The following is a 115343-nucleotide window of genomic DNA, read 5'->3' as shown; positions in this document are numbered from 1 at the left end:
CGGTTGTACAAAAGATGAGTTTATAAACATGTATTTTAAATATTCTCGGAAAGTAGTTGGAATACAATGTTTGAAATTATAAGATTTGGATTCTTACAAATTATATTTAAAAATAAATGAGAAACTCTTAGCTATTGAAGAAATTTTGGAAAATGTCACCCCTGAACGTTACCCCCAAAAACAAAAAAACCCCTGTAAACAGGGGTTATCAAGTGGTACCTCCAGGAATCGAACCAGGGACACAAGGATTTTCAGTCCTTTGCTCTACCAACTGAGCTAAGGTACCTCGCCAAAGCGGATGCAAATATAAAGTCATTTTTATTATTTCACAAAATAAAATCATAAAAAGATGGACTATTTTAAAATTAAACAATTATAAAATATTTAAGATTTTAATCCTCATGGTTTTGTAGTTTTACACTTTTTCAATTTATAATGAATTTAATCATTGATGTTGGCAATACGTTTGTGAAACTTGCTGTTTTTAAGAGCAACAGGTTGATGGATAAAACATCTGTTGGATTAGATAGCATTATAGCTGAGATAAAGCAATTAAAAGGTAATTTCCGTGGTTTAAAAAGAGCTATTGTATCATCTGTTGGAAGGTTAAATGATGAAGATGTAGATACAATAGGCAAAATTTTTGATTTGCTCATATTGGATTCCGAAACAAGATTGCCTTTTACAAATTTGTACAAAACCCCAAAAACATTGGGCGTAGATAGAATGGCATTGGTAAGTGCATCAGTTAATCAATTTCCTGAAAATAATACACTAGTCATTGATGCAGGAACCTGCATCACTTACGATTTTGTAAATGCTAAAAACGAATATCTGGGCGGCGCAATTTCTCCAGGTCTGCGGATGAGGTATAAATCATTGAATAATTTAACTGCTAATTTACCGTTATTGGAAACAGAAGTGCCAAAAAATATTATAGGAACTTCTACCAAACACTCCATACACTCTGGGGTTGTCAGCGGAATTGTTAATGAAATGGATGGTGCCATTGCAACTTATAAACTTAATTATCCCGATTTAACAGTTATTTTAACAGGAGGCGATGCCAAATTCTTGTCTAAGCAATTAAAAAGTAGCATATTTGCCAATCCTAATTTTCTATTGGAGGGATTAAACTTTATTTTACAATTTAACTCGAACGAATGATAAAAAAACTTGTATTAGTTTTTGCTTTAGTATTTACTATTTTCAATTATGCACAAGAGGGTACAGCTTCACCTTATTCTTTCTACGGTATAGGTAACCTTAAATTCAAGGGAACGGTTGAAAACCGGAGTATGGGTGGATTAAGTATTTATAACGATAGTATCCATATGAATTTAAGAAATCCAGCATCCTATGCTGGTGAAAATGTTGGTATTTATCCCTTTAATGGAGAGAGCAGACCAGTTAAATTTACCGTTGGAGGTGGTTACACAAGTCAGGATTTAAAAAGTAATTCTGGTACTGAAAAAGCATCATCTACAACCTTTGATTATTTGGCGTTATCTGTGCCAGTGGGCAAGTTCGGCTTTGGGTTTGGTCTATTGCCTTATACTTCAGTAGGATATAAATTGGAATCTTTGAATAACGATGGCAATTTGCAAAACAGGTTTAAAGGAGAAGGAGGAGTAAACAAGGTGTTTTTCGGATTGGGCTATCAAATAGCAAAAGGATTAACTGCAGGTGTTGATGTGCATTACAATTTTGGAAATATTCAAAACAGCACTTTAATTGTACAATATGACAATGGGGTTCCAACCCAATATCAATCTAGCGAGAGAAATAGGTCGGACTTAAGCGGAGTGAATTTTAATTTTGGTTTGTCCTATAAAAGGATGTTGAACAGTAAATTGGAACTTGTTTCCGGTATGACCTTTACTCCAGAAAGCAATTTAATCTCGCAAAACGAACGTTCAATTTCAACGGTTACTTTAAGCGCAACAGGGCAAGAGTTTGTTGTAAACACCATTCAATCTGATTTGCAGGCTATGGGTCTTGCAGAAACTGAATTGGTTTTGCCTTCAAAATTTGCATTTGGAGCAGGAATTGGACAGCCACGAAAATGGTTTGTTGGAGCTGAAACCAGTTTTCAAAAAACCAGTAAGTTTTCAAACCAATTATACGGCACAAATGCAACGACTTATAAAGATGCCTACTCACTCTCTTTAGGTGGGTTTTACATTCCAGATTTTAATTCTTTTGATAGTTTCTGGGAGCGTATTGTTTACAGAGCTGGGTTTAGACAGGAAGAAACAGGGTTGAATATAAATAATGAATCCATTAAAGAGTTTGGCATATCTTTTGGAGTAGGATTACCGGTTGGGGATGCTAGACTGCTCTCAAACGCCAATTTGGGCTTCGAAATAGGAAAAAGAGGCACCACAAATAGCAATTTAATTCAAGAGAATTTTATAAATCTTCAATTAAGCTTATCTTTGAACGATAGATGGTTTCAAAAAAGGAAATATGACTAAAAGAACAAATTTATAATCATGAAAACTAAAATTACTTTATTAGCGCTTTTATTTATTGGATTGAACTTTGGTTTTGCCCAACAGGATGAAGAATGTATGACCAAATTGTCCATATTCCATGAGTATGTAAAATCGAAAAATTTTGATGCTGCTTATGAGCCATGGATGGCTGTGAGAAATAGATGCCCAAAATTCAATAATGCCATTTATGTTGATGGTGAGAAAATTTTAGAGCACAAAATTGATAATTCTGCTGGAGCTGAAAAAGTAGCTTTCATAAACGATCTTTTAAAGCTTTGGGAACAAAGAGCAGAGCACTTTGCCAGTAAAACACCAAAAGGGGAGTATGCGGCCCAAGCTTGCCAATTAATGTACGACAACAGAAAAGAATTGGGTAAAACAGATGTAGAATTGTATGAGTGTTTTGATGCTGCATATAATCTAGATAAAGAAACTTTTACAAATCCAAAAAGCTTATACACCTATTTTTCCTTAATGGTAGATTTGTACGATGCAGGTAAAAAGCCAGCTGCTGAGTTGTTTAGCAAATATGATGACGTTGTAGAGAAGGTAGAAGTTGAGGTTCAAAACTACTCTGAACAATTAAACAAACTTATTGCAAAAGATTCAACTGGTGCGAGCTACACTAGCAAAGAAAAAAGCTATAAAAGGTATTACGAGAGCTATTTAAAAGCTTATGACCAGATTTCCGAAAGTATTGATGGAAAATTGGGTCCTAGAGCGAATTGTGAGAACTTAATCCCTATATTTAAAAGAGATTTTGAAGCCAATAAAAACAATGCAGTTTGGTTGCAACGTGCTGCTGGACAAATGTCGCAAAAGGAATGTACCGACGACCCATTGTTCTTTGAATTGGTAAATGCTTACCATGAAATAAGCCCTTCTGCGAATTCAGCATTTTACTTGGGTATCTTAAAAGATAAAGAGGGTAAATCAAGTGAGGCCATTGCCTTTTACAAACAGGCTATTGATTTAGAAACAGATAATTTTCAAAAAGCAAAACTTAACAATAGAATTGGTTTAAAATTAAAGGCTAAAGGAAATTATGGGCAAGCAAGAAGCTTTTTCAATGAATCGCTTAGACTGAACCCATCAAATGGCCGCCCATATTTGTCAATAGCAGCTATGTACGCAGCTAGTGCTAACAATTGTGGCGATACTACTTTTAACAAAAGAGCAGTATATTGGTTGGCGGCAGATGAAGCTAGAAAAGCGGGCCGAGTTGACCCAACCTTATCTAAAGCTTCTGCACAATCTGTTAATAGTTATTTAGATAGAGCACCATCAAAAGCCGATGTGTTTAGCTGCGGATGTTCTGGTCAAGTAATCAAGATTAGTTGTTGGATTGGACGCTCTGTTACCGTTCCAAATATTTAATGAAAAAACACAAAACATATAATATTTTAAACATAGTCACAATAATTATTGTGACTATGTTTTTTTCATGTAATGACAGTTTAAAACAGGTTCAAAAAATCGGTATTTCAGAAAACGAGCCAATCGGCATTGATTATAATATGAACGTTAAGTATACCGATTCTGGAAGGGTAACTGCAAATCTAATAAGTGCTAAGATGTTGGATTATTCTAACCGCGATTTCCCGTTCCATGAATTTACAGACGGTGTTACATTATATATTTTCGACAAAGACAATAAAAAAAGCACTGTGGTTGCAGATTATGCCATTGTATATGGTAATACCGATTTAATTGATATGCGAAACAATGTTGTAATTACCACACACGACAATAGTGTTTTAAAAACCGATCAGCTATACTACGACCAGAAAAAGGAATGGTTATATACCAATGAGCCCGTTGAGTTTCAAACGGAACAAGATCTTATTAAGGGTAATGGTTTTGATTCCAATTCAAAGTTTACAAATGCCGAAGTTCTTGAGGTTACAGGCATTATTACCCTTGAAGAATAGTCGAGAACAAAAACTAAAATAGAACAAATAAACTGTTTTTATTTTAAGTATCTTTGTGCCAAACACAAACACATGAAATTTTCTAAAATCTTTCAATATGCCTATTTGGCCTTTGCCGTTTTGTTTCTTTATGATGGCATATCAAAATTTGGTAACGGCACCAACGGAGCCTATATCTCTTTTGCCTTGGCTGTTTTAGCGGCATTTATGTACTTCTTTAGGCAAAGATTTAGAAAGAAATATGAGAATAAAGACAGCTCAAAATAAATGACGGTTCCTGTTGTCATTATTGTATTATCACTTATACTTTCGGCTTTTTTTTCGGGCATGGAAATTGCCTATGTGTCTTCCAATAAAATTCACATTGAAATTGAAAAAAAACAGGAAGGTTTGTTGGCAAAAGCTTTAACAAAACTTACCACAAAGCCATCAAAGTTTATTACAACTATGCTCATTGGCAATAATATTGCTTTGGTTGTTTATGGTTTTTTTATGGGAGATGTGCTTATGAATTGGTTTCAGACGTTGCTGCCAACGTCCAGTGAATTTTTAAATTATCTTTTAACCGATTTAAATTTATTGTCCCAAACCATTATTTCAACCGTTGTGATTTTAATCACGGCAGAATTTTTGCCAAAGGTATTCTTTCAGATATATGCCAACACGCTTATAAAAGCATTGGCAATTCCAGCATATTTGTTTTATGTATTGTTCACGTTCATTTCAGATTTCGTGATTTGGATTTCAGATTTTATCCTGAAAACTTTTTTTAAAACCGAAGGCGACCAAATTCAACTTGCTTTTACTAAAGTAGAGCTCGGCAATTACATTAGTGAACAAATGGAAGCTGTAGAGGAACATGATTCTGTTGATAGCGAAATACAGATTTTTCAAAATGCTTTGGAGTTTTCCGAAGTTAAGGCAAGAGAGGTTATGATTCCTCGAACCGAGATTATAGCTGTTGAGGTTAACGATACTGTAAAATCATTGAATGCGCTTTTTACAGAAACTGGAAGAACCAAAATATTGGTTTATAAAGATACCATTGACGATATTTTAGGCTATGTGCATTCATTTGAATTGTTCAGAAAAGCCAAAAATATTAAAGCCATGTTAACACCTGTTGAGTTTGTTCCAGAAACAGTGCTTATAAAAGATGTGTTGAGTGTGCTTACCAAGAAGAGACGCAGTATTGCTGTGGTTTTAGACGAATACGGCGGAACTTCTGGCATTATGACCGTAGAAGATATTATTGAGGAATTGTTCGGCGAAATTGAAGATGAGCACGATTCAGCAAATTTAATCGAGGAGAAAATTGATGAAGAAACCTATAAATTTTCAGCTCGATTGGAAGTAGATTACATAAATGAAATTTATAAGGTAGACCTTCCAGAAAGTGAAAATTATGAAACCCTTGGCGGATTAATTGTAAACCATACTGAGGAGATTCCCAAACAAAATGATGTTGTAAAAATTGACAACTTTCAGTTTACGGTTTTGGCCGTGTCAAATACCAAAATTGACCTCGTGGAGTTTAAGGTTTTAGATGAAGATTAACTTCCAATTAATCACTATTCTTTATGGTGTTTGTGTTAAAAGCCTGTTATTTTTTCATCAAATTAATTTTAACTCCATAATAAATAAATAACCCTTTTATTATTAAATAGAAATTGGTATTTTCGCGCACGATATTTTTGTCGGTTTTTGTATAATCGGCACCAACTTAACAACAAAACCCCAGCTTTTTTGGGTAAATAAAATTTAATTTACAAATGGCAGTTTTAAATAAGATAAGGCAACGTTCACTATTCTTGATATTGATTATAGCATTGGCGCTATTTTCTTTTGTTTTGGCAGATTTGTTTAGAAATAGTGATGCGCTTACTTCGAAGTCACAAAATATAGTGGCGACCATTAACGGAAAAGATATTTCAAGAGAAGACTTTTTGCAAAAAGTTGAGGTGGCACAACGTCAAGCAGGGCCAAATGCTACAAGTACCATGGTGATGAACCGAGTTTGGGAGCAGGAGGTAAGACAAGCGGTTATGGAAACACAGTTTGAAGAACTTGGTATTTCTGTAGAAAAAGATCAAATGCGCGATTTGTTAAAAACGGCTTTAGCTACCAGTCCAGAGTTTTTAAACGAGGCTGGTTTCTTTGATGAAAATAAATTGAACGAATACATTGCCAATTTAAAAGAAACCAGCGTAACAGGTTACGAAGGTTGGATAAATTACGAAAAGCAATTGGCATTTAACGCCTTGAACCAAAACTACTTTAACATGGTAAAGGCTGGTTTAACAGGAACTTTGGCAGAAGGCGAACTTGACCATAAATTAGAAGGGCAAAAAGTAGATATTAAATATGTTCAAGTGGCATACTCTACAATTGCCGATAGCCTTGTAGAGGTTTCAAGATCCAATATTTCAGACTACATTCTTGACAATAAAAAACAATTTGAAGTAGAGGCTTCAAGAGATATCCGTTTTGTAGAGTTTAAGGAAGAAGCATCTCTTGAAGATGAAAATGCCATTAAGGCCGACCTTGAAATTTATGTAAATGGAAGACTTGTTGATGAAAGAGGAAGAAAAGATACTATCGTTGCTTTTTCAGAAGTTAAAAATAATGAGGAGTATATTAATTCAATAGCCGAATCAGATATCAAATTTGATGACCGTTTTCTTTTCAAATCAGACTTGCCGGAAGAAGTGGCCGATAATATTTACAATCTAAATGAAGGTGAGGTTTATGGTCCATATAAAGATGATGGTTATTTTAAGGTGTCTAAAGTAGTTGCTGTAAAGCAAATACCAGATTCTGCCAAGGTAAGACACATTTTAATCCCTTTCATTGGCGCACAAAGTGCAGGACCGGATGTTACACAAACTGAAGCTCAGGCTAAAGAAACTGCGGATAGTTTATTTGCAGTTTTAAAATCTAACCGCTCTAAGTTTCCTGATTTTGTAACTGAATTTTCATCAGATAAAGGAAGTGTAAATAATGGTGGTCGCTACGATTGGCATGGTTACAACACTATGGTGCCAGAATTTAATGATTTTGAGTTTGAAGGAAAAACAGGAGATTTAGGTGTTGTAAAAACCATTTTTGGTTTCCATATCATAGAGATCGAGGGACAAAAAGATAAGCAAAAAGCAATTCAAGTTGGAACAATCGCTAGAAAGATTGAGCCTTCAGAAGCAACTTCCGATAAGGTATTTAGAGATGCATCAAATTTTGAAATCAATGCTGGAAAAGGTGATTTTGAAGCTGTTGCCAAAGAAAATAATTTTACCGTTAGACCTGTAAATGGCATAAAGGTTCTTGATGAAAACATTCCAGGTGTTGGTGCTCAAAGACCAATTGTTCGTTGGGCGTTTAATGAAGAGTCTGAAGTTGGCGACATAAAGCGTTTCAATATTCCTGGTGGTTACCTAATTGCTCAATTAGTCGCGCAACATGAAGAAGGGTTAAAATCAGTTGAAGATGCTACTGCACAGGTTCTACCAATTATAAGAAAAGAGAAGAAAGCAAAATTAATTCATGATAGAGTTTCTGCAACGACCTTGGATGATTTGGCTGCTGCCGAAAACACAACGGTAAGAACAGCCAATGGTATAAATATGAAAAACCCAACCATTTCTGGCGCAGGACGAGAGCCTTTAATAGTTGGTGCTGCGTTCGGATTAAGTGAAGGGGGAACATCTGGTTTATTGGATGGTTCAAACGGTGTTTATATGATTCAAGTTACCAAAGTAACTCCAGCTGTAACGTTGGATAATTATCAAGCTGCTGCCAATAGAGTAGAGCAACAAAAAGTTGGTGCTGTTAATTCAAAAGTGTACAATGCGCTTAAGGAAGCTGCCGAAATTGAAGATAATAGGGCGAAAAATCAAGTTCAATAAAAAGGACATAAAGCATAAATGAAAAGAAGCTCCGAAATAATCGGGGCTTTTTTGTTTTTAGGCCTATAATATCATTGATGTGTATGGTATAACGGTTTCAAAACCTTTTACTTTAAAATAAGATGTCGGGTCACTTTTGGAAGTTGCTAAAACAAAATCTCCGCCCCATGCCCCAAGACTTTTTAAGCCACCATTAAAATCTTCGAAAAGTAATTCTTTAATTGTTTTTTGATTGGTGATTTCAGCAATTAAAGTTTCGTGTGAAGCTATTAAAGCATCAAATTCTTCAAGGGTTTTGGCTGAAATTATTTTCGCCGTGATAACATTAATCTCATTAATTATATTTGAAGCATTGACTTTATTGCTGTGATAATGTTTAATGCCTTCTCGACTGTTTTGTTTTCTGTTTAAGTGAATAAAATACAGGCAGTCCTTAAATGACGTATTAAATTCAGCAGTATTTACAATGGGTTTGGAATTTATGATTTGATATGTAATGGCATAATCTTTTTGTGCACAGGCAATATCATATCCACTTCCGCCAAAGGTTTTTTCCAATAGTTGGTAAGCATCAACATTAGCCCATTGCGCCACATTATTTATCAACGTTGACGATGTGCCTAGTCCCCAATTTCTTGGAAAATCTAACCGTGTGGTAATTTTACAACCAATGGAGTTAATAAGAAATTCTGGATTTAGTGTTTTCGCCGCATCTAAGATTTGAATCAGTTTTTTGGAAACATCATTAAGAGTAGCATGCGATGTGCTAATCTCATTCAATTGAAATTCACCTTCAAACCAAACCTTACCCTTTTCATCCAAACTTTGCCAAATGATTTTTGGTTGGTCTAAATTTTCAACGGTCAACGATTGCCCATATTTTGTTGGTACAGCTAATGACATAGCCCCGTCGAGTACTACATATTCGCCAGTCAATAATAATTTACCATGGCTGTAAAATGTTTTCAACTTTTAACTCTTAGTTTGTTAATGGCTTCTGAAACGGCACTGTGAGAAACCGTGTGGTTTCTAAAATATTCGGTAAGTATTTTTTTCTCTTCGTTTGTGGCTTCAAACTGATTCAAGATGTTCATCAAATGCATTTTCATATGGCCTTGTTGAATACCTGTAGTGGTAAGTGAGCGCAGTGCGGCAAAATTTTGTGCCAAACCGGCAACAGCTACAATTTGCATCAACTCTTTGGCTGATGGTTTATGCAAAAGTTCTAAGGCCAATTTTACAAGTGGGTGTAATCCCGTTAATCCCCCAATGGTGCCAAGGGCCAGAGGTATTTCAATCCAAAAGGTAAAAATACCATCCTCAACTTTGGCATGGGTTAAACTACTATATTTTCCTTTTCGTGCCGCATAAGCATGAACACCAGCTTCTATGGCTCTAAAATCGTTTCCTGTTGCCAAAACAACGGCGTCAATACCGTTCATTATGCCTTTATTATGTGTTACCGCCCTAAATGGTTCAACTTCAGCAATGTTAACGGCCTGGACAAATTTTTTCGCGAAAGCTTCACCCGAAATGGTGCTGCCTTCATTTAAATCTTCAACTTTACAACACACTTCTGCACGTACCAAACAATCTGGCACATAGTTGGACAAAATGCTCATGACCACCTCAATTTCCTTTTCTTCATCAGAAAATAGATGAAAAACCTGTGCTTCATCTTTAAAGGTTTTTGCAAACTGCTCTAAACATGAATTTATAAAATTGGCACCCATGGCATCCAGGGTTTCAAATGATGCATGGAGCTGGTAATAGTTGCCAATGTCCGAAGTTTTATCCCGTAATTCTATATCAATGATACCACCACCACGCTTTTCCATGTTTTTGGTAATGGCCTTGGTATCTTCAATGATCTTTGGCTTAACCAAATCAAAAAATGTTTTTAGCTTTTCGAAATCACCTTTAAAAATAAAATGGACCTGCCCAATTTTAGTGGTTGAAATGACTTTGGTTTTAAAACCGCCTCTGTCCATCCAAAACTTGGCAGCTTTGCTTGCTGCGGCAACAACAGAACTTTCCTCAATGGCCATAGGGATGGTGTATATTTTTCCATTGATTAAAAAATTGGGAGCCACACCAAGAGGCAAATAATAATTCGTGATGGTGTTTTCAATAAATTCGTCGTGCAATTGTTGCAGTTTTTTGTTGCTATTCCAATATTGTTTCAATACCTCCTTGGCATCATCAGTATTTGAAAAATAGGTCTCAACAATCCAATCTATTTTTTTTGATTTTGAAAGTTTAGAAAAGCCGTCAATTGGTTTACTCATAATTTATTCATTAGCAGTGCAAAGATACTACTCTTGTTATGAATATTGAATACCTTGATTTAAACCGCGTTATTTAAGTGTTAATATTGACGGTTTTTTACATAATTTTTAGTAAACTTGACATCATTTTGTAAAAAGAATAATTTTTTTAATGAATCACCTAAAATTCTCCTTTTATGTTTGCCTGTTTGTAACTTCAATTGTTTCAGCGCAAACCAAAGAAATTACCCTCGAAGACATTTGGAAAAACGGAACTTTTAGAACAGAATATCTTGATGTTTTGCATTCAATGGCGAATGGACAACAATACTCTGTTTTAAATTTTGATAGAGCAACACGAAGTACGTCCATAGATATTTATGATTACAAAACTTTGAAAAAAATAAATACCTTGGTAAGCTCAGCCAATTTTGAAGAGATTCCCTATTTTACTGATTATACCTTTAGCCAAGATGAAGATAAAGTGATTTTGGCAACCAATGAGGAAGCCATTTACAGAAGGTCTTCTTTGGGGAACTATTATGTTTACAATGTAAAACATGGTAGCCTGACCTTGATTACCGAGGATAAAATACAAGAACCCACGTTTTCACCAGATGGAACTAAAGTGGCCTTTGCAAAGGATAATAACTTGTTTGTTAAAGATTTGCAAACCGATAAAATAACGCAAATCACTTTTGACGGTAAAAAGAATGAAATAATTAACGGTATTACCGATTGGGTTTACGAGGAAGAATTCAAATTTGTGCGTGCTTTCGATTGGAATTCTAATAGTGATAAAATTGCCTTTATTAGATTTGATGAAACTGAAGTTCCTGAGTTTTCCATGGATGTTTATGGCGAGGGGCTTTACCAAACCCAGCAGGTTTTTAAATATCCTAAGGCTGGAGAGGCTAATTCAAAGGTGTCGCTTCATATATATGATTTAACTAATGGAAAGACTAACGAGGTAAAAGTTGATAAGGCATACAACGACTTTTATATTGCAAGAATAGAATGGACCAAAAAACCTGATGTATTGAGTGCCCAATATTTAAATAGGCACCAAAACGAGTTGGATTTATGGCTGATCAATGCTAAAACAAATACCTCAAGTTTAGCACTGGCAGAAACCGATGAAGCTTATGTGGATGTTACGGATAACCTAACTTTTTTAAAGGATAACAGTTTTATCTGGACCAGCGAAAAGGATGGGTTTAACCATATTTACCATTATTCCGAGAATGGCGATTTGATTAACCAAGTCACAAATGGAAAATGGGAGGTCACGGAATATTATGGTTATGATGAAAAAAACAACACTATTTTTTTTCAATCTACAGAAAACGGTTCCATCAATCGTGATGTGTATTCCATTAAATTAAATGGCAGAAATAAAGCAAGATTGACCAAAAGTGAGGGAACAAATAATGCTTCTTTTAGTGCCGATTTTTCATATTTCATCAATACGTTTTCAAGTGCATCTACACCACCAGAATTTACATTGAATAGTTCTGCATCGGGTAATGTGATAAAGAGTATAAAAGATAACGATGTACTGGCACAAAAGCTTTCCGATTATAAAACGTCAAAAAAGGAATTTAGCACTATCCATGTTAATGGTAATGATTTGAATATGTGGATGATTAAACCGGCCGATTTTAATGAACAAAAGGAATATCCTCTTCTAATGTATCAATACTCTGGGCCGGGCTCGCAAGAAGTTGCCAACCAATGGAACTCTTACAACGATTATTGGTTTCAGCATCTGGCACAGCAAGGTTATATTATTGCATGTGTTGATGGCAGGGGAACGGGTTTTAAAGGCGCTGATTTTAAAAAGGTAACTTATATGAATTTGGTAAAATATGAAACTGAAGACCAAATTGCTGCAGCCCGAAAACTTGGCGAGTTGTCTTATATAGATTCCGATAGAATTGGTATTTGGGGTTGGAGTTATGGTGGTCACATGTCTACCAATTGTTTGCTTAAAGGAAACGACGTGTTTAAAATGGCCATAGCAGTAGCACCGGTTACTAGCTGGCGTTTTTACGATACTATTTATACAGAACGTTACATGAGAACTCCGCAGGAAAACCCAAGTGGGTATGATGATAATTCGCCATTCAATTATCCTGAAAAACTAAAAGGTGATTATTTGCTAGTTCATGGCTCTGGTGACGATAATGTGCATTTACAGCATACAATGAGAATGGCTGAAGCTTTAATTCAAGCAGATAAACAATTTGATTGGGCTGTATATCCAGACAAAAACCATGGCATTTATGGAGGAAATACGAGGCTTCATCTATATAAAAAAATGACTAATTTTATTAACGAAACGCTAGGCGATAAAATAAAAAAGGAGGAAGAAGTAAAACAAAAGGAGCAAGTAAAGATTAAAGGGTAACTAAAATAAAATTTATGGCAAATACGGCTAAAGTTAAACAGAAGGAATTATTTGGACACCCAGTTGGGCTATTTGTATTATTTTTTACGGAAATGTGGGAGCGCTTTTCCTATTATGGTATGAGAGCCATTTTAGTATTATATCTTGTAGCTGAAACAAAATCAGAAAATGCTGGATTAGGTTGGACAAATGGAGAAGCTCTGGCCTTGTACGGATGGTATACAATGATGGTTTATGTTATGTCAATTCCAGGAGGCATAATTGCAGATAAGGTTCTAGGTCAAAAGAAATCGGTGCTAGTTGGTGGTGTTTTATTACTTTTTGGGCATAGTATCTTAGCCGTAGAACAGATGTGGGCATTTTATTCAGGACTTGTTTTGATAGTTTGTGGGGTTGGAATGTTAAAGCCAAATATATCTACTATGGTTGGGGGGTTATATAAGAAAGGAGATATACGAAGAGATAAAGGTTTTACTATTTTCTATATAGGTATCAACATTGGAGCATTTTTGTCAAGTTTGGTTGTTGGATATGTAGGTGAAGTCTATGGATGGCATTATGGTTTTGGACTTGCTGGAATAGGAATGTTCTTTGGTATATTACAATATGTTCTTGGCCAAAAACACTTGGCTCATGTTGGTAATTTTCTTGGGGCTTCTAAAAATGAAAAAGAAAAAGTAGCATTAAGTAAGCCATTAACTAAGATTGAAAAGGATAGGGTAGTAGTTTTACTAATTTCTTTTTTACTGGTAATTGTTTTTTGGGGTGCGTTTGAACAAGCCGGAGGATTGATGAATATTTATACGATGGAAAAAACCAACAGAATGTTATTTGGTTGGCAAGTTCCAGCATCGTGGTTTCAATCACTCAACGCTATGTTTATAATATTTTTGGGTACAACTGTCGCAGCTTATTGGGCAAAAAGAAAAATGAAAGGTAAACTTTCAACTTCTTTATTTAAAATGATAGTTGGCCTTATTATCATGGGGACAGGGTTTTTCTTTATGACAGGTGCAACAGCGCAATATGAGGCCACAGGAACTTCAGCTATGTATTGGTTGGTATTGGCTTATTTGTTACATACAATAGGAGAATTATGCATTTCTCCCGTGGCATTATCTTTTATAACAAAATTAGCTCCAGTAAAATATGCATCTATTATGATGGGAGTTTATTTTGCAATGACAGGATTTGGGAGTAAACTAGCAGGTCTTTTAGGTGAATGGTCTGAAAGTCTTGGAGAATATACTGTGTTTACAGGAATAGCTATTTTTTGTGTAGTGTTGGGCATGCTGGTTTTATTGGTAAGAAAAAAATTGGAAGTACTTACTCATGGTGTGGAAGATGAAGAAATTGAAATGCATTATGATGAAACCGAGGGTTTTGAACTTGCAGATAATTAAAATTTATATTTATGGCTAAAAACTCAACCGACCAATTTTTTCAAGATAAAGTTTTAGGGCATCCATCGGGGTTGTTCGTATTGTTCTTTACAGAAATGTGGGAACGTTTTTCGTATTATGGGATGAGGTCCATATTGGTTATATTTTTAACAGGTTCTCTCATAGGAGATAATCCCGGGTGGGCATGGGATTTTCCAGCAGCGTTGTCGCTTTTGGGCACTTATGCCATGTTGGTCTATTTAACCCCTTTGGCAGGAGGTTGGTTGGCAGACAATAAAATTGGTTATAGAATGGCCGTAGTTATAGGTGCATTGCTTATGACTTTGGGGCATGCTTCCATGGCCATTGAAACGCCAACATTTCTTTACATTGGTATTTCATTTTTAATTTTGGGGAATGGATTTTTCAAACCTAATATGACCTCTATCATATCAAAAATGTATGAAGGACATGATGAAAAAAAGGATGGCGCCTACAATATTTTTTATATGGGTGTAAATGCTGGGGCGTTTATTGGTATCATGCTTTGTGGCTGGGTCGGCGAAAAAATAGGATGGAGTTATGGTTTTGGTTTGGCAGGTATATTCATGTTCTTGGGCATGCTTCAGTTTTATTTTGCCCAACCCCTTTTTGGCAATATAGGTGATAAACCCATTAGAGTTGAACTTGAAGAAAGTGATAATATTGGAGATGAAAAGGATAGCTCAAAGCTTACAGAAAAGCTCAATCCTTTTTTAACTGTTGATTATATTTTGGTTGCAGTATTCACAATTTCTGCCCTAATTTTCATCATTAATGATCCTTTGAGTAAAATAGGGGATATCCAAACATTCAATTTCACCATTGCTGGACTTAGTGATTCCTTGTTTTTTGCCCTTTTGGCAGCCATTACTTTCATACTGCTTTTGCTGATTAGAATACCGCGGTATGTGGCTATTGAAAGAGATAAAATGATAGCTTTTTCAATTTTTTGTTTGTTCACTATTTTTTTCTGGGCAGCTTTTGAGCAAGCTGCAGGCTCTTTGCCTATTTATACACGAGATTTTACCAATAGGATTTTAGAGGGAGGTGCCGCAACCACTTTTAAGGTGGTTGATTTAATTGTAACTATAGTGCCTTTGGGTATTATTACTTATGTATTGTTGAGCTTGTTTAGACAAACCTTTAATAGAATTGGCCTATCAAATGTTATTCTTGGTTTTAGTTTTGTGATTGTTTGGGCCATTGTGCTTTACAAACTTTATATTGAATATCAGTCTACCGAAACTGAAGTTCCCGTAACTTGGTTTGCTATACTCAATTCATTGTTTATTATCATGTTTGCGCCATTATTTACAAAATGGTGGGACAGCAAATATAATCCACCAGCCTCGGTGAAGTATTTCTTAGGGCTTTTCCTTTTGGGTATAGGTTTTGCTTTTCTAGCGTTTGGAGCCAAAGATGTGCCCGATGGGGCAAAAACAGCCAGCTTGAGTATGGCATGGTTGGTTTTTGCTTATCTTTTCCATACCCTAGGTGAATTGTGCTTATCCCCAATGGGATTATCTTATCTGAGTAAACTGATTCCTGCCCGTATGGTAGCGTTTATGTTTGGGGTATATTATTTGGCCATAGCTATAGGTAATAAATTAGCACACTACGTAGGTGGGGATATTGAAAAGATTACCCAAGAGCATGGGCTATCCTCATTTTTCTTGATTTTCACGCTAATTCCAATTGGTTTGGGATTTGTTTCGTTGTTGTTGCATCCAGTGCTAAAAAAACTCATGCACGGTGTCCGTTAATCGAAAAATAAGTTAAAAATTTATCGAAATGCCCCTCAATTGGGGCATTTTTTGTAAGTTCGGAACAGCTTTTGCAACTTAGTTAGGTATGAAGAAGATATTTTTTTTAATTATTGCCGTTGGTTTTGTTAGTGTTAATACGCTAGCTCAAGAAATTAATTGGGTGAATTTTGAAGAGGCAATCAAGCTTCAAAAGAAAGCGCCAAAAAAAATTATGATTGATATGTATACCACATGGTGCGGCCCATGTAAAATGTTGGATCGTAACACATTCCATAATAAGGATGTTGCTGAATATGTTAACAAGAATTATTACGCTGTAAAGTTTAATGCTGAGGGCAATGAGGTTGTGAATTATAAAGATATTTCGTTTACTAATCCAAATTACGATCCTGCCAAAGCAAATAAGCGAAATTCTGCTCATGATTTGGCAAGATACTTTCAAATTAGTGCATACCCAACAATTGTTTTTTTAGATGAAAAAGGGGAATTTATAACGCCAATACGCGGTTACAAAACGCCTTCGCAATTGGAGTTGTTTTTAAAGATGTTTAAAAATGATGATCACAAAAGCTTGGATACCCAAGAAAAATTTTATGAATATTATGAGGCGTTCAAACCTCAGTTTAAAGATGTGAACCAGTGAAAAACTTAACCTTAACTTTATTGTTTGTATTGTTTTCAGTCAGTAGCTGGGGGCAAAAGGCTCTAATTTGGCATACAGATATGAATGAAGCTTTTGAAATTGCATCAAAGGAAAATAAACCTTTAATGCTGTTTTTTACGGGTTCAGACTGGTGTGGCTGGTGTATAAGGTTGCAAAAGGAAGTTTTTAAAACTTCAGATTTTGAAACTTGGGCGAAAGAAAATGTGGTTCTGGTGGAACTGGACTTTCCCAGAAAAACAGCATTGGATAGAAACACTCAAATCCAGAATTACCAAATGCAAAAGATGTTTCAAGTAAGAGGCTACCCATCCATTCTTTTCGCAAAACCTGAAATGATGACTGATGGCAAAAAGAATTTAAAAAATCTTGGGCGTACTGGATATGTGCGTGGCGGCCCAGACAAATGGTTGGCTGTGGCAGATAACATTGTAGGAAAGTATTATTAAAAAATCAGTAACTAACTATAAACGCTCCCTTTTTTCCTGTTTGGTGAAAAGGGATTTTTCTTTTTTGGCATATTCGTTCCCATTGTTCCACGTAAGATGTATAATTGCTGCCATCGGCAATAATTTGTTTTGGACTAATGGAATCTATTAAACGGTTCAGGTTCACTTTTGGAGATTGCCGCAATAAAACATAGTCGTGCTGAAATGAATTCACGTTATAAACTCCAAGACTGTCCACAATCAAAAAAGTTTTGTCGTTTAATTTATAAAAAGGTTGGATTGAATCTTCTTCAATAGTCATGATATGGCTGCCAACCGTATAATCTTTAACCGTATTGTTTTTTAGTTTTGAAATGCTGTCCAAATCACTGGCAATTAAAACTTTGTTATTCGTAGTGTTTCCCAAAAGGCTAAATCTGCTTTTATGAAAAACAATGAATTCCTTTGAAGGTTTAGCATAGCTGGTATAAATAAAAGCTCCTTGAACCAAAAGAATGCTGATTAAAAAGAATTTTAAGTTGGAATAATTTCTTTTGAAAATCAATCTGAAAAGCATGATAAACATCATATAAAAAACCAATACATACAAAAGGCTGAACGGAATGTCTTTGAATAAAAAGGATTCCTGTTTTGCTACCCAGCCCACGAAGGCATTCATCAAGTCGATTATCCGTCCAAAAAAATCGGCATAGAATTGTGGTAGTATTTTTAATACGGCTAGCAGTATCAGTAATATGCCCATGGAAAGAATAATTCCAATAAATGGGATAATAATTAGGTTTGAAATGAAAAATAAACCTGGAAATTGATGGAAGTAGAACAAACTTAAAGGTAAAACTCCAAATTGTGCTGATACAGTAACTGTAAAGATGTGCCATAGTTTGTCAGTTACCCAATATTTCGGTTTCCAAAGCTTATACAAAAGAGGATCGATGGAAACAATGGCAAAAACGGCCAGATAACTCAGTTGAAAGCCAACGTCAAATATAAATAGTGGTTTAAAAAGCAGAATAATGAACATGGAAATGGCCAGGGTATTGTAAATATTTGTTGGTCGTTTTAAATTCCATGCTATAGCAACAATACTAAACATGGTCACTGCTCTGGTAACCGATGCTGAAAGCCCTGCTACTATGGCGAAACTCCACAATAACAGAACGAGTAAAATGGTTTTGAATAATTTGCCGTATTTGTATCGCTCAATGGGTTTAAGAAGAAAACTTAAAATCAATAAAATTATCCCGACATGTAAGCCCGAAACAGCCAAAATATGAATAACACCCGCATCGGCATAACTGGTATAAACTTCCTCGGTTATGTCTTGGCGCTGCCCCAGTAAAAGTGCGTTAATTATCGCGAGTTCATCAGTTTTAAAATGATAAGGTTTCATTTTTTTATTGATGTGGGTTCGAACGGCATCCGCCATTCCTAAAAGAGTTATGGTGTTTGATTGGCCCTCTAAAAGCGATGCTCTTTTGGTAAAGAGTTGATGGTAGATATATTTTTTTTCTAAATAGTTTTTATAGTTGAATTGATGCGGATTTAATGGAGGATGCATCTCTTGAAAATTTGTTTTGCACACAAAAACAGCGTCAATTTTTAAAGGTTGGTTTAGTGAATCTTTTTCAATATTCAAAAGTGATTTTCCTGAGGACTTTGCTCCATCAACATCTAAAACATCCACAACATACTTCTCGTAATAATTGCTTGGTTTTAAAATTTCCCTTATCCTAAAAGTAATGGCCTCTGAATCGTCTTTTACTTCAGAGATATGATTTGTGTAATGATTTGAAAAGTTTTTTTGATTGTGCAAATTAGTAGTTAGAATTCCTATGGAAATCATGGTTAAAAATGCTACTATTCCAAACCAAATGGTTTTTGTAAACTGTTTTCGAGCTATAGCGTATAGAAGAAGTAAAATAACTAATAGCAGACCACTGAAAAGTAATGAAATAGAAAGCGGTACATTAAGGTAATACCCTAAAACAATGCCCAAAATCAAGCATACCGTGAGTTTTATTATAGCAAAATTGAGTAATCGCATCTTTTGGAAAGATATAAAAATATCCTATAAAATACGCCTTGCCTCATGAAAGGCATTTAGCCAATAGGGGTCGTTGAGATTCGATATAATAACCCCTTTGGTACTGGTAGCATGAATAAACTCAATATCATCATTTTTAATGTCTATAATAAGGCCAACATGATTAATTGAGTTTCTTCGATTTCCAGTTTTAAAAAAAAGCAAATCGCCATTTAGCACATTTTTTAAGGCTATTTTTTTGCCTCTTTTGGCCATATCGCGAGAAATTCTGGGTAACATAATGTCGTAATTCCTGAAGGATTCGTAAACCAAGCCAGAACAGTCCATTCCAGATTTTGTGGTGCCGCCCCATTTGTAACGCACACCTGCAAATTGTTTTGCGTAATCTATAATGTGTTCGGCCTCAGAGATTTCGGTGGCTGCTTCGGTGCTTTCAATAGTTTCTGAATTTTCACCGTTGAAAACTGTAGGTGCATCATTATCTTTTCTGGTAATTATCTCGTTAGAAACGGTTCTGTCAGTTTTAGCCCGTTTTGAAGATTTACACCCAGTAAAACCAATAAATAAAACAAGTATGAAAACAATTTTATTCACTAAAGTTTAAGAGTTTATGGATTCATAAATCAGTTTGGCCGTTTTTTCACTCGCACCTCTTCCGCCTAAAGCTTTTTCCAACTCATAATAATCCAGAAACATTTTTTTTCGTTTTTCGGAATTCAAAATATTATCAAGCTCTGTTTGCAACCTTTTTTTGTTAAAATCATCTTGAATAAGCTCCGTTACAACCTCTCTATCCATCACCAGATTAACTAACGAAATAAACTTCAACGTTATTATGCGTTTTGCAATTTGGTATGAAATAGCACTGCCTTTATAACAAACCACTTGCGGTACTTTAAATAGGGCGGTTTCTAAAGTGGCGGTTCCTGAAGTAACCAACGCAGCCATGGAAATACTTAACAAATCGTACGTTTTATTTGAAATGAATTTTACGTCTTTAGACTTTATAAAAGGTTCGTAAAAACTGTAGTCTTGGCTTGGCGCTCCCGCAATGACAAATTGATAATCCGGGTATTTGTCAACCATCTTGAGCATGACCGAAAGCATTTTAGTGATTTCCTGTTTTCGGCTGCCGGGCAATAGGGCTATTAATGGTTTGTCACCTAATCGATATTCTTCTCGAAACTTAAATTCACCAACTTGCTCTCGATTGGCTATGGCATCAATTAAGGGATGGCCAACGAAGGTAACCTCGTATCCATGTTTTTTATAGAATGGTGCAACGAAAGGCAAAATAACGTACATGGCATCAATATCGCGCTTAATAGCTTTTACTCGGCTGGCCCTTGATGCCCAAACTTGGGGTGAAATGTAATAATTAGTTCTAAATCCAGCAGGTTTAGCCCATTTGGCTATGCGTAAATTAAACCCTGAATTATCAATGAAAATAATGACATCTGGATTGAATTCTTCAATATCATTTTTACAAAAGGAAATATCCTTAAAAATCTTGTTGAGGTTCATAATCACTTCAACAAACCCCATAAAAGCACGTTCTTTATAATGTTTTACCAATTTACCTCCAACAGCTTGCATCAAATCGCCACCCCAAAACCTAAAATTGGCATCTACATCTATGTTTTGCAAAGCCTTCATGAGGTTGGAACCGTGTAAATCTCCTGATGCTTCTCCTGCTATAATATAATATTTCATCTATATATGAACTTGAGTAGATTTGAAGCTATTTCGAATTTGCATTAGTGTTAAAACAACTTAAAAATAAATGTAAAAACGGCAATGAAAACGGTAATTAATAAAACGCCCCTAGCACGATAATCTTGTTTCTTCTTAATAAAAATGAAGAAGGCCAACAGGTTTAAAATAGCACCAAGGCTAATCAGTTTTCCTAAAAAGCCCTCCGCTGCTGCCGCTTGAATTACTTTAGTAAAATCATCACCTTTGCCCAAAAAAGTGGCAGTAAAATATAAGCCAATAACATTGGCAATTAAACCAACAAACATACCTATGAAAATATCTTTCTTCATTTATTATTTTATTTTAAATCCCAGCTTTTAAGCTTTTTTATAAATTGATGTGCTGTGAGGTCAAATTGGGAAGGCACTACAGAAACATAGCCATTTTCTAGAGCCCATTCATCGGTGTCGTCACCACTATCTAAATTAACAAATTTACCAGTAAGCCAATAATAATCTTTTCCTTGAGGAGTTTTACGCTTATCAAATTCTTCAACCCAATTGGCTTTGGCTTGTCTGCAAACCCGAATGCCTTTTATACTTTCGGCAGGTAAATTCGGAATGTTTACATTGAGAACAACACCCTTGGGCAAGCTATGTTTCAAAACCTGTTCCGTAATTGTTTTGACAAAAGGTTTTGATGCCTCAAAATTGGCATTCCACCCATAGTCAAGCAATGAAAACCCAATAGCGGGAATGCCCTCAATGCCTGCTTCAATGGCGGCACTCATAGTTCCAGAGTAAATAACGTTGATGGATGAATTGGATCCATGATTAATGCCCGAAACACACAAATCGGGCGTTCTATCCAAAAATTCCCTGATGGCAATTTTCACACAATCTGCCGCAGTGCCCGAACAACTGTATTCTTTTTGCGGACCATTATCAAAATGTATTTCTTCCGCATAAAGGGTAGAGTTTAGTGTAATGGCATGGCCCATAGCACTTTGTGCGCTGTTGGGTGCAACCACCACAACATCACCTATGGTATTCATTATGGAAATAAGTGTTCTAATGCCCGGGGCACTAATGCCATCATCATTGGTAACAAGAATAAGAGGCTTCTTCGTCATTTTTAGGTTTAAAAATCATCGCTAAAATACATAATTTCGTCAGTAAACAGCCAATTTCCTTTCTTTAACAAAAAATTAGCGGCAATTCACCTTAATGGCATAGTTTTTTCTTTTATTTTAGTAACTTATTATGTTGGGCTTTATAGAAGCTATAAAATTTGATTAGATGAAAAATATTATGAAAAGGAATTATAAAGTATTGTCTTTGTTGTTGTTACTAGCTTTTGCATCGTGTAGTTTTACGACCAAAAAGTTTAGCAATCCAGATAAAGATAAGGTATTGGTTCAAATTATTACTCATGTTTTGGAGCAAGCACATTATGACCCTATGGATATTGATGATAATTTTTCCGCCAAATTTTTTGATGATTATATTGAAATTCTCGATCCAGTAAAAAGATACTTTTATGAGTCTGATTATGCAGATTTTGAAAAATTTAAATTAACCATTGATGATCAATTAAAAGCTGCAGATATAACATTTTTTAATGTAGCGAACAATCGCATGTTGCAACGTATTGCGGAAGTTAAGGAAATTTACAAAGAAGTGCTTTCACAACCATTTGATTATGACATAAATGAAGAATTCGATACGGATTTTGAAGACAAACCATTTGTGAAAAATAGAAAACAAATGAAAGAACGTTGGAGAATGCAATTGAAATTCTCGTCCATTTCCAATTATGATGATTTGATGAAGGAGGAAATACAAAAGAAAGAAAACAATTCAGATTATGTTATGAAGACTGAGGCTGAAATTGAACAAGAAGCTCGGGAGTCTACCTTAAAAACACTTAATATCTATTTTGATGATATTATAGATGATTTAACCCGAGAAGATTGGTTTGCCATTTATGTAAATACCATTGTTGAAGAGTTTGATCCACACACCTATTACTTGGCACCAAATAATAAGGAAGATTTCGACCAACGCATGTCTGGAAAACTTGAGGGTATCGGTGCCAGATTACAAAAACGAATGGATTATATTAAAGTAGTTGAACTTATTTCTGGTGGACCGGCTTGGAGAAGTAGAGAACTTGATGTTGAAGATATTATTTTGAAAGTAAAACAGGAAGACGAAGATTTGCCTATAAGTATAGTAGGTATGCGCATAAGTGATGCCGTTAAATATATTAAGGGACCAAAAGGAACTAAAGTAACTTTAACAGTAAAAAAAGTTGATGGCACCATAAAAGATATTACCATTGTTCGCGATGTTGTGGAACTAGTTGAAACCTATGCCAAAGCATCTGTTGTAGAGAAGGATGGTCAGAAATTTGGAGTAATTAATTTACCATCATTTTATGCGGATTGGAAAGATTATGATAACCTAAATGCATCCCTAGACGTTAAGAATGAAATTGAGCGCTTAAAGGCAGAAGGTATGCAAGGCTTAGTGATCGATTTGAGGAATAATGGTGGTGGCTCTTTAAAGGCAGTTGTTGATCTTGCTGGTCTTTTTATCAAAGATGGTCCCATAGTTCAGGTAAGGTCTAATGGTAGGTTGCCAGAGGTTCATGAAGATGAGGATAGGTCTATTAGTTGGGATGGGCCATTGGTTATATTGGTCAATGAAATTTCGGCTTCAGCTTCCGAAATCATGGCAGCTGCAATGCAAGATTACAAGCGCGCCATTATTATCGGGAGCAGGCAAACCTACGGAAAGGGAACGGTGCAACAAGTTTATGATTTGAATAGGTTGCTAAGAAGCAATTCCTTAGGTGATGTCGGAGCGTTGGCAGTAACCACTCAAAAGTATTATAGAGTCAATGGGGGTTCTGTTCAGTTAGAAGGAGTTAAAAGTGATGTGACTGTACCTGGTCGATTTAGTTTTATTAATGTTGGTGAAAAGGATAAGGACAGTCCGCTACCTTGGGATGAAATTGCTCCGGCAAAGTACACTCCATGGGAAAATTATTTCGATTACGATGCAACGGTTGAAAATAGTAAACATCGTATGGAAAATAATGAGCAGTTAAAACTTATTGAAGAAAATGCCAGATGGGTTAAAAGCAAAATTGACGAAACGGTTTATTCATTAAACTATAAAACGTACAAAGCCCAAATGGAAGCCAACGAAAAAGAAGCCAAAAAGTTTGATGCTATTTCAAACTATCAAAACAATTTAACCTTCGATTCTACAAGTTATGAAAAGCATCTTTTTGAACAAGATACTACCGACTTAAAAGAAAAACGTGATCGTTGGCACGAAAGCTTGAGCAAAGATATTTATATAGAAGAAGCTTTAAATGTGTTGGAAGACTTAAAAATGGCTTACCCCATAAAGAAATTGGCTGCAACAAAAGATGCTGTAAAAAACTAAGAATATTTTAATGGGTAAATCGAGCTCACTAAAACAACTGGCGCTCCAAAAGTTTAAAAAGAACTTTTGGGGCGTTTTTAGTTTCATTTTCATTGTTTTGGTTGGTATAATTTCGGTGTTCGCCTATGTGTTTGCCCCAGACAATTCGCAATACGCCAACCAAATGCATTTGGCCATCCATTCCAAAAAACCTGGGTTTGAGGTTACCGTGCTCACCGTTCCATCCCAAATAAAAAATGAACAAAGTTTTTTTGACAAAGTGTTCTTCGGCAAGAAAAACTCAGATACCGAAGTGCCAATTTCAGATTATAGCGTCAGAGATGGCGTTTTAACCTATAAAGAATATGCTTCAGATGGATTGGAAGGTTCAGAAAAAATAATAAAATTAAGTGCTTTCCCGAATAGTTCTGTGGAACAATTTATTAAGCAAAAAACCTTTCTCTTTGGTACAGATAAATATGGTCGCGATTTATTAAGTCGAATTTTGGTGGGTGCACGCATTTCCTTTTTTATAGGGTTTGTTGCTGTGTTTATTTCATTGGTCATTGGTATTTTAATGGGCAGTCTTGCGGGCTATTTTGGCGGAAAGGTTGATGCCATAATTATGTGGGTCATTAATGTTACGTGGTCTATCCCAACATTACTTTTGGTTATCGCTATAACCTTGGCTTTAGGTAAAGGTTTTTGGCAGGTATTCATTGCCGTGGGGCTTACCATGTGGGTTGAAGTGGCTAGGGTAGTGCGCGGACAAATAATAAGCACGAAAGAAATGCAATATGTTACCGCAGCTCGTGCCTTAGGTTATACCGATTTTAGAATCATTAAAAAACATATTTTGCCCAATATTATGGCGCCTGTTATCGTGATTTCGGCAGCCAATTTTGCCGCGGCTATTTTAATTGAAAGTGGGTTGAGTTTTTTAGGTATTGGGGCACAACCACCTATGGCCAGTTGGGGCGCTATGATAAAAGACCATTACAATTATATAATTTTAGGAAAACCCTATTTGGCCATAATACCTGGCCTTTGCATTATGAGTTTGGTTATGGCGTTTATGCTTATTGGTAATGCTTTAAGGGATGCTTTGGATGTTAAGGGGTGATTTTTAATTACAGGTTTGCCAATACGTTTTCAAGCCTATCAAAATTTTCTTCATTTTTTGGTTCGGCGAAAGCTCTAATTTTGTTGCATTCTTCAGCAGTCTTGAAAATCATCCGAAATGAAATTTGAGATTTCGAGTAGGCAATTTTTTTAAATGCAATTTCCATATCAAACCATGGTTGCGAAATTCGTTTCCATCGTACAAGTTCGTTCGGTTTAACAATTTCAAAGACAGAAGAATTCTCGTAGTCGCCTTTTTCGGGTCCATGCATGGTCAAAATCCATTTTCCACCAGGTTTTAAGTCAAATTCATGAATGGTGTTGGTAAAGCCATTTGGTCCCCACCAATTTTTTAAAATCGAAGGGTCTGTAAAAGCCCTGTAAACTTCCTCTACTGGAAAGATTAAAGTTCTTGCACTAAAGATTTCAAGATTAGATTTTGAATCCATATAACGATTGATGTTCAGCTCTTTTTAAAATAACGGTTGGCTGTATGCGGCGTTGCCACGCTCACCGGGAGTCAAGTTACATAATGTTTGAAAGATATTTGAGTTTTAACCTGGTTAAATCGCAAGTGGCAATGACGGATACAGCATGTTGTAGCCAGTTTTTATTTAAAGTTTTTCCAATCATTCCATTGTATTTCTCTTCCGGGATATGCGACTTTATTAAATGGCCATTCTTTTTCTATCCAATCCTTTGTTGTTTCGTATAGTAATTCATCTGTACCGTATTGTAGAACACTTGATCTAGCCCATAAAATTATCATTGCATCATAGTCTTTTTTCTCGCATGGAAAGATATATACGCATCCAACAGCTTTGGCTTCGTCTGGAGTTAAAACAGTATAGGTAAATGAGCTTCTTTGCAAGAATTCATTTTCATGCCATAACAAATCTGTTGAATCCTTTTGAATTGTTAAATTCTTTGGCGGCCAGTTAGAATATGGTCCAAATACTCCTTGAAGATGGTCAATGCTTGTAACAACGGCGTCATAATCCAACTCTAAATACTAATTTGTTAGAACCCTAAATTTAAGACTATCTGTATCATACATTTCAGGTGCCTCAAAGTTGTCAGGAACAAACGAAGGTTCTTGAGAATAACTTAGAAGATTTATAGAAACTAAGACTAGAATAAGCATGCAATGAATATTTCTTCTCATATCGTTCTAAAATTGGCTACAACAGTTGGATAAACGTATTACGTTTATCTACATTATATTTATTCTGTTAAATATACATAATATTCTTACAGTTTAGGTGGTAGTTTGTTATTTCAGCTTAACGCCATATTGCCATTCAGTTCATCAATATAGCCCAAAAGTTCTTCTTGCCCTATGGTTTTTGTTGATGAAGTGATGAAATAGTGGGGCATCTCTTCCCAAGTTTCCAAAAGTATGGTTTTGTATTGTTCAATATGCCTTTCTATGGCTTTTGGTTTTAGCTTATCGGCTTTTGTAAAAATAATGGAGAACGGTATGCCGTTTTCGCCAAGCCATTGCATAAACTCTAAATCTATGGTTTGGGGTTCGTGCCTAATATCCACCAAAACAAAGGCGGTTACCAATTGCTCGCGCAGACTAAAATATTGGGTAATAAATTTTTGAAATACCTTTTTTGAGGTTTTGGAAGCCTTGGCATAACCATAGCCCGGTAAATCTACCAAATGCCAGTTTTTGTTTATTAAAAAATGGTTGATGAGCTGTGTTTTTCCAGGTTTTCCCGAGGTTTTGGCTAAGCTTTTTCTACCAGTTAACATGTTGATTAACGACGATTTACCAACATTACTTCTGCCAATAAACGCGTATTCGGGCAATCTGCTATTGGGGCATTTTGCCACATCAGAGTTACTAACAACAAATTCAGCTGTTTTTATTTTCAAATCAAGCGTTTTTGTATTCCAAAGAAATCAGGAATTTTTTAAAAGCCGTTTTTTTGCAACCAAGCATCCATAATTTGGTTGAACTCATCAGGATGTTCCATCATGGCGGCATGCCCACATTTATCAATCCAAAACAATTCAGAATTGGGCAAAAGGCTATTAAACTCTATCGCAACCTCAGGTGGGGTTACGTTATCATTTTTGCCCCAAATAATGCAGGTTTGTGTTAGCATTTTTGGTAAATCCTTTGCCATGTTATGACGTATGGCACTTTTGGCGATGGCCAAGGTTTTTATCAGTTTGTTCCGGTCGTTAACGGTTTCGTAAACTTCATCAACAATTTCTTTGGTGGCCACAGCAGGGTCGTAAAAAACATCCTGTGCTTTTTTCTTGATTACCTCATAGTCGCTACGTTTGGTATAACCACTGCCCATGGCACTTTCGTAAAGCCCCGAACTGCCTGTAATGATTAAAGCTTTTACGCTTTCAGGAAACATTTTGGTGTGGTACAAACCAATATGGCCGCCCAATGAATTTCCAAGTAAAATAACCTCTTTGTAGCCTTTAAACACAATAAAGTCATGAAGGTATTTAGCAAAGCTTTTTACATTTGTTTTAAGTAAAGACATCGAGTAAATTGGCAGCTCAGGAATCAATACTTTGTATCCTTTATTACTAAAAAAGTCGGTTACAGAATCAAAATTACTCAACCCGCCCATAAGGCCATGCAACACAATAATTGGGGTGCCTTCTCCTGCCTCAATATAGTTGTAATTCTTCTCTTTTTTTAAACGATGCGCCATCAATAAGGTAGTCAGTCATTAAAAACAAATATAGTTAAATCATTGATAAATCCATGAAATTAATTTTTTCCTAATAAAATAGTTTCTGTCCTCTTAAATGAAATTTTTCATGTTAAAAATTAAGATGTTAACAGGGGTTTTATTTCGGTTTGGGAATTTTTTGCCCCGGGCAAACATGGGCTATTGCTGCCTTTATCTCTTAATAGCTCGATAAAATACGGTTTTGGTCGAAAATTTATCAACAAAGTGGTATAATGTGGTAATAAGTGGTAAATTTTTCGATATATTTGACACTTAAACATTTAAAATTCAGCAAACCGCTTTTGGATTTAATCACAGGAACATACGATTGCAAGGTTGATGTAAAAGGCAGATTAATGATGCCTGCTTCCATCAAAAAGCAACTGTCTTCGGCTTTGCAAGATGGTTTTGTGCTGCGTCGTTCTGTATTTCAAAAGTGTTTGGAGCTTTACCCCATGAGCGAATGGCAAGCCCTAATGCAAAAAATGAACAAGCTGAATAAATTCAAGAAAAAGAACAATGATTTTATCAGGAGGTTTACAGCTGGTGCTAAAATTGTTGAGATAGATGTAAATGGCAGATTGTTAATCCCTAAGGATTTAACGGTTTTTGCCAATATTTCAAAGAATATTGTTGTGGCTTCGGCTATCAATATTATTGAAATCTGGGATAAGGATTTGTACGAACAGGCGATTGATGAAACGGCTGTGGATTTTGCAGATTTGGCCGAAGAGGTAATGGGACAAGATGATGATGGTGATGGAATATCATAACCCGGTACTATTAGAAGAAACTGTTGATGGGCTGAATATTAAGCCAGATGGAATTTATGTTGATGTCACGTTTGGCGGTGGCGGCCATAGCAAGGAAATATTAAATCGACTTGGTGAAAACGGAAAGTTGTTCGCTTTTGATCAAGATCAAGACGCTCTTAGAAATACAATTGATGACAGTCGCTTTACGCTGATTAATGAAAACTTTAGGTATGTAAAACGGTTTTTAAGGTTTCATGGGGTGAAAGAAGTTGATGGAATCTTGGCTGACTTTGGTGTTTCATCACATCAGTTTGATGTTGCAGAACGTGGTTTTTCAACACGATTTGAAGCAAATTTGGATATGCGGATGAATCGACAAAACAAGCTCTCCGCATTTCATGTGGTGAATGAATATGACGAAGAACAACTGAAAAATGTGTTTTTGCAATATGGTGAATTGCGTGCAGCCCCAGCAATGGCAAGGTTGATTGTTCATCATAGGAAAACTGAACCCATTGTAACAAGTGCCCAACTTAAGGAAGTGTTGCAAAAGTTTTTACCGCCGCGTCATGAAAACAAAGTGTTGGCTCAAATTTATCAAGCCATAAGGATAGAGGTGAACCAAGAGATTGAGGCGTTAAAGGAGTTTTTATTGCAAACTCCCGAGATTTTAAAAAAGGGAGGTCGTTTAAGCTTTATATCCTATCATTCATTGGAGGACAGGTTGGTAAAACGATTTATAAGAAACGGCATGTTTGAAGGAGAGCCAGAGCGCGATATGTTTGGCAATTTTGGAGTGCCACTGAAAAAGGTAGGGAGTTTAATAGTTCCTTCGAAAGAAGAGATAAAATCGAACAACAGGGCAAGAAGTGCAAAACTTCGAATAGCTGAAAAAATATAAAAAATAAAAAGACCAAAAGCGGTTTATGAAGAAAAGCATCTACAACATACTAAAAGGAACCTTTTTGGTAAGTGATGATTCGTTTAGAAACTGGCGTTTCATCCTTTTTATTTCGGGGCTGGCCATAATAATGATTGCCAGTTCACACAGTGCCGATAAAAAGGTGTATGAAATTGCAAGATTGAAGAATGAGGTAAAGGAGATGCGTTCTGCCTTTGTTGATGGGCGATCGAAGCTCATGAGGCTTAAAATGGAATCGCATGTTGTAAATGTTATGAAAGAAAAGGGGTTGGCGCCCTCTGTAATTCCGCCAAAAAAAATAAAAGTAAAATCACAAAATTGATAACCAACCTTGGCAGTAAACGAGAAAAACATATTGAACCGTTTGTATTTTATAGCAGGGTGTATGTTCGTCTTCGGGCTTGCCGTGGTGTTTAAATTGATTAGCATTCAGTTTATGCAAGGCGACAAATACAGGGCCTTGGCTACGGAACGTGTTGTTAAAGATGTTGTGATTCCTGCAAATAGAGGCAATGTATATTCTGTTAACGGAAATTTATTGGCTACCTCAATTCCAAAATACGATATCCGGTTTGATGCATTAACGCCTTCCGTCAAAAATTTTGAGGAATATGTTAAGCCGCTTTGCGATTCGCTTTCAAAATATTCTGGAAAATCTTCAAACAGATTGGAAAAAGATATTAGAAAAGCCCGAGCCAATAAAAATAGATACTATTTATTGGCCAGGAACATTGGGTATTCCGATTACATCCGCTTAAGAAACTTTCCTCTGTTGAATCTTGGTGCCTTTAAAGGCGGCTTGATAGTTGAACAAAAAACAAAGAGAGAACACCCTATGGGGGCCATTGCGCAACGTTCCATTGGATATGAGCGGTTTGATGATAAAGGAAACGTTACCCGTGCCGGTATTGATGGTGCATTTGGAGTGAAATATTTGCGAGGCGTTGATGGTAAAAGAAAAAAACAGCAAATAGGGAAAGGACAATGGAAACCGTTAAGTGATGCCAATGAAGTTGAGCCAAAAGATGGCTATGACGTTTATACAACCATTGATGTTAATATTCAGGACATTGCGCACCATGCGCTTTTAAAACAGTTGGAAGAATACGAGGCCGACCACGGATGCGTAGTGGTTATGGAAACCAAAACTGGAGAGATTCGTGCCATTTCTAATTTGGGGAGAAACAGTGATGGCCTTTATTATGAGCGCTTAAACTATGCCGTAGGAGAGTCGCATGAGCCTGGTTCTACGTTTAAAGTAATGGCGCTCATGGCCGCTTTGGAAGATAAGATGGTGGATACCTCCACGGTAATCGACACCAAATTGGGTTACAAGCAATTCTATGGCAGAGGCATTTACGATACCCATGGTCATGGTAAGATTTCTGTGGCACGAGTATTGGAAGTGTCTTCAAATATTGGGCTGGCTACAATAATTGATGAAGGTTATGCTGAAAACCCAAAAAAATTCATCAGCCATTTACAAGATTGGAATCTTAATAAGCCTTTGGGTCTACCCATATTAGGTGAAGGCAAGCCGATTATTCCCGGACCAGGCGATAAAATTTGGAGTAAAAATGCGCTTCCGTCCATTGCTTATGGATACAATTTAAAATTGACACCATTACAAACCTTGACATTTTATAATGCCATTGCAAACAATGGTGTTATGGTGAAACCGAAATTCATAAAAGCCGTGAAAGAGCTTGATGATGTTATTGAAACTTTTGAGGGCGATGGGTCAAATGAAAAAATCTGTTCAGAAAAGACGCTGAAGGAAATACAGGGCATTTTGAAAAATGTTGTGGTTCGTGGTACTGGGCGTTCGTTGTATTCAGAATACTTCTCCATGGCAGGAAAAACGGGTACGGCGCAAACCGAATATTGGATGAAAGATTGGAAAGAAAACAGACGATATATCTCATCGTTCTCTGGATACTTTCCAGCGGAAAACCCAAAGTACTCCTGTATTGTGGTTATTCATAAGCCAAGCGTGGAAAAAGGGTATTACGGGGCAGATGTAACAGGTCCTGTATTTAAAAGAATTGCCCAAAAAATATTTACGGATACGCCAATTATTGATGAGGTGCAATCACTGGATGTTCGAGTTGCAGAAGTGGAAGGAGAATTTGAAAGCTTTTACGAAACCGCCCAAACCTATAAAACCGTAATGCCAAATGTTGTGGGCTTACCAGCCATGGATGCCTTGGCGCTTTTGGAAAACATGCAAGTAGAAGTTAAGGTGAAATTGAATGGCAATGGCATTATAAAAGAACAATCTGTAAGTAAGAATACGAAGTTAAAAACAAATCAAACCGTAGTGTTAAAAGCATCATGATGGTATTAAAAGACATATTGTACAAGGTTACCATAAACGCTGTAGTTGGTAGTACGGGTGTGTCTGTTAGTACCATTAATTTTGATTCCAGAAAAATAGAAAAAGGCCATTTGTTTGTGGCTATTCGAGGTGCTATTGCAGATGGGCATGATTTTATTGAAACTGCCATTAAGAGTGGGGCAACAAGTGTGGTTTGCGAGGCTATTCCCGAACATTTGGTTGGGGGTGTCACTTATATAGAAGTGGATAATTCCAATAGGGCATTGGCCATTATGGCGTCAAATTTTTACGATAATCCTTCTGAAAATTTGAAGCTGGTTGGGGTTACCGGAACCAATGGAAAAACCACCGTTGCGAGTTTGTTGTATCAGTTGTTCAGAAAAGCAGGGTACAAAGTGGGCTTGTTGTCCACAGTTAAAATCATGGTTGATGATGTGAAGTACAAAGCTACCCACACCACACCAGATTCGTTGACCATTAATAAGTATTTAAATGAGATGAATGTTGCTGGTGTTGAATTCTGCTTTATGGAGGTGAGTTCGCATGGCATTCATCAGTATAGAACTGAGGGGCTTCAATTTGAAGGAGGCATATTCACCAACCTTACACACGACCATTTGGATTATCACCAAACCTTTGCGGAATATCGCGATGTAAAAAAGAGGTTTTTTGACGGACTTTCAAGTAAAGCCTTTGCGCTAGTCAATGTTGATGACAAAAACGGTTTGGTGATGTTACAAAACACCCAAGCCAGAAAGTACACCTATGCGTTAAAGCAGTATGCCGATTATAAATCCACAATATTGGAAAATCAATTTGGAGGATTGCTATTAAAAGTGAACGATAGTGAGGTTTGGACAAGGTTGATTGGGAATTTCAACGCCTATAACGTTTTGGCCATTTATGCTACTGCGGAACTGTTGGGTCTTGAAAAGGTGGAAATTCTAAGGTTGATTAGTGATTTGGAAAGTGTAAGTGGACGTTTTCAGTACATCGTTTCAAATGAAAAAATTACAGCCATTGTTGATTATGCCCATACTCCCGACGCTCTAAAGAATGTTCTAGAAACCATCAATAGTATCCGAACCAAAAATGAAGAACTCATTACGGTTGTTGGTTGCGGGGGAGATAGGGATAAAACCAAGCGCCCAAAAATGGGACACATTGCTACGGCATTAAGTTCGAAAGTAATCTTTACAAGTGATAACCCACGTAGCGAAAACCCGGCAGATATTTTAAAGGAAATTGAAGCAGGTGTTGAACCCCAAAACTATAAAAAGGCCCTAACTATTGAAGACAGAAAGCAAGCCATAAAAGCGGCCTGCCAAATGGCGCAACCCAACGACATCATTTTGATTGCGGGTAAGGGCCATGAAACCTATCAGGAAATTAAAGGAGAGCGATTTGATTTTGACGATTTTAAAATAGTACAAGAATTTTTAAAGCAATTACAAAAATAACATGTTGTATTACCTATTCGAATATTTAGAAAAACAGTTTCAGTTTCCTGGAGCAACACTTTTTGGGTTCTTGACCTTCAGGGCTGCTTCAGCTATGATTTTGTCATTGTTAATTTCTACAATTTATGGTAAACGTATTATTCGCTTTTTACTTAAAAAACAAATGGGAGAAACCATTAGGGACTTAGGTTTAGAAGGGCAAAAGGAAAAAGCAGGTACCCCAACCATGGGTGGAATCATCATCATTTTGGCAACATTGATTCCGGTTCTTCTATTGGCCAAATTAGAAAATATTTACATCATTCTTTTGATTGTCACCACGCTTTGGATGGGAACTATTGGTTTTATAGACGATTACATCAAAAAATTCAAAAATGATAAAGAAGGCCTAAAAGGACGCTTTAAGGTTATGGGGCAAATTGGTTTGGGCATCATCGTTGGTGCAACCTTGTTTTTTCATCATGATGTAACCATGAAAGAAAAGCTTCCTATTGAAGAACAGCGTGTGCTTCTTGCTGAAAATCCAGATATAGAACCTGCTAAGTTGTTTAAGCCGGAGGTTAAATCTACCAAAACAACCATTCCGTTTGTGAAAGGAAATGAATTTGATTATGCGAAAGTCATTACTTGGATTAGCCCCGCATTGGACAAATATGCCTGGGTTATTTTCATCTTGGTTGCCATTTTTATCATAACAGCAGTATCCAACGGAGCCAATTTAACCGATGGTATTGATGGTTTGGCAGCGGGTACTTCTGCTATTGTTGTGCTCACACTTGGCATTTTTGCTTGGGTTTCGGGTAACATTATTTTCTCCGAATATTTGAACATCATGTACATACCTCGAGTTGAGGAAATCACGATTTACATCACGGCTTTTGTTGGAGCTCTTGTTGGATTTTTATGGTACAACACCTATCCGGCACAAGTTTTTATGGGTGATACGGGTAGTTTGACCATTGGAGGCATAATTGCGGTGATTGCCATTGCGGTAAGAAAGGAATGGTTGATACCTGTATTGTGTGGCATCTTTTTAGCCGAAAATTTATCCGTGGTCATGCAGGTGAGTTGGTTTAAGTACACCAAGAAAAAATATGGCGAAGGCAAACGCATTTTTTTGATGTCGCCATTGCATCACCATTATCAAAAAAAGGGATACCACGAAAGTAAAATCGTAACCCGTTTTTGGATTGTGGGCATATTGCTGGCTATTGTTTCTATAGTAACGTTGAAGATTCGATAAATGAAAAGTCTAGTGGTGCTTGGTGGAGGAGAAAGTGGTGTGGGAACCGCACTCTTGGCAAAGGAAAAAGGTTTTGAAGTATTTGTTTCCGATAAGGGAAAAATAAAAGAAAAATATAAACAAGTTCTTATACATAATGAGATTGAATGGGAAGACGAAACCCATACGGAAACAAAAATCCTAAACGCCGATTTGGTTATGAAAAGTCCCGGGATTCCTGATAAAGTGCCTTTGGTGAAACAAATTCGCGAAAAAGGAATTCAGGTAGTTTCAGAAATTGAGTTTGCATCAAAATTTACAGATGCTACCATTATTGGAATTACAGGGAGTAACGGTAAAACAACCACTGCAACCTTAACTCATCATCTTTTAAAACAAGAGTTGAATGTTGGGCTGGCAGGAAATATTGGCGACAGTTTTGCAAAACAGGTTTTAGAAGAAGATTTTGAGAACTACGTTCTTGAAATCAGCAGTTTTCAGTTGGATGATATCATAGATTTTAAACCAAAAATTGCGGTGATTACCAACATAACGCCAGACCATTTAGATAGATATGATTACAAATTTGAAAACTATATCAAATCAAAATTCAGGATAGCCATGAATCAAACCAAAGACGATTATTTGATTTATGATGCCGATGACGAAGTGATTGTAAATCATTTAAAACAGAATCCAGTTCAATCCACATTATTGCCATTTTCTTTGGTTAAAACCATTGAAAATGGAGCTTATTTAGAACAAAACAACATGAAAATAACTATAAATAACAATCAAATCACTATGCCAACAACAAGCCTAACACTAGAAGGAAAGCACAACATTAAAAATGCTATGGCAGCTTCAACAGTTGCACATTTGTTAAAAATCAGAAAACAAACAATTAGAGAAAGTCTAGAAAACTTTCAAGGCGTTGAGCATCGATTAGAAGAGGTTTTAAAAATCAATAAGGTGCAGTATATAAACGATTCAAAGGCTACCAATGTAAATGCAACCTACTATGCTTTGGAAAGCATGGATGCTCCAACGGTTTGGATTGTTGGTGGTGTTGATAAAGGCAATAATTATGAAGAGCTTTTCCCGTTTGTAAATGAAAAGGTAAAGGCCATTATTTGTTTGGGCGTTGATAACAAAAAGTTAATCAGCACTTTTGGCAATATGGTGGATATTATTGTTGAAACACAATTTATGAGTGAAGCCGTAAAAATCGCTTATAAAGTAGCGGAATCGGGAGACAATGTTTTGTTGTCGCCGGCTTGCGCGAGTTTCGATTTGTTTGAGAATTATGAAGATAGAGGTCGTCAATTCAAAGATGCAGTGAGGAATTTATAAGATAAAAAATGCAAACACTATTTAAAAACATAAAAGGAGATCGATTGATATGGGCTATAGTGGCATTATTGGCCATACTATCGTTTCTTCCTGTTTATAGTGCTGCAAGTAATTTGGCCTACAAGGGAGGTGGTAGCAATACATTTGCATTTTTCGTTAAGCATTTTGTGCATTTGGTTTTGGGCTTTTTTATCATGTATGGCGTGCATAAAATACCGTACCGATATTTTAAAGGACTATCACTCATTATGATTCCAATAGTGTTAGTGTTATTAGGTATAACCATGTTGCAAGGAACAACTATTGAAGGAGCCAATGCCAGTAGGTGGATACAAATTCCTTTTGTAGGCATGTCGTTTCAAACGTCAACGTTGGCTGCAGTCGTTTTAATGGTGTATGTAGCACGTTATATGTCAAAAATGAAGGATGAAATCATCATCTTTAAATCATCTATTCTACCACTTTGGTCGCCGGTGTTTTTGGTGTTGATCCTTATTCTGCCGGCAAACTTTTCAACGGCAGCCATTATGTTTATAATGGCGGTTATGTTGGTGTTTTTAGGTGGTTATCCCATTAGATATTTGGCTGTAATTATTGGTTCTGGTCTTTTGGTGTTAACCATGTTTATCCTCATTGCCAAAGCGTTCCCAGATGCCATGCCAAATAGGGTTGACACTTGGATGGGTAGAATAGAAAGCTTTTCTAATCCTGAAGATACCGAGGCCGACTACCAAATTGAAAAAGCAAAAATAGCCATTGCAACAGGTGGCATTCAAGGTGTTGGTCCAGGCAAGAGCTTGCAAAAAAACTTTTTGCCCCAATCATCTTCCGATTTCATTTTTGCCATCATCATAGAGGAATATGGATTAATAGGTGGATTCGTAATCATGATATTGTATCTGTGGTTGCTATTTAGAATTGTGATTGTCGCGCAAAAATCTGATACTGTTTTTGGAAAGCTGCTTGTGCTAGGTGTAGGGTTGCCCATTGTGTTCCAGGCACTCATAAATATGGCGGTAGCCGTTGAACTTTTCCCTGTAACGGGACAAACCTTACCGCTTATAAGCAGTGGAGGGACATCTATTTGGATGACTTGTTTGGCCATAGGCATCATATTAAGTGTAAGTGCTAAAAGAGAAGAAATAAAAGAACAAGAAATAAGCGAAGAAAATCCGTTGGAAATTCTTTCTGAAACCATATAATGAAAAACTATAAAATCATATTGTCTGGAGGAGGTACTGGAGGCCATATTTATCCTGCCATTGCCATTGCAAACGAGTTAAAATCCCGTTTTCCTGATGCAGAGTTTTTATTTGTGGGTGCAAAAAATAGAATGGAAATGGAGAAAGTGCCTCAGGCTGGATATAAAATTAAAGGACTCTGGATTTCGGGCATTCAGAGAAAGTTAACCATAAAAAATTTAAGTTTTCCTTTCAAAGTGGTGAGTAGTCTGCTCAAAGCACGTAAAATTATTAAAACTTTTAATCCAGATGTGGTTATTGGCACGGGAGGTTTTGCCAGTGGGCCGTTACTAAAAATCGCAAATATGAACAACATTCCAACGTTGATTCAGGAGCAAAATTCATATCCGGGAATAACCAATAAACTATTGGCTAAAAAGGCGAATAAAATATGTGTTGCATACGACGGACTGGAACGGTTTTTTCCAAAGGATAAAATTATAAAAACAGGGAATCCAGTGCGCCGAGGACTTTTGGATATTGAAGCGAAAGCAGTTGAGGCAAAGAATTTCTTCGATTTGAAGCATGGAAAATACACCCTCTTGGTTATTGGTGGAAGCTTGGGGTCAAGACGAATTAATGAATTGATTGAGAAGGAACTGGACTTTTTTGACACACAAAATGTTCAGATTATTTGGCAATGCGGAAAGCTATATTTTCAACAGTACAAAATATATAACAACACCCAAAATGTTCAGGTGTATGAGTTTTTAAACAATATGGATTTTGCTTATGCCGCTGCAGATATTATTGTTTCCAGAGCGGGGGCAAGTTCGGTTTCAGAGCTTTGCATTGTTGGTAAGCCAGTCATTTTTATTCCATCACCAAATGTAGCTGAAGACCATCAAACAAAAAACGCGATGGCCATTGTCGATAAAAAGGCGGCCATGATTATAAAGGAAGAAGATTTGGAGGCTGATTTTGAAAACAAATTTTCGCAATTGTTGGCATCGCCAGAAAGGCAAAAAGAGCTTGGCCAAAACATTAAGAAATTGGCATTAACCAATGCAACAAAAGAAATAGCAGATGAAGTTGAAAAACTTTTGAAATAATTTAATGGACATAAATAAGATACAAAACATTTATTTCATAGGGATCGGGGGAATCGGTATGAGCGCCCTTGCGCGCTATTTCAAGGCCAACAGTAAAAACGTTACGGGCTATGATAAAACCCAAACAGATATTACGGATAGTTTGGGAGCTTTAGGAATAAAAGTCCATTTTGAAGATTCGGTATCGCATATTGATTCTGAATATCTCAATCCTGAAAAAACGCTTGTGGTTTACACCCCTGCTATTCCTAAAAATCACAGTGAATTGAATTACTTCATAAAAAATGGTTATCAGGTAGTGAAGCGTTCAAGGTTGTTGGGTTTAATAACTGAAAATACATTTTGTTTGGCTGTTGCAGGAACACATGGCAAGACGACCACAACCAGTATTTTGGGGCATTTGTTGTATTCGTGCAATGTGCCTTTAACGGCATTTTTAGGCGGAATAAGTGAAAATTACAATTCCAATCTAATCTTAAATGGAGCCGAAGTTACGGTGGTTGAAGCTGACGAGTTTGATCGTTCTTTTTTAACGCTTTCTCCCAATTTGGCTTGCATCACTTCAATGGATGCTGATCATTTGGATATTTATGGAGACGCTTCCAAATTAAAGAAATCATTTAAGGATTTTTCAGAAAAAATAAAGCCCAATGGTAAGTTATTCGTTAAAAACGGATTGCCCTTAAAGGGTGTTACCTATGGTATAGAAGACGATTCAGATTATTCCATTCAAAATATAAAAATAGAAAATGGTACATATGTTTTTGATGTAAAAACACCAAAAACAGTGCTTAAAAATATTCAATTTAACCTACCTGGTAGACATAATTTGTCGAATGCATTAATAGCCTTGGCGATGGCTGTAGAATATGGTTGCCCGCACCAACAGCTCGCCAAAGCTTTAGCATCTTACAAAGGTGTAAAACGCAGATTTACTTATCACATTAAAACCGATAATTTGGTTTTTATTGATGATTATGCGCACCACCCCGAAGAAATTAATGCCGTGCATCAAGCCGTAAGGGAAATGTACCCAGATAAAAAGGTATTGGCCATTTTTCAGCCACATTTATATAGTAGAACACGGGATTTTATAGACGATTTTGCCAAAAGTCTATCACAATTTGATGAGGTGTTATTGCTCGAAATTTATCCCGCAAGAGAGCTGCCCATTGAAGGGGTAACTTCAGCTTGGCTGTTGGGTAAAATTAATAGTGAAAATAAGCAGTTGGTAAGCAAAACAGGCCTACTTGCGGCCATTCACAAAAGCAGCGCGCAAGTTATTTTAACCATTGGCGCAGGCGATATTGGAGAGGAAGTAAAACGTATTAAAAAAGAGTTTAACATTGCGAGTTAATTGGAGCTACATAAAAATGATTGCGCTTTTTGGCCTGGTAGCCTTCTTGTTCGCGTTTGCTTCAAAAAGAAACGGATGTAGGGAAGTTTCAAAACCCAATGTAAAATTCATTGGTGAAAACAATCTGTTTATAACCAACGAAACTGTTAGTAAATTGTTAATACAAAATTATGGGGGTATTAAAAAAGTACCTAAAGAAACTTTAGTTTTGAATGAATTAGAAAATACCCTGAAATCTAATCCGATGATAAAATCTGCAGAAGTGTATGTTGCTGTAAATGGTACACTTCATGCCGAAATAGAACAAAAAACACCTATTGCGAGAGTAAGTACAAATGCGTCTTATTACATTGATGACGAGGGTTCGTTCATGCCATTGTCAAGCAATTATTCCGCGCGAGTGCCATTGGTTACTGGTTATGTTGAAAAAAATAATTTAAGCAACGTCTCTAAGATAGCGCATAAAATTAGAATGGATGAATTTTTAAAAATGCACGTCATTGAAATTCATCAAGATTTAAATAAGCAGCTTTTTTTAAGACTGAGGCAGTGCGATTTTTTGGTGCAGTTGGGCAGTGTGGATTTTCTGGATAAGAAGATTAACAACCTAAAGGCATTTTATAAAAAGAACCTGAAGGATAAAAAATTGAATAGTTATAGTAAAGTTAATTTACAGTTTGAAAACCAAGTAATATGTACTAAAATTTAAACTATGGAGCAAAACTTAGCAGTGGGATTAGACATAGGGACCACCAAAATTGTGGCGATGATTGGTCGTAAGAACGAGTACGGCAAAGTCGAGATTTTAGGTATTGGTAAGTCCAAAAGCTTAGGTGTGCACCGTGGTGTGGTAAATAATATTACACAAACCATTCAATCTATTCAGCAAGCCGTTCAAGAAGCTGAAATAGCTGCGGATATAAAAATTGAAGATGTTACCGTTGGTATCGCAGGTCAACATATTAGAAGTTTGCAACACAGCGATTATATAACCCGTTCAAATTCTGAAACGGTTATTGACGACGATGATATTGATAGACTGATTAACCAGGTCCATAAACTAGTAATGCTTCCTGGTGAAGAGATTATTCACGTTTTGCCACAGGAATATAAAGTTGATGGGCAGGCTGAAATCAAAGAGCCTATCGGGATGTATGGTGGCCGTTTGGAGGCTAATTTCCATGTGGTTGTTGGCCAAGTTTCGTCCATTAGAAATATAGGGCGCTGTGTTCAAAGTTCAGGTTTGAATTTGGAAGGTATAACCTTAGAGCCTTTGGCTTCGGCAAATGCAGTGTTGAGCCAAGAAGAAAAGGAGGCTGGGGTTGCATTGATTGATATAGGTGGTGGAACAACAGACTTGGCCATTTTTAGAGATGGCATCATTCGCCATACGGCGGTAATTCCTTTCGGAGGAAATGTTATAACGGAAGACATCAAAGAAGGTTGCTCCATTATTGAAAAGCAGGCAGAATTGTTAAAAATCAAATTTGGTTCGGCGTGGCCTGGAGAAAATAAGGATAATGAAATAGTGTCCATTCCGGGGTTACGGGGTAGGGAACCAAAGGAGATTACATTGAAAAACCTGTCTAAAATAATACATGCACGCGTTGTAGAAATCATTGAGCAAGTGTATGTTGAAATAAAAAATTACGGACACGAAGAACAAAAGAAAAAATTAATTGCGGGCATTGTTTTAACAGGTGGTGGTAGCCAGTTGAAACATTTAAAGCAACTGGTGGAATATATAACTGGTATGGATACCAGAATTGGTTATCCGAACGAGCATTTGGCCGGGGATAGCGATGACGAAATAACAAGCCCTCTATTTGCAACAGCGGTGGGTCTGGTATTGGATGGCTTAAAACGTCACGAAAGAAAAAAGTTAGAACGCAAACAAGCGGAACAAACTAAAAGTGACACTGAATCTACCGTTGAAGAAGAAATTAAAGAAAAACCAATCAAGGAAAGACGCTCATTTCTTGATAAGTTAACCGAGCGCGTTAAAGATTTTTTAGATAACGCAGAATAGTAATTAAATCCATTGAACCAAAATAATAGTATAAGAACCCCAGAAAATCAGAATTTATGAGCAGCAAGAAAGAATTCGAAAGCATCGCATTTGATTTACCCAAAAACCAATCCAATGTCATAAAGGTTATCGGTGTTGGTGGCGGTGGTAGCAATGCCATTAACCACATGTTTCAACAAGGCATTAAAGGAGTAGATTTTTACATCTGTAATACTGATGCCCAAGCCCTCCAGAACAGTGGTGTGCCAAATAAAATACAATTAGGAGTTAATTTAACTGAAGGTTTAGGTGCTGGGGCTAATCCGGATATTGGTGAACAAGCTGCCGTTGAAAGTTTTGACGATATTTCACAAATGCTTGATACCAATACAAAAATGGTATTCATTACGGCCGGAATGGGTGGTGGTACCGGAACTGGTGCTGCACCAATTATTGCAAAAATGGCTAAGGATTTGGATATTTTAACCGTAGGGATTGTTACTATGCCATTTCAGTTTGAAGGCAGAATGCGTATTGAGCAATCGCAAAAGGGCATTGAAAAGTTAAGAGATGTGGTGGATTCTTTAATCGTGATTAATAACAACAAACTTCGCGAAGTTTATGGCAATCTTGGTTTTAAAGCTGGGTTCTCTAAGGCTGATGAAGTGCTATCTACCGCTGCTCGTGGTATAGCCGAAGTTATTACACACCACTACACGCAAAATATCGATTTACGCGACGCCAAAACAGTGTTAAGTAACAGTGGAACCGCAATTATGGGCTCTGCATTGGCATCTGGTCAAAACCGTGCACAAGAAGCCATCCGCAAAGCATTGGATTCGCCATTATTGAACGATAACAAAATTACGGGCGCTAAAAATGTACTGTTATTAATCGTTTCTGGTTCACAAGAGATCACTATTGATGAAATCGGTGAAATCAACGATCACATCCAAAACGAAGCAGGCCATGGTGCCAATATCATTATGGGTGTTGGTGAGGATGAATCTTTGGAAGAGTCAATAGCCGTAACGATCATAGCAACGGGTTTTAATATTGAGCAACAGGACGAAATCTCCAATACCGAAACCAAAAAAGTGGTACACTCTTTAAGTGAGGATTTGGAATTGGAAGCTAAAGAAAAAGAACCTGTAATCATTGCACCGGTTATTGAATTGAAGGAGAAAAAAGAGTCTCCATTGGTACGTCATACTTTAGATTTTGATTCCGAAGAAGAGGGACTAAGTAGCGCAGAAAAGGATTCAATCAATAATAAAAGCCATAAAAAAGAATCTAAGGAGATTGATTTGATTCCCACTTCAGAACTCATAAAAAACATTAAGGTGGTTTTTGAGGAAATCAGCGGAAATGTTCAAGAAGATGAAGACTTTATCATCAAGCCAGTAACCAGAATGTCTACTGATGTTGATGATGTCAAAGATATTGAAGTGGTTTCCGATTATATTGAGGAAGAGCAGCAAATAACCCTGACTTTCGATTTGCCGATTTCAGAAAGCAAACCTGAAAAAAAGAGGGAGAAAGAGGAGAAGATGTTGTTTGATTTAGATGAAGACGAATTAAAGGGCATCAAAGTAAACGATTATGTTGAGTTGATTACCGTAAATGAAACCAATGAGAATGGAGATATTCGATACGCTTTGGACGATTATGTTGAGGTAGAGTCTTCCATGAACAAAAAGCAATCAAAAGCTAATGAGGTTTTAGAGGAATTTGATCAAGATGTTGTTTTTGAAAAGAAAACGATAAAAACGTCAAAAGTTGAGGAAGATACAACTGGCGAGATTGACCCCATGAACTCGCCAATTTCTGAATTACTAAAGGAACGCGCAGAGGAGCGCAGACGAAAAATGAAAGATTTCAACTATAAATTCAACAATGCAAAGATTGATGATATAGAAAAGGTTCCTGCTTATAAACGTCAGGGTGTGAATTTAACTGATGCCAAGCACTCATCTGAAACTGATATGTCTAGGACTAGTGTGGGCACAGATGATAACGACGATATTAAATTGAGAAGTAATAATTCTTTTTTACATGATAATGTAGACTAACTCACAAGAATTTAACCAATATGTTAGTTCAACCCGAAAAGGCCCTCAACTTTTCGGGTTTTTTATTTTAATAGGGGTTGATTCAAAATGGAAAAACTTGTTTCTTTTTCATGTTAACTTTTTTATCTTCGCACTCAAATAAAAACTATAATGAGTTTACAACAAGAGGTCATGTCGGCTTTAAAGGAAGCCATGAAATCTAAAAACCAAACGGCCCTTACGGCGTTGCGTGCCATAAAATCGGCTATACTGTTAGCACAGACCGAAAGTGGTGCCAAAGAAGAATTGACCGAAGAACAAGAGCTTAAAATACTTCAAAAGCAAGTAAAGCAAAGACGCGATAGTGCTGCTATTTATGTTGAGCAAGGACGTGAAGATTTGGCGGCTCCAGAATTGGCAGAAGCTGATATTATTGCCCAATTTTTACCGGAGGCTTTAACCGACGAAGAAATTGAAAAAGTGGTTGTGGCCACTATTGAGCAAATAGGTGCAGAAGGCATGAAAGATATGGGTAAAGTAATGGGTATTGTGAGCAAGGAACTTGCTGGGCAAGCCGATGGCAAAACCATTTCTAGCATCGTAAAAGCTAAATTATCTTAGAAAATAATGGCTGCGTAGTTCAACTGGATAGAATATCAGATTTCGGCTCTGAGGGTTGGGGGTTCGAATCCCTCCGCGGTCACTTTGTAAATCCTAATTGGTAAAAAACTTACTGATTAGGATTTTTTTCTATCCACCACGCCCATAAAATGATTAGCCACATTAAGTTTGCAGACCAAGCAACAGCCATAGTACTTGGTGGTGATGGACCAAAAATATTCATTATGTGAACTATGAAAAGGAAAGTAACTAATATCCAGAACGCTGTTTTTCGTTTGAAAATGGGAGTTTTATAATAAAGAAATGCACCCAGCCCAAAAATTAAAACTTCAAGCGCAATTTCGGCAACGGGGTAATTCCATAAACCCATACCCACTTTTAAATCTGAGAATGGGGAAATGGGTAAATCAGGGCGGTGGGTAATTAAATCAAGAATCCAATGGCTTATAACTAGTAGTCCAAGTATTAAGGCGCCTTTTCTGTTTTTGGTGAAAACGAAATAACAAGCCCCCAAAAGTAAACCCCAAAACAATGCGGCTAATAGGCTGTGAGAATACGGATAGTGTTCAAAATTTAAAGGAGTTAGTTTGGTGTTTCCAGGGTCGATGGACAGGGTTTCAATGCCTAGAAGAACAAAAATGGGCCAGATTAAATCCAACAACTGTACGGCAATAAACATCATTAACAACGAGGGAAGTTTATTGTCTTTTTTTGATAAAAGCCCAATAGCAAAATGACCTATAAACATAATTTTATGATTTTGTTTTTTTATTTAGCTTTTTTAACAAATCTATAGTCTTTTTTAGTAATAATTCATGACTTTCTTTGCCAGTATTTTCTAATAGCACTTTGAACGTTATAACACTCATGAAAACACTAGAGAATTCATTTTTTTTGATGTCTTCCCATAATAATTTATGTACAGGTGATTCTATTTTAGGAATTTCAGCATAAATAGGATATTTATTTGAATAGGTTTTTATTCGTTCAATATAATCTTGATTATATTTTAAAATCGTACTATTAACCGACTCTTGCATTGAGTTTAATGACATCAAATCAGCCACAAGTTCAGAATCAAATAGTGCAATATTTCCTGTGCCAACCAAAGTTTTAAATGTAGTATTGTTATATGTTCTGGTAAAAACATGAGTTGTTTGAATAAATTCTTTTCTTGCTATTTTCACTAATGTGTCTGGTGTAGCTTTAATGCGTTTAACTCTTTGGAATTGCTCCAATAATTTAGGTAAACGTTCGGAACTTTTTTTTAAAAACTGTTCAATTTCAAGGCTATCTTGTTTTAAACTTGTTATCAATGATTTCGTATAAACCTCTCTTTGTTTTTCTTCAGTACGTTGCTCATTAAGATTGTTGACTTTTAAAGCAATTAAAATTCCAATAACAACAAGTATAATTTCTCCAAAAGCATATTTAAAATACTTTCCGGTTTTTCCTTCCGAAAGCAAGTTTCTACGAATTTTTCTAAAGAATTGTTAGTCATAATGAAGCACAACGTTTTGTGTATGGCCCGTTGCGTGACACCAGCACAGCGAACTGGTGTAGCAATTTAGACGCAATGGGCTATACACCGTGTTGGCGGTAGTGTTTATTATCTTTACTTTCTATTCATCCATTTATTGGTACTACCTGTCCAAGCCCAAAGGATGTTTATAATTTTCCACTCTCCATCTAATTTCCCCAGATGAATGTAATCGACAAATTCAAACTTGTTTGTTGCCGCTTTTACCGAGGCAATACCATTGGATATATCATAAATGGTCACATCCGCTCTTAAAGGTTCTTTGGGGTCCTCGTCACCTATATAGAAGAGGGTGTAATCAAAATCTTTGGCGTATCCTATTAAACTTGCTGCGGTCATATTTGCTGGATATTCTATCCCTTCTTTGTTTTTGGCGATGGTCCGTTTAGCCAAATCGGGATGCATGGCTTTTTCAATTCTTTTGGGGTCATTGGTTTCCATGCCTTCTATATAATTGAGTACGGTTTCTCTTATTTGTAAAGAGTCATTTTGTGTTTGGGCAAAGAGATGACTGTTATGAAACAGTAGCAATACAGCAAATAGATAAAAGGACTTCATTATTTTTTTCATTTTTCGACTATTTAGAATTGCCTACTCTATTCAGTTTTTGGCTTCCCTGTGTTTAGTATGATTTTAAACGAACATAGGTGTTTTGGTCTGTCAGCATTACCGCCAACAGTTGGATAAACGTATTACGTTTATCTACATTGTATTTATTCCTTTAAATATAAATAATATTCTTACAGTTTTATTCTTTATGTATAATAAAACTTCAAGTCAAATTAAATTATCCGAAGTTTATATTGGTAGTTTTTATAACTTTCCAAACAAAACAGTTTATAAATGCCCCAAATATTATTGACCAGCGCTTCCTCGTACATAGGCAATACCATCTTTGTTATTTTGGTATGTGGCGTGTTGGTTCTTTTTGTTTTGTACATTAAAAAAGTTATCACTTCCATTTTGGATGGCTTTGAGATGCTTTATGCCCAATTTACCAAGCGTCCAATATTTATTCATTTTTATCCTATAAGGCGTAAATTAAATGCAGGCCAAATAAAAATCTTAAAAAGTAATTTTACCTTTTACAATAGGTTGGATGCCAAACACCAAAGTTATTTTAGGCATCGTATGGCAACTTTTCTTTTACAAAAGAATTTTGAGGGAAAAGATGATTTTGAAATCACAGAGGAGGTAAAAGTACTTATTTCGGCAACGGCCATCATGCTCACTTTTGGCTTTAGAAATTATACCATTCCGTACATTAAAAACATATTGGTTTACCCTACTCAGTACTATTCCACAGTAAATAAAATATACCATAAAGGAGAATATAACGCCCGTTATGAAACCTTGGTGCTATCTTGGGATAATTTTATTGAAGGTTATAGAATTGACGACGATAAGGTAAATTTGGGCATCCACGAATTTACCCACGCCATTCATTACAATTGCATGAAACAGAATGACATCAATTCCATCATTTTTGTTGATACATTCAGTGAATTGAGGGAGCAACTATCAGCAAACGAGCAGTTAAAAAATGATTTGGTAGCATCAAATTTTATCAGGAGTTATGCCTTAATCAATGATTCTGAACTATTGGCCGTAATTGTAGAAACCTTTATTGAGGCACCTAAAGAGTTCAATAATCTTTTCCCAGAAGTTTATGCCAAATTAAAACAAATGCTGAATTTTAATTTTAGCGGGTATTAGCCAAATTCAATAGTCGACAACCTGATTTGAAAACCGCTTCTTTTCGAGATAAATTTAATATTCGTACATTTAAAATCGTGCACCTTTTATATAGGTACATTCCGTTGGCATCAAGCTAAAATAGACTAAATGAAACACGTTATTTTCTTATTCTTCCTTAGTGTGATATGGAACCTATCTTCCCAAACAAAAACAACTTTTGTTTATTCAGTAAAACGTTCGGATACCTTAAAATTAGATGTTTATACACCAAGAAGAATAAAAAAATCTGAAAAGCTTCCAGCACTTTTATGGATGCACGGCGGTGGTTTTTTTGAAGGAAAAAGAAATGATAGAAATAATGTGAAGCTATGTAAATACGCTTCTAGAAATGACTATATCGGGATTTCAATTTCTTACAGATTACTCAGAAAAGGAACTCAAAGTAAATTTGGTTGTAACTGCTCAAAACAGGAGAAATTGGAAACTTTTAAACAAGCGGTTATAGACTTTTTGGATGCGGCAGATTTTATTGTTAAAAATGCCAACGCGCTCCACATAGATGCGCAATATATTATTGCCGGTGGTAGCAGTGCCGGGGCAGAAGGTTCTTTAAATGCGGTTTATCTGCGCGAGTATTTTGTGGACAGCCTTGAAAAGTATAATGATGTAAAGTTCGCAGGTGTTTTTTCTGCCGCCGGGGCCGTTGTAAATGCAGATTATATAAAAAAAACCAATGCCGTGCCGAGTGTGCTGTTCCATGGTACAAACGACCAATTAGTTCCTTTTGGTTCGGCACCACATCATTATTGCAAACCCGAAAGCCCAGGGTATTTAATGTTGGATGGGTCTGAGGTTATCGCCAAGAAATTGGAAGATTTAGAGACTTCTTATTATTTCAATATGGTAAAAGAAGCAGGGCATGAAATTTCGGCAGTACCATTCATGGATTTAAAGAAAGTGTTCCATTTTTTTGAACGGACCATTTTAAATGATGAAATCATTCAAACCAAAATCATAAAAACTAAATCTCCTTGATGTTGCTATTTGGTTTGGTTCTATCTGTGTTGAACTATTTTTCTCTATTTTAAAAAGTTATAAATTATTGTTTTCCAGTTACCTTAGGAATCCTAAATTAATGGAGCATGATTTTTATCATACAATTTAAATTTTTGTATCAGTAATTTTAGTCATACTAAACTAAAATACAACGTGATGATACGAAAAGCACCAGTTTCGATGATAATGACAGAGCACGTTATCACGCTAGGCAAAAAGGATTCCTTAGAAAAAGCAGAGCATTTATTTAAGCACCACAGGATAAGACATATTCCCGTGGTTAATAATCATGTTGTCATTGGTATGCTAAGTTACACCGATTTGTTGCGCTTAAGTTTTGCAGATATTACTGATGATTTTGATTCGCCCGCCGATGTTATGGTTTACAATATGTTTACTATTGAGCAGGTAATGAAGCGAAACATTGTTACCGTATCATCATCACATTCCATAAAGGAAGTAGCCGAAATATTGGCCACAAAAGAGTTTCATGCTTTACCCGTTGTTGATAATAACATTTTGGTAGGTATTGTGACCACAACCGATTTAATAAAATATTTGATTAAGCAATTTTAATTTTAAAGCTAATGTTATGATAGAAGATGCGCCTGTTTCAGAAATAATGACCAAAAATATCATTGCACTAACAAGATCCGATGATTTAGAAAGAGCTGAAGTCCTTTTCAAAAGGCATAAAATAAAACATATTCCTGTAGTTGCTGAACAAACGATTATAGGTATGCTGAGTTTTACGGATTTAATGCGGATTAGTTATGCCGAAGTAGATTCAGAAGCCAGTAATTCTGTTGATTCTGTTGTTTATAATATGTTTACTATTGAACAAGTTATGGTAAAGGATGTTGTTACCGTTACAAGTAGTACCACAATAAAAGAAGTAACCAAAATTTTAGTAGGACGCGAATTTCATGCCTTACCCGTTGTTGATGACGGCGATTTGGTAGGTATTGTAACCACAAGGGATTTACTGAATTACTACTTAAAACAGTATTAAGAATTGGCAGCTGCCTTTAGTTCCTTTATAGTCTCAATTTGATTGTTGCTCTTGAACACAAAACTTCCGGCTACCAACACATCGGCACCGGCATCTGTAAGTTTCTTGGCATTTTCCGTGTTAACCCCACCATCAATTTCAATCAGTGTAGATGAACCTTTTCGAATAATTAACTCCTTTAGCTCCTTGATTTTTTTATAGGTGTTTTCAATAAAACTTTGCCCGCCAAAACCAGGATTAACACTCATTAAAATGACCAAATCAATTTCGTTAATTGTGTCTTCCAAAACATTAATGTTTGTATGCGGATTAAGCGCAACACCTGCCTTCATACCTTCAGCTTTTATCGCTTGAAGTGTTCTGTGCAAGTGGGTACAGGCTTCATAATGTACCGTTAAATGATGACTTCCCAAATCTGCAAAAGTTTTAATGTATCTGTCTGGTTCAACTATCATTAAATGTACGTCAACAGGTTTTTGGGTTTGCTTTGTTATAGCTTTTAAAACGGGCATTCCAAATGAAATATTAGGCACAAAAACTCCATCCATTATATCTATATGAAACCAATCGGCATCGCTTTGGTTAACCATTTCTATATCGCGTTGAAGGTTTGCAAAATCTGCAGCCAAAAGGGAAGGAGCAATAAGTTTTGAAGACATATTAGTTTTTGTTTGGACAAAGATAGTAAAAGCGATTTCCTTTTGAAAGATATTTTAAGATGGGTAAAAACAAACCCCCGGTAATCAGCCGGGGGTTCTTTCATCAATCAAAAAACGAACAGTTATGTGTAACTGTTTGTTACTGTAATTTAGTCGTAAAAAGTTTACTAACCTAAATATGTTTTTAATATTTTACTTCTAGACGTATGTTTTAATCTACGAATAGCTTTTTCTTTAATTTGACGTACACGCTCGCGGGTTAAATCGAAGGTCTCACCAATTTCTTCTAAAGTCATTGGGTGTTGGTTTCCTAAACCAAAGTACAAACGGATAACATCTGCCTCACGAGGTGTTAAAGTTTCTAAGGCACGCTCAATTTCTGTGCGTAACGATTCGTGCAATAATTCTTTATCTGGGTTTGGTGATTCACCACTATTCAATACATCGTATAAGTTAGAATCTTCTCCCTCAACCAATGGTGCATCCATACTAACGTGACGACCAGAATTCTTCATGGATTCTTTAACGTCGTTAATGGTCATATCCAATTCTTTAGCTATTTCTTCAGCAGAGGGTGGACGTTCATGACTTTGCTCCAAAAATGCAAACGTTTTGTTGATTTTGTTAATGGAACCAATTTTGTTTAAAGGTAAACGCACAATACGAGATTGTTCAGCTAAAGCTTGAAGAATCGATTGACGAATCCACCAAACAGCATAAGAAATGAATTTAAAACCACGGGTTTCATCAAAGCGTTGTGCCGCTTTTATCAAACCTAAATTACCTTCATTAATTAAATCGGGTAACGTTAAACCTTGATTTTGGTATTGTTTTGCAACCGATACAACGAAACGTAAATTGGCTTTAGTTAACTTTTCTAAAGCTACTTGGTCTCCCGCTTTAATTCGTTGTGCCAATTCCACTTCCTCATCGGCCGTAATAAGGTCAACCTTTCCAATTTCTTGCAGGTATTTATCTAACGAAGCGGTTTCTCTGTTTGTAACCTGCTTCGTAATTTTAAGTTGTCTCATCTAATGTTCTCCTGTTAATTTAAAACGTGAATAAAAAGGGCATTTGGAGGTTATACGTAATATAACAAGTAAATGTTACAAAAAGTTTAAATTTTTTTAACTTTCTGTTTATAAGACCCAAAGAAAAAGGAATGGTCACAATTTAAATATCAAGTAGATATTTAAATCTTAATCAGCTTTTTATCACTCAGGTTGATACCATCTAACATATCTTGGGTGAATTTGTAGTGTCCCCTTTTAGTGATTAACTTAAAGCGATGCGATTTTAGATTACTTAATGTGTTTAGGAAGAGCCATTTGGATTTTAAAAGTTTTGGCTTTTCTGATTTTAGACTGATGTCAAAGTAATATTTCCTACCTTCCTTAATAGCTACCAAATCAGGAGTAACGGAGATGTTGCTACCTGCCTTGGTGTATGATTTTGGAGTTTCGTAACCTTCCGTATCGGCTTTGATGTTTTCGAAACCGTGATTTTCCAAATAGGTTATGGAGTCTTCTAAAACGTCTAAATATTTTTCTTTGTCTTCTTGAATCATAACCCCTAAAATAATGAAAATCAGTGTAATTTCAAATTTTTTAAGGAGGTTTAACGTTACATTAACTGTGAATGGGTTTATAAAAACGTCATTTTATCATCCATATTGATGCGTTCTTTGGCAATGGATATCTTTTGATGAACCTTTTTAAAGAAAAGGGTTCTATCCCTTTCACCAGCTGTTGCCAAGAGTTTTGAATTGGACATTTGCTTCTGCAAAAATTCATACATCATTTCACAGGTTTCTTGGTGCTCGATTTTAAAATAGCTTAGTACAGTAAAGGGGGAAAAAAACATTTTGCCAAAAGGGGTAATGACCATTATGGTATTTGTAAGCATATGCAAATCACATTTATACAACATGAATGAGTTGGAGTTGTTTTGGCCACCAATACTTTGATCTATAGTTTGTTTTTCTACATGATCGATAACTTCGTGGATGTCATCACAAATTCGAAGGGCCAAATCTTTGGAAACGAGTCCAGCCTCAAAATAATAAAGTACTTGCTGAATAGAGCCATTTACTGTATTGTCGCTCCAAAGCTCTGTTATATTGGTGTGTTTATAAATTTCACCCAATTCAAAAGCGCTATCCAATAACGATTTTGGAATGGTTTGTACCCAATCGTCAAAGGATATTTTGGTTTTGGCCATTTCGGTATTAAGGTCTTTTAACCAAACGTACATTTTGTAACGCGTTAAAAGAGAATCTGTTAGTGTATGAAATAAGGGAATGTCTTTACTGGAGTAGATGAACTGGGCATTTTTAATTCTTTTCAAGGCGCTAATGTTATGAATAGACTGTTCAATCCAAGTTTCCAGACCTTGCACATCATTAATTGGTGGTGATATTTCGGTAACAATCATGTTCGAACTTCCAACCTCAAATAACTTATTGAGCGAAATTTTATAGTGCTTGGCCAATTTTACGCCCTCTTCAAGAGAGATATTGGTTTTTAGGTTTATTCTTCTGTATGCTGCATCGTACCCGACGTCCAGTATACCGGCTATTTCCTCAACAAAGGAAGTGTTATTGTTGGCCTTTTCTTTAAGGTGCTTGATGAATTGCTCTTGCATTTTTTGAGAAATTGTAAGTAGGTTTTCGTAGATTTTGTGAAATTTAAGAAAAAAATGTGAAATTTTTGGATGATTCTCTAAGACGTTTGCGAAATATTGCTGTTACTTTTGTATCGTAATGAAATAGTTATGAAAACTACAGCAACATACCAAAATTCGTTTCTATCCAAATTTATGGATAAATATATTAGCTACGTGGTTGTTAAAAAAAGTTACAAAGCATTATTTATGCAAAGAAACCAACATAAATTACGAGTGCCTAAAGTAGGATTATGCTAGGTATGATGTGGAAACACCCTTGTTGGAATCTTAATACTTTATTCTTTATTTAACGGCTTCTGGTTAAAAAACCTTCCTATTTGCCTGAAATATTGACCAATACCCGTTTGAATTGTATAAAACTCGCTCTTTTTTTATAAATTAGTAGGTGACTAACCAACCAATTTAATGAGTTTAGAAAAAGAAGGCTTTGACTTTGTAAAAACAGTCATCAATTTTTTATTGATTGCCGGCGTTATACAAGGTTTTGGTTTTAATCTTGTGACCATCTTCGTTAAAAAGAAATTTGATAAAGTCATTATATTTCTAAATTTAACGGTACTATTCATTTCCCTTAATAATTTACAGGCTTGGCTTATTGACAAAGAAATTATTTGTAGTTTATATGTTATCAAACATCTTGAGGTACCATGGTATTTATTAATATTTCCCATGTTTTATGCGTTTACTGCCAACTTTTTACGGGTTGAAAAACGTGTAAATGATTTCATTAAACCTTCCATGGTCATTTTTATTTTGGAAATTGTATTAAGGTTAGTTGTTATATCTATTATGTATCACGACCCGACAAATACAGATGACAGCCTAATAAAGACTTACACTAAATATGAGGAAATTTTAAATGCTGTTTATGCTATTTTCTTATTCGCTAATACCAGTATTCTAGTTTTTAGGAAGCACGAAATGCTAGATTATATTTTGGCCTACGATGACCTAAAATGGATAAAACTGTTTTTTAAATGGGGCGTGGTGTTGATTTTATTTTGGATAGTGGCCATTATAATAAAAGGTGAGTTTGAAGATAAAACAGCTTATTATCCTTTACGCTTGGGTACTTCGATACTATTATATTGGATAGGTTATCAAGGGTTTTATAAATATACTGTGGTGCAGGACCGAATTTTTTTACGAAGTACCATTGCAAACAATGAAGTTTTAATTTCTTCAAACACAGAAAATCAGTTTGTTGCCCAAAAGGATGAATTTATTAATGAAAGGCACCAAAAGGAATTTGATGCGGTAAAAAGCCATATTATAAAAAGTAAACTATACCTAAATCCGCTACTAAGTATGGAAACGGTTACCGAAGAATTGGGGATTAGCAAGAGCCATTTGTCTAAATTGATTAATTCATATAGCCAATTTAACTTCTCCGATTTTATAAACTTTTTGCGAGTAGAACAAGCCAAAAAGTTTTTGTCCAACGATGAATTTAGTGAATACACGATTGTCGCTATAGGCTTGGAATGCGGATTCAATTCAAAGTCAACATTTTACTCCGCTTTTAAGAAATTCACTGGAGAAACACCTACCACTTTTAGAGAAAAGGAATAGTCCGAGATAATCGTTGGACATCCTAATTTATCTATCATAGACCTTCTCGGATATTAATCTTATTGTCTGCCAATAACTTTGCGATAGTAAAAATAATCTAAAACTATTAGCAATGATACCAGCACTTATTTTATATCTCTTCAAGAAATTGAAAAAGGCTGATAATTCTAACAAGTCGTCGGTCAGTCTTAAAAAAATAGCATTGAAGCTAAAATCTGTTTTCTTTTAATTGACCATCTTCAAAAGAAGAACCGATTGGAAAACAGGAAGGGATGTTTAAGCGTAATTAGTAGGTTTTTTGTGTAAAAAGAAGTGATAAAGGATCATCAAAATTTCGCGAATCCTGATGAGGATCATTGTACAAGGATTTTTATAAAATTAAATTTAGTTAAAGCTCAGGTTAAGGCTTGTTCTTATAAACCTGAAATTAAAAAATTTATAAATGAAAATACTTGGGAAGCACTTTAGATTAATGTTGATAAAAGTAAAAAGTATTAAGAAGGTACTTAACAGCGGTATAAAGCCCATCACAAAAATCATGATGTTGCTGCTGCTTTTTAAAACTTAGATGGTAAATAAATCCATTTTTCATAGCAATGGATCAGGTGGTTAAAATAAATTTAAAAGAACTAGTTATGATACCAGCACTTATTTTATACCTCTTCAAGAAGTTCAGAAAAATGGATAATTTAATTAAGTCATTCTTAAATTTCAAAAAAATAGCTCTTAAGCTAAAGGCGGTTTTCTTTTTATTGGCCATTTTGGCTACGCTATCGTTCACCGATAAACGTATTGATAAAGTATTGACCTATCAAGTTGTTAAAAACGATAAGGTTATAGGAACTATAGAAATAAACAAAAATGCCTTTTCCGATTCAACAGTTTATAATTTAAAAAGTCGTATCAGCGCCAAGTTTCTCTTTAAATTTTGTGTTACGGGTAAGGAAAAGTCAGTATTTAGAAATGGAGTCTTAGTCTATTCTTCAGTTCATAGAACGCTAAACAATAAAACAAAGGTCAATCATAAAATTGTACTTAAAAATGGACGGTACAATCTTTTGCTAGACGGGGAATCCGTCTCGTCAAACATTGACCCCATCAATAGAAACCTAATCACGCTTTACTTCAACGAGCCTATTGGTGTTACTGCCGTTTTTTGCGATAACCTTAAAAAAATGGTGCCCATAAGCCCATTGGGGAATGGAAGGTACAGGGTGGATTTTGAAGATGGAAAACACAATGTTTTTCATTACAGCAATGGAACCTGTGTTAAAGTAGAAGCTATTAGTAAGTTTTTTAACGTTGTCTTAATTCCTGCATAGCCATGAGCGATTTATCTAATATATGGATGTTTATTGGTGTTTGTTTCGCCACGTACTTCTTCGTTAGTTTGGTTTACAAAAAGCTAGGGATAAATAATCTGCAAACCGCACTGATGTCCGCCAATGGTTTGCGCTTATTGAATTTAAAACACCTATTAGGCATTGTTCTTTTTGGTGTTCTGTCATACATCCAAACACCGGAATTGAACTATCTGGTAAAATCATTGGAAATTGCAAAACTGCACACCCTGATTCCGTTTTTCATCGTAGTATTTCTTTCAGTTTTTGCGTCGCAATCAAGTATTAAAAGGCAAGAAGGTTTGAATGAAACGGAAATTAACCATTACAATTTTTCAAATGCTTGGGTTTACTTTTCCATAAGGTTTGCCTTTTTGTTTTGCTATGAGTACTTCTTTAGGGGTGTAATTCTATTTATGTTTCTTGATATTTTTAGCCTTCCCGTGGCCATATTTTACAGTACGATTTTATACGTGCTCATCCATATTTTCGATTCAAAAAAAGAAATAATAGGTGCTATTCCTTTCGGAATCATCCTTTGCTTATTTACCTATTTAACGGACAGTGTTTGGTATGCCTTTTTAATTCACCTGGCACTATCTGCAACCTATGAGATTTCAATGTTCTATTATGTAACGTTTAAACATAAAACCATTAAAAATGAAAAAGTCTAAAGTATTTGTAACAGGGGCTACAGGCTATGTTGGCCATCAATTAGCTAAAAAACTGGCCGATGAAGACTATGAAGTTGTTGCGCTGGTAAGGGATGTAGACTCAGAAAAAATTCCGGTGCACAAAAACATTCTGCCTGTCAAGGGAGATTTGTGCGATTTTCATTCTATCGAATCTGCTATAGACGGTTGTACGTATGCCTTTCATACGGCTGCTTTTACCAATTTAAAATGCAACAGGGTTGATAGTTTTTATAACACCAATGTTCGGGGAACAGAAAATGTATTAAAGGCTGCTCAGCAAACAAACGTTAAAAAAGTGATTTATTCCAGTACGCTTTCTGTTTTTGGGCCCTCATATAAAGATGTGCCAATTACTGAATCCCAGCCAAGGTTGGAAGCCTACGCGAATGATTACGAACTGACCAAAAGTATGGCCGAGGAATTGGTTTTGGACTATGAAAGAAAAGGTTTACCAAGTGTTATTTTGAACCTTTCGAGGGTTTACGGACCTGGGTTGAAAACTTACTCCAATGGTGTAAATAGGCTTGTAAATATGATTGCAGAAAACGATTTTTTAATTGTTCCATCAAAGCTTGATGTTGTTGCTAATTATGTGTACATAGATGATGTAGTGGATGCCCATTTATTGGCTGTAGATAAGGGAAAAAGCGGTGAAAAATATATTATTGGAGGGGAAAATGCCAGTTACAACCAACTCTTTAAAAAAATAAAATCGCTAACAAAAAGTAAGATTAAAATTTTAAAAGTTAACTACAACATGGTAAAAGGTGCGCTCATGTTATTTTATAAGCTCAATGGAGTATTTGAATTTGGCGCATCAGTGACCCCCAAGGTATTGGACTCATTATTCACAAATAGGGGAGCTTCTTGCAATAAAGCAATTTCCCAATTAGAGTATAGAATAACCCCGTTTGATCTTGGGTTAGAGAGAACCATTAATTTTTTATCAAAATAACCATCATGGAAGCATATACATTAAAAAATAAAGTGGTTTTAATAACGGGATCTAGTCAGGGCATTGGTAAAGCAACGGCTTTATGTTTTGGGGCTCAAGGAGCTTGCATAATGCTAAACGGGAGAAATAAGGAAAAATTGATAAAAGCAGAAAAGGAATTACGGCTGAAGGGTTTAAATGTTGATTCTTTTTGTGCGGATATTACTAATCTTGATAATGCAAAAAAATTGATAGACAAAACAATAAATAGTTTTGGGAAGTTAGATATTTTGGTTAATAACGCAGGTGTGTCTATGCGTGGTAAATTTTCAAATTTAAATTCAGATGTGTTTAAAAGAGTGTTTGATATTAATGTTTTTGCCTCAGTTAATCTATCAAAATTAGCTTTGCCTTATTTAAGAAATTCAAAAGGAAGCTTGGTTTTTGTTTCCAGCGTTGCGGGAATAAGAGGTTTGCCAAGTAATTCGGCTTATTGTTCTTCTAAAATGGCGTTACGTGCAGTCGCAGAATCTATAAGAATTGAAGAAGCAAAATCAAATATCCATGTGGGTTTAGTATATGTTGGGATAACAGAAATTGAGAAGGGTAAAACAACGATTTCTGAAAATGGCTCTTTGATTGAACTGGAAGATAGATCTAAATATCGAGTGCATTCAAAAGGGCATGTAGCGAGTAGAATATTGGAAAATATAAGAAAAAGAAAGTTTATTACCACCTTAACATGGCTCGGAAAATTAAACTTTTTTATGCAAAAATTTACACCAATTTTATCGGAAAGAATTCTGATTTGGGCAAATAGAAAGGTACAAGCTAGAAGTTTGTAATCTCTTTTTAGAAAATTAAAAACTTGTTTTTATAATTAAATCATAAAAATATGAAAGCGTATACATTAATTACAGGCGCGAGCCAAGGTTTTGGAAAAGCTATGACCTTGCAGTTTGCAGAAAAAAATATGAATTTAATGCTTGTTGCATTACCAAATTCTGGATTGCCTGAGCTATCAAACTTCATTAAGGAAAATATGCATGTGGATGTCCATTATTTAGAGCTCGATTTAAGTACGACCAAAAGCTGTTATGACATTGCAGAATATGTTGACAAACACAAACTTCAAATTAAATACTTAGTTAACAATGCCGGCGTATTAAGTAGGGGCCTATTTGAAGGATTGAACGAAGAATTCATTCTCAAGCAAATAGCGGTAAATGTAACAACACCAACACTGTTGATTAAGCTTTTGCTGAAAAATATGAAGGCCGCTGCACCTGCCGCCATATTGAACATAAGTAGTATGGCCAGTTTTTTTGCGTTGCCCAAAAAGCAGGTTTATGGAGCTACAAAGGCATACTTAACTTCCTTTTCTAAAAGTTTGGGTAAAGAGTTGAAAAAGGACAATATCTCTGTAACAACGATTTGTCCAGGTGGGTTAAATACCACTACAAGACTATGCTATCAAAACCGAATTTTAGGTTGGATACCCAGAAATACGGTGCTAAATCCGAAAGAGGCTTCAAGAATAGCTATCAATGCCATGTTGAAAAGGAGAAAACTAATCGTACCAGGTTTTATAAATAAATGTTTGATGATGCTGGACAAACTATTACCTGAATTTATAAAAGATGCATTGACCAATAGGGAGATTAATAAATTTCCAGCTGGCAAATTGCAAACATGAATTTAAAGCGTAATCATCTTTTATAATCTACAATTGTCGAAATTCTTTAGAATTAGTTCGATTTAAAATATCAATTATGAAAAAATATTCAAAAATACTTGTTACCGGAGCTAATGGTTTACTTGGAACAAATACGATAATGGAACTATTGAAACAAGGCTTTATGGTCAGGGGATTTTTAAGGAATAGAAATAATTTTGTAGGACCAACTCATCAAAATCTCGAACTATTTGAAGGGGATATTACAAAAGTCAATCATTTAAATGAGGCTTTGAGAGACATTGATTGCGTTATTCACACAGCTGCTATAACCGGCCAGCATATACTAGATTACAAGGATTATTATAAGGTTAATGTAGAAGGTGTTGAAAACCTGGTGTTTGCCTCTATCAAAAATAAGGTTAGAAGAATTGTTTATGTAAGCACAGCAGGTCAATTTGGTTATGGAACCTTAGAAGATTTGGGAAATGAGTCAATTGAGATTAAGCAGCCATTTAAAAAGCAGTTTTATGTAAAAAGTAAGAAAGAAGCTTATGATTTTCTTCAAACCATAAAAAATGAAATAGACGTAGTAACTGTTAATCCATCATTTATGATTGGAGCTTACGACTCGAAGCCTAGCTCTGGAAAAATAGTGCTTATGGGCATAAGAAACAGGTTGGTTTTTTGCCCACCAGGAGGCAAAAGCTTCGTATGTGTTCAAGATGTTTCAAGAGGTGCCGTTAATGCAATGATTCATGGTAATAGTGGTGAGTCGTATTTATTAGCTAATGAAAATTTGAGTTTTGAACAGTTCTTTAAGCGATTAAGAAAACTATCTAAAAACAATATGATAATAATAAAAATTCCAAAACTCATTATGATTTCATTGGGATACTTTGGAGATTTTTTAAGGTATTTAAAAATCCCGATTCAATTATCTACGGCGAATATTAGGCTACTGTGTGTAAATGGTTTTTATTCTAACACTAAAGCTAAAAATGAATTGGGCGTTCAGTTTAGTCCCATTGAGAATGGAATACTTGATGCTGTGCATTGGTTTTCAAAACATAGGTCTTAATCGTTTTTCGATTTATCATTCATTTTGGATGTGTCCTAAATTATCCATAATGCATTAACTCGGATATCGGTGCCAAAAGCTTATGGTAGTTTTGAATTATTAACGGCGCAAACTGTATGAATCATGAAAACTATACTTCAACTATTGATTTTATTGTTGCTCACTTCATGCGTGTCACATAGGGTTTACGCTACGCCATCATACGGGTCTTTGTATTATGCCGAAAAGAAACATTATGGGGATAAAAAAACAACAGAAACCTATGTTTCAGGAGATTTAAGTTTTGGTAGGCATATGCAGGATGCGGAAGCTTTTGATGATGCCAAAAATAGCTTCATTAAATGTGCATCGCAACATCACCGGCCAGTTTTACATTTACTATTACGGTTTGGGAGCCTCGATGGGTACATATCGATTTAAAGAAGCTTATGGAAGTATGGCGAGAGAGAGCGAAACGGCAAATTTTTATAATATCCATTTAAAAACGGGTATCAATTACACCTATACAAGACCAAAGGTTGATTCTAGATTTTTAGGGGTGGAATTGGCCTATAATAATGAATTTGGCGACTATCAAAAAAAGTTGGAAGAGCTCATCAAGGTTGATGATTCAGATTTAATCGTAGTCAATCAAAAATCAATGTTTACCTATAACTGGTATTCAGAATATGCCTTTAAATCATCAAATCAGGATGCTTTTACGGTTGGTCTTTATGTTGGAGGTTTGATTGGACTTGAAGAAACGGACATGTTTAGTGGCGATGCCACTTACAGAGGTATAACATTGGGATTGAGGTTAAAAAAATATACCATCAGTTTAATTTACGAATCAGGACAGAATGAAATCCAATCTTCAAAACTAGGGTTGACTAATCAATTATAAATAGAGAAATATTATGAAAGGAAACATAAAAAAGTGGAATAAAAATCACTTAAAAACAGTGGTGTTGCTCCTTGGTTTTGCAATTAGCTTTAGTCTTTATAATTGTGAAGCTGCCATTAACTGTATATCGAGTTTAAAACCTCCAGAGCTTCCACCTAAAGAACTAAAAATAGGATATTTAGAACAAGCCTATTTTGAAGAATTAATTCCCTATGTGCCTCAAAACCCGAATGCTGAAATTTATTATTGGGATTTTGAAATTGAAGGACAATTACCTAAGGGTATTGATGTTTATCTAGGCTCTGGAAGAATAGTGTTTGAAGGCGTGCCGAAAGAAGTTGGAACTTATAATTTGAAAATTTATTTAGAAGTTGACTCAGTTGATGGTGTAAGTTTATGCAATCCCGCAAGGACATCAAAAGATTATGCCGTACAAATAAATCCATAGAAGGCCAGTAATAGTATAAGATTTAAAAATAATAAAACTCAAAGAATATGTCCTAAATCATCTACCATAAATATTATCGGATATAAGAACCAATTATTGAGACGATATTTGGAGTATAAATAAATTTAAAAGATTATATGATGAACACTTCAAATAAAAATATAGAATCTCAAATCTTTTTGTTTTGGTCAGTTCCAAGTATTTCAAAGATTAAAGACTATAAAATGAAGTCTGATCTTTTAAGGGAAGCAAATGCGCATTTAAAGTCGGTGAGGGTGGTGACTCGTAAAAATGAAACCGTAAAATTTAAAAAAATAGAATTGAAGGATGGAACCTTTTATGGATTAAAGAAGATAAAAGGAGAGGTTAAAAAAATGTTATTAAATATTAATTTAATCAAGGCCGTCATATTATTATAAATTTTAATTAAAAATCGCTGATTATGAAAACATTAAAAAGGACATTAATATTAATACTTATTTTTATAATTGGAATGACCTCCTATTCGCAAAATATAGATGAAGAAAATAACTTATCATTTCACTCTTTTTCATTTGCGCCAGAAATATTTTTTATGGATGATTTTTATACAGGTGGTTTTAGCCTTAGTTCAGAGCTTAGTTGGAATTCTAAAAAAAATATTTTCACACTTTCTGCTTCTATAGGAGAAGAATTTGTGCTTTGGGGAAATGCTGATAATTTTCAACAGTTAAATGTCTTATATGGGAGGGAATTTAAATTAAATAATTGGTTCTTTATAGATGCACATACTGGGGTAGGTATTTTGTTTTATAATATGGTGATATAAACGCAGTTGGACTAAATATAATAACTAAACTTAGATTTAAAATTGGTGAAAAATTTTCTACTGGAATTAGACTTCAATCTAATTTTAATTCGGCTGTAAATATTTATTCTATAGGATTCTTGTTACAATGGAACTATTAATGAATTTTTATACCCAAATTTTGAGAAAATGTATTCATAACTGATTAGTGCTGAAATATTTAAAATTAACATTAGTTGATATAAACATGAAAACAATTGAACAAATTTTTTATACAATCCTATTAAGTGTTTGCCTTCAATTGGCTTTCACTCATCCCATATCTGCCCAAAAAAAGATAAAAATTGATGAGCAACTTAAAGCAAACAGTCAATCCTTCACCGTAAAACGAAAAGGAATCAGAGCTATTGGAAGATATAAGTTTGGGCCATTTAAAATAATTTCGGGAAAACAGGGCTGGGTAAAAGTTCGCTCTAAATCACCTTTTTTTGGTGATCATACATCTATAAAATCTTCTTCTAAGCAGTCCTTTGTTTTTGCGAATAAAATAGGCGATACTTGTATCGCAAATATCCGTATAACAGAAAATATCGAAACAGATGACGGGAATTGGTTTTCGCGAACGCTCTTAAATTGGTCAGACACCGAGGTTAAAAAAGGCGAAGGAGTTTTTGAAACGGATTTTTCATTTTCAAGAGATACAGTTCCGTGGAGGTTAACCGTAATATATCCCATTTATGCAGAAGCTCAAAATGGAGATATAAAGCGAGACACTATTACAAAATTTCGGGGCGCTTTAACCAGTACAAATACTATTATTGAAATTAAGAAAGTTACCATAAGAGAAGACGGTAAAAAAAGGTCTTGGCTTAACCCTATATTAGGATATGAACTTTGGCAAGGATCAAAGTCTCTGGCTGCTATTCAGGTGATGCCAGCCAATAGAATGCATGTCTGGATTCGTGATGATTTAGATTCTTCATTAAAGTTTATTCTTGCTAGTAGTATGTCAGCCTTGCTTGTTCATACTCTTTAAAGTCGATTTTGTATCAAGCCCCTTTTTGATAATTGCGTTTCAGGTTGCCATAAGGGCCCTTGCAACTTTTAGTGTTTCAAGATGGCTTTAAGATGAAGTATGGAGCATCTAAAATTGAATAGCATTTATAAAAACAATAGAAAGCCATGGATTTTATCGGTGGCTTTCTGTTACTATAATATTCAAAAGGATTAAACCCTAACATGCCCATCACCAAACACATAATATTTATTGGTTACCAACTGTTTTAAACCTAGTGGGCCGCGATGGTGTAATTTATCAGTACTAATGGCCAACTCTGCGCCAACGCCCATTTGTCCGCCATCTGTAAATCGGGTAGAGGCATTGTGGTAAACGGCAGCGCTATCCACTTGTTCCATAAATTCTGCAGCCTTGATTTTGTCTTCAGTTAATATTGCGGCGGAGTGCCCACCCGAATAGGTGTTAATTTTTTCAATGGCTTCATCCAATGTGTTCACCTCGGCCAAAACAATTTTTAATGCCAAAAACTCCTCGTACCAGGTGTCTTCTTCTTGGATTTTATTTTCACTTGGAAGAATATTTCCAATTTTTTCGTCCACAAGAATAGTGACATTGGCGCTTCTTAAAACATGTTGTAGTTCTTTGAGTTTGGCCTCGTAATTCGGAATGTTTTTATCGATCAACACTTTATCCAAAGCATTACAACCGGAAATTTTATCGGTTTTAGCATTTAAAATAACTTTCAAGGTTTTCTCCCAATTGGCATCCTGCGCTACGTATAAAAAGTTGTTTCCACGCCCACTTATCAATACGGCACAGCTTGCGTGGTCTTTAACAAATTTAATTAAACGCTCACCACCACGAGGTACGATTAAATCCAATGGTTCTGTCGGGTTTCTTAGAAATTCCTGGGTTTCCTCGCGTTTTAAGTGCAAGAGTTTTATCCAATCTTTTGAAAGACCGTTTTCCGCTAAAGCTTCATGCCAACATTGCTCCAAGATTAAATTACTGTTTATGGCTTCCTTACCACCTTTCAATAATATTTTGTTGTTGGCTTTAAAGGCTAAAACCGCAGCCTCAACGGTCACGTCTGGTCTCGATTCATAAATAATCAAAATTGTGCCGAATGGTGCCGTTTTGTTCGTAATCTTCAAACCACTATCCAAAGTTAAATCGGAAATAACGTTTCCAACAGGGTCGTTCTGTACTCTGACTTCTTCAATGGCTTTTATCATGCCATCAACTTTGGCTTCGTTTACAACCAACCGATCGAAAAGGGCTTGGTCATCGCGGTTAAAGGCATCGAGGTCTTTTTTGTTGGCTTTAATGATGTTGTGCCGTTCGCGATCTATAATTTTCACCATAGATTCAAGAACTTTATTTTTTATCTCTGAACTTAAAAGTTTCATTTCTTTGTTTTTTTAGTGAATAAATTTTGTTCCAATTTCTTTGTTGTCAATAATATCGACAATCACATTTTCTCGCTTTCCATTGGCGATATATGTTGGGATATTTTTTTTGGCTGTACCCTTTGCGATTTTAATTTTTGAAGCCATGCCGCCTCGTCCTTCGCCTTCCTTTTTATTCGAGGCTTTTACATATTTTTCAACATTTTGGTTTACTTTAACTTCATTTAGTTTTTTGGAACCTTCATCATCGGGATGCCCGGTATAAAGGCCGTCGGTATCGGATAATATAATCAGTCTATCGGCATCTATTAACTCCGCAACCAAACTGGCCAACTCGTCATTATCTGAAAACATAGACATGGTCAACGATACCGCATCATCTTCATTGGCAATGGGGATTACCCCTTCAGACAATAAACCTTCGTAACAATTAATCATATTTTCACGGTGCTTACCGGGGTCGAAATCTCTTTTGGTAGCCAAAACCTGTGCGCATTGCATACCATAATCGTGAAAAATATTATAGTAATAACGCATCAATCTGGGTTGCCCTACCGATGAATAAACTTGGCGTCGTATAGATTTATCGGTAATGCTGGTATGCCCTAAAATTTCCCTTCCGGCAATGGCAGAACCCGATGATACCAAAACCACCATAATGTCTCGTTCATAAAGCACAGAAATTTGTCTGACTAATTCCCTTAAAATAGGGCCTAAAATCCGGTTGTCTTTATTGGTCAGTACATTGGTGCCCACTTTTACAACTACTCTTTCAATATCTTGTGCCATTTTATTTGTTTTTGCCTAGTTCAACAGCTCTGTCAAATGCAGCGTAAGCTCCTTCTTGAATCAGTTGTTTTACATTGTTGTCTTCCATAGAATCGATTGCAGCTTGCGTGGTTCCCCCTTTTGAGGCCACGCGGCTGATCCAAGTTTCGGGCGACATGTTATTTTTGTTAAATAGTTCTATGGCACCTTCGAAGGTGTTGCTTACCAATATTTTTGAGTCGTATTCTGAAAACCCCATGTTTTGGGCGGCTTCCAGCATAGACTGCATAAAGTAAAAGACATAGGCAGGGCCACTTCCCGAAATTCCAGTTGAAGCATCAATAAACGTTTCAGTATCAACATGAATGGAAGTTCCTGTGGTGTCCAGTAAGTTCCTGACCATAATCAATTCAACTTTTGAAACATCTTTAGATTCCGTATACGACGTAACTCCCTTGCCAACTTGTGCGGGTAGGTTGGGCATGGTTCTAATTACTTTTTTGGCGTTTAGTTTTTGCTGTATGGTATTTATGGTAACCCCGGCCATTAGGGAAACTATAAGTTGCCCTTGACTGAGCATGGGTTTCATTTGTTCAAATAAGCTATCGCTGTGATATGGCTTTACGGCAACAAATACAATATCTGCCTTAGGGAGGCAATCGTCTAAATTGTCGTAAACATCAAATCGGTCGTCTTTGCGTAATGTTTCAATTTTTTTTGGATCAGTATCATAAATTCTGAGCTTGTGTTTGCTCAACAATGATGAGTTTGCCATGCCCTCGGCGTAAGTTAAACCCATGTTTCCTGCTCCAATTACTAGTACTTTCATTTTTTATTGTTTCAATATTTTTTACGGGTATAATGCCGCAAGGATTGTGCAACAGTGCCAAAATGAAATTTTGATTTTGAGAATTAAGATATCTTGAAGCTTTTTTGCCAATCGTTAGAAGATTTGAATGATATCAACATAATCGTTAGGGAAACATTAATTCTGAAAAATGAAAGAATGTGGAAATATGACAGGATGTCGGTGACAATTTGTTGGTTTTGTAAGAAAAGAGTCCAATTCAGCCCTTCAAAATTTCTTCACACTGATATCGATCATTGCGCAAAAATTTTTATCAGATTAAATTTAATAGATGCACTAAGTCATGAAGGCACAAAATCAACAATGTGTTTTATTGCTTCAAAAATTTAAAAATGAAAAGGTTACGAAAACATTTTAGGCTCATAGCCATGGCTTTTGGTATTCTTGTATTGTTACAAAGTTGTGTTGCATACAAAAAAGGGAACTATACTTTAGAACAGGCTGTTACCGAACAAAATAGGGTGAAAGTAAGAACTGCAGAAGGTAAAACCATAAAATATGAAAAAGTGGAACTATTGGATGGAACATATTATGGAAGAAAAATGATAAAAGGGAAAAGTAGCTTGGTTGCCCTTGACGAGGAAGATATAAGTGATGTAATGCTTCAAAACAAAAGGATGTCTACTCAATTATCAATAATAGCACCTTTTGTGGTGATTGGTATTGTTTTGGGTATTAGGGAAAGTGTTAGAAACAGCATTAGTGTTGGTTGGTAGTTAAACGAATTTTTAGGTAGAATCATGAAAGCACTCAATAAACATAAAAAAGTCATGGCACAAATCATGATGTTGCTCATACTTTTCCAAAGTTGTACGATTTATAGATCTACGCCCATAACTTTGGATCAAGCGGTTAAAAATGAATATAAAGTAAAAGTAATAACAAAAACCAGCGGGGCTTTAAAATTTAAAAGAATTGGCGTTGAAAATGGAGATTATTATGGACTGATTTGGAGCCGAGGTGAAACAATCAGAATACCTTTAAAAGAAGAGAATATAATTAGTGTTCAAGAAAAGAATAAAACATTGTCCAATCTTTTAGTCATTGCTTTGCCCGTAGCGCTTACAATTGGATTCGCTAATATGTTTGGTGATGAACCTGGATGGAAATCCGATGGTAGTTTTCAGTTTTAAGCAGCATATTTTTAGTTTAACATAAAAGTTTGAGGGTATAGTTCCATTCGGAGTTATTCATTCTTTGGTCTTATGCCAAAAATCAATAAATATCCTATCATCCAGAACTCTCCAATGGTTGCAGGAAGAATTAATAATCTTTTATAGGGTAAATTAATCCCGGTGTAACTAACTATAGTGCTAATAAGGTACCCAATACCACCCAGAATAATCACTCTGCCCAACCAAATCGGCATCCTTTTGGATTTTATGACGATGTAGCCCATAGGAAAAAGCCAAAGCCCAAAGAAAAGACCACCAACACCCCAGGCGTTGGCAATTATATTTTGAAACATTTGTATCAATAAAATCTGGTTTTCCATTGGCATGGAAGCGTTTGCAATACCAATTGCAGAGGCCATTGCAATTGCGCTAATCATAATCGCTACAGAATTAATCATGCCCCATATACCCAGTGTCCAAGCAGCCCATTCGTCAATATTTTTAAACAATTTATAAAACCACACCGCAGTAAGGGCCTGAGATACAACAATGGCAAACTCAAATAGAAGCCGTATTCTTGCAGTAGATTCTAAATTGACTAAGTTCGTTAATGTTTTTTCTGGGTCGCCAGAAACAAATATCTGTGGGTGAAACACAACAAATCCCAATATTCCTGAGATACCCATAATTAGGTACCAAATTCCTGTAATTCTTGCAGTTTTTATTAACTCGCTATGGTGGTTATTTATAGTCATAGGCTTTGTTTGTTTTTATTTTATAGCTTGTTGCCAAGATCAATTATATGGTTATATAAGTATAATTATATCGAATCCAAATAGCTTTTCAATTGTATTGATAGCTCAGTTGCATTTTCAGCAAATTCTCCTGCCTCCCAAGTGTTCAATTTGCACGTTATTCCAATAGAAGTGTATAACGGCAAATATAATGGGAGATTATCACTTATACTTTTAAACACACCTTGAGCAGGAACCTCTTTTGTTGAGAAAGGTGGAATATTGTTCTTGTAATCTTTAACAGTAAATGGGATAACCCAATTTTTTCGGGCTTCATTTACCAATTTAAAAGTGTAATCATTATAGTTAACAGCCGATTTCTTCAATTTACTATAGAATGAAAATAAGCTATCAACAACTTTTTGGTTTTTAATAATCTTCAAATCACCGGTCTGAATCAACTGTGTCCATGTTGTTGGCTCATTATACCAAGGACTGATATCTCCTGCACTAATAAAATCATTAATATATTGAATGGAATCTTCAATGAATAAATTTTGCGATTTCCATATGCCTAAAATCCTATCCATTCTTTCTTGCTTCGCTTTGAATGATGATTGTAAATCTTTGAAATATTCGATATCAGAATTCAATTCAGAAATTAGCCTTGATAAATACTCTTTTTCCAGTTTATTGTCAATTCTTTTATTGTTCCAATTATTTACTTGTAGCGCTATTAGAATACCAATAACAACTAAAATAATCTCTCCAATTGCATATTTTAAATACTTTCCAGTTTTTCCTTCTGAAAGTAAATTAAGCCTAATTCTTCTAAAGAATTTTATCATTGGTTACATGGTTTTAGCGGTTCGTTGTTTATCATTTAACAGTCATCTGTTTCATTTGAATTTCAGGTTTTGAAATTTTCATAGATTGCCAACTCCTATTTGTTCCACTTCTCCAGAGCCATTCTAATGGACCAAATCTATATTTACTGAACCACCATTTACTAAAATATATTTGTCCTATAAAGAATAGTAGTCCAAGTCCCAATGCTACTGTTCCTGATAATTTCAATAGCAAGCCTAATCCGTAACCGTAAAAAATGAAAATTCCGAAAGCAGATTGTAAAACATATGTTGTAAGCCCCATTTTCCCCACAGGTATTAACTGTTTTATAAATTTCTGCGTAATCCTTGATTTATATAGAAGAAGTACTAATCCAATGTATAGAAGTGGCATAAAAATATTTGATGCATCTTTGGCAATTGACCCAATAAATCGAGCTAATTCAGAATTTGTTGGTGCTGACAAATAGAAACTAATTAAGACTAATGGAATACCAATAAAAGCCGTTACAAGAATTAATTTAACAAGTGGAATTTTGTTGATGTTCTCGTGCCATTTTTTTCGTCCAACCCAAAGGCCTGATAAGAACAAACCGGGAATTACCCAAAGTCTGCCACTAAATTTCAGATAATTATACTTGTTCATAAATCCTATTGTACTATTTGAAACAAGTAGCTTTTGGTATTCGCCATCGATGATCAATTGAAAGTAATTCATGGCCATTTCTACCGGATTTGGATTTATCGCGCCTGGTTGATTTACCTGAACTGGCGGCTGAATTAGTGCAATGGCTTTTATTAAATTACCGGGAACATTCAATGCAAAGAACAAACCAAGGATTAAAATAATTTTTGTCGGGAATTTTCTGAATGGAATTAAAGCCATTCCAAATACAGCATAAACCGTTAAAAAATCTCCCCGATAATGAATATGGTGGAAATATCCAATTACAAAAAGTAAGACCAGTCGCCAGGCAAATTTTAAAGCACTGGAATTTTCCTTTTGGCCTAATATCAAATAGAAACTTAATCCGAAAAGCATTGAGAAAATCGCATAAAATTTCCCTACAAATAAATTTTGAATTATAGTTTGAGAAACTGAATCTATTGGAAAAATCATATTAAATCCCACGTACTTCGGCGGCGTGAAGCTTGCCGGATAGCCTTGAAACATATGCGTCATTATGATGCCAAATAAGGCAAAACCTCTCATTGCATCTATTTCTTCAATTCTTTTCATAAATCTAGTTTGTTGTGCGTTCGTATTTTTGTCAGTTTAAAAGCTCTACTGTTTCATTTCAACTCTAATCAGTCTAATTGTTTTAGTATCGCTTAAATTCTCTACAGAGTGAGGTGCTTCGGGCATTTTGTACATGGTCAATGGGAAAACAAGAGGTTCAGGTATCTTTCGAGTATCCATAATCACATTTCCTTCAGCATCACGATCAATAAAGTCTCCTGCTTCCATGATATAAAGAACACTTGGCCACTGGTGATGATGAACAGGTTCTAATTCATTTGGTGCAAGAGTTACTTCCAAAACTCTTACTTTGTCATTTTCCAATAAAATTTTATGGTTATTCGGTGCAGAAACTACAGCATCTTGGTCTTTAGGCCAATCTGTTGGATTTCCTGTTTTGTATAAAAGTTTTTGTTTTTCAGTTATTTGTCCAAATACTGAAATAGTAGAAAATGCTGTAAAGCAAAGCATAGCAGCTAGAAATTTAAATGTTGATTTCATATTTGGTCAGTTTTAGTTTTTCACTTCAAGTTGATTGTTCAAACTTAGTGCATCAGGAAACCCCCATTGCTCTGCTATTTTACCGTTTGCAATTCTGTAAATAGCAGTTTCATAGATGGTAACTTTCTTTCCAGTTGGGTCAAGTCCATTAAACGCTCCCAGTTGAGTTCCTGTAGATTTAAATCTTGTTACAACCTTGTCGCCTTCGCTTATCATATCAACTATTTCTTCGTTCCAGTCGGGAAAGGATTTTCTATGACTTGTAATAGAACTATTTGCTCCTTCAATTCCTATCCACTCAATTCCGTCTATAAAATGGCAGACAAAATCTAGTGCTAATATTTTGTCTAATTCATTCACCTGTCCGTTACTCCACACTTCATGATAATTTTTTACGACATCACGATTTGCGTCCAAGTTAGTTTGTTGTGTATTTGAACCACAACTGTAAAAAAGAATACTTGCTGTAAGAAGCAAAATTGAGAAGAAAGATTTTTTCATTTGAGTTTTTATTTAATTGATATTTTGGTGGTTTTTCCTGTTTATGATGCGAGGTCGTTTTAAAATGGCTTTCAACTGGTTATATAGTAACTTTTATTTTTGTTATCCCATAAATAAAAAGTATAAACAAAGTTTTTGCTTGTGTATCCATAAAGATAATCTTTTTCCCATTTAATAAGACGTAAAAAAAAGCCTGTTCCAAAATGTGAAACAGGCTTTATAAGTTCTAAAGATTATAAAAATTAATCTTCTTTTCTATCGTTGTTACGATTGTCTCTATTACGATTGTCGCGCCCACGGTTGTCTCTTCCTCGGTTATCGCGGCCACCTCGATTATCCCTAGAATTATCCCTTGGTGGTCTTGCAACGTAGCCTTCTGGTTTTGGCAAAATAGCCTTGCGGGATACTTTTTCCTTGCGTGTTTTTGGATCTATACCAAAATACTTTACTTCAAAAACATCACCCATGTTAACCACATCGGTTACATTTTCGGTACGTTCCCAAGCTAATTCGCTAACGTGTAATAAAACTTCATTTCCAGGGGCTTGTGTATATTCTACAACTGCTCCGAAATCTAATATTTTAATAACTTTTACTTCGTAAACGTTGCCCACTTCTGGCTTGAACATTAAGGCATCAATAGTTGCCAAAACTTTATCAATACCTGCTTGGTCAGTTCCTAAAATTTCAACAATACCTTCTTCGGTAACAGGGTCTTCATTGATTACAATAGTAGTGTTGGTTTCTTTTTGTAACTCTTGAATCACTTTTCCGCCAGGACCAATCAATGCACCAATAAATTCGTTTGGAATTATAGTGGTAACCATTTTTGGTGCATGCGGTTTAACGTCTGCATTAGGCGCAGCAATAGTTTCTGTTAGTTTACCTAAGATATGTAGACGGCCATCGCGTGCTTGTTTTAAGGCTTTTACAAGAATTTCATAAGATAATCCCTTAACCTTGATGTCCATTTGGCAAGCGGTAATACCATCGGCGGTACCTGTAACTTTAAAGTCCATATCGCCCAAGTGGTCCTCATCACCTAAAATATCCGATAATACAGCGTATTTTCCAGTTTCGGTATCGGTAATCAGTCCCATAGCAATACCAGAAACGGGTTTTTTCATTTGAACACCGGCATCCATTAGTGCCATTGTTCCGGCGCAGACCGTTGCCATAGATGAAGATCCGTTAGATTCTAAAACCTCTGAAACCACACGAACGGTATACGGGCAGTCTAAAGGAACCATACCTTTTAAGGCACGTTGTGCTAAGTTGCCATGCCCAACCTCACGACGTGAAGTGCCACGAATAGGTCTTGCTTCTCCCGTTGAAAAAGGAGGGAAGTTATAGTGTAAATAGAAACGCTCTTCGCCTTCAAACGATGGCATATCTATTTGGTTGGCTTCTCTACTTGTGCCTAAAGTAACGGTTGCTAAGGCTTGGGTTTCCCCACGGGTAAAGATTGATGAACCATGGGTAGATGGTAAGTAATCAACTTCACACCAAATTGGTCTGATATCGGTAGTTTTACGTCCATCTAAACGCAAACCTTCGTTTAATGTTAAATCGCGTACAGCCGCTTTTTCGGCTTTACTGTAATATTTAGAAATTAAATCACCTAATTCTTCTTGCTCTTCTTCAGAAAAAGAAGCAACAATTTCTTCCTTAATTTCTGCAAACGCAGCACCTCTTTCATGTTTTGAAGAACCTGCTTTGGCCACGGCATAAACTTTGTCGTATGCCATATCATGGATTTTCTTTGCTAAATCTTCATCCTCAGTTTCAGGCTCGTATTCGCGCGTTTCTTTTTTGCCAAAAGCCTCAGCTAATTTAACTTGGGCAGCACATTGTACTTTAATGGCTTCATGTGCAAACTTGATAGCCTCGGTCATTTCTTCTTCTGAAATCTCCTTCATCTCACCTTCAACCATCATCACAGAATCAGCACTGGCACCAATTACCATGTCAATATCGCTTTCTTCTAATTGCGAAAAAGAAGGGTTGATAATGAATTCGCCGTTAATACGACCAACTCTTACTTCAGAAATTGGACATTCAAATGGGAAATCTGATAATTGAATAGCTGCAGAGGCGGCCAAACCTGCCATGGCATCTGGCATAACTTCAGCATCATGAGACATCAACTGAATCATTACCTGAGTTTCGCTATGGTAATCTTTTGGAAATAACGGACGTAAAACACGGTCCACCAAACGCATGGTTAGTACTTCACCATCACTTGGTCTAGCTTCTCTTTTAAAGAAACCTCCAGGATAACGTCCTGCTGCAGCAAATTTTTCACGATAATCTACTGTTAACGGTAAAAAATCTACATCAGCAGATTTGTAATTGGAAACTACCGTACAAAGTAGCATACAGTTTCCAGATTGCACAACAACGCTACCATGGGCTTGTTTTGCTAATTTTCCGGTTTCGATAGAAATTTCTCTACCGTCACCAAGGTCTATGACCTCTTTAAATGTTTTTGGAATCATAAAATTTTTCTTGTAATTCAAGCAAAGTCTTGCTCAAATCATGTTAAACAATGGTCGTTGTGTTGTTGTGTAGTTGTTGTATTTCGACCAATGAAAAACTATAAAAAGCTTCTTCAAGCGCGTTTATACTCTACGCAGAGTTGTATTTTATAAACAAAAAAGAGGCTAAAAAAGCCTCTTTTTCTTATTTTCTTAAACCTAATTCTTTAACTATGGCACGATATCTTAAGATATCTTTCTTAGTTAAGTAATCTAGCAAAGCACGGCGCTTACCTACTAGTTTTACTAACGAACGCTCTGTGTTATAATCTTTTCGATTATTTTTTAAGTGTTCTGTTAAGTGATTGATTCTGTGCGTAAACAACGCAATTTGTCCTTCTGCACTACCAGTATCGTTCTTGCCTTTACCGTGTTTTGAGAAGATTTCTTCTTTTTTTTCTTTTGATAAATACATGCTAATATTTTTGTAAATGATTTTTATGTATACGAAAGCCTTTCTTTCGAGCGGCAAATATAATAACTTTTTTGGGTTTAAAAGTTTTTTTGTGTAACTTTTAATACTATTTCCCAAGGATACAGCTTAATAGTTTAAGTGATTGAATATTATTAACTCATAATTCCTTGTTTTATGAAATCATTGTTCCTAAAAAAGCTTTCCTGATACCTACGATTCTCTGGAAAAAATCTTCAGTAACACCTATGATGGCATAGCCATATTGACTTTAGATGGCGGTTGGATTAAAGTGAATGATATTTTTTGCGACATATTGGTCTATAATAGAGATGAGCTTTTTAACATGAACATTGAAAATATTGTTTTAGGGAAGATTTGGCTGTAAAGGGAATTCCGGCATATCTTGATAGTATAATTTTAAACTTTTTAAGAAATGCCATTAAATATGGTTCTGATATAAGGAAACCAGAAATCAAGCTTTCAACACATAAAGAAAATGAATATGTAGTTCTTAAGATAGTGGATAACGGAAAAGGAATTGACATGGAAAAGTATGTGAAAAATCTTTTTCAAATGTATAAAACGTTACACTCTAACAAAGATGCTATTGTCATTGGCCTCTTCATAACCAAAAACCATATTGAATCGTTGGGAGTGAAGGTTGAGGTACAAAGCCAAGTTGAAGTGGGCACCAAATTTTCAACATATTTCAAAAGAGCATAAAAAAAACCTGTCTTTTTTGGACAGGTTTTAAAATGATATTTGATTTACTCTAAGCTCTAAAAGGCTGATTAAGTATTAAATCTAAGTACTGGTTAACCTTATTTTTTAAGTCTTTTCTCAATGTAATAAAATCTAGGAAACCATGTTCCAACAGGAATTCTGAAGTTTGGAATCCTTCCGGTAAATCTTTACCTGTGGTATCGCGAACAATACGTGGGCCTGCAAAACCAATTAAGGCTCCAGGTTCACTAATATTAATGTCGCCCAACATAGCGAAAGAAGCTGTAGTGCCACCAGTTGTTGGGTCGGTGCATAAAGATATATAAGGAATTCCAGCATCACCCAATTGTGCTAACTTTACAGATGTTTTTGCCAATTGCATCAAAGAAAAGGCTGCTTCCATCATACGAGCACCACCAGATTTCGAAATAACCATCAATGGAATTTTTTTCTGTAAAGCATAATCTGCTGCTCTAGCAATTTTTTCACCAACAACGCTTCCCATTGAGCCACCAATAAAGGCAAAATCCATACAGGCAACAACCAAATCTTTCCCTTTTGATTTTCCAACGGCGGTTCTAATGGCATCTTTAAGCTCTGTTTTTTTCTGAGCCTCTTTTAATCGATCTGGATATTTTTTTGTGTCTTCAAATTTTAAAGGATCTTTAGATTCTAAGTTAGCATCCAGTTCCTTAAATTTATTATCATCAAAAAGTATTTCAAAGTATTCTTTGCTTCCAATTCTTACATGGTAGCCGTCTTCAGGACTCACATAGAAGTTTTTTTCCAATTCATCGGCATCAACTATTTTTCCTGTAGGAGATTTATACCATAACCCTTTTGGGGTATCTTTTTTTTCTTCCGTTGTGGTTGTAATTCCTTTTGTTTTTCTTTTAAACCAAGACATAATGATTTACGATTTTAGTTTTCAGTTTCCCCAATTTTTAGGTACGTGACCTCACAAGCCAACTACAAAATTAAGCCTTTTTTTAATTTTGTGGTAACCACAAAATAGTTTTGTTGGCTAATTATTGTCGGCTAACACCTAAGATACTGTTTTTAAATTGTATAACAAAAAAGGCTTTACACCTTTGTAAAGCCTATTGTAATAATTCGGTTACCTTAATTATAAGGTGTTTACGTTATTTAAATCTTCAAACGCTTTTTTCAAACGCGCTACAAAGGTTTTTTCACCCTCACGAAGCCAGACACGTGGGTCGTAATACTTCTTGTTTGGAGAATCATCACCTTCAGGATTTCCAATTTGACCTTTAAGGTAATCAGATTTTGAATTCATATAATCTCTAATACCGCTCATAAATGCATATTGTAAATCGGTATCGATATTCATCTTAATTACACCATAGCTAATTCCTTCACGGATTTCTTCAACTGAAGAACCAGATCCACCATGGAATACAAAATCGATATGATTGTGCTCCACACCATATTTTTCAGAAATATATTCTTGCGAATTCTTTAAAATCTTTGGAGTTAATTTGACGTTACCTGGTTTGTAAACCCCATGCACGTTTCCGAAAGCAGCAGCAATTGTAAATCTTGGACTTACCTTGCTCAACTCCTCATAGGCATAGGCAACCTCTTCTGGTTGGGTGTATAATTTAGAATCATCAACATCTGTATTGTCAACACCATCTTCTTCACCACCTGTAATACCAAGTTCAATTTCTAAAGTCATGCCCATTTTGCTCATTCGTGCAAGATATTGTTTGCAGATTTCAATGTTCTCTTCAATTGGCTCTTCAGAAAGGTCAATCATGTGGGAGCTAAACAAAGATTTACCAGTTTCGGCAAAGTGTTTTTCACTGGCGTCCAACATGCCGTCAATCCAAGGCAATAATTTTTTTGCACAGTGGTCTGTATGTAAGATAACTGGAACACCATAGGCCTCGGCTAAAGTATGTACATGTTTTGCACCTGCAATAGCACCAGCAATAGAAGCCTTTTGTCCTTCATTACTTAATCCTTTTCCAGCATTAAAAGCAGCGCCACCATTAGAAAATTGGATGATTACAGGAGCATTTAAATCTCTTGCAGTTTCCAATACACCGTTAATAGTATCTGAACCAATAACGTTAACAGCTGGTAATGCATATTTGTTTGCTTTGGCGTGCTTGAAAATCGCTTGTACTTCATCTCCAGTAGCTACACCTGGTTTTATATTGTGTCCCATATTTTTTTATTTAATTGATTAGTAATTAATGAGGTGCAAAAATAATCAATTTTTGTGTAAGTTATTGCTGTTTTGGTGGCTTAAACTGAATAAAAAGCCTAAAACGTTATAGTTGCTGAATGAATGATGTCTTTAAACACGTTTAGGTTAGAAAGGATAGTTTATACCAATGTTATAAACGGCATTAGAAAAATTGTAATCGTTAAACCATCTATTGTTTGCTTCGTAAAACGGGTCGTAGGTTTTAAAGCCAATATCAAATCTGAAAACGAAGAAACTGAAGTCGTATCGTAACCCAAACCCAGAACCAATGGCAATATCTTTCAGTGAATTGAAGCTATTAAAAACAGCACCTTCAGTATTTGTGTTATCCAGCACATTCCAAATGTTTCCTGCGTCAACAAAAATGGCGCCATTTAAGTCCTCAAATATATTGAAACGTTGCTCTGCGCTTAAGGTAAGTTTTAGGTTGGCCTCATTAAACTCGTTAGTTGTATCAGAACTTCCAGGCCCCAAACTATAGGCTGTCCATGCACGGTTGTCGTTTGGTCCACCTGCAAAGAAACTCTTTGCAAAGGGAATACTGTTAGAGTTTCCATAAGGGATGGCAATACCAAAAAAACTTCTCATGGCGAGCACGTTTTTCTTACCCAAATCCCAATGTTTTGTGTACTCAAATTCGGTTTTTACATATTGGGAATAGGCAACATCAAATAGCTCAAAACGGTCATTACTATTTTTTTGAAAACCCAACAAGCTTGATGCCGTAGCGAATAAATTCCCCGCTAACTCCAATTTAGAACGGAATATGGAAAAATCTTCATCAAATAAATTGGTACGTTCATCATAAATCAGACTAAAACTGGAAGAAATGATTAAGTTGTTCTCCGTCAATCTGTCTTTTCGTTCTTTTATGCCGTTAACATCTTTATATTCATTTGGGTTGCTACTTGCGTAGTTACTGTCATCTAAGACTAAATTTATAAATTCATCAGATCTTGATTTATCCAAAATAGAATTTCCGTTGGCGTCTGCTAAAATAAATTCAGATGGTGTATTATAGCTATTTAGCGCAATATCCTGTAAGTTGCCAAATGAAGTGCTGTACACATTGAAATAATTATCAATGTTAAGATTTTTTACATATTGCACATTAAATACATCCAGTTTATTGGTCACTTTTTCATTGGGAAACCAATTATAATTAAAAGCGCCACTAAAGGTTTGTTTGTCCAGTCCAATATTGGTTTGGCTTGTAGCTGCCAGGCTGATTCTTGTACTAGGCAACATGTATTTTGGAATAATATTTTCGGTATAAAAAGGTGAAAACAATCTTGGTATGGTCAATTTAACATCCAAGCCATACTCATTAATGTCGAAGAAAGGTTCACCTTCCTTGGCTTCTTTTGATGAACCAATGGACCCTACAGCCGATATCTGAAGGGTTTCAGCACCCCTAAAAATATTTCTAATGAGTAAGCTGGGGTTCAACGATAAACCAACTGTTTGAATGTTGCTTGTAGAAACATCTGTGCTAAAACCTAAGCTGAATTTTTTTAACGGTGTTAGCCTTATCGTATCCGTTAGCGTATAGTCGTTATTCTCAATTTGCTCTATGTTCGGATATTTAAAAGTGCGCAATTCGTTTAAATGCCTGTAGGTACGTGTTCTGTCAATATCCTTAAAAACTTCACCAGGCGTTATGAATACAGCATCTGTTAGCGCTTTAGGCTGGTACCGCATTTTGTTATAACTGTAAAGTTTGTAACTGTTATAGCGAATGGAATCTTGAAAAGGTTTGCCACGGTTTTCAAAGGTGTAATCTGTAATGATATTTACATCCCTAATTTTATAAATCTGAAAGGGCACCCGCCGCACTGAATCGGGAGTCCTAATCGCCCTGTTTTGGATTTTCACATCAACGTTTACATTTCCGTTGGTGCCAATGGTGTCGATTTCAAAACCCACATAATCCTGGTTAAAATGATATACACCAGCATTACGCAATTCACTTGAAATGCGCTCGCGTTCCTGGTCAAAATTTGATGTTCTGTATTGTTCCCCTTTTTTTATTACGGCATCATTTTTAATTTTTTTGTACAACGATTCAACCACGGGTGATTTTATTGTGGCACTTATGGAATCCAACATAAATGGACGCCCCGTTTCCAAATTATATTCAATTTCGGCACGCTGGTTTTCGTTTTTGTCAATATCATAAGTGGTTTCAACATTAAACCAGCCATTGTTTATATAATAATCTTGAAGCCGTTTTGCTGATTTCTTTGTTATGCTTTCATCAACAATTGTAGGTGGCTCACCAGTTCTTTTTAACCATTTGTTAAAATTTATTCGCGCTTCAACCTCTCTGTCAACCTGTTTTTTGGAAAGCTTTTTAGTTTTTCGGGCAAGCTTTTTTGGGTTATTATATATTTTTTCTTCTAAAATGGAGTCAATATTGGGGCGAGCCAGATTATATATGTGTAACCGTAATGGAATGCCAGTTATTTTTCGGTTGGGCTTTTGGTGCAACAAGCTATTAATGGCAACGCTATTGTCTTTTTTGTCATTAATAATGACGGAATTTTTTGTGAGGAGGTATTCATCTTCCGCAATTCTTTTTGTGGCATCACAAGAAAAAAGACTTCTTGAAACAATGATTAAAACTAATATTTTTAAGAGTTGAGGTTTCAAATGGGATGATGCTATAATTGAAGTAGTTTTATGTTCATATAAGGCTCAAAAATACATTATTTAAGCTGAAATAAATAGTTTAAATGAGTTCATTATGTTGGCAATATTTTCTTTTCTTTATAAAAAATTATCATTGAAGCATGCTTTCAAAAAACCAAATAAAATTAATAACTAGTTTAAACCAAAAAAAATATAGGCAACAACACGGTCTTTTTGTGGCCGAGGGTGTAAAAACCATAAAAGAACTTTTACAATCGAACCTCGAACTACACGCTTTATATACGACAAAAGCTTTCAATATTGATGCCAAAGATGAAGTTCTTATTTCTGAAATGGATTTAAAACGGATTAGTTTTTTGAAAACACCAAATAAGGCGTTGGCCATTTTTAAAATACCGGTTCCTAAACCCGTTGATGATAATGGACTTGTTGTTGTTTTGGATGCGGTTAGAGATCCTGGGAATCTGGGTACAATTATTCGGCTGTGCGATTGGTTTGGGGTAAAGGATTTGGTTTGCAGTAGCGAAACAGTAGATTGCTATAACCCAAAAGTGATCCAAGCTACAATGGGTTCCATAACACGAGTGAATATAAGTTATGTAGATTTAAAACCATTTTTAAAGACCAGTAAATCAACTGTTTTTGGGGCCTTTATGGAAGGCGAAAATGTTTACCCAAAACAATTGCCCCAAAACGCTGTTTTGGTTATGGGAAATGAGGCCAATGGCATTTCAAAAGAGATAGAAGAAATTATAACCGAAAAAATATCTATTCCTCAGTTTGGTAATTTGCAAGAAACCGAAAGCTTAAACGTTGCCATGGCAACTGCAATTTTGTTGAGTGAATTTAGAAGGGGTTGAGTTGTTAAGATGTTTGTTGTTTAAATGTTTAAACGGTCCAACTCAACACCAAACAATTTATTGAAACGTAAAGTTTAGAAACACTCCTCGTGTTTTCATGCTTGTGATATTGCTAGTCCATGGGCTATTGGGGTCTTCGTCCCTAACCAGTTCGTCATTAATTCCAAAGAGACCTCGTACTGATGGCGTAAATTTGAAGTTATACAAGTAAAAATCAATGCCAAAACCAAGTTCGTAAAAAATAGAATTTTTGGTCATCCTAAATTGCCCAGCACTGTTGTCTTCAGGGTTCTTTTCGTTGCTCGAAAGGTTCAAAGCCGTTGAAAAACCACCAACAATAAACGGTTTAAAATTATTGATGCGTTTGGTAGAAACCTTTACCAATAGTGGAATGTGTATATAAGTGGATTTTACCTCTCGGTACAAATCGGAAGTTTTTACATCGGGCACGCCATTAAAATATTCTTGACTATAATAAAGTTCACGGGTAGTGATTAACAATCCAGGTTCTAAGCGCAAATCAATAAAGTTGTTTACACGTAGATTTCCGATGAGGCCAACATTAAAACCAGGGCTTCGTTTTATATAAATATCGCGTAAATCTTCATTGTAATCAAAATTGAAATCGTAATTGCTTATTCCCAAAAAGTAACCCCAACGCAGTAAATTATTGTCTGTTGATCCTCGCCCTTGATTGGCATCATAGGTCACTTTTTCTCTTTTAAAAAGCTGTGCACTTGAGGTTTCAATGATGAATAAAAATGAGACTAATGCAAAAAAGTATTTCATCTGGTTGCTTTTATTGTTTTTTATGGGTCAGATGCAATTCGCCGTTAAACTTTTCGATGTGTATGATCAAATTGTTATGGCTCATTTCATATAATTATATTACTACTTAGATGATTTATAAATTGTTGCCACACCAAAAGTTTGTGGAAAATCTTCAACACTAATAAACCCAATTTTGCGTAAAATATTGTTTAGTGCTTCTCCATAGGGAAAAACCGATGCCGATTCACTTAAATATTTGTAGGCGCTTCTGTCTTTTGAAAAAACTTTTCCTATTAATGGCAGAACGTTTTTTGTGTAGAATTTGTAGCCTTGCTTATAAGGAGTTTTAGTAGGAACTGAAGTTTCTAAAATTACAAAAGTGCCGTTTGGTTTCAGCACACGATAAATTTCTTTGAGCCCATTTTCCAAGTTTTCAAAATTCCGAACGCCAAAAGCAACGGTTATGGCATCAAAAGTATTATCTTCAAAAGGCATCTTTTCGCTATCGCCTAAAACCATTTCAATTTTAGATTCCAATCCCTTCTTTTGCACTTTTTGTTTGCCAATAGCCAGCATGCCGCTGCTAATGTCTAATCCAACAATTTTATTGGCATTGGTTTCTGCCAAATTAATGGCCAAATCTCCGGTGCCTGTGGCTATATCAAGAATCGTTTGCGGATTGCTTTCTGCAATAATGTTCACCACTTTTTTTCGCCATTTTATATCTATTCCAAAAGAAATTACACGGTTTAAGCCATCATAGTCGCCAGAAATGGTGTCAAACATTTTGGTGACTTGTTCCTTTTTGCCTAAATCACTGTTTTTATAGGGCTTTACTTTTGACAAATCTGTAAATTTTTGGACAAATATAAACTTTTACTCGGTAATCGAGATTTAAAAACCAGGAAGCTTCCGTTGAAATTAAACTTTTGTTGCCCTAGTACCTTCATGGATTGCCGCGAGGCAGTTTACAACAGCATAAAATAATTAAAGCTAGAGTATTATAAAGAATCAAAATTTACATCAATGTCTATTTTATAGTATATTTGCCATACTTTTTATGATATACAAATAATGAAAATTATTATTGCCGGAGCTGGTGAAGTTGGGTTTCATTTAGCAAAATTATTGTCTTACGAATCTCAGGAAATTACCCTAATAGATACGGACAAAGAAAGTTTAGTTTACGCCGATACACATTTAGATATAAAAGTGATTAGGGGTGATGCCACGTCAATTGCTATCTTGAAGGATGCCCGAGTTGAGTCATCAGATTTGTTTATAGCCGTTACCGCCAGTGAAACTACAAATATTACCGCATGTGTTTTGGGCAAACAATTGGGCTCAAAGAAAACAATTGCCAGAATTTCCAATACAGAATTTATAAAGTATAAAGATGAGGTTGGCTTTACCGAATTTGGTATTGACGAGCTTATTTCTCCGGAATCTTTGGCCGCATCAGAGATTGAATTGTCTTTAAAACAATCGTCCTTTAATGATACTTATGAGTTTGAAGGCGGGGCGTTGACCATGGTAGGTTTAACACTTTCCAGATCGGCATCCTTTGTTGGTAAAACAGTTAAGGAAGCCGCTAAAATTTTTCCAGAAATCCATTTTGTGCCCATTGCTATTCAGCGCTTTGGTACGCAATATACCATAATCCCAAGGGGAGATACCCAATTTAAACGTGGTGATAATGTTGTTTTTATAACTTCTGAAGGTGGAGCCGAAGAGTTATGTAAACTCACGGGAAAATCCAATAGGGAGATAAAGCATGTTATGATTTTGGGTGGAAGTAAAATTGGATACAAATCTGCCCGCGATTTGAGCGATAAAGGGTTCAATATAAAACTTTTTGAGGCCAACAAAGAGCGTGCTTTTGATATAGCTGATGATTTACCAAATGTTTTGGTGATTCAAAGTGATGGACGAAATGTTGATGTTTTGGATGAAGAAAACATTAGCGAAATGGATGCCTTTATAGCCGTTGGTGAGAATTCTGAAACCAATATCATGTCCTGCTTGGTGGCAAAATCAAAGGGCGTTAAAAAAACAGTGGCCTTGGTTGAAAACATGGATTATTTCGAATTGTCACATTCTGTTGGTATAGAAACACTCATCAATAAAAAACTTCTGGCGGCAAATAATATTTTTAGATACATCAGAAAAGGTGAAGTAGTGGCCATGACCAAATTAAGCAATATGAATGCGGAGTTGTTAGAATTTGAAGTTCGGTCAAGTTCTATTGTTTGCAATAAACTTATTAAAAATATTGATTTCCCGAGATCGGCAATTATCGGCGGTGTAGTAAGAAACGGTGAAGGTATTATAGCTTTGGGCGATTTTAAAATTCGGGAAGGTGACCGCGTTGTTGTATGTAGCTTATTACAGTCCATTAAAGGTGTTGAAAAATTATTCAGGTAAAAATGAAGCTTAATTTTAAAATCATTTTTCACTTCCTTGGCCTAATGCTGGTTTTCAATGGTGGCTTTATGCTATTGTCTGCGCTCATGAGTTTGGCATATCAAGATGGTGTAACCATGCAGCTCTTTTTGTCAGGAATTATAACTTCAGTTGTTGGTGCCGCATCTATGGTTTTAACAAGAACCCACCGCAAGGAAATAAACAAGCGCGAAGGTTATATTGTTGTTACTTTTGGTTGGATAATCATGTCCCTTTCTGGAACCATTCCCTATATACTCACAGACAGCATTCCAAGTTTTACAAATGCATTTTTCGAGACCATGTCAGGTTTCACCACAACGGGTGCTTCAATTTTAAATGATATTGAAGCCGTTCCGAAGGGTGTTCTATTTTGGCGAAGCTTAACACATTGGATTGGCGGTATGGGAATTATCGTGTTGGCCATTGCTATTTTGCCTTTGTTGGGCATTGGTGGTATGCAACTTTTTGCGGCCGAAGCACCTGGGCCCAGTGCCGATAAATTGCACCCAAGAATTACCGATACCGCAAAACGTTTGTGGCTCATTTATTTTGGCTATACAGCTGCCGAAACTTTGCTTTTAAAAGTGGCAGGCATGTCCTTTTTTGATGCCATAAACCATGCATTGTGTACACTTTCAACAGGTGGGTTTTCAACCAAAAATGCCAGTGTTGCCTATTGGAATGGCCAGCCCATAATTCAATACATCATTATTTTCTTTATGTTTTTGGCGGGTACCAATTTTGTGTTGAGTTATTTTGCTTTCAAAGGGAAGATTCAAAAGGTAATTAAGGACGAAGAATTTAAACTATATTTCAAGTTTGTGGCCGTATTTACCATTATAGCGGCACTCATTATTTATTTTAGGGCAGATGTATCTACATCATCCATCGATCACCCTATGGTTTGGGGAAAAGCAGAAAGTGCCTTTAGGCATGGATTGTTTCAAGTTCTTACGGTTATTACTACAACAGGTTTTATTTCGGCAGACTATACCATGTGGACACCTTTTTTGGTGGTGTTTTTCTTCGGACTCATGTTTCTGGGTGGTTCTGCTGGTAGTACCTCTGGTGGCGTTAAAGTAGTTCGTCATTTAATATTGATAAAAAATGGATTCTTAGAATTTAAGCGTACGCTTCATCCCAGTGCCATTTTGCCTGTGCGTTATAATAAAAGAGCTATTTCAGGTAATATCGTATTCAACATATTGGGCTTTTTCATGCTCTATTTGCTCTCTTTTATTATTGGTGGACTAGGGTTTTCTATGTTTGGTATGGACTTTACTTCGGCAATTGGTTTGTCCGCTTCAACCTTGGGTAATGTTGGTCCAGCTTTGGGCGATTTCGGACCTGTAAATAACTACTCTGAGTTACCAGATTTGGCGCAATGGTGGGCCTCTTTTTTAATGCTTATTGGGCGTTTGGAACTCTTTACAGTGCTTATTCTGTTAACGCCTTTCTTTTGGCGGAACCGATAAATTTTAAATGACCGATTAAGTTTCTAAGATTATTCGATTTGAACTTTGCAAAAACAAAAGACCTGTCAGTTTTCAAACTAACAGGTCTTTTAGATAATGTTTTTAAAACAGTTAGAATTAGCTAACGGCTTCCTTTATACGTTTAACAGCTTCAATAATTTGTTCTTGCGAGGCTGCATAAGAAATTCTTATACAATCTGGGTTTCCAAATGATTCGCCATCAACAGTAGCCACTAAAGCTTCTTCCAATAAATACATAGAAAAATCGGAAGCATTGTTAATGGTCTTTCCACGAAGTGTTTTTCCAAAGAAATAAGAAATATTTGGGAAAACGTAAAAAGCCCCTTCCGGCACGTTGGTTACGAACCCTTCTATATGGCCTAATAATTTCAAAATTAAATCACGACGCACTTTAAATTCGTCTATCATGTATTGAACACGAGATGGCGACTCGTTTAAAGCGGTAATGGTAGCACGTTGTGCGATACAGTTGGCACCACTGGTAATTTGACCCTGCATTTTGTTGCATGCTCTGGCAATTTTTTCAGGTGCACCAATGTACCCAATACGCCAACCAGTCATAGCAAAAGCTTTAGACACACCATTTACTGTAATGGTACGATCGTACATGTCTTCAAATTGAGCCATACTGGCATGTCCACCAACATAATTGATGTGCTCGTAAATTTCATCTGAAACCACGTAAATGTTTGGGTATTTTACCAATACATCTGCCAAACCACGCAATTCTTCTTTACTGTAAATAGAACCACTTGGGTTACAAGGTGAGCTAAACCAAATCATTTTGGTTTTTGGTGTTATGGCTGCTTCCAGTTGCTCTGGAGTCATTTTAAAATCTGTAGCAATAGTCGTTTTTACTTCAACAGGAATACCGTCATTAAGCTTTACAAGGTCGGCATAACTCACCCAATACGGGCAAGGCATAATAACTTCATCACCTTTATTGGTCATTACACCAGCAATGTTTGCCAACGACTGTTTTGCACCTGTTGAAACAACAATTTGGTTTGGTTTATAAGTTAAATTGTTATCGCGCTTAAATTTTTTAATGATGGCCTCTTTTAAATCACCATATCCATCTACTGGTGAATAAGAGTTATAGTTGTCATTAATAGCCTGAATAGCGGCTTCTTTAATAAAATCTGGAGTGTTAAAGTCTGGTTCACCAAGACTTAAGCCAATAATGTCTTTTCCTTCGCCTCTAAGTTCTCTCGCTTTGGCTGCCATGGCCAATGTAGCAGATTGGGCCATGTTTAAAATTCTATCAGATAGTAATTGCATGAAATTTTAGGTAAATAAATAGTAATTAAATTTGTAACGCTGGTTTTCTTCCCATTTCCCTTAAATATTTAAAATGGGATATTATAGCGCTGCGGGTTGATTTGTATTCGTTGTATGGTAAGTTGAATTCTTTTGCTGTTTCCCTAACTATTTTTGAAATTTTAGTATAGTGCACATGGCTGATGTGCGGGAATATATGGTGCTCTACTTGGTGGTTCAATCCGCCAGTAAACCAATTGACAATTTTATTTTTTGTACTGAAATTGATGGTTGTTTTAAGCTGATGGATGGCCCAAGTATTTTTTAAAGTACCGTCTTTTTCTGGTAGAGGCATTTCGGCTTCATCCATAACATGTGCCAATTGGAACACCACGCTTAAGATTAAACTTGCCGTATAGTGCATCACAAAAAATCCAATTAAAATTTTCCACCAGGCGATGTCCAAAATAAGCATTGGAATCACAACCCAAATTGAAACGTATATTATTTTTGAAATAACCAATTTGCTCCAATTCCAAACAGGATTTGGGAATTTGCCATAAGATAACTTACGTTTCATGTAGCGTTTCATTTGCAACCAATCTGTAGTTATCGCCCAATTTATAGTCAATAATCCATAAAGAAGAAGAGAATAGTAGTGCTGAAATTTATGGTACCATTTCCATTCTGAATGCTCTGTGAATCTTAAAATTCTACCGGCATCCAAATCTTCATCATGCCCATGCACGTTTGTATAAGTATGGTGAAGTACATTATGCTGTACTTGCCAATTGTAAACGTTTCCGGCCAAGATGTAAATACTGCTTCCCATTAAACGATTAATCCATTCTTTATTGGAAAAAGAGCCATGGTTGCCATCGTGCATTACATTCATGCCCACTCCAGCCATACCTATGCCCATAACAATAGTCAGTAGCAATTGCGCCCAACCAGGAATATCAATGGTTAACAATAAAAAATATGGCGTTAGAAACAAAGAAAACATTACAATGGTTTTTACCCATATTTTCCAATTTCCGGTGCGTTTTACTTTATTTTCCTTGAAATAATCGTTCACTCTTTTGTTGAGTGTTCGAAAAAATTTAGCCGAATCAACTCTTGAAAATGAAAGTGCTTGTTTAGTCATGTTGGTACTTTTAATATGATAAATTAAAAAAAAACTATTGATCATACCCGCGGCAAAGATAGGTATAAACAAAGTTAACTTGTAACGTTTTTTTGTAAAAATATGTATTTAAAAAGCATATTTTTGTTGAAAATTTAACACGAATGGACCTTGTTTTAAAGTATTTTCCTAATCTTACGGAAGACCAAATTGAGAAATTCAAAAAATTGGAATCGCTTTATCAGGATTGGAATTTGAAAATTAATGTGGTGTCTCGAAAAGATATTGATGAGCTTTATTTAAGGCATGTTCTGCATTCCTTGGGCATAGCCAAAGTATTAAAATTTGAAGAAGGCTCAAAAATTCTTGATGTTGGCACAGGTGGTGGATTTCCAGGAATACCATTGGCTATTTTATTTCCCGAGTGTTCGTTCCATTTGGTGGACAGTATTGCCAAAAAATTGAAAGTTGTTGATGAGGTTGTTGCGGATTTAGGATTGACTAATGTAAAAACTACACATAGTAGGGTTGAACAAATTGATGATACATACGACTTTATAGTAAGCAGAGCGGTTACTGCTATGCCAACCTTTGTGCAATGGGTTAAAGGCAAAATTGCAAAAAAACAAAACCATGAACTTAAAAATGGTATTTTATATTTAAAAGGTGGCAATCTAACAGAGGAACTTCAAAATTACAGAACTGCTTCCATTTATAATTTAAGCGATTTTTATTCAGAAGAATTTTTTGAAACTAAAAAGGTAGTCCATTTGCCTTTAAAATTTAAAGGCTAATTACTCTAGTCTAGCTATGTTGGCGATAATGTTGTTGAAATAGTAGTACTGATTTTGAAACCAATAAGTATTGCTGTATTCTGAAATATTATTTACATCAGAACCAATGGATAATATATTATTGGCTCGCTCAAAACTCTCCTTAGATTTCGTTAGTTCATTCAATTTGTAATAGGACATAGCCAACCCTAAATAGGCATCAAAATCTGTGGAATCAAATTCAAGGGCAAAATTAAAGTCATCTACGGCATCCTTGAATTTACCAAGCATTAGGTTGGAAGTTCCTCGGTAAAAGTAAGCATAGGCGTTGTATTTGTTCAACCTTAATGATATGCTAAGGTCCTCGTTGGCTCTTTGAAAATAATTAAGGTTCAGTAAAAAAGTTCCACGACTGTAATAGTTGTCAGCGCTTGGGTCTATTAAAATAGCTGTTGAGTAGTCTCTTATTGCTTCATAATGATTCTCAAGAGCTGTATATACCGAAGCACGGAGAATATAGGTGTTAGGTTGTGTAGGCACTTCTTTAATTACTTTGGTAAAATTTGCTAGGGCCTTTTCGTATTCTCCTAAATCGTAGTTAACACATGCCAAACTATAAAGTGCATCAATAAATTTATCATCGAGCATATAGGCCTTGGCATAATCTTCTTTCGCGCCTGCAAGGTCTTTAATGCTGTACCTTGAATTTCCACGGTTATAATAGGTGTCGGCATCTGGTTCTTCTACAACTATTTTTGAATAGTCAACAATGGCGCCATGGTAATCGCCCAAGTCATTTTTGGCAATAGCCCTTTGAAAATAGGCATCCAAATTTTTAGGTTCTTCTTCAATAACTTGGGTTAAAAGCGATATTTTCTCATTCAAATTGGTTGAGCGCATCGCTTTTCGGTAAAGTTTGTTTGCTTGTCCTATGGTTAGGCAAGGAATAACAACGAATAATGTAAATAGTAGTTTTTTCATCAGCAAAATTCATTCAACAAAAAACATGCCGTTCTTTGGTTGAAAAAATCAAAGGAAAGATAAGTAAATTTTATTGAAAACTTGTAGCCGAAATTGATGGTGATTTTATTATTTTTTCAACTTATTTTTCCATTAAGTGTACTAGTTTCTGTTTTGCCTTTTCAAAATGAGCTTGCAATTTAGGAATAGGATGTTCTCCATAACCTCTTTCCAGTCTCGTTTTTGAAACCTCTAAAAGTTTTATTAGGTTTTTAGCAGACTCTTTAGCAACGGCAGCATCAGTGCTGCCTATTCTGTTGAACCATATTGGAGCACTTTCTGCAAACGGATAACTGTCCATGAGTGGCCAATCCACTTTACCACCAGAAACTCTTGCGGTTACCCAGCCACCTTCAGGAACATCCAATGAGCCTTTGAAGGTTTTACTTCCTGCTTTTGTGTTTCCTTTTTTTGTCCAAACAACTTCTCCATTAACAAATAGTTCAACCTTTTCATAAGGAACAGCCGAATGCACATCAAGTGTCCATTTAACCTTTTTGCTTTCTACTGAAGTGACATCGCCTGGTATTTTATCATCAACTTCAAATTCAATTAAAGGCCCATTGGTGACAAAACTTCGTCCAGCTTTTATTGCTTTCAAATAACTATCCATGGTAAGATTTTCTTTTGGCTTTACATAAACTCTGGTTGCCCCAATGGCCATAGTTCGATACAGGTCATTCATAACATCACTACCGCCCGAAATGGTTACTGGTTCACCAATATTCAGCATTTGGTGCCAAAGGGCTGCTGTGCCAATTTCGTCAGACCATAAGCAACCCAATTCAATATAATCGGTTTCACCTAAAACGGAATCTGCAATGAGCTCAATGGGAATGCGTCTAGCGCCATCATCGCTCAATGGATTTTGAACACTTGTGGGGTGAACGTAGCCTCCCAAGGCATTTTGGCTTTTGGCAAACCGAAGCGGGTCGGCGTTTAAACGGTCGTCACGGCCATAAATATCGTAGCGAGGGCCCCAAACCCACGGCCAATACAAATCTTGTGTTCCTATTAAGCCCAAATGCCCAAGAAAATGCGAGCGCATTTCCTGACCAAAGGCAATGAGTGGTGCTTCATCACGTTTCCAGCCCCAAAGGTTTTGTTGCAAAAAGCGCTGACCCAAATTGGCCAATAATGGAAAAGCAGCATCAAGGTCTTCTGCTTTTAAGTCCAGAACAATATCGTTAGGGTCTAACTGGCTTGTGCCACCATAATTAATGTGAAAATGATTGTCGCCACTATACCATCCATGAGCGTTGGCATCCCAAATACTTGTTAAGTTGATTTCAGCAGTTTCGGTGTTCTCATCCAAATTTATTTTCGTAGTGGTTTTAACCGTAGAAAAACCATGAACCGCCGTTATGGTAACCTCGCCTATTGGAGCTTCTATTTCAATTTCGCCTGGAGAATAAAAGAAAACAATACCGTTTTGCCCGTCAGAATGAACAATGCCTTTTTCGGGAATTACGGGATGGCCAGAACTATCAATAATGCTCATGCGTACAGCATCAATTTTTCCATCAACGGTACTTTTAATTTTAACTTTTACTGTTGGGGTGTTCCAAACCCAATCATTGATTTCCAAGGTTTCTGGTGTTCCACCATTTGCGCTGATACGTTTTAATTCTGAACGTTCATCCAAATTAAACTCATAATAATACACCCATGTTGCATCGCCGTTAAACTTAGGGCCTAATGGCAAATGGTTGCTTTTAGTGAGCAAAAGTGTGCTTTTTGGGGTAAGGATATCCAAAAGCCTTAATTCGTAAAAATCGTCTCTTGGCCATGTATATACCAAGGTTTGGTTGTCGGGCGACAATGAAAAGGCCGCTTGGGAGGTAAAATTTTCTTCCGCTAAAGGGTTCGACTCATTCGATGCTGTATTCAATAATTCAATGGAGTCATATGAAAAGCCTTCTTTTTTTAGGTATACCAGCCATTCGCTTGAATTTGTTGGAATGGGCAAGCGTTCCAAATGGTCTTCCTTGGTAATAAGCTGTTTTTCGTTGGTCGATAAATCTATGCGCCAAAGGTCTAGCGAGCCAACATCAGCCGAGGCGTAGTACACATAATTGCCATCTCTTGAAAAAATAGGGTCTAAATCCAATGCCTTAGTGTTTACCAAAACGGTTTCGGCTTTCGTTTCTAAATCCAAAAGAACAATTTCGGTGTCGTAGCTGTTATCGCGAATAAATACAATTTTTTTGCCATCAGGCGACCAATTGGGTTTCGAGTCTAAATGTACAGTAGTGGTTATTCTCGTAGCTGTTTTTGAGTTAGTGTCCATCACCCAAAGCCAACCTTTTGCTGCAAAAACCAATTGGTTGTTTTTTGGTGAAGGTGCAGGGTCTGTGGGCCCGGCATTTAAAATGGGCAGTTCGTAACCTTCCAAATAAACATGATGACCAAAACCATCAACATGAGGATAACGATTGGTCCATTGGCTGTGCATAAGGGATATGTTAAAAATACAAAGGGCAAATAGGCTAATGTAGAATTTCATAAACAGATATTTTTTGTGGTGGTTAAGTTGAATGTGGAAGTGAAAAGAGGCTGCTTTTCCAAATTTAACTAATTAATGGAAAATCAGAAGTAAATAATTATTCACCTTGTTGGCAAATATTATTTATTTACTTTTTTTTCAATTTCTATAATAAGTTCTTCAAAATTGTAATCAGGTCTTACCTCAAATAGACTTACCTTATTAAGTTTACATTTTTTTCTTTTCAGCTCATCCCTTTCTTGATTCTTCTCAAACGCATCTTTACCACCAAAAAAATCAACTGGTTCATCATGCTGTGTTCCATGATATTCAATTGCAGTTCTAATTTCGGGAAGCCAAATATCGAAGTGTTGTCTACCAAGAAATTTAGGTCTGGCATGTTGTATAACTTCTAAATAGGAGAAATGCTTTTTAATTCGATAATATAAATCTGTTTCACTAATATAACCTTCCCCAATTTTTTTCCCACCTATTGAGATGCGGACATTGTTTTCTGCTTCACGCATAAGGTTTGTACAAGCATGACTTATCGCGCTTTCCACACAACTCTTTGGTGCATTTCCTTTTGCATCCTTTCTATATTTAATTTTATTTAAATCTTTTTGAGCTTCAGTTCCAAGCTGAAAATACTTATAGTAGTATTTAATATTATATGTAGATTTAATCTCACCTTCTTCAATTATATCATAAAATTGTTCTAAAAATCCATTTGGGTATTTAGAAATTAATATGGAATCTATCTCCTTTAAAATTTTATCTAAATTATCTTCCCCAAATTTTGTCAAAGGATTTGACTGACCTGAATAAATACTTTGACTGAGAATTAAAATATGTTGACTATTTATAACATTCAGTTTTAACTTGAACCTTAATTTTATTAAGGTATTAATCAGAAAAGGATTTTGAATGAATATTTTATCACAAATATTATTTAATTCTTCTAGAGCTTCCTTATAATAACCTAGTAAAAGTAAATTCTTTAGATATAAATCTTTTTCGATATGTCTTAATTTTAACCAATAATGTTGTTTTCGTGCAAATTCAATATCACGATGACTAATAAAATCATTGGTTATCATACGCACCAATTCATCGTGACCTACATAGTTGTCACATGCAGTATTAAACTCTTCTCTGCTTATCATTTCTAATGTTTGCCAACTTTAAGATATGGATTTTTTTAATTATCTATATCGGAAGATAAACTAAAATTGTTGAAAATTTCTATAAAATCGAGTAGAGTTTTCAAAATAAGAGGTTGCAAAACTTGCAGCCTCAAAGTTTTATTTGTTAAACATTTCTTCTTTCGCGGATATTTATTATTAACCCAAAAACGGATAAGGTAATTTGTTGATGATACAAAATTTTCATTGACTAATCGCGGCTACCCAACTTAAGAGATTTTGGGTACTTCATACTTTATAGATGATTCTGTTCAATTACATAATTATTTATCCAGGTAGTCGGCTATGTCTATTTTTAATTTTAATGTTTTTTCTAGCTGATTTTCCCATCCACTTACTATATTTTTTTTCCATTCTTTTTTTAAACTTATAAAATTCAATAATTGAAAATAGGTATCATCTTCCTTGAATTCATTTCCTGTAAGCATTTTGGTAATAATATGATTTTTTTCCATTCTCAATTGTGCTCCAATCGCTCCATAAACCGGTGTAACGAGATTGGTTGTGTTTAATCCCCCTTCATAATCCATTTCAAATAACTCAATAATTTTGGTTTTAATATCTTCATCTCTTAAAACTTCAAAACCATTACTTTTTAAGGACTCATAGGTAGATGAAGAGATTTTAATTAGTTCATAAAATGTTGCTTGTTGGAAATATATTAACAAGGAATCATTAGGATTTGGAGTGGGGCTTTGTAAATGATATATTATAGAATCGATATCCTCAATTCTTGATTTATGAACATTAATAGCATGTTGTAAAGATTCAATGTTTTTGTCTAAATCATTTTCCAGTCCTTTAAGTGATTCTATCTCTTTAAGGTTGTCTTTCCTTTCTTCATTCCAGTTATTAACCTGCAACGCCAAAAGAATTCCTATCATCACAAGTATTATTTCTCCAAAGGCATAAATTAAGTACCTTTTAAGTTTCCCTTCATCAATTAAATTCTGTCTTATTCTTCTAAAGAACTTCAGCATTTTTTCATCGTTTTGTTTTTTCTTTTTAATGCCCACCAATTTAATGGTACATGTTCAACGATTCATATAATTACGTTACTGAATGAGTTTGGTGCCTTTTAACTAAGGTAGTTGAAAATTTTTGCAAAGTCAAAAAGAGTTTTAAAAAAAAAGAGGCTACAAAATTTGTAGCCTCTTTTTTTATCTATAAAGATTTCTTTTCAAAGGAATTTTACTCACCCAAAAACGGATAACGATAATCCGTTGGGGTTACAAAAGTTTCTTTGATTAACCTTGGTGATACCCAACGCAATAAGTTTTGGGCGCTACCGGCTTTATCATTAGTTCCCGATGCTCTTGCACCACCAAAAGGTTGTTGGCCAACTACGGCGCCGGTACATTTGTCGTTAATGTAAAAATTACCGGCACTGTTCTGTAAAGCTTCAGTAGCTTGGGTAATGGCGTATCTGTCGGTAGCCAATATGGCGCCTGTTAAAGCATACTCACTGGTTTCGTCAACCAATTTTAAGGTTTCAGCGTAAGCGTCGTTCTCATAAACATAAATTGTAATAACAGGGCCAAAAAGTTCCGTACACATGGTGGTGTAATTTGGGTCTTGGGTAACGATAACCGTTGGTTCTATAAAATAACCTTTGCTTTTATCGTAATTGCCTCCGGCAATAATTTCAACTTCAGCATCGTTTTTAGCGGCATCAATATATTTTGCCAATTTATCAAACGAGCCTTCATGAATTACAGCGGTTATAAAATTGCCCATATCTTCAGGTGAACCCATTTTAAAGGATTTTACATCTTCCAAAATATATTTTTTCACTTCGCCCCAAATGCTTTTAGGGATGTAAGCCCGTGATGCAGCACTACATTTTTGCCCTTGGAACTCAAATGCGCCACGTGAAATAGCTGTGGACACTTGCTTTGGTACAGCCGATTTGTGTGCCACGATAAAGTCTTTTCCTCCAGTTTCGCCAACAATTCTGGGGTAGGTTTTATAATTATGGATGTTGGTGCCTATTTGTTTCCAAAGTTCTTTAAAAATGAATGTTGAACCCGTAAAGTGCAACCCAGAAAAATCGGGACTCGCCAAAACGGTGTTGGTAATCATCACAGGGTCACCAAATACTACGTTTATAACGCCTGGTGGTACACCAGCTTCCTTAAAAACATCCATAATAACCTTAGCAGAGTAAACTTGGCTATCGCTCGGTTTCCAAACCACCACATTGCCCATAAGTGCCATACAGGATGGTAAATTTCCAGCAATCGCGGTAAAGTTAAACGGGGTTACAGCATAGGTAAAGCCTTCAAGCGGACGATATTCCACACGGTTCCAGGCATCGTTGGTGCTTTCAGGCTGCTCCATGTAAATATCGGTCATGTACTGCACATTAAAACGCAGGAAGTCTACAAACTCGCAGGCCGCATCAATTTCCGCTTGATGTATGGTTTTGGATTGTGCCATCATCGTGGCCGCGTTTATTTTGGCTCTATAGGGCCCGGCAACCAGTTCAGCAGCTTTTAAAAAGATGGCTGCACGTTGCTCCCAAGGCATTTCGCTCCATGTTTTTCTGGCTTCCAAAGCTGTTGAAATCGCGTTATCAACATGTTTTTTTTCAGCCAAATGATAGGTGCCGACAATATGTTTATGGTCATGGGGAGGCGACATGGTTCTTGTATTACCGGTTATAACGTCTTCCCCGTTAATGTACAATGGCACGTCAACCTTACTATTGTACATGGCTTTATATGCCTCTAAAACAGCAGTTCGTTCAGGAGTGCCTAGGGCATAAGATTTTACAGGTTCATTTACGGCAATTGGTACGTTAAAAAAGCCTTTTCCCATGATTTTTGAATTTTTGTTATTGAATTTTCAGTAAATATGCCACAAATTTAAGAATTTTATAAGGATAAATACAGGTGAAGGATTCTTAAATGCGCGTTAAAATTTATTTATTTTTTGTAAGTTGCCTTACTGTTTTAAGACTACAGGTTTTATGTGTACCGTAACGATTATTCCCACTAATGGCAACGATTTTGTGCTGACTTCCAATAGAGATGAAGCCCCGAGTAGAAAATCGCTTAATCCAGATTTTCATACTATTCATGGAACAAAATTATTGTTTCCAAAAGATGAACTTGCTGGCGGAACGTGGATTGGCGTAAGTGAGAAGAACAGGCTGGTCTGTGTTTTAAATGGGGGTTTTGAACTTCACGAACGGAAGGAAACATACCGAAAAAGTAGAGGTGTTATTGCCAAAGATTTTATGGTGGCAGAACACATCGTTAAAACCATTGAGCTTTACGAGCTCGTTGATATTGAGCCTTTTACTATTGTAATTGCCGATTGGTCTAATGGGCTAAAATTTTACGAACTGGTTTGGGATGGCACAAAGAAACATTTTGTTGAGTTGCCTATTGAACCAAAAATATGGTCATCGTCAACTTTGTATACTGAAGCTATGAAACAGGAGCGTTTGCAGTGGTTTGAAAGTTTTAAAAAAACTAATGAATTAAGTGCAAAGTCATTGATGAATTTCCATAATATGACAGGAGGAGATAAAAAGGATTATGGTGTAATCATGGACCGCGGCTTTGTAAAAACCACAAGTATAACTCAAGTTGAGAAAATGGGTGATGCGGTTGAAATGCGCTATAAAAGTCTTCAGAATAATTCAAGCTCTTCAACGGTGTTTAATCTTCCGCAAACGGTCAATGAATAGTACAGGCATTATTTTAACTCTGGCCTATCCAGAAACCATTGTTATGGTTTCAAAGGAATGGTTTTCACCATTTTTGCGCTTTGTTGGTGTTGGAAAAAAGAATTACCTACGGGCTGGCCATGCGGCCTTGGTCCTTATAAATAAAGAAACGGGTATTTTAGAGTACCACGATTTTGGACGCTATATTACACCAGAACCAACGGGGCGCGTGCGTGGGAAGGATACCGATAATGAATTGGATTTTCATTTAAAGGCCAAGATTGAAAACGATAAAATTACCAATCTTGATGAGATTCTGGAATTTTTGGGCACCCATCCTAAATTAACGCATGGCGATGGCAAACTCATCGCATCGGTGTGTCAGGCCATTGATTATAAAAAGGCTAGAGCTCACATCACTAAAATGCAGGAAAAACATTTTATCAGGTACGCTGCCTTTATAAAAGATGCTTGTAATTGTGCTCGTTTTGTAACCGATAGTTTAATTGCTTCGGTAACTGACTCAAAAATGAAGAAGAGACTTGTAAAATCGAAATGGTTTACGCCAAGTACTATTGGCAATGTGCTTTTGGCAGATACAGAGGATTATGTTTACGAGGTTTCAGAAAGTGGTCAGATTACGGAATTTGAAGGGTCGCAACAAAGTGAAAATATCCGTTGTTTTTTAGATAAGTTAAAAGACCATAAAGTCAATTTTGTTGGCACCCTGAAGCCTAAGCCAATTGATGGCTTACATGAAAAAGCACAATGGTTGCCTGGTATTGCTGCGGGTGCATGGTTCGAGCTTCATAAAATTGGCAATGATGTGGAGTACCATTTTAAGCGTATTTCGCCGTATGGCAATTTAGATGTGCACGATAGATTTGTGGTTGATGATGCCTCTTTTGATTATCATTTAGAGTTTGAATTCATCCATTATTCGAACTGTAAATTTTTTCATGTGAAGCAAAATGGGAAGGTTTTTAGGTTTGAGCGGGTAGTTTAACTAAAAACAGAACTCAAATTACTTACCCCTTGTAATGACGTCTGTTAATTTATAGCAAAAGGAGCACTGAGCTTAAAAGTAGGTATGGTAACCAAAAACTTTTTGGTGGTGGTAAAGTTTACCATACTGTAATGTCCTTGCATGGCACCAAAAGGAGATGTTAGTAAACATCCTGAAGTATAGGTATGCGATTCGCCAGGTTTTAAAACAGGTTTTTTTCCAATAACACCTTCACCAGAGACGGTTTCAACATTATTCAGGGCATCAAGTATTTCCCAATGGCGGGCGTTGAGTTGAACGGAGTCTTTGCTTTGGTTTTCAATGGTAATGGTGTATCCAAAGGCGTACTGTATTTTATAGTTTTTATAAAATGAACCTTCAAAAGTAGTTTCAACCGAAATTTTTATGCCTTTTGTTACTTGTTGAACCATGCTAACTGTTGATATACAAAGTGTTTTGCGCTGCTAAAATAATCAAAATTAAGTTTTGAGGCTTAAATTTTAACGTGTTTGGTTGAAAAATTAGTTGAAATGCGTTTTAATTCGAGATATTAACCGAGTTCCCTTCACCAAGCCCGATAATCTGGTCGTAACGTGCGCCTAAATCCCTATAGTAAACTAGTACTTTGTAGTTGTTTTCGGTTTGATAATAATTTCCGTCAATTAAGCCTTCATCAATACTGCCATCACCATTAACAACAACATATTTGTAATTATAAAACCCTTGTTTCAATAAAATAGCTTTTTCAAATCTATTTTGACTTTCGTTGTATTCCATTCGGGTGCTTTCATCAATGGCGTAATTATTAAAATTTCCATAAACATGGACGGCCTTATTTTTAAAACTGTCGTTAGCGACCAACGAAAAATGCATCCAAACGTAATCAGCTTCAATGCTCGGGTCATCGGCATCAATATTTAAAATAACATAGTTGCCGTTAATATCGGGGTTGTAGGTATAGGGCCTATTAGCACGCGAAATATTCGCATAAAGATAGTTGTGGTAAAGTTCCTTTAAATCGATAAATTGAATGCCAGTGTTTGCAGCACGCACATCCTTATTTTCGAAGAAAAAATATTCATTTCCACCCCAAAAACTGGTTTCGGTATCATATTTATAGATGAGTTGATTGCCGATGGTGTATTGAGGTTTTAAGTTTGAGATTAAAGTGTGTAAATTGTTGTTTTGAATGATGACTGCCTTTACCGTTTGTTTCGGGTTATTGAACTGCATGTTGTTCGGCGTAATAACTATGTCTACACGCTGTTTTTCTTCAATAAATTGAACATCCCGTGAACGCTTAATATGGACACCCACACTGGCCTTATCTTCGTAAATCATGAATTTTCTTGAGAAAACTAGGTCGCCACTATTGTCGTAAATTGAAATGAGATAATTGCCGGATACTTTTAAGCCTCGAGTCTGCCCATTAGGAATAGTCAATCTGTAATGCGAATATATTTGATAGGTGTTATATGAGTTTTCATAATCGCGAATACGTTGGTTATCAAAACCCTCCATGAATTCTGAACGAACGAGAACAGACGGTGTCCAATCAAAATCAAAATGTTCAATTTTATAGTAATAATCGTCTTCATTGCCGTTCAGGGCATCAAATTCCAATACCAAATATTCGCCAAGTCTCAGAATAGGTAATTGTGTTTCTGGGGTATTGCCTCTAAAGTTTATGGTTTTAATGTAATCGGGCGGATTAACCTCTTCAACCTGCGAAAAAATCAAGGTCGGAATCAGGCAAAAGCAATAGAGCAACACAGACTTCAATGTCATTTTTTTCATAATTATTTGGTAAATATATGCAATTTCTATGCCCTAACTTAATCTTTTATTTAGAACCGTTATAAATAAAATAACTAACAAATATTTGAATGAAGATTATAGCTATTAATTCGTATTTTTGCCCCGATTTTTAGTAAACTAATTACAATAAAAAATATGTCAAACGACATTCGTATTAAAAAAGGTCTGGACATAAAACTTATTGGTGAAGCTGAAAAAACCTTAGAACAGGCGATTATCAGTAACTACTGCACCATAAGACCAGAAGATTTTCATAGCGTTACACCAAAACTTGTTGCAAAAGAAGGAACCACCGTTAAAGCTGGTGGTATTTTGTTTTATGACAAAAACAAGGAAGCTGTGAAATTTGCATCTCCTGTTTCAGGAAAAATCGTTGAGATTCAAAGAGGGCCGAAACGACGCATAGATGCTATTAAAATTGAGGCTAGCAAACCACAAACTTATGTAGATTATGGTAAGTTTGATGCTGATGGTGCAAAGCCAGAAGCAATTAAAGCACATTTGTTAGGTGCGGGTTGTTGGCCGTTCATTAAACAACGTCCTTATGATGTAATTGCCAATCCGGATAAATCGCCAAAGGCTATTTTTATTTCTGGTTATGCCAGTGCACCATTGGCGGCCGATTTAGATTTTACCTTACAGGGAAAAGAAGCGGAATTACAGGCTGCGATTAATGCATTAGGGAAATTAACAGAAGGTAAGGTTCATGTTTCAGTTGGTGCAAAATCCAATTCACCTCTTGCAGGTCTATCTGGCATAACCTTACACAAGGTTTCTGGGCCACATCCATCAGGTAATGTTGGCACGCTAATCAATAAAATAGACCCTGTTAATAAGGGTGAAGTAGTTTGGACGGTTAACCCTCAGGATTTAGTAATTATCGGCGAGTTGTTTTTAACAGGAAAATTCAACGCAGAGCGTATTGTTGCTTTGGTTGGGTCTTCAGTCAAAAAACCAAGATACTTCAAAACACTTATTGGAAGTGAAGTATCCACTATAGTTTATGATAAGGGTATTGAGAAATTTAGAGATATCCGAATTATATCTGGAAATGTTTTGTCTGGAAAAGAAGTAAGACCAGATGGTAGTTTAGACTATTACAGTGATGTAATTACTATAATTCCAGAAGGCGATGATTATGAATTGTTTGGTTGGACAAAACCGGTATTCAATAAGATATCAACGTCTAGAGCATTGACTTTTTCTTGGTTAAACCCTAGGAAAAAATACAACTTGGATACTAACACAAATGGCGAGCACAGAGCATTTGTGGTAACCGGAAACTATGAAGAGGTGTTTCCATTGGATATCTACCCGATGCAAATATTAAAAGCTTGCATGTATCAAGATTTAGATGAAATGGAAGCTTTAGGTATGTACGAGGTGGCTCCAGAAGATTTTGCATTAACAGAATTTATATGTGTGTCTAAACAACCACATCAAAAAATAATAAGAGAAGGATTAGACTTAATGCTTAAAGAAATAGGATAATGGAATTGAAAAAGAGATTACATATTTTAAAAAGAAGGTACCGGAACAAAAAATTTGCTCCCGCTTTCAATGCATTGCATACATTTTTATTTCTTCCAGATGAGACTACACACGGAGGTACTCATATTAAGGCGGTGGACGATTTAAAGCGCACAATGAACACGGTAATCATGGCCATGGTTCCTTGTTTGATTTTTGGTATGTTCAATGCAGGGTACCAACATTATTTGGCTTTGGGAGAAATACAAGCGGTATCGGGTGGTTTCTTCAGTAGTGAATTTTGGACCTTGGATAATTTTATTGTAGGTTTTTGGAAAATTTTACCATTAGTAATTGTCTCTTACGGTGTTGGTCTTGGAATTGAGTTTTTGTTCGCCATCATAAAAAAGCATGAAGTAGAAGAAGGTTATTTGGTAACAGGAATGTTGGTGCCTTTAATTGTTCCGGTCGATATTCCATTATGGATGTTGGCAGTAGCTGTTGCTTTTGGCGTGGTGATTGGAAAAGAGGTTTTTGGCGGTACTGGAATGAATATTTTAAATCCAGCTTTGACTATCAGGGCCTTTTTGTTCTTCGCTTATCCAACTTGGATGTCTGGAGATAAAGTGTGGGTTCACGGCGCGGTTGCCAGAGATGAAGCTATTGCTGCTGGCCAAAATTTAGATGCTATTTCTGGAGAAACTATCTTAGGTAGTTTGGCACAGAGTAAAGATATTGCTTATTCAACAGCGGATATGTTTTTAGGCTTTATTCCAGGTTCTGTGGGTGAAACATCGGCATTGCTCATTCTTTTGGGTGGATTGTTTTTAATCTTCACTAAAATAGGAAGTTGGAGAATCATGCTGTCATCAGTTGTAGGAGCTATTGTTATGGGGTTGATTTTCAATCAGGTTGTTGATGCCGGAATAGTTAGTGAAAGTAGCAAGTTCTTCGGATTAATGAGTGCACCATTTTGGGAACACTTAATCATAGGCGGTTTTGCCTTTGGTACTGTGTTTATGGCAACAGATCCAGTAACGGCTTCTCAAACAAACAAAGGCAAATGGATATATGGTTTCTTGGTTGGATTTATATCCATTATGATACGTGTGTTCAACCCAGCATATCCAGAAGGGGTGATGTTGGCTATTCTTCTTATGAACGTATTTGCACCAACCATTGACCATTATGTTGTTCAAGCTAATGTGAAGAAAAGAATGAAACGTTTAAAAGTTAAAGTGGCTTAATTATGGCAGTTAATACAGAAAAAAATTCATATACCATTTTATTCGCCATTGCGATGGTAGTTGTTGTGGGAGCATTACTGGCGTTTACAGCTTCTGCATTAAAACCGAAAATTTCAGAAAACATGCGTATAGAAAAACAGCAAAATATTCTTTATGCCATGGGAGTAAATAATAATGAAGGTGGTAGTGCCGAATTCGTTGCTACTACTGAAGCTTCCGAGCTGTTTTCTAAATACATAACAGATCAGGTTGTTATCAAGAACGGCGAGGTTTCAAAAGATGACCAGGCTTACTTAATCGACTTGAAAAAGGATAAGGCTGCCGCCGCAGGTGATGCATCAAAACGCAACCTACCTCTTTTCGTTGGAGAGAAAGACGGAAAAACATTTTATGTCATTCCTATTTATGGAAAAGGACTGTGGGATGCCATTTGGGGATATGTTTCTTTGGACAAAGACATGGTAATTCAAGGCGCATATTTTGACCACAAAGGAGAAACACCTGGTTTAGGAGCAAATATTAAAGAACGTTTTTTTATGGATGATTTTATTGGCGAGCATGTGTTGGATGCCAACGGAAACTTTAAAGGCGTTGATGTTGCCAAAGGAAATTCAGATCCGACAAATAAAGACAAAACAGATAATGAGGTAGATGCTATTGCGGGAGCTACAATTACTGGCAACGGTGTTTCAGCTATGATAAAAAGCGACTTAAAGCTTTACAAACCTTATTTTGATAATCTAAAAAACAATTAATTTATATGGGACTTTTATCAAAAAAAGACGCCAAGTTAATTACAGATCCATTAGCGGATAATAACCCAATTACCATTCAGGTTTTAGGTATATGTTCGGCATTGGCAATTACGGCACAGTTGAAAGCATCAATTGTTATGGCTATCTCGGTAATGGCGGTTTTAGGTATTGGTAATGTTGTTATTTCTTTAATGAGAAACATCATTCCTTCAAAAATTAGAATCATTGTTCAATTGGTTGTTGTTGCTGCTTTAGTAATTATTGTTGACCAAGTGCTTAAGGCATTCTCGTATGAGTTGAGTAAAACATTATCCGTATTCGTAGGGTTAATCATTACCAACTGTATTATTATGGGACGTTTTGAAGCCTTCGCCTTAGGTAATGGCCCATGGCGTTCGTTTTTAGATGGTATAGGAAATGCAGCAGGCTACGGTGCCATCTTAATTATCGTTGGGTTCTTTAGAGAATTGCTTGGATCTGGTACTTTATTAGGTTTTAAGGTGTTGGGTGATCCTATTGAAAAAACTGGTTTGTACGCCATAGGTTATGAAAATAACGGTTTTATGCTGTTGTCGCCAATGGCATTAATCGTTGTGGGTATTATTATTTGGGTGCAAAGAACAAAAAATAAAGCATTAATAGAAGATCATTAATTGACGACTTGTCATCCTGAGCTTGTTTCGGGAATATATCAAAATAAAGCATATGGAACATATAGAATTATTTTTTAAATCAATATTTATTGATAACATGGTATTTGCCACGTTCTTAGGGATGTGCTCTTATCTTGCAGTATCAAAAAAGGTAAGTACGGCAGTTGGTCTTGGTGCTGCCGTAATATTTGTATTGGCTATTACGGTGCCTTTAAACTGGCTCTTAGATCAATATCTTTTGCAACCCGGTGCTTTAACTTGGTTGGGTGAAGAATATGCCGATTACGATTTAAGCTTCTTATCATTCATCATGTTCATAGCAACAATTGCTACCATGGTGCAATTGGTTGAAATTGTGGTTGAAAAATTTTCACCATCATTATACAACTCACTTGGTATTTTCTTGCCACTTATTGCTGTAAACTGTGCTATTTTGGGAGGTTCACTATTTATGCAATCTCGTGAAATTCCTTCTTTAGGTTTAGCTTTTAATTATGGTATTGCCTCAGGAATAGGATGGTTTTTAGCTATTTTGGCTATTGCAGCTATTCGTGAAAAAATCAGATACTCGAAGGTGCCGCCGGCGTTAAGAGGATTAGGTATTACCTTCATCATTACAGGTTTAATGGCTATAGGTTTTATGAGTTTTGGAGGTATGTTAACAGGTGGTGATGATGAAGGCGCAAAAGAGGAAAAAACTACTGCATCCGTTAAAAAAGATACAGAAGATAACATTGCGTTGAGCGAAGTAGAAAATACAGACGAAGAAGTGTTAGCTAACAACATAAAAGTAAATGAGTAACATGATTTTAGCCGCAAGTACAACAGGAACAATTACAGTAACAGTAGTAGCGTTTTTAGTTATTACGTTGTTGTTGGTTGCATTACTATTAGTTGTAAAACAAAAATTATCCCCTTCGGGTCCAGTTAAGATTACCATAAATGGTGAAAAGGAAATTGAAGTGGCTTCTGGAGGAAGTTTGCTTTCAACTTTAGGTTCCAAGAAAATATTTTTACCGTCTGCCTGTGGTGGCGGTGGAACTTGTATTCAATGCGAATGCCATGTATTATCTGGTGGTGGGGAAGCGCTTCCAACGGAAACCCCTCATTTTACAAGAAAGGAATTGCAGCATGGTGCACGTCTGGCTTGCCAAGTAAAGGTTAAGCAAGACATGAACATTACCATTCCTGAAGAGGTTTTTGGTATTAAAAAATGGGAGGCGGTTGTTGTTCGTAATTTTAATGTGGCGTCTTTTATTAAAGAGTTTGTGGTTGAAATTCCAGAAGACATGAACTACAAAGCTGGTGGTTACATTCAAATTGAAATTCCTGAATGTGAAATTAAATATTCTGATATTGATATTACGGCGCATCCTGAAGAGCATGAAACTCCAGATAAGTTTCAAGCAGAATGGGATAAGTTTGGGCTTTGGCCCTTGGTAATGAAAAATGATGAAACAGTTGAAAGAGCCTATTCCATGGCTTCTTACCCGGCTGAAGGTCGTGAAATTATGTTGAATGTTCGTATTGCCACCCCACCTTGGGATCGTGCTAAAAATGGTTGGATGGATGTTAACCCCGGTATAGCTTCATCTTATATTTTCTCAAGAAAGAAGGGTGATAAAGTAATTATTTCAGGACCTTATGGTGAATTCTTTATCAACGAGTCTGATGCCGAAATGCTTTATGTAGGTGGTGGTGCTGGAATGGCGCCTATGCGTTCACACTTGTATCACTTATTTAAGACTTTAAAAACAGGTAGAAAGGTTACCTATTGGTACGGTGGACGTTCTAAGCGTGAGTTGTTCTATTTAGACCATTTTTACAAATTAGAGAAAGAGTTCCCTAACTTCAGATTTTTCTTGGCTTTATCTGAGCCTTTACCAGAAGACAATTGGAAAGTTAAAAAAGATATAGATTCTCCAGGTGATGGTTTTGTTGGGTTTATCCACAATTGTGTGATAGATAATTACCTAAGTAAACACGATGCTCCTGAAGATATAGAATTGTATTTCTGTGGACCACCATTGATGAATAAAGCTGTTCAAAAAATGGGAGAAGATTTTGGTATCCCAGATGAGAACATTAGATTTGATGACTTTGGAGGCTAAGCGCTAATCGCGATTTGACATTAATTTGTCATGCTGAATTTATTTCAACATTACTTTATAAAACAGAAGCCCGATACTGATGTATTGGGCTTCTGTTTTATTCATGTCGGTTACTTTAATTACGCTGTAGTTCTTTCTCTTTAGTTTCAAAAAGTTTCGTATAATCCATTACATTTCTGATACCATCAAGTTCACATAAAAAAGTAACAACGGCATAAAGTCCGTCAAATAAAATATTTTTATCGGTGGGGTTTTTAGGTCTTACATGTCTATGGTGAAATGGCAATTGGTAACCACAAGCACTTAAAAAAACAGATTCAATCTGTAATAATTCCAAAGGAGAATAGCCATTGAATTTCCTGCCAAGATTTTGGTGTACGAGCCCAAGGTAATTCAACCTTAAACTTCCGTGGTCATCAGATAGATATTTCCAACTATCGGTATTGTCCAATATATTCCCAACGGCACATTGCTTACAACATTCTGGATTTAAAGTGTTGTTGTGAAAAGCAGTATAAAGCCTTCTTATAGCATTTTCAAAGCGGATTGTTGTTTTCATCTTATTAAGTTAGACATAATTCATTAAGAATCAAAAAAAATGGCTGGCTTTAGATTTTAAAACTCTTTTTTAAGTCTATCCATTATAGGCATTACATAATATTCTAAATTGTCGTCACATTGTTTTAATATTCTGTAATGTAGATGCAGCATGCCGATTACCAAACCTTCAAATTCTGGTTCGAGCTTTAATTTTTCAAGAAAAATAGAATATTCTATTTTATCCCTGGTCAACCCTTCCTTTGTGTTGTAGGCAACACGTTCTTCCTTATTGAGTATATTGTTAAGGGCAGATTCCATAGTCTGTCTTGCTGTAATAAGCGATTCATTCCAAGATTTAAAAAGTTTTTGGGAATTATAATAGTCTATTATTCTATTTTTAAGTTCTTCATTTTTTAAAAGCTTAATATTTCCAGTTGATCTTAAATCAGTAATAGTGTTTTCATAGGTTTGAGGGAATTGAACAAAACCAGCTTGTGAGAAACTAAAAATGAGAGCTAGCGTATCTTTATAGATTTTATTGCCAAAGTCAATTGAATCAAACTTTGTCTTTTTTATATCATAATCGTTATAAATAAATCTTAAAATATTATTTAGTTTTTGGATGTTTCTATTGGCATTTCTACTTTTTCTTATATACTCTAAAGAATCTTTTTTAATGTCGGTGTACAAACTTTCATAATATGTTTTTTCTAGCTTTTGAAGTTTTCTTTGTTCATTCCAATTATTAATTTGTAGCGCTATCAAAATACCTATTACCACCAATACGATTTCTCCTATGGCATATTTAAGATATTTACTGGTTTTGCCTTCGTTGAGAAGGTTCTTACGGATGTGACGAAAGAATTTTATCATTTTAATTTTTTTATTTCTTTATCAATCATTGCGATGATTTCTTCTGCTGTTTCAATCAATTCGAGAGATAGAATTAGTGAAACTGAAATGGTTAATTCTCTTGATGCTAAAGTACTTTCAAATTCCATAGTATTAAGCAAACTATAATAATCACTTGTAAATGAACTTTGTGAAGAGTAATCGACAAGCTTAAATTTATATTGTAGTTGATTATTAACGTTGTAAAGTGAAACGTAACGTTTTAAAATGGGATACAAGTTATTATATACGATATTACTTCCATAAACCTCATCTTCGGTCATATCTTCAACTTGTTGTGGCCAAAGCACTAATTTATTTTTAATGGAATCGTTACTTATAATATTTATTTTACCCGAGTTGAACAATATATTAAGGGTTTCTGATTGCCCATTATAGGTTGGGTTTATCAATAATTCACTAATTAAACTGTCCAATTGTTTTTCTGTGTATGGATTTCGTTTGGTATGTATAACTTCATAGATAACAGCACTAGTAGAAATGATACGTTTTTTAAAGGCATTATTTTCTTCAAATTCAATTATAGTATTTGCAAAATCAGATTTAATGTTTTTAAGAATTTCAATTTCTTCAGTTCGTTGCTTTCTTCTTTCATTCCAATTATTAATCTGTAGGGCAATCAAGATACCAATGACTACAAGTACAATTTCACCTATGGCATATTTTAGGTAATTGGCTGTTTTACCTTCAGCCAGTAGATTTTTGCGAATATTTCTAAAGAATTTAATCATAGATTGTTTTTTATTTACTTAACTCCTCTTTTAAAAGTTTCATCACTTTATTTGTTTCTGAAAGATTTTTATAAAGAATTACCGAAATAATATTTCTTTGAATTTTTACTGACTTGATAAGAGAAAGATATATAGAATCATTTTTTAATGTATCGATATTGTTTGGTTTAAGAGGAACATTAAAAGGTTCATTGAGATTGAAATTTTTGTCATCATAACTAAAAAGCCTATCAATATTTGATTGTCTGTTTGGTTGGAAAGATTCAAAGTATTCCATTTCTTCAAGTAATGCTTTATGTGTTAGCTCAAATAATTCCACAATACTTTTACGTAAGCTATCTGAAGTAATAATATCATACCCCACATTTTTCAACCCTTCATAACCAGCATAAGACAACGATAAGTTTGTTCCTGGTTTACGAGCATGCTGAAAATGAATATTTAAGGTATCTGAATAAGGCAAATCACTTTCAAGAAAATTTATAACAATGTTGCTAGACGTATTCCAAGTTACTCTATTCAAAGAATCCGATACCATACTGGTATAATTGTTCTCGAGGGAACTTAAAAGCTCAGTTAATACTTTATGTTCTTGTTTTCGTTCTTTTTTATTCTCGTTCCAATTATTAATCTGTAATGCAATTAAAATTCCTATAACCACCAATACAATTTCGCCAATAGCATATTTTAGGTAGTTGGCTGTTTTACCTTCAGCGAGTAGATTTTTGCGAATATTTCTAAAGAATTTTATCATATGAGTTCGTCTAAGTCGGTTTGGACACTTTCTTTTAAATCTGTCGCTCTTCGCACAATTTGTTTAGTGAACCAGGCATTGCCTCTCCAATGAACAGAAAATCTTGACAATTCGTTTATGAATTCCTTGTCATCGGCCATTTCCATAAAGTTGTAATGATTTGTAATGTCTAATGTTTCAGGATCAACCGAAGTCAGGATATGTTTGCTAAAGGTATTGCTGTTGATAATGGAAGCACCAAGACGGTCAAAAATAGCGTCTACAGAGATACTATATTCATGAAAATTAACTAGTTTATTTCTCGTGTCAAGGTTATATATTAAACTCAGCTCTCCGTTGCTTTTCATTTCATCAAAAGTTGCCATTTCGGAAAATTGATAATTAAAGCGACTCAACCAGATTATGGTATAATCAATTTCTTTTTGTTCCTCTTCTGTAGGTAATTTTTTTGAATTCAATAAATCAATGGTTAGTTTAATAGAACTTAGAACATGATGAGCGGTTTCATTAAGGTTTTGGCTGGTGGTAATGGTACGATTTAAATCTTCTATGAGTCGTGTATGATATTGAACCGATCTTGTTTTAGCTTTTCTTGTTTCATTCCAGTTATTAATTTGTAAGGCTATCAAAATTCCAATTACAACAAGGATGATTTCTCCAATAGCATACTTTAAGTACTTGGTAATTTTGCTTTGGTTGAGGAGTTTTTTTCGAATGTTGCGGAAGAGTTTCATCATTGTTTTGGTTAGCAATTATTTGTTAGTTCATTAAGTTACAGTATTAATGTATTTAAAATATGATTGGCAAAACAAACTGAAACACCAAAATTAAAAGTACCACGGAAATTAAATTCAAGATAATCCCAACACGGGCCATTTGGTTCACTTTAATATAACCACTTGCAAAAACAATGGCATTTGGTGGTGTTGCCATGGGCAGCATAAAGGCACAGCTACTGGCAATAGTTACAGGAATGAGCAGATATAAAATCTTTATTTCTAAACCAATGGCTATGCCTGCCACTACGGGAGCTAAAACAGCCGTTAAGGCCACATTGCTCATTAGTTCTGTCATAAACAACATCAAGGCAATGAGTACAGAAGCCATTACCAATACACTGATATTGCTATTTGAAATGATGTTGGCAACAACATCTACAATACCACTGGCGGACATACCACTTGCAAGTGCCAAGCCACCACCGAATAATATTAAAATTCCCCAAGCCAATTTTTGGGTATCGTTCCAATGCAAAACAAAGTCTCCTTTTTTAAGGTTAAAAGGAACTGCAAATAGAGCAATGGCTCCTAAAACACTTATCATGGTATCTGATAATCCCAAGTTTGGAATTAATGAATTTATAAGGCTCCTGAATATCCATAAGGAAACGATAACCGCAAAAACAGTTAAAACGTGTTTCTCTTTTAGGGTAGTTTTCCCCAGTTTTTTAAGTTCAATGTCAATAAAATCCTTTGATGCATTAAATACCAGCCCTTTATTAGGAAACATCCATTTTACCAATACTAAATAAATAATTGCAATTAAAAGTGCAGAAAAGGGCAGCCCTAAAACCATCCATTTTAAGAACGAAATTTCAATATGATATTCATTTTCAAGAAGCCCAATTAAAACTGAATTAGGCGGGGTGCCAATGACCGTTGCAATACCGCCTGCATTGGCCGAAAATGCGATGCCGAGCATAACACTTATGGCGAAATTTAAATCTTTTTTGGTAAAACCATCTTCATCATCAATCAGCAATTTTATTACGGACATAGCAATAGGTAGCATAACCACGGTGCTGGCAGTGTTGCTAATCCACATACTCATAAATCCAGTGGCAATCATAAAACCGAGAATGACTTTATTGGGTGTAGTGCCAGTTCTTTTAATAATATTTAAAGCAATACGCTTATGCAGGTTGACCTTTTCTAAAGCCAAAGCCAAAACAAATCCGCCAAAAAACAGAAAAACTATGGGGCTTCCGTAGTTTGAGCCAACATCGGCCATGGGCATAACTTTAAAAAGGGGGAAAAATAAAAGTGGCAGCAAAGCTGTTACAGAAATAGAAACAGCCTCGGTAATCCACCAAAGCACCATCCAAACGGCCAATGCTATAACAGTGGTTGCTTTTTGGGAAATAATTTCGGGCGTTAAAAATTGAATAACTAAAAAAAGTAGTGGTCCTAGTAAAAGTCCGATTCTTTTAGAAATTGGATGTTTAGTCATTTATTTTTAGGTAGTTAAAGTTTTATATTGTATTCTGAAAAGAACAGTCCAACACAGAAAAATAATAAATTGACAATTCCTTTCTTAAATCTACAACTTGAGGAAAGATACAATTATTTCAAATTAAGGCAAATATTAACTTTTCAAATGCTCAGTGTTTTTAATTAGCTGTAGAGGTTGTAATTTTTGCTAAATACAGTATGATTTATTTTTCAATTATAACCAAGGCCTTTAAAATGTTATCATCCAATTAACTTTTTATACTTTTGTAACATGAGTAAACCCCTTACCAAACAAGAATTACACAATCTTGCCATGAACCATGTTGGAAAGGAATTGGAGCAACGCGGTTTTGAGTTTATTGCTATTAACAGTAAGCTGAAAAAGCATCCGCAATTTGTCTGTATCGATAAAAATAAACAGTATTACTTTGTTATTGTAAGAGCAGTAATTTTACCTGACAATCCCAATAATTACGATGTGGTTTGGATGGAAACATTTAAGCGGCACGCTAGAGAGCAAGATGCAAAAGTGTTGTATGCAGGTGTTGGTATTGGTAGTTTAAATGGCGAAAAGTCACCCATTTACCTGGGCGAAGAATACTTAATGGAGTATAACGGTATTCAAGTTATTGAAACGAATCTTAATTAATTGAAAAAAATACTATTAACAATCATAGTTCTTTTTGTTTCATGTAAAGCGGAAATAAAAAACACCAAACTTACCGGTCTCGTTTTTGGAACGACCTATAAAATTATTTACCACGCCGAAACCAATTACGAAAAGCAATTTGATAGTTTATTTTATGTGATAAACAAATCAATGTCTACTTATCAGCCCAACTCAATAATTTCTAAATTGAATAGAAATGAGATTGAAGAAGTTGATGACCATTTTGTTCGCGTTTTTGAGGCTTCAAAGAAAATTTTCGAAGAAACCAAAGGTGCTTTTGATCCCACAATTGGAGCTATTGTAAATGCCTGGGATTTTGGCCCAGAGGGAAAAATTGTCAATTTGGACAGTTTAAAAATTGATAGTTTGATGCTTTCGGTTGGTTTCGATAAAGTAGAACGGATTCACAACAATATTTTAAAACCTCAAGGTACTTTTATTGATTTCAATGCCATTGCCAAAGGGTATGGCGTAGACGTTATTGCTGATTTTTTAGAGACTAAAGATGTTTCGGACTATTTGGTTGAAATAGGTGGCGAAATCAGGACAAAAGGCATTAACCAAGAAAAGAAAACCCTATGGAAGGTTGGTGTGGAAATGCCTCATTTTGATGGAACGCAGTCTATTTTAAAAGCCATTGCTTTACAGAATAAGGCTATGGCTACTTCAGGAACGTATAGAAAATTTAAAGTTGATGAAGAAGGCAATCGATATGCTCATATTATTGATACCAAAACAGGATACCCTAGTAAAACAAACTTATTGAGCATTTCAGTTATTGGTAAACATTGCATGGAGGCTGATGCTTATGCTACGGCGTTCAAGGCCATGGGCATGGAAAAAGTAATAATGTTTTTAAACTCGCACCCGGAGTTACAAGTGTTTTTGATTTTTGAAAATGAAAGTGGAGAATTGGAAACACTATCGCTAAACGGATTTCCCGAAGATTGATGTCATGCTGAACTTTATTCAGCATCTAAAAAAAAATACATTTAACTTTACTCATTAATTGGATGGTAATGATAAGTTATTTTTTTACCACAGGAATAATTTCGCCTTTTGCCAAACAAAATTTTTCAATATCCACCATAGAAAGTTTTCGGGTATAATCAACTTCTTCAACCTTAAAGCCAATAGCTTGAAGCTTATCAAAATAATCACGACCATAAACCCGAACATGATCGTACTGCCCAAATATTTTGGCGCGTTCTTTTTTGTCGGTTATCGAATCGTCTTCAAATGTTGTTTCCCTATTCAAATCCTGTGGAACTTGAAAAATACCCATGCCGTTAGGTTTCATTACCCTAAACAATTCACTCATTGCCTTTTTGTCATTTGGGATATGTTCCAAAACATGATTGCACAGAATAATATCAAATTCGTTGTCGCTAAATGGAAGATTGCAAATATCGGCTTTCACATCGGCCAATGGTGAATTAAGATCTGTTGTCACATAATCCAAATTGTCCATTTTCCTGAAACGCCTGAAAAAGGCTTGTTCGGGTGCGAAGTGCAAAACTTTCAATTTGGCTGAAAAAAAATCGGTTTCATTTTTTAAATATAACCAAAGCAACCGATGCCGTTCCAAACTTAATGTTGAAGGCGATAAAACATTGTTTCGTTGTTTGCCATAGCCGTAAGGCAAAAATGTTTTAAAGCTTTTACCGTCAATGGGATCGGTGAATTTTGAGCCTTTTAAAAACAAAGCTAAAACTGGGCGAACAACATAACTCAGCCTAATCAATAAGGGTCTGGGAATGAAATTAAGTACTAACTTGAACAGTTTTTTCATCAATGTTATAGCACTAATGCTTCGCGACGAAATTCTACTTCCTCATCACTTTTTATACCAAGGGCTTCATATATATACGCAAAAGTTGAAAGAAGTTCTGGTTTACCATCAATAAGGGCTACGTCGTGTTCAAAATGTGCAGAAGGTTTGCCATCTTGGGTAGTGATGGTCCAACCGTCCCTATGTTGTTTTATGCGCTGTGTTCCCATATTTATCATAGGCTCAATGGCAACTACCATACCTTCAATAAATTTTTTGCCCCGCCCGCGTTTGCCATAGTTGGGCATCTCTGGGTCTTCGTGCATTTTACTTCCCAAGCCATGGCCAACCAATTCCCTGACCACGCCATATCCATGGTCTTCACAGTATTTTTGAATGGCATAGCCAACATCGCCCACACGATTGTTAGTCTTAAACTCTCTAATGCCAATGTATAAAGATTCCTTTGTTACTCGGAGTAGTTTTTCGGTTTTTGAATCAATTTCTCCTACGGGAAATGTATATGCATGATCGCCGTAAAAACCATTTTTAAGCGCACCACAATCAATAGAGATAATATCACCTTCAACTAAAGGGTCGTTATTGGGAATACCGTGAACAACTTGTGAGTTTGGACTCATGCAAAGGGTGTTTGGGAAATCATATAAACCCAAAAAACCTGGAACGGCCCCATGGTCCCTAATACATGTTTCGGCAATTTTATCCAACTCAAGCGTTGTTACACCTGGTTTAATTTCCTTAGCTAATTCACCTAAAGTTTTTGATACAATTAAGGCACTTTCACGCATTAATTCAATCTCTTCTCTTGTTTTTACAATAATCATAACTATAAATTATAGGAATGCAAAGATACTCAAAAACTTAAATGCATTTATATTCAGAATAACTCCTGTTTTTGCTTAATTGAAAAGCCCAAAAAAGCCTTTCTTTTTTAATTTTAGCGGTGGTGCAGATTCGTCTGTTAGCATAAGGTACACTTCGCCCCATCCGGGAAAGCCACCAATATTCCTGTCGTCAATAAACAAATCGGCATTAATTTTTCTGCTAATATCATTGGAGAATTCTTCCTCAGGAAAACTTTTGTTAACGGCATAAAAGGTAATACCCTTATCTTTACAAAATTTAACGGCTTCATCAAGTCTGCTGCCACATCTATATGTCCATAAAATAAGTCGATGGCCATCTTCCTGTAACTTCTTTAAAGTTTCGAAG

At 35.7% G+C, this 115343-nt stretch carries 114 protein-coding genes and 2 tRNA genes (1 of these 116 only partly in view); 64 read left to right on the top strand and 52 right to left on the bottom strand.

Translation table 11 applies throughout. The annotated features are described in order from the left end of the window. Window positions 1-213: 213 nt before the first annotated feature. Window positions 214-286: transfer RNA gene (locus ACB104_RS04355), tRNA-Phe, on the bottom strand. Window positions 287-435: 149 nt separating this feature from the next. Between ACB104_RS04355 and ACB104_RS04350 the strand changes: the two genes are divergently transcribed. From ACB104_RS04350 to ACB104_RS04320, 7 genes are all read left to right on the top strand, one after another. Next, window positions 436-1167: a type III pantothenate kinase gene (locus ACB104_RS04350; protein ID WP_370477050.1), complete on the top strand. Its 732-nt coding sequence runs from the start codon at window positions 436-438 to the stop codon at window positions 1165-1167. Next, complete coding sequence (gene bamG, locus ACB104_RS04345; RefSeq protein ID WP_370477049.1) at window positions 1164-2477, top strand: BamG family beta-barrel-assembly machinery protein; 1314 nt, start codon at window positions 1164-1166, stop codon at window positions 2475-2477. The genes ACB104_RS04350 and bamG overlap by 4 nt, the downstream gene beginning before the upstream one ends. An 18-nt stretch (window positions 2478-2495) precedes the next feature. Beyond that, window positions 2496-3875: a tetratricopeptide repeat protein gene (locus ACB104_RS04340; RefSeq protein ID WP_370477048.1), complete on the top strand. Its 1380-nt coding sequence runs from the start codon at window positions 2496-2498 to the stop codon at window positions 3873-3875. Continuing rightward, on the top strand, window positions 3875-4429 hold the full coding sequence (gene lptC, locus ACB104_RS04335; protein ID WP_370477047.1) for an LPS export ABC transporter periplasmic protein LptC: 555 nt from the start codon (window positions 3875-3877) through the stop codon (window positions 4427-4429). The genes ACB104_RS04340 and lptC overlap by 1 nt, the downstream gene beginning before the upstream one ends. A 72-nt stretch (window positions 4430-4501) precedes the next feature. Then, window positions 4502-4696 (top strand): hypothetical protein, encoded by a 195-nt coding sequence (locus ACB104_RS04330; protein WP_370477046.1) that lies wholly within the window; start codon window positions 4502-4504, stop codon window positions 4694-4696. After that, window positions 4697-5986 carry a hemolysin family protein gene (locus tag ACB104_RS04325; RefSeq protein ID WP_370477045.1) on the top strand — a complete coding sequence of 430 codons (1290 nt, stop codon included), beginning with the start codon at window positions 4697-4699 and terminating at the stop codon, window positions 5984-5986. A gap of 215 nt (window positions 5987-6201) precedes the next feature. After that, window positions 6202-8331, top strand: coding sequence for a peptidylprolyl isomerase (locus ACB104_RS04320; RefSeq protein WP_370477044.1), 2130 nt, complete (start codon window positions 6202-6204; stop codon window positions 8329-8331). Window positions 8332-8394: 63 nt separating this feature from the next. Here the strand turns inward: ACB104_RS04320 and ACB104_RS04315 are convergent, their stop codons facing one another. Together ACB104_RS04315 and ACB104_RS04310 are read right to left on the bottom strand one after the other, a co-directional pair. Next, a complete protein-coding gene (locus ACB104_RS04315) occupies window positions 8395-9300 on the bottom strand; it encodes a GYDIA family GHMP kinase (RefSeq protein WP_370477043.1) in 906 nt (301 codons plus the stop codon). Beyond that, on the bottom strand, window positions 9297-10619 hold the full coding sequence (locus ACB104_RS04310; RefSeq protein ID WP_370477042.1) for a hydroxymethylglutaryl-CoA reductase, degradative: 1323 nt from the start codon (window positions 10617-10619) through the stop codon (window positions 9297-9299). The genes ACB104_RS04315 and ACB104_RS04310 overlap by 4 nt, the downstream gene beginning before the upstream one ends. 151 nt (window positions 10620-10770) lie before the next feature. On the opposite strand from ACB104_RS04310, the gene ACB104_RS04305 reads away from it, so the two are divergent. The 5 genes from ACB104_RS04305 to ACB104_RS04285 all read left to right on the top strand — a co-directional run bounded on the left by ACB104_RS04305 (window position 10771) and on the right by ACB104_RS04285 (window position 17308). Beyond that, window positions 10771-13008, top strand: coding sequence for a S9 family peptidase (locus ACB104_RS04305; protein ID WP_370477041.1), 2238 nt, complete (start codon window positions 10771-10773; stop codon window positions 13006-13008). A gap of 14 nt (window positions 13009-13022) precedes the next feature. Further along, window positions 13023-14411 carry a peptide MFS transporter gene (locus ACB104_RS04300; protein ID WP_370477040.1) on the top strand — a complete coding sequence of 463 codons (1389 nt, stop codon included), beginning with the start codon at window positions 13023-13025 and terminating at the stop codon, window positions 14409-14411. Between the two features lie 11 nt (window positions 14412-14422). Continuing rightward, the gene (locus ACB104_RS04295; RefSeq protein ID WP_370477039.1) at window positions 14423-16195 is read left to right on the top strand and encodes a peptide MFS transporter; all 1773 of its coding nucleotides are present in this window, start codon (window positions 14423-14425) and stop codon (window positions 16193-16195) included. 88 nt (window positions 16196-16283) lie between these two features. After that, window positions 16284-16841, top strand: a complete 558-nt coding sequence (locus ACB104_RS04290) for a thioredoxin family protein (protein ID WP_370477038.1) — start codon at window positions 16284-16286, stop codon at window positions 16839-16841. Further along, window positions 16838-17308 (top strand): thioredoxin family protein, encoded by a 471-nt coding sequence (locus tag ACB104_RS04285; protein ID WP_370477037.1) that lies wholly within the window; start codon window positions 16838-16840, stop codon window positions 17306-17308. Before ACB104_RS04290 ends, ACB104_RS04285 begins: the two co-directional genes overlap by 4 nt. A 4-nt stretch (window positions 17309-17312) precedes the next feature. Here the strand turns inward: ACB104_RS04285 and ACB104_RS04280 are convergent, their stop codons facing one another. From ACB104_RS04280 to surE, 5 genes are read right to left on the bottom strand one after another with little or no spacing between them, the layout of a single operon-like run. Further along, window positions 17313-19352 carry a ComEC/Rec2 family competence protein gene (locus tag ACB104_RS04280; protein WP_370477036.1) on the bottom strand — a complete coding sequence of 680 codons (2040 nt, stop codon included), beginning with the start codon at window positions 19350-19352 and terminating at the stop codon, window positions 17313-17315. A gap of 24 nt (window positions 19353-19376) precedes the next feature. Next, entirely contained in the window at window positions 19377-19946 is a 570-nt protein-coding gene (locus ACB104_RS04275; protein WP_370477035.1) for a C40 family peptidase, read from the bottom strand. A 6-nt stretch (window positions 19947-19952) separates the two neighbouring features. Continuing rightward, window positions 19953-21065 carry a lipid-A-disaccharide synthase gene (gene lpxB / locus ACB104_RS04270; RefSeq protein WP_370477034.1) on the bottom strand — a complete coding sequence of 371 codons (1113 nt, stop codon included), beginning with the start codon at window positions 21063-21065 and terminating at the stop codon, window positions 19953-19955. Window positions 21066-21115: 50 nt separating this feature from the next. Continuing rightward, window positions 21116-21397, bottom strand: coding sequence for a hypothetical protein (locus tag ACB104_RS04265; protein ID WP_370477033.1), 282 nt, complete (start codon window positions 21395-21397; stop codon window positions 21116-21118). Between the two features lie 8 nt (window positions 21398-21405). Further along, the gene (gene surE / locus ACB104_RS04260) at window positions 21406-22179 is read right to left on the bottom strand and encodes a 5'/3'-nucleotidase SurE (protein ID WP_370477032.1); all 774 of its coding nucleotides are present in this window, start codon (window positions 22177-22179) and stop codon (window positions 21406-21408) included. 178 nt (window positions 22180-22357) lie between these two features. Here surE and ACB104_RS04255 point away from each other — a divergent pair, with 178 nt between their 5' ends. Together ACB104_RS04255 and ACB104_RS04250 are read left to right on the top strand one after the other, a co-directional pair. Further along, window positions 22358-24505 (top strand): carboxy terminal-processing peptidase, encoded by a 2148-nt coding sequence (locus ACB104_RS04255; protein WP_370477100.1) that lies wholly within the window; start codon window positions 22358-22360, stop codon window positions 24503-24505. A 10-nt stretch (window positions 24506-24515) separates the two neighbouring features. Continuing rightward, window positions 24516-25607 (top strand): ABC transporter permease, encoded by a 1092-nt coding sequence (locus ACB104_RS04250; protein ID WP_370477031.1) that lies wholly within the window; start codon window positions 24516-24518, stop codon window positions 25605-25607. Between the two features lie 7 nt (window positions 25608-25614). On the opposite strand, the gene ACB104_RS04245 is transcribed toward ACB104_RS04250, so the two are convergent. The 4 genes from ACB104_RS04245 to ACB104_RS04230 form a co-directional block, all read right to left on the bottom strand. Next, complete coding sequence (locus tag ACB104_RS04245) at window positions 25615-26055, bottom strand: SRPBCC domain-containing protein (RefSeq protein WP_370477030.1); 441 nt, start codon at window positions 26053-26055, stop codon at window positions 25615-25617. 161 nt (window positions 26056-26216) lie between these two features. Next, complete coding sequence (locus ACB104_RS04240) at window positions 26217-26609, bottom strand: GNAT family N-acetyltransferase (RefSeq protein ID WP_370477029.1); 393 nt, start codon at window positions 26607-26609, stop codon at window positions 26217-26219. 275 nt (window positions 26610-26884) lie between these two features. Continuing rightward, the gene (gene yihA, locus ACB104_RS04235) at window positions 26885-27490 is read right to left on the bottom strand and encodes a ribosome biogenesis GTP-binding protein YihA/YsxC (protein WP_370477028.1); all 606 of its coding nucleotides are present in this window, start codon (window positions 27488-27490) and stop codon (window positions 26885-26887) included. A gap of 38 nt (window positions 27491-27528) precedes the next feature. Beyond that, on the bottom strand, window positions 27529-28293 hold the full coding sequence (locus tag ACB104_RS04230; protein WP_370477027.1) for an alpha/beta fold hydrolase: 765 nt from the start codon (window positions 28291-28293) through the stop codon (window positions 27529-27531). Between the two features lie 323 nt (window positions 28294-28616). Here ACB104_RS04230 and mraZ point away from each other — a divergent pair, with 323 nt between their 5' ends. The 15 genes from mraZ to ACB104_RS04155 all read left to right on the top strand — a co-directional run bounded on the left by mraZ (window position 28617) and on the right by ACB104_RS04155 (window position 44776). Next, the gene (gene mraZ, locus ACB104_RS04225; RefSeq protein WP_370477099.1) at window positions 28617-29087 is read left to right on the top strand and encodes a division/cell wall cluster transcriptional repressor MraZ; all 471 of its coding nucleotides are present in this window, start codon (window positions 28617-28619) and stop codon (window positions 29085-29087) included. Then, the gene (rsmH, locus tag ACB104_RS04220) at window positions 29074-29970 is read left to right on the top strand and encodes a 16S rRNA (cytosine(1402)-N(4))-methyltransferase RsmH (protein WP_370477026.1); all 897 of its coding nucleotides are present in this window, start codon (window positions 29074-29076) and stop codon (window positions 29968-29970) included. Before mraZ ends, rsmH begins: the two co-directional genes overlap by 14 nt. A gap of 25 nt (window positions 29971-29995) precedes the next feature. Next, complete coding sequence (locus ACB104_RS04215) at window positions 29996-30313, top strand: FtsL-like putative cell division protein (RefSeq protein ID WP_370477025.1); 318 nt, start codon at window positions 29996-29998, stop codon at window positions 30311-30313. Between the two features lie 63 nt (window positions 30314-30376). After that, the gene (locus ACB104_RS04210; RefSeq protein WP_370477098.1) at window positions 30377-32329 is read left to right on the top strand and encodes a PASTA domain-containing penicillin-binding protein; all 1953 of its coding nucleotides are present in this window, start codon (window positions 30377-30379) and stop codon (window positions 32327-32329) included. After that, window positions 32326-33789, top strand: coding sequence for a UDP-N-acetylmuramoyl-L-alanyl-D-glutamate--2,6-diaminopimelate ligase (locus ACB104_RS04205; protein WP_370477024.1), 1464 nt, complete (start codon window positions 32326-32328; stop codon window positions 33787-33789). The genes ACB104_RS04210 and ACB104_RS04205 overlap by 4 nt, the downstream gene beginning before the upstream one ends. Window position 33790: 1 nt before the next feature. Then, complete coding sequence (gene mraY, locus ACB104_RS04200; protein WP_370477023.1) at window positions 33791-35032, top strand: phospho-N-acetylmuramoyl-pentapeptide-transferase; 1242 nt, start codon at window positions 33791-33793, stop codon at window positions 35030-35032. Beyond that, entirely contained in the window at window positions 35033-36364 is a 1332-nt protein-coding gene (murD, locus tag ACB104_RS04195) for a UDP-N-acetylmuramoyl-L-alanine--D-glutamate ligase (RefSeq protein WP_370477022.1), read from the top strand. It abuts the gene before it with no gap. 8 nt (window positions 36365-36372) lie between these two features. Further along, a complete protein-coding gene (locus ACB104_RS04190) occupies window positions 36373-37566 on the top strand; it encodes an FtsW/RodA/SpoVE family cell cycle protein (protein WP_370477021.1) in 1194 nt (397 codons plus the stop codon). After that, entirely contained in the window at window positions 37566-38657 is a 1092-nt protein-coding gene (murG, locus tag ACB104_RS04185; RefSeq protein WP_370477020.1) for an undecaprenyldiphospho-muramoylpentapeptide beta-N-acetylglucosaminyltransferase, read from the top strand. The genes ACB104_RS04190 and murG overlap by 1 nt, the downstream gene beginning before the upstream one ends. A gap of 4 nt (window positions 38658-38661) precedes the next feature. After that, window positions 38662-40014 carry a UDP-N-acetylmuramate--L-alanine ligase gene (murC, locus tag ACB104_RS04180; protein ID WP_370477019.1) on the top strand — a complete coding sequence of 451 codons (1353 nt, stop codon included), beginning with the start codon at window positions 38662-38664 and terminating at the stop codon, window positions 40012-40014. A gap of 16 nt (window positions 40015-40030) precedes the next feature. After that, window positions 40031-40723, top strand: a complete 693-nt coding sequence (locus ACB104_RS04175; protein WP_370477018.1) for a cell division protein FtsQ/DivIB — start codon at window positions 40031-40033, stop codon at window positions 40721-40723. 3 nt (window positions 40724-40726) lie between these two features. Next, the gene (ftsA, locus tag ACB104_RS04170) at window positions 40727-42043 is read left to right on the top strand and encodes a cell division protein FtsA (protein ID WP_370477017.1); all 1317 of its coding nucleotides are present in this window, start codon (window positions 40727-40729) and stop codon (window positions 42041-42043) included. Between the two features lie 56 nt (window positions 42044-42099). Further along, a complete protein-coding gene (ftsZ, locus tag ACB104_RS04165) occupies window positions 42100-44094 on the top strand; it encodes a cell division protein FtsZ (RefSeq protein ID WP_370477016.1) in 1995 nt (664 codons plus the stop codon). A 150-nt stretch (window positions 44095-44244) separates the two neighbouring features. Then, on the top strand, window positions 44245-44694 hold the full coding sequence (locus ACB104_RS04160; protein ID WP_370477015.1) for a GatB/YqeY domain-containing protein: 450 nt from the start codon (window positions 44245-44247) through the stop codon (window positions 44692-44694). A gap of 8 nt (window positions 44695-44702) precedes the next feature. Next, window positions 44703-44776, top strand: a tRNA-Arg gene (locus ACB104_RS04155). A 27-nt stretch (window positions 44777-44803) separates the two neighbouring features. Here ACB104_RS04155 and ACB104_RS04150 read toward each other — a convergent pair. The 3 genes from ACB104_RS04150 to ACB104_RS04140 form a co-directional block, all read right to left on the bottom strand. Next, a complete protein-coding gene (locus tag ACB104_RS04150; RefSeq protein ID WP_370477014.1) occupies window positions 44804-45442 on the bottom strand; it encodes a metal-dependent hydrolase in 639 nt (212 codons plus the stop codon). 4 nt (window positions 45443-45446) lie between these two features. Then, the gene (locus ACB104_RS04145; RefSeq protein ID WP_370477013.1) at window positions 45447-46160 is read right to left on the bottom strand and encodes a DUF6090 family protein; all 714 of its coding nucleotides are present in this window, start codon (window positions 46158-46160) and stop codon (window positions 45447-45449) included. Window positions 46161-46309: 149 nt separating this feature from the next. After that, complete coding sequence (locus ACB104_RS04140) at window positions 46310-46804, bottom strand: nuclear transport factor 2 family protein (protein ID WP_370477012.1); 495 nt, start codon at window positions 46802-46804, stop codon at window positions 46310-46312. A 273-nt stretch (window positions 46805-47077) separates the two neighbouring features. Between ACB104_RS04140 and ACB104_RS04135 the strand changes: the two genes are divergently transcribed. The 4 genes from ACB104_RS04135 to ACB104_RS04120 all read left to right on the top strand — a co-directional run bounded on the left by ACB104_RS04135 (window position 47078) and on the right by ACB104_RS04120 (window position 50000). Beyond that, a complete protein-coding gene (locus ACB104_RS04135) occupies window positions 47078-47950 on the top strand; it encodes a zinc-dependent peptidase (protein WP_370477011.1) in 873 nt (290 codons plus the stop codon). A 129-nt stretch (window positions 47951-48079) separates the two neighbouring features. Further along, a complete protein-coding gene (locus tag ACB104_RS04130; RefSeq protein WP_370477010.1) occupies window positions 48080-48967 on the top strand; it encodes an alpha/beta hydrolase in 888 nt (295 codons plus the stop codon). 177 nt (window positions 48968-49144) lie between these two features. Beyond that, on the top strand, window positions 49145-49564 hold the full coding sequence (locus ACB104_RS04125) for a CBS domain-containing protein (protein ID WP_370477009.1): 420 nt from the start codon (window positions 49145-49147) through the stop codon (window positions 49562-49564). Window positions 49565-49580: 16 nt separating this feature from the next. Continuing rightward, complete coding sequence (locus ACB104_RS04120; RefSeq protein ID WP_370477008.1) at window positions 49581-50000, top strand: CBS domain-containing protein; 420 nt, start codon at window positions 49581-49583, stop codon at window positions 49998-50000. Here ACB104_RS04120 and rpe read toward each other — a convergent pair. The 4 genes from rpe to ACB104_RS04100 all read right to left on the bottom strand — a co-directional run bounded on the left by rpe (window position 49997) and on the right by ACB104_RS04100 (window position 53302). Next, window positions 49997-50659: a ribulose-phosphate 3-epimerase gene (rpe, locus tag ACB104_RS04115; RefSeq protein WP_370477007.1), complete on the bottom strand. Its 663-nt coding sequence runs from the start codon at window positions 50657-50659 to the stop codon at window positions 49997-49999. The genes ACB104_RS04120 and rpe overlap by 4 nt on opposite strands. Before the next feature lie 167 nt (window positions 50660-50826). Next, a complete protein-coding gene (locus ACB104_RS04110) occupies window positions 50827-51690 on the bottom strand; it encodes a sigma-70 family RNA polymerase sigma factor (RefSeq protein WP_027137161.1) in 864 nt (287 codons plus the stop codon). 161 nt (window positions 51691-51851) lie between these two features. Further along, window positions 51852-52226 carry a hypothetical protein gene (locus ACB104_RS04105; RefSeq protein WP_370477006.1) on the bottom strand — a complete coding sequence of 125 codons (375 nt, stop codon included), beginning with the start codon at window positions 52224-52226 and terminating at the stop codon, window positions 51852-51854. A 77-nt stretch (window positions 52227-52303) separates the two neighbouring features. Beyond that, entirely contained in the window at window positions 52304-53302 is a 999-nt protein-coding gene (locus ACB104_RS04100; protein ID WP_370477005.1) for a hypothetical protein, read from the bottom strand. 447 nt (window positions 53303-53749) lie between these two features. Here ACB104_RS04100 and ACB104_RS04095 point away from each other — a divergent pair, with 447 nt between their 5' ends. The 13 genes from ACB104_RS04095 (at window position 53750) to ACB104_RS04035 (ending at window position 63795) form a co-directional block, all read left to right on the top strand. Further along, window positions 53750-54916 carry a helix-turn-helix domain-containing protein gene (locus ACB104_RS04095; protein ID WP_370477004.1) on the top strand — a complete coding sequence of 389 codons (1167 nt, stop codon included), beginning with the start codon at window positions 53750-53752 and terminating at the stop codon, window positions 54914-54916. Window positions 54917-55551: 635 nt separating this feature from the next. Continuing rightward, window positions 55552-56238 carry a DUF6134 family protein gene (locus tag ACB104_RS04090; RefSeq protein ID WP_370477003.1) on the top strand — a complete coding sequence of 229 codons (687 nt, stop codon included), beginning with the start codon at window positions 55552-55554 and terminating at the stop codon, window positions 56236-56238. A gap of 2 nt (window positions 56239-56240) precedes the next feature. After that, window positions 56241-56930 (top strand): CPBP family intramembrane glutamic endopeptidase, encoded by a 690-nt coding sequence (locus tag ACB104_RS04085; RefSeq protein ID WP_370477002.1) that lies wholly within the window; start codon window positions 56241-56243, stop codon window positions 56928-56930. Then, window positions 56917-57906 carry an NAD-dependent epimerase/dehydratase family protein gene (locus ACB104_RS04080; protein WP_370477001.1) on the top strand — a complete coding sequence of 330 codons (990 nt, stop codon included), beginning with the start codon at window positions 56917-56919 and terminating at the stop codon, window positions 57904-57906. Before ACB104_RS04085 ends, ACB104_RS04080 begins: the two co-directional genes overlap by 14 nt. 5 nt (window positions 57907-57911) lie before the next feature. Continuing rightward, window positions 57912-58730 carry an SDR family NAD(P)-dependent oxidoreductase gene (locus ACB104_RS04075; protein WP_370477000.1) on the top strand — a complete coding sequence of 273 codons (819 nt, stop codon included), beginning with the start codon at window positions 57912-57914 and terminating at the stop codon, window positions 58728-58730. Between the two features lie 50 nt (window positions 58731-58780). Beyond that, entirely contained in the window at window positions 58781-59581 is an 801-nt protein-coding gene (locus ACB104_RS04070; protein WP_370476999.1) for an SDR family NAD(P)-dependent oxidoreductase, read from the top strand. Between the two features lie 76 nt (window positions 59582-59657). Beyond that, complete coding sequence (locus ACB104_RS04065; protein WP_370476998.1) at window positions 59658-60641, top strand: NAD-dependent epimerase/dehydratase family protein; 984 nt, start codon at window positions 59658-59660, stop codon at window positions 60639-60641. A 123-nt stretch (window positions 60642-60764) separates the two neighbouring features. Beyond that, window positions 60765-61061: a hypothetical protein gene (locus ACB104_RS04060; RefSeq protein ID WP_370476997.1), complete on the top strand. Its 297-nt coding sequence runs from the start codon at window positions 60765-60767 to the stop codon at window positions 61059-61061. Window positions 61062-61077: 16 nt separating this feature from the next. Continuing rightward, entirely contained in the window at window positions 61078-61524 is a 447-nt protein-coding gene (locus ACB104_RS04055; RefSeq protein ID WP_370476996.1) for a hypothetical protein, read from the top strand. A gap of 13 nt (window positions 61525-61537) precedes the next feature. Next, window positions 61538-61972, top strand: coding sequence for a hypothetical protein (locus tag ACB104_RS04050; RefSeq protein ID WP_370476995.1), 435 nt, complete (start codon window positions 61538-61540; stop codon window positions 61970-61972). Window positions 61973-62112: 140 nt separating this feature from the next. Further along, window positions 62113-62391, top strand: coding sequence for a hypothetical protein (locus ACB104_RS04045; protein WP_370476994.1), 279 nt, complete (start codon window positions 62113-62115; stop codon window positions 62389-62391). 23 nt (window positions 62392-62414) lie between these two features. Further along, complete coding sequence (locus tag ACB104_RS04040) at window positions 62415-62780, top strand: hypothetical protein (RefSeq protein ID WP_370476993.1); 366 nt, start codon at window positions 62415-62417, stop codon at window positions 62778-62780. A gap of 226 nt (window positions 62781-63006) precedes the next feature. Continuing rightward, on the top strand, window positions 63007-63795 hold the full coding sequence (locus ACB104_RS04035; protein WP_370476992.1) for a hypothetical protein: 789 nt from the start codon (window positions 63007-63009) through the stop codon (window positions 63793-63795). Window positions 63796-63986: 191 nt separating this feature from the next. Here the strand turns inward: ACB104_RS04035 and ACB104_RS04030 are convergent, their stop codons facing one another. The 3 genes from ACB104_RS04030 to proC are packed head-to-tail and all read right to left on the bottom strand — an operon-like array spanning window position 63987 to window position 66783. Then, on the bottom strand, window positions 63987-65186 hold the full coding sequence (locus ACB104_RS04030) for a glutamate-5-semialdehyde dehydrogenase (protein WP_370476991.1): 1200 nt from the start codon (window positions 65184-65186) through the stop codon (window positions 63987-63989). A 12-nt stretch (window positions 65187-65198) separates the two neighbouring features. Continuing rightward, complete coding sequence (gene proB, locus ACB104_RS04025) at window positions 65199-65975, bottom strand: glutamate 5-kinase (RefSeq protein WP_370476990.1); 777 nt, start codon at window positions 65973-65975, stop codon at window positions 65199-65201. A gap of 1 nt (window position 65976) precedes the next feature. After that, complete coding sequence (gene proC, locus ACB104_RS04020) at window positions 65977-66783, bottom strand: pyrroline-5-carboxylate reductase (protein WP_370476989.1); 807 nt, start codon at window positions 66781-66783, stop codon at window positions 65977-65979. A gap of 371 nt (window positions 66784-67154) precedes the next feature. Between proC and ACB104_RS04015 the strand changes: the two genes are divergently transcribed. Both ACB104_RS04015 and ACB104_RS04010 read left to right on the top strand, forming a co-directional pair. Then, window positions 67155-67538, top strand: a complete 384-nt coding sequence (locus ACB104_RS04015) for a hypothetical protein (protein ID WP_370476988.1) — start codon at window positions 67155-67157, stop codon at window positions 67536-67538. A 54-nt stretch (window positions 67539-67592) separates the two neighbouring features. After that, on the top strand, window positions 67593-67955 hold the full coding sequence (locus ACB104_RS04010) for a hypothetical protein (protein ID WP_370476987.1): 363 nt from the start codon (window positions 67593-67595) through the stop codon (window positions 67953-67955). Window positions 67956-68008: 53 nt separating this feature from the next. Here the strand turns inward: ACB104_RS04010 and ACB104_RS04005 are convergent, their stop codons facing one another. From ACB104_RS04005 to rpsO, 7 genes are all read right to left on the bottom strand, one after another. After that, window positions 68009-68692 (bottom strand): DUF4386 domain-containing protein, encoded by a 684-nt coding sequence (locus tag ACB104_RS04005; protein WP_370476986.1) that lies wholly within the window; start codon window positions 68690-68692, stop codon window positions 68009-68011. 65 nt (window positions 68693-68757) lie between these two features. Next, a complete protein-coding gene (locus ACB104_RS04000; RefSeq protein ID WP_370476985.1) occupies window positions 68758-69519 on the bottom strand; it encodes a DUF6090 family protein in 762 nt (253 codons plus the stop codon). Between the two features lie 31 nt (window positions 69520-69550). Next, window positions 69551-70759 (bottom strand): DUF418 domain-containing protein, encoded by a 1209-nt coding sequence (locus ACB104_RS03995; protein ID WP_370476984.1) that lies wholly within the window; start codon window positions 70757-70759, stop codon window positions 69551-69553. A gap of 45 nt (window positions 70760-70804) precedes the next feature. Further along, window positions 70805-71260 carry a hypothetical protein gene (locus ACB104_RS03990; RefSeq protein ID WP_370476983.1) on the bottom strand — a complete coding sequence of 152 codons (456 nt, stop codon included), beginning with the start codon at window positions 71258-71260 and terminating at the stop codon, window positions 70805-70807. 12 nt (window positions 71261-71272) lie between these two features. After that, complete coding sequence (locus ACB104_RS03985; protein WP_370476982.1) at window positions 71273-71677, bottom strand: ester cyclase; 405 nt, start codon at window positions 71675-71677, stop codon at window positions 71273-71275. Window positions 71678-72003: 326 nt separating this feature from the next. Further along, window positions 72004-74259, bottom strand: a complete 2256-nt coding sequence (locus ACB104_RS03980; protein WP_370476981.1) for a polyribonucleotide nucleotidyltransferase — start codon at window positions 74257-74259, stop codon at window positions 72004-72006. A gap of 184 nt (window positions 74260-74443) precedes the next feature. Next, window positions 74444-74713 carry a 30S ribosomal protein S15 gene (gene rpsO, locus ACB104_RS03975; RefSeq protein WP_370476980.1) on the bottom strand — a complete coding sequence of 90 codons (270 nt, stop codon included), beginning with the start codon at window positions 74711-74713 and terminating at the stop codon, window positions 74444-74446. Window positions 74714-74933: 220 nt separating this feature from the next. Between rpsO and ACB104_RS03970 the strand changes: the two genes are divergently transcribed. Then, window positions 74934-75098, top strand: a complete 165-nt coding sequence (locus ACB104_RS03970) for a PAS domain-containing protein (RefSeq protein WP_370477097.1) — start codon at window positions 74934-74936, stop codon at window positions 75096-75098. After that, window positions 75089-75436, top strand: coding sequence for an ATP-binding protein (locus ACB104_RS03965; protein WP_370476979.1), 348 nt, complete (start codon window positions 75089-75091; stop codon window positions 75434-75436). The genes ACB104_RS03970 and ACB104_RS03965 overlap by 10 nt, the downstream gene beginning before the upstream one ends. A 49-nt stretch (window positions 75437-75485) precedes the next feature. Here the strand turns inward: ACB104_RS03965 and accD are convergent, their stop codons facing one another. From accD to tamL, 3 genes are all read right to left on the bottom strand, one after another. Beyond that, on the bottom strand, window positions 75486-76343 hold the full coding sequence (gene accD / locus ACB104_RS03960; RefSeq protein WP_370476978.1) for an acetyl-CoA carboxylase, carboxyltransferase subunit beta: 858 nt from the start codon (window positions 76341-76343) through the stop codon (window positions 75486-75488). A 219-nt stretch (window positions 76344-76562) separates the two neighbouring features. Continuing rightward, window positions 76563-77630, bottom strand: coding sequence for a class II fructose-bisphosphate aldolase (gene fbaA / locus ACB104_RS03955; RefSeq protein WP_370476977.1), 1068 nt, complete (start codon window positions 77628-77630; stop codon window positions 76563-76565). Between the two features lie 147 nt (window positions 77631-77777). After that, window positions 77778-80324, bottom strand: a complete 2547-nt coding sequence (gene tamL / locus ACB104_RS03950; RefSeq protein ID WP_370476976.1) for a translocation and assembly module lipoprotein TamL — start codon at window positions 80322-80324, stop codon at window positions 77778-77780. A 140-nt stretch (window positions 80325-80464) separates the two neighbouring features. Here tamL and ACB104_RS03945 point away from each other — a divergent pair, with 140 nt between their 5' ends. After that, the gene (locus ACB104_RS03945; RefSeq protein WP_370476975.1) at window positions 80465-81184 is read left to right on the top strand and encodes a TrmH family RNA methyltransferase; all 720 of its coding nucleotides are present in this window, start codon (window positions 80465-80467) and stop codon (window positions 81182-81184) included. Window positions 81185-81241: 57 nt separating this feature from the next. Here the strand turns inward: ACB104_RS03945 and porT are convergent, their stop codons facing one another. After that, window positions 81242-81973: a type IX secretion/gliding motility protein PorT/SprT gene (gene porT / locus ACB104_RS03940; RefSeq protein WP_370476974.1), complete on the bottom strand. Its 732-nt coding sequence runs from the start codon at window positions 81971-81973 to the stop codon at window positions 81242-81244. 102 nt (window positions 81974-82075) lie between these two features. Beyond that, window positions 82076-82801 carry a bifunctional demethylmenaquinone methyltransferase/2-methoxy-6-polyprenyl-1,4-benzoquinol methylase UbiE gene (gene ubiE, locus ACB104_RS03935; protein ID WP_370476973.1) on the bottom strand — a complete coding sequence of 242 codons (726 nt, stop codon included), beginning with the start codon at window positions 82799-82801 and terminating at the stop codon, window positions 82076-82078. Between the two features lie 228 nt (window positions 82802-83029). On the opposite strand from ubiE, the gene trkA reads away from it, so the two are divergent. After that, window positions 83030-84379 carry a Trk system potassium transporter TrkA gene (trkA, locus tag ACB104_RS03930; RefSeq protein ID WP_370476972.1) on the top strand — a complete coding sequence of 450 codons (1350 nt, stop codon included), beginning with the start codon at window positions 83030-83032 and terminating at the stop codon, window positions 84377-84379. A 2-nt stretch (window positions 84380-84381) separates the two neighbouring features. Next, on the top strand, window positions 84382-85875 hold the full coding sequence (locus tag ACB104_RS03925) for a TrkH family potassium uptake protein (protein WP_370476971.1): 1494 nt from the start codon (window positions 84382-84384) through the stop codon (window positions 85873-85875). Between the two features lie 117 nt (window positions 85876-85992). Here the strand turns inward: ACB104_RS03925 and ACB104_RS03920 are convergent, their stop codons facing one another. Both ACB104_RS03920 and ACB104_RS03915 read right to left on the bottom strand, forming a co-directional pair. Beyond that, complete coding sequence (locus ACB104_RS03920; RefSeq protein WP_370476970.1) at window positions 85993-87177, bottom strand: pyridoxal phosphate-dependent aminotransferase; 1185 nt, start codon at window positions 87175-87177, stop codon at window positions 85993-85995. A 25-nt stretch (window positions 87178-87202) separates the two neighbouring features. Beyond that, the gene (locus ACB104_RS03915; protein WP_370476969.1) at window positions 87203-88303 is read right to left on the bottom strand and encodes a fatty acid desaturase family protein; all 1101 of its coding nucleotides are present in this window, start codon (window positions 88301-88303) and stop codon (window positions 87203-87205) included. A gap of 143 nt (window positions 88304-88446) precedes the next feature. Here ACB104_RS03915 and rsmG point away from each other — a divergent pair, with 143 nt between their 5' ends. Further along, the gene (rsmG, locus tag ACB104_RS03910; RefSeq protein ID WP_370476968.1) at window positions 88447-89076 is read left to right on the top strand and encodes a 16S rRNA (guanine(527)-N(7))-methyltransferase RsmG; all 630 of its coding nucleotides are present in this window, start codon (window positions 88447-88449) and stop codon (window positions 89074-89076) included. Here rsmG and ACB104_RS03905 read toward each other — a convergent pair whose 3' ends face one another. From ACB104_RS03905 to pruA, 5 genes are all read right to left on the bottom strand, one after another. Continuing rightward, window positions 89077-90036 (bottom strand): tetratricopeptide repeat protein, encoded by a 960-nt coding sequence (locus ACB104_RS03905; RefSeq protein WP_370476967.1) that lies wholly within the window; start codon window positions 90034-90036, stop codon window positions 89077-89079. A 121-nt stretch (window positions 90037-90157) separates the two neighbouring features. Continuing rightward, complete coding sequence (locus ACB104_RS03900) at window positions 90158-92581, bottom strand: CehA/McbA family metallohydrolase (RefSeq protein WP_370476966.1); 2424 nt, start codon at window positions 92579-92581, stop codon at window positions 90158-90160. 119 nt (window positions 92582-92700) lie between these two features. Further along, on the bottom strand, window positions 92701-93726 hold the full coding sequence (locus ACB104_RS03895) for a hypothetical protein (RefSeq protein WP_370476965.1): 1026 nt from the start codon (window positions 93724-93726) through the stop codon (window positions 92701-92703). 302 nt (window positions 93727-94028) lie between these two features. Next, entirely contained in the window at window positions 94029-94781 is a 753-nt protein-coding gene (locus tag ACB104_RS03890) for a DUF6090 family protein (RefSeq protein ID WP_370476964.1), read from the bottom strand. A gap of 175 nt (window positions 94782-94956) precedes the next feature. Then, window positions 94957-96585, bottom strand: coding sequence for an L-glutamate gamma-semialdehyde dehydrogenase (gene pruA, locus ACB104_RS03885; protein ID WP_370476963.1), 1629 nt, complete (start codon window positions 96583-96585; stop codon window positions 94957-94959). 151 nt (window positions 96586-96736) lie between these two features. On the opposite strand from pruA, the gene ACB104_RS03880 reads away from it, so the two are divergent. Then, on the top strand, window positions 96737-97462 hold the full coding sequence (locus ACB104_RS03880; RefSeq protein ID WP_370476962.1) for an NRDE family protein: 726 nt from the start codon (window positions 96737-96739) through the stop codon (window positions 97460-97462). Beyond that, a complete protein-coding gene (locus ACB104_RS03875) occupies window positions 97455-98447 on the top strand; it encodes a DUF6695 family protein (RefSeq protein WP_370476961.1) in 993 nt (330 codons plus the stop codon). The genes ACB104_RS03880 and ACB104_RS03875 overlap by 8 nt, the downstream gene beginning before the upstream one ends. 44 nt (window positions 98448-98491) lie before the next feature. Here ACB104_RS03875 and apaG read toward each other — a convergent pair whose 3' ends face one another. Together apaG and ACB104_RS03865 are read right to left on the bottom strand one after the other, a co-directional pair. Continuing rightward, complete coding sequence (gene apaG, locus ACB104_RS03870; protein ID WP_370476960.1) at window positions 98492-98878, bottom strand: Co2+/Mg2+ efflux facilitator ApaG/CorD; 387 nt, start codon at window positions 98876-98878, stop codon at window positions 98492-98494. Between the two features lie 106 nt (window positions 98879-98984). Continuing rightward, window positions 98985-100235, bottom strand: coding sequence for a type IX secretion system plug protein (locus ACB104_RS03865; protein ID WP_502267019.1), 1251 nt, complete (start codon window positions 100233-100235; stop codon window positions 98985-98987). Between the two features lie 165 nt (window positions 100236-100400). Here ACB104_RS03865 and ACB104_RS03860 point away from each other — a divergent pair, with 165 nt between their 5' ends. Genes ACB104_RS03860 through nqrF form a run of 6 tightly spaced genes read left to right on the top strand, consistent with a single transcriptional unit; the run spans window position 100401 to window position 106501 of the window. Further along, complete coding sequence (locus ACB104_RS03860; RefSeq protein ID WP_370476958.1) at window positions 100401-101756, top strand: Na(+)-translocating NADH-quinone reductase subunit A; 1356 nt, start codon at window positions 100401-100403, stop codon at window positions 101754-101756. After that, a complete protein-coding gene (locus ACB104_RS03855) occupies window positions 101756-102982 on the top strand; it encodes an NADH:ubiquinone reductase (Na(+)-transporting) subunit B (protein WP_370476957.1) in 1227 nt (408 codons plus the stop codon). Before ACB104_RS03860 ends, ACB104_RS03855 begins: the two co-directional genes overlap by 1 nt. Window positions 102983-102984: 2 nt before the next feature. After that, window positions 102985-103737, top strand: coding sequence for a Na(+)-translocating NADH-quinone reductase subunit C (locus tag ACB104_RS03850; protein WP_370476956.1), 753 nt, complete (start codon window positions 102985-102987; stop codon window positions 103735-103737). A 5-nt stretch (window positions 103738-103742) separates the two neighbouring features. Next, a complete protein-coding gene (locus ACB104_RS03845; protein ID WP_370476955.1) occupies window positions 103743-104390 on the top strand; it encodes an NADH:ubiquinone reductase (Na(+)-transporting) subunit D in 648 nt (215 codons plus the stop codon). A 52-nt stretch (window positions 104391-104442) separates the two neighbouring features. Further along, window positions 104443-105192 carry an NADH:ubiquinone reductase (Na(+)-transporting) subunit E gene (gene nqrE, locus ACB104_RS03840; RefSeq protein ID WP_370476954.1) on the top strand — a complete coding sequence of 250 codons (750 nt, stop codon included), beginning with the start codon at window positions 104443-104445 and terminating at the stop codon, window positions 105190-105192. A 1-nt stretch (window position 105193) separates the two neighbouring features. Further along, window positions 105194-106501 (top strand): NADH:ubiquinone reductase (Na(+)-transporting) subunit F, encoded by a 1308-nt coding sequence (gene nqrF, locus ACB104_RS03835; protein WP_370477096.1) that lies wholly within the window; start codon window positions 105194-105196, stop codon window positions 106499-106501. Window positions 106502-106616: 115 nt separating this feature from the next. Here nqrF and ACB104_RS03830 read toward each other — a convergent pair whose 3' ends face one another. Genes ACB104_RS03830 through ACB104_RS03805 form a run of 6 tightly spaced genes read right to left on the bottom strand, consistent with a single transcriptional unit; the run spans window position 106617 to window position 111667 of the window. Then, on the bottom strand, window positions 106617-107060 hold the full coding sequence (locus ACB104_RS03830) for a Na(+)-translocating NADH-quinone reductase subunit F (protein WP_370476953.1): 444 nt from the start codon (window positions 107058-107060) through the stop codon (window positions 106617-106619). A gap of 56 nt (window positions 107061-107116) precedes the next feature. Next, the gene (locus ACB104_RS03825; protein ID WP_370476952.1) at window positions 107117-107914 is read right to left on the bottom strand and encodes a DUF6090 family protein; all 798 of its coding nucleotides are present in this window, start codon (window positions 107912-107914) and stop codon (window positions 107117-107119) included. After that, entirely contained in the window at window positions 107911-108684 is a 774-nt protein-coding gene (locus tag ACB104_RS03820) for a DUF6090 family protein (protein ID WP_370476951.1), read from the bottom strand. Before ACB104_RS03820 ends, ACB104_RS03825 begins: the two co-directional genes overlap by 4 nt. A 10-nt stretch (window positions 108685-108694) precedes the next feature. Beyond that, complete coding sequence (locus ACB104_RS03815; RefSeq protein WP_370476950.1) at window positions 108695-109438, bottom strand: DUF6090 family protein; 744 nt, start codon at window positions 109436-109438, stop codon at window positions 108695-108697. Further along, a complete protein-coding gene (locus tag ACB104_RS03810) occupies window positions 109435-110175 on the bottom strand; it encodes a DUF6090 family protein (protein WP_370476949.1) in 741 nt (246 codons plus the stop codon). Before ACB104_RS03810 ends, ACB104_RS03815 begins: the two co-directional genes overlap by 4 nt. A gap of 52 nt (window positions 110176-110227) precedes the next feature. Next, on the bottom strand, window positions 110228-111667 hold the full coding sequence (locus ACB104_RS03805) for an SLC13 family permease (RefSeq protein ID WP_370476948.1): 1440 nt from the start codon (window positions 111665-111667) through the stop codon (window positions 110228-110230). A gap of 273 nt (window positions 111668-111940) precedes the next feature. Between ACB104_RS03805 and ACB104_RS03800 the strand changes: the two genes are divergently transcribed. Together ACB104_RS03800 and ACB104_RS03795 are read left to right on the top strand one after the other, a co-directional pair. Continuing rightward, on the top strand, window positions 111941-112318 hold the full coding sequence (locus ACB104_RS03800; protein WP_370476947.1) for a DUF8840 domain-containing protein: 378 nt from the start codon (window positions 111941-111943) through the stop codon (window positions 112316-112318). Further along, window positions 112319-113290: an FAD:protein FMN transferase gene (locus ACB104_RS03795; RefSeq protein WP_370476946.1), complete on the top strand. Its 972-nt coding sequence runs from the start codon at window positions 112319-112321 to the stop codon at window positions 113288-113290. Between the two features lie 76 nt (window positions 113291-113366). Here the strand turns inward: ACB104_RS03795 and ACB104_RS03790 are convergent, their stop codons facing one another. The 3 genes from ACB104_RS03790 to ACB104_RS03780 all read right to left on the bottom strand — a co-directional run. Next, window positions 113367-114131 carry a class I SAM-dependent methyltransferase gene (locus ACB104_RS03790; protein WP_370476945.1) on the bottom strand — a complete coding sequence of 255 codons (765 nt, stop codon included), beginning with the start codon at window positions 114129-114131 and terminating at the stop codon, window positions 113367-113369. A 5-nt stretch (window positions 114132-114136) separates the two neighbouring features. After that, complete coding sequence (gene map / locus ACB104_RS03785; RefSeq protein WP_370476944.1) at window positions 114137-114955, bottom strand: type I methionyl aminopeptidase; 819 nt, start codon at window positions 114953-114955, stop codon at window positions 114137-114139. A gap of 75 nt (window positions 114956-115030) precedes the next feature. Beyond that, window positions 115031-115343 carry the 3' portion of a BT0820 family HAD-type phosphatase gene (locus ACB104_RS03780; RefSeq protein WP_370476943.1) on the bottom strand. 95 nt of this gene lie beyond the right edge of the window, so the window shows 313 of its 408 coding nt (coding positions 96-408); the start codon falls outside the window, past its right edge; its stop codon occupies window positions 115031-115033.

Origin of the sequence: Tamlana flava, assembly GCF_041287255.1 — a bacterium.
Classification (GTDB): domain Bacteria; phylum Bacteroidota; class Bacteroidia; order Flavobacteriales; family Flavobacteriaceae; genus Tamlana; species Tamlana flava.
Note: the sequence above shows the minus strand (reverse complement) of the source record. Positions and strands in the feature narration are given on the sequence as shown.

What these genes read in the sequence shown, in the direction of transcription:
- ACB104_RS03865 (WP_502267019.1), bottom strand. Translation starts at nt 100,235, where the DNA reads ATGACATTGAAGTCTGTGTTGCTCTATTGCTTTTGCCTGATTCCGACC.
- ACB104_RS03900 (WP_370476966.1), bottom strand. Translation starts at nt 92,581, where the DNA reads ATGAAATTCTACATTAGCCTATTTGCCCTTTGTATTTTTAACATATCC.
- ACB104_RS03915 (WP_370476969.1), bottom strand. Translation starts at nt 88,303, where the DNA reads ATGACTAAACAAGCACTTTCATTTTCAAGAGTTGATTCGGCTAAATTT.
- ACB104_RS04060 (WP_370476997.1), top strand. Translation starts at nt 60,765, where the DNA reads ATGAAAACTATACTTCAACTATTGATTTTATTGTTGCTCACTTCATGC.
- ACB104_RS04205 (WP_370477024.1), top strand. Translation starts at nt 32,326, where the DNA reads ATGATGGTATTAAAAGACATATTGTACAAGGTTACCATAAACGCTGTA.
- ACB104_RS04120 (WP_370477008.1), top strand. Translation starts at nt 49,581, where the DNA reads ATGATAGAAGATGCGCCTGTTTCAGAAATAATGACCAAAAATATCATT.
- ACB104_RS03875 (WP_370476961.1), top strand. Translation starts at nt 97,455, where the DNA reads ATGAATAGTACAGGCATTATTTTAACTCTGGCCTATCCAGAAACCATT.
- ACB104_RS03925 (WP_370476971.1), top strand. Translation starts at nt 84,382, where the DNA reads ATGAAGCTTAATTTTAAAATCATTTTTCACTTCCTTGGCCTAATGCTG.
- ACB104_RS03860 (WP_370476958.1), top strand. Translation starts at nt 100,401, where the DNA reads ATGTCAAACGACATTCGTATTAAAAAAGGTCTGGACATAAAACTTATT.
- ACB104_RS04330 (WP_370477046.1), top strand. Translation starts at nt 4,502, where the DNA reads ATGAAATTTTCTAAAATCTTTCAATATGCCTATTTGGCCTTTGCCGTT.
- pruA (WP_370476963.1), bottom strand. Translation starts at nt 96,585, where the DNA reads ATGGGAAAAGGCTTTTTTAACGTACCAATTGCCGTAAATGAACCTGTA.
- ACB104_RS04075 (WP_370477000.1), top strand. Translation starts at nt 57,912, where the DNA reads ATGGAAGCATATACATTAAAAAATAAAGTGGTTTTAATAACGGGATCT.
- fbaA (WP_370476977.1), bottom strand. Translation starts at nt 77,630, where the DNA reads ATGGGACACAATATAAAACCAGGTGTAGCTACTGGAGATGAAGTACAA.
- ACB104_RS03800 (WP_370476947.1), top strand. Translation starts at nt 111,941, where the DNA reads ATGAGTAAACCCCTTACCAAACAAGAATTACACAATCTTGCCATGAAC.
- ACB104_RS04095 (WP_370477004.1), top strand. Translation starts at nt 53,750, where the DNA reads ATGAGTTTAGAAAAAGAAGGCTTTGACTTTGTAAAAACAGTCATCAAT.
- ftsZ (WP_370477016.1), top strand. Translation starts at nt 42,100, where the DNA reads ATGAGCAGCAAGAAAGAATTCGAAAGCATCGCATTTGATTTACCCAAA.
- lpxB (WP_370477034.1), bottom strand. Translation starts at nt 21,065, where the DNA reads ATGAAATATTATATTATAGCAGGAGAAGCATCAGGAGATTTACACGGT.
- ACB104_RS03945 (WP_370476975.1), top strand. Translation starts at nt 80,465, where the DNA reads ATGCTTTCAAAAAACCAAATAAAATTAATAACTAGTTTAAACCAAAAA.
- ACB104_RS04320 (WP_370477044.1), top strand. Translation starts at nt 6,202, where the DNA reads ATGGCAGTTTTAAATAAGATAAGGCAACGTTCACTATTCTTGATATTG.
- ACB104_RS03995 (WP_370476984.1), bottom strand. Translation starts at nt 70,759, where the DNA reads ATGAAAAGAATTGAAGAAATAGATGCAATGAGAGGTTTTGCCTTATTT.
- ACB104_RS04290 (WP_370477038.1), top strand. Translation starts at nt 16,284, where the DNA reads ATGAAGAAGATATTTTTTTTAATTATTGCCGTTGGTTTTGTTAGTGTT.
- ACB104_RS04030 (WP_370476991.1), bottom strand. Translation starts at nt 65,186, where the DNA reads ATGAAACTTTTAAGTTCAGAGATAAAAAATAAAGTTCTTGAATCTATG.
- murD (WP_370477022.1), top strand. Translation starts at nt 35,033, where the DNA reads ATGAAAAGTCTAGTGGTGCTTGGTGGAGGAGAAAGTGGTGTGGGAACC.
- ACB104_RS03980 (WP_370476981.1), bottom strand. Translation starts at nt 74,259, where the DNA reads ATGATTCCAAAAACATTTAAAGAGGTCATAGACCTTGGTGACGGTAGA.
- ACB104_RS04110 (WP_027137161.1), bottom strand. Translation starts at nt 51,690, where the DNA reads ATGAGACAACTTAAAATTACGAAGCAGGTTACAAACAGAGAAACCGCT.
- rsmH (WP_370477026.1), top strand. Translation starts at nt 29,074, where the DNA reads ATGGAATATCATAACCCGGTACTATTAGAAGAAACTGTTGATGGGCTG.
- ACB104_RS04150 (WP_370477014.1), bottom strand. Translation starts at nt 45,442, where the DNA reads ATGTTTATAGGTCATTTTGCTATTGGGCTTTTATCAAAAAAAGACAAT.
- ACB104_RS04265 (WP_370477033.1), bottom strand. Translation starts at nt 21,397, where the DNA reads ATGAAGAAAGATATTTTCATAGGTATGTTTGTTGGTTTAATTGCCAAT.
- ACB104_RS03920 (WP_370476970.1), bottom strand. Translation starts at nt 87,177, where the DNA reads ATGCAATTACTATCTGATAGAATTTTAAACATGGCCCAATCTGCTACA.
- proB (WP_370476990.1), bottom strand. Translation starts at nt 65,975, where the DNA reads ATGGCACAAGATATTGAAAGAGTAGTTGTAAAAGTGGGCACCAATGTA.
- ACB104_RS04190 (WP_370477021.1), top strand. Translation starts at nt 36,373, where the DNA reads ATGCAAACACTATTTAAAAACATAAAAGGAGATCGATTGATATGGGCT.
- surE (WP_370477032.1), bottom strand. Translation starts at nt 22,179, where the DNA reads ATGACGAAGAAGCCTCTTATTCTTGTTACCAATGATGATGGCATTAGT.
- ACB104_RS04005 (WP_370476986.1), bottom strand. Translation starts at nt 68,692, where the DNA reads ATGACTATAAATAACCACCATAGCGAGTTAATAAAAACTGCAAGAATT.
- ACB104_RS04105 (WP_370477006.1), bottom strand. Translation starts at nt 52,226, where the DNA reads ATGATTCAAGAAGACAAAGAAAAATATTTAGACGTTTTAGAAGACTCC.
- trkA (WP_370476972.1), top strand. Translation starts at nt 83,030, where the DNA reads ATGAAAATTATTATTGCCGGAGCTGGTGAAGTTGGGTTTCATTTAGCA.
- ACB104_RS04010 (WP_370476987.1), top strand. Translation starts at nt 67,593, where the DNA reads ATGGCACAAATCATGATGTTGCTCATACTTTTCCAAAGTTGTACGATT.
- bamG (WP_370477049.1), top strand. Translation starts at nt 1,164, where the DNA reads ATGATAAAAAAACTTGTATTAGTTTTTGCTTTAGTATTTACTATTTTC.
- ACB104_RS04245 (WP_370477030.1), bottom strand. Translation starts at nt 26,055, where the DNA reads ATGGATTCAAAATCTAATCTTGAAATCTTTAGTGCAAGAACTTTAATC.
- apaG (WP_370476960.1), bottom strand. Translation starts at nt 98,878, where the DNA reads ATGGTTCAACAAGTAACAAAAGGCATAAAAATTTCGGTTGAAACTACT.
- ACB104_RS04160 (WP_370477015.1), top strand. Translation starts at nt 44,245, where the DNA reads ATGAGTTTACAACAAGAGGTCATGTCGGCTTTAAAGGAAGCCATGAAA.
- ACB104_RS04055 (WP_370476996.1), top strand. Translation starts at nt 61,078, where the DNA reads ATGGCGAGAGAGAGCGAAACGGCAAATTTTTATAATATCCATTTAAAA.
- ACB104_RS03825 (WP_370476952.1), bottom strand. Translation starts at nt 107,914, where the DNA reads ATGATAAAATTCTTTCGTCACATCCGTAAGAACCTTCTCAACGAAGGC.
- ACB104_RS04045 (WP_370476994.1), top strand. Translation starts at nt 62,113, where the DNA reads ATGAACACTTCAAATAAAAATATAGAATCTCAAATCTTTTTGTTTTGG.
- ACB104_RS04175 (WP_370477018.1), top strand. Translation starts at nt 40,031, where the DNA reads ATGATTGCGCTTTTTGGCCTGGTAGCCTTCTTGTTCGCGTTTGCTTCA.
- ACB104_RS04065 (WP_370476998.1), top strand. Translation starts at nt 59,658, where the DNA reads ATGAAAAAATATTCAAAAATACTTGTTACCGGAGCTAATGGTTTACTT.
- ACB104_RS04280 (WP_370477036.1), bottom strand. Translation starts at nt 19,352, where the DNA reads ATGCGATTACTCAATTTTGCTATAATAAAACTCACGGTATGCTTGATT.
- map (WP_370476944.1), bottom strand. Translation starts at nt 114,955, where the DNA reads ATGATTATTGTAAAAACAAGAGAAGAGATTGAATTAATGCGTGAAAGT.
- porT (WP_370476974.1), bottom strand. Translation starts at nt 81,973, where the DNA reads ATGAAATACTTTTTTGCATTAGTCTCATTTTTATTCATCATTGAAACC.
- ACB104_RS04295 (WP_370477039.1), top strand. Translation starts at nt 14,423, where the DNA reads ATGGCTAAAAACTCAACCGACCAATTTTTTCAAGATAAAGTTTTAGGG.
- nqrF (WP_370477096.1), top strand. Translation starts at nt 105,194, where the DNA reads ATGATTTTAGCCGCAAGTACAACAGGAACAATTACAGTAACAGTAGTA.
- rpsO (WP_370476980.1), bottom strand. Translation starts at nt 74,713, where the DNA reads ATGTATTTATCAAAAGAAAAAAAAGAAGAAATCTTCTCAAAACACGGT.
- ACB104_RS04210 (WP_370477098.1), top strand. Translation starts at nt 30,377, where the DNA reads ATGTTCGTCTTCGGGCTTGCCGTGGTGTTTAAATTGATTAGCATTCAG.
- ACB104_RS03790 (WP_370476945.1), bottom strand. Translation starts at nt 114,131, where the DNA reads ATGAAAAAACTGTTCAAGTTAGTACTTAATTTCATTCCCAGACCCTTA.
- ACB104_RS03820 (WP_370476951.1), bottom strand. Translation starts at nt 108,684, where the DNA reads ATGATTAAATTCTTTAGAAATATTCGCAAAAATCTACTGGCTGAAGGT.
- accD (WP_370476978.1), bottom strand. Translation starts at nt 76,343, where the DNA reads ATGTCTTGGTTTAAAAGAAAAACAAAAGGAATTACAACCACAACGGAA.
- ACB104_RS03905 (WP_370476967.1), bottom strand. Translation starts at nt 90,036, where the DNA reads ATGAAAAAACTACTATTTACATTATTCGTTGTTATTCCTTGCCTAACC.
- ACB104_RS04090 (WP_370477003.1), top strand. Translation starts at nt 55,552, where the DNA reads ATGATACCAGCACTTATTTTATACCTCTTCAAGAAGTTCAGAAAAATG.
- ACB104_RS04140 (WP_370477012.1), bottom strand. Translation starts at nt 46,804, where the DNA reads ATGAAAAAAATAATGAAGTCCTTTTATCTATTTGCTGTATTGCTACTG.
- ACB104_RS04250 (WP_370477031.1), top strand. Translation starts at nt 24,516, where the DNA reads ATGGGTAAATCGAGCTCACTAAAACAACTGGCGCTCCAAAAGTTTAAA.
- ACB104_RS04130 (WP_370477010.1), top strand. Translation starts at nt 48,080, where the DNA reads ATGAAACACGTTATTTTCTTATTCTTCCTTAGTGTGATATGGAACCTA.
- ACB104_RS04085 (WP_370477002.1), top strand. Translation starts at nt 56,241, where the DNA reads ATGAGCGATTTATCTAATATATGGATGTTTATTGGTGTTTGTTTCGCC.
- ACB104_RS03880 (WP_370476962.1), top strand. Translation starts at nt 96,737, where the DNA reads ATGTGTACCGTAACGATTATTCCCACTAATGGCAACGATTTTGTGCTG.
- rpe (WP_370477007.1), bottom strand. Translation starts at nt 50,659, where the DNA reads ATGTCTTCAAAACTTATTGCTCCTTCCCTTTTGGCTGCAGATTTTGCA.
- murG (WP_370477020.1), top strand. Translation starts at nt 37,566, where the DNA reads ATGAAAAACTATAAAATCATATTGTCTGGAGGAGGTACTGGAGGCCAT.
- ftsA (WP_370477017.1), top strand. Translation starts at nt 40,727, where the DNA reads ATGGAGCAAAACTTAGCAGTGGGATTAGACATAGGGACCACCAAAATT.
- ACB104_RS04230 (WP_370477027.1), bottom strand. Translation starts at nt 28,293, where the DNA reads ATGGCGCATCGTTTAAAAAAAGAGAAGAATTACAACTATATTGAGGCA.
- ACB104_RS04040 (WP_370476993.1), top strand. Translation starts at nt 62,415, where the DNA reads ATGAAAACATTAAAAAGGACATTAATATTAATACTTATTTTTATAATT.
- lptC (WP_370477047.1), top strand. Translation starts at nt 3,875, where the DNA reads ATGAAAAAACACAAAACATATAATATTTTAAACATAGTCACAATAATT.
- murC (WP_370477019.1), top strand. Translation starts at nt 38,662, where the DNA reads ATGGACATAAATAAGATACAAAACATTTATTTCATAGGGATCGGGGGA.
- ACB104_RS04340 (WP_370477048.1), top strand. Translation starts at nt 2,496, where the DNA reads ATGAAAACTAAAATTACTTTATTAGCGCTTTTATTTATTGGATTGAAC.
- ACB104_RS03830 (WP_370476953.1), bottom strand. Translation starts at nt 107,060, where the DNA reads ATGAAAACAACAATCCGCTTTGAAAATGCTATAAGAAGGCTTTATACT.
- ACB104_RS04310 (WP_370477042.1), bottom strand. Translation starts at nt 10,619, where the DNA reads ATGAGTAAACCAATTGACGGCTTTTCTAAACTTTCAAAATCAAAAAAA.
- ACB104_RS03845 (WP_370476955.1), top strand. Translation starts at nt 103,743, where the DNA reads ATGGGACTTTTATCAAAAAAAGACGCCAAGTTAATTACAGATCCATTA.
- ACB104_RS04070 (WP_370476999.1), top strand. Translation starts at nt 58,781, where the DNA reads ATGAAAGCGTATACATTAATTACAGGCGCGAGCCAAGGTTTTGGAAAA.
- ACB104_RS04305 (WP_370477041.1), top strand. Translation starts at nt 10,771, where the DNA reads ATGAATCACCTAAAATTCTCCTTTTATGTTTGCCTGTTTGTAACTTCA.
- ACB104_RS04100 (WP_370477005.1), bottom strand. Translation starts at nt 53,302, where the DNA reads ATGCAAGAGCAATTCATCAAGCACCTTAAAGAAAAGGCCAACAATAAC.
- ACB104_RS04255 (WP_370477100.1), top strand. Translation starts at nt 22,358, where the DNA reads ATGAAAAGGAATTATAAAGTATTGTCTTTGTTGTTGTTACTAGCTTTT.
- ACB104_RS03895 (WP_370476965.1), bottom strand. Translation starts at nt 93,726, where the DNA reads ATGATAAGCAGAGAAGAGTTTAATACTGCATGTGACAACTATGTAGGT.
- ACB104_RS04035 (WP_370476992.1), top strand. Translation starts at nt 63,007, where the DNA reads ATGAAAACAATTGAACAAATTTTTTATACAATCCTATTAAGTGTTTGC.
- ACB104_RS04015 (WP_370476988.1), top strand. Translation starts at nt 67,155, where the DNA reads ATGAAAAGGTTACGAAAACATTTTAGGCTCATAGCCATGGCTTTTGGT.
- ACB104_RS03850 (WP_370476956.1), top strand. Translation starts at nt 102,985, where the DNA reads ATGGCAGTTAATACAGAAAAAAATTCATATACCATTTTATTCGCCATT.
- ACB104_RS04350 (WP_370477050.1), top strand. Translation starts at nt 436, where the DNA reads ATGAATTTAATCATTGATGTTGGCAATACGTTTGTGAAACTTGCTGTT.
- mraY (WP_370477023.1), top strand. Translation starts at nt 33,791, where the DNA reads ATGTTGTATTACCTATTCGAATATTTAGAAAAACAGTTTCAGTTTCCT.
- ACB104_RS04050 (WP_370476995.1), top strand. Translation starts at nt 61,538, where the DNA reads ATGAAAGGAAACATAAAAAAGTGGAATAAAAATCACTTAAAAACAGTG.
- ACB104_RS03815 (WP_370476950.1), bottom strand. Translation starts at nt 109,438, where the DNA reads ATGATAAAATTCTTTAGAAATATTCGCAAAAATCTACTCGCTGAAGGT.
- ACB104_RS04215 (WP_370477025.1), top strand. Translation starts at nt 29,996, where the DNA reads ATGAAGAAAAGCATCTACAACATACTAAAAGGAACCTTTTTGGTAAGT.
- proC (WP_370476989.1), bottom strand. Translation starts at nt 66,783, where the DNA reads ATGAAAGTACTAGTAATTGGAGCAGGAAACATGGGTTTAACTTACGCC.
- ACB104_RS04125 (WP_370477009.1), top strand. Translation starts at nt 49,145, where the DNA reads ATGATACGAAAAGCACCAGTTTCGATGATAATGACAGAGCACGTTATC.
- rsmG (WP_370476968.1), top strand. Translation starts at nt 88,447, where the DNA reads ATGGACCTTGTTTTAAAGTATTTTCCTAATCTTACGGAAGACCAAATT.
- ACB104_RS04080 (WP_370477001.1), top strand. Translation starts at nt 56,917, where the DNA reads ATGAAAAAGTCTAAAGTATTTGTAACAGGGGCTACAGGCTATGTTGGC.
- ACB104_RS03855 (WP_370476957.1), top strand. Translation starts at nt 101,756, where the DNA reads ATGGAATTGAAAAAGAGATTACATATTTTAAAAAGAAGGTACCGGAAC.
- ACB104_RS03990 (WP_370476983.1), bottom strand. Translation starts at nt 71,260, where the DNA reads ATGAAATCAACATTTAAATTTCTAGCTGCTATGCTTTGCTTTACAGCA.
- ACB104_RS03810 (WP_370476949.1), bottom strand. Translation starts at nt 110,175, where the DNA reads ATGATGAAACTCTTCCGCAACATTCGAAAAAAACTCCTCAACCAAAGC.
- ACB104_RS04300 (WP_370477040.1), top strand. Translation starts at nt 13,023, where the DNA reads ATGGCAAATACGGCTAAAGTTAAACAGAAGGAATTATTTGGACACCCA.
- nqrE (WP_370476954.1), top strand. Translation starts at nt 104,443, where the DNA reads ATGGAACATATAGAATTATTTTTTAAATCAATATTTATTGATAACATG.
- ACB104_RS03805 (WP_370476948.1), bottom strand. Translation starts at nt 111,667, where the DNA reads ATGACTAAACATCCAATTTCTAAAAGAATCGGACTTTTACTAGGACCA.
- ACB104_RS04000 (WP_370476985.1), bottom strand. Translation starts at nt 69,519, where the DNA reads ATGATAAAATTCTTTAGAAGAATTAGGCTTAATTTACTTTCAGAAGGA.
- ACB104_RS04135 (WP_370477011.1), top strand. Translation starts at nt 47,078, where the DNA reads ATGCCCCAAATATTATTGACCAGCGCTTCCTCGTACATAGGCAATACC.
- ACB104_RS04325 (WP_370477045.1), top strand. Translation starts at nt 4,697, where the DNA reads ATGACGGTTCCTGTTGTCATTATTGTATTATCACTTATACTTTCGGCT.